Source organism: Comamonas thiooxydans (assembly GCF_002157685.2).
Taxonomy (GTDB): Bacteria; Pseudomonadota; Gammaproteobacteria; order Burkholderiales; family Burkholderiaceae_C; genus Comamonas; species Comamonas testosteroni_H.
Genome location: NZ_AP026738.1, coordinates 5,511,323 through 5,623,005, shown reverse-complemented (window position 1 = coordinate 5,623,005; position 111,683 = coordinate 5,511,323). Strand labels below are relative to the sequence as shown.

The following is a 111,683-nucleotide window of genomic DNA, read 5'->3' as shown; positions in this document are numbered from 1 at the left end:
TCGGTAGTTTTGACAACGCTGAACTTTTTTGGGCCTGTTGGCTCTGATACTGCAGACCTGATACAGGAGTTTGTTTAGATGAAACGTCGCGAATTCTCTCTGGCTGCCTCGGCAGCTGCTGCCGGTGCCCTGAGTCTGGGTGCCTCCTCCAGCTGGGCCCAGGGCGCTGCGCCCAAGGAAGGCAAGGACTACATCAAGCTCGGCAAGCCCGCCAGCGTGAGCGCGCCGGCCGGCAAGGTCGAGGTGGTCGAGTTCTTCTGGTACAGCTGCCCGCATTGCAATGCCTTCGAGCCCCAGTTCGAAGCCTGGGCAAAGGGCCAGCCTGCCGATGTGGTGGTGCGCCGCGTGCCCGTGGCTTTCAATGCCTCTTTCGTGCCCCAGCAAAAGCTGTACTACGCCCTGGAGGGTATGAACCTGCTGCCCCAGTTGCACGCCAAGGTGTTCCGCACCATCCACGTGGATCGCAATCTGCTCAAGACCGATGACGCCATCCTTGACTGGGTGGGCAAGCAGGGCGTGGATCTGGCCAAGTTCAAGGAGGTCTACAACTCCTTCACCGTGGCCAATCAGGCGCGCAAGGCTGCTCAGCTGCAAAACGAATATGACGTGGAAGGCGTGCCCGCCATGGGTGTGGCCGGCCGCTACTACACGGACGGCACCAAGGCCGGCAATATGGACAATGTGCTGCGCGTGGTCAATGCGCTGGTCGCCTCCAGCCGCAAGGCCTGAGATTAGGCAGCAGACGCCAGTGACGTTTGACGCCCAACAAGCCCGCCGCCGTGCGGGCTTTTTTGTGGGTGTTTTTTACGCAAGTTGCAAAAAGGGAATGACTACAATGGATGCAAGAAACGTGCCTTCCATGAAAAAAACACTCCTACCTCTTGCGCTGGCCTGCGCCCTGGCAGCAGCGACCGGCATTGTCCATGCCGAAAAAGCCGACAGCGCCAAGCCCATGAATATCGAGGCGGACGCGTTGCGTCATGACGAGCTGCAGCAGACCAGCGTCTTCACCGGCAATGTGGTGATGACCAAGGGCTCCATCGTGCTGCGCGGCGCCCAGCTCGATGTGCGGCAGGACGCCGAGGGCTATCAGTACGGTGTGATCAAGGCCGAGGCAGGCAAGCGGGCGTTCTTCCGTCAGAAGCGCGATACCGTGGCCGGTCAGCCCGAGGAGTTCATCGAGGGCGAAGGCGAAGTCATCGAGTACGACGGCAAGGCCGACATCGTCAAGTTCATCCGTCGTGGCGAGATGCGCCGCTACCGTGGCGGTCAGCTCAGTGATCAGGTCACGGGCTCCATCATCGTCTACAACAACATCACCGACGTCTATACCGTCGATGGTCAGAAGACCAGCGGCGGCCTGCCGAGTTCCTCCGTGGGGCAGGGCGGCCGTGTGCGCGCCATCATGGCGCCCAAGGACGGTACGCCGGGGGCACAGCCCAAGCCTGCAACACCTGCCACGCAGCTGCGCCAGAGCATGACGCTGGGCGGCGAGAAAGCCGACGAGAAGAAATGAGCGAGCCGACTTTCTCCAGCAGCCGCAGCGGCGAGTCCGACAGCCGCCTGGAGGCCAAGCATCTGGCCAAGTCCTACGGCAGCCGCAAGGTGGTCAAGGATGTGTCCCTGTCCGTGCAAAAAGGCGAGGTGGTCGGTTTGCTCGGCCCCAACGGTGCGGGCAAGACCACATCGTTCTACATGATCGTGGGCCTGGTGCGCAGCGACGGCGGCGAGATCTTCATCGACGGCCAGCCGGTGGGCGGCATGCCGATTCACCAGCGTTCGCGCCTGGGCCTGTCCTATCTGCCCCAGGAAGCCTCCATCTTTCGCAAGCTCAGCGTGGAAGACAATGTGCGCGCCGTGCTGGAGCTGCAAAAGGACGAGCAGGGCAAGGCGCTGACGCGCGACGAGATCGAAAAGCGCCTCACCGGCCTGCTGCAGGAGCTGCGCGTCGAGCATCTGCGCCAGTCGCCGGCGCTGGCGCTGTCCGGTGGTGAGCGCCGTCGCGTGGAAATTGCCCGCGCCCTGGCCACGCAACCGCGCTTCATTCTGCTTGACGAGCCGTTTGCCGGCATCGACCCGATTGCGGTGATCGAGATCCAGCGCATCATCGGCTTCCTCAAGGAGCGCGGCATAGGCGTGCTGATCACCGACCACAATGTGCGCGAGACGCTGGGCATCTGCGACCACGCCTTCATCATCAGCGACGGCCATGTGCTGGCCGAAGGCACGCCCGAGGAGATCGTGGAGAACGCCGATGTGCGCCGCGTCTATCTGGGCGAACATTTCAGAATGTGATGACCTCCACGCTCCCTCACTTTGTGTGGTCGCTGCCCCCAGAAGGGTTCCTGACCGGCTGCGCCGAGGCTTGCCTTGGGGCAGCCCGGCGGCAAACCCATGGCACTGCGCGCGTTTGCAATGATTGTCTGGGAGCCGCGCCTCGATGAAGCCAGGTCTCTCGCTACGCGTTTCGCAGCATTTATCGCTGACGCCGCAGCTGCAGCAATCCATTCAGCTGCTGCAGCTCTCCACTCTGGAGCTGGCGCAGGAAGTCGAGCAGATGCTGGTCGACAACCCTTTTCTGGAGCGTGCGGGCGATGAGGCCGAAACTACGGGTGATGCTCCTGCAGATGTAGCTGCTAGCGTTAATGAATACAGCACTTCAGATGGAATTCATGCTGAAAAGGAAGCATCGCAAGCGCAATCAGCTACTGAAACAGTAGCGGAAGCACCAAACCCCGAAACCCCTGAAACGCTGAACTGGGAGGCCGACGGCATGGACGGCCAGGACGGGGAATGGGGCGGCGAATCCAGCAGCGAGTGGGATACCCCCTCGGCCAGCAGCTCCACGCGCAACCGCGATGGCGATGACGAAACCGATGCCATCGATCTGGCGCGCGAGCACCAGAGCCTGACCGACTTTCTCCATCGTCAGGCGCTGAGCCTGCATCTGGGCGCGGCGGACATGGCGGCACTGCGCTTTCTCATCGAGTCGCTCAGTGACGACGGCTATCTCGAGGATTCCCTGCAGGAGCTGGCGCAGAGCCTGGCCGGCGACGACCTCGAAGAGCGCGAGGAGCTGGAGCAGCACTTTGCCATTGCGCTGAAGCTGCTGCAAAGCCTGGAGCCCGTGGGCGTGGGCGCGCGTGATCTGGCCGAGTGCCTGCAGCTGCAGCTGCGCGATCTCATCCGCACCGCCGAGGATGAGGGCACGACCGAGGCGCATATGAACCGGCTGCTGCTGGCGCAGGCCATCTGCGCGCAGCCCATGGACCTGCTGGCGCGGCGCGATCTGCGCAAGCTCACCAGCCTGTGCGGCGCGCGCGAGGAGCAACTGCGCGAGGCCATGGCCCTGATCGCCAGGCTGGAGCCGCGTCCGGGGCGCCGCTTTGTCGACGTGGAACGCCATATCGTGGTGCCCGATGTCATCGTGCGCCCGGTGCGGGCCGGCTCGGGCCGGGCGGACTTTTCCGTGCAGCTCAACCCCGAGGTCATGCCGCGTCTGCGCGTGCATGACATCTATGCCAGCGTGCTGCGCCGCCACAAGAACAGCGACGGCCATGCGGCGCTGCAGCAGCAACTGCAGGAGGCGCGCTGGTTCATCAAGAACATCCAGCAGCGCTTCGACACCATCTTGCGGGTCTCCGAAGCCATCGTGGAGCGGCAGAAGAACTTCTTTGTGCATGGTGAGCTGGCCATGCGACCGCTGGTGCTGCGCGATATCGCAGACACGCTGGGCCTGCACGAGTCCACCATCAGCCGTGTGACCACCGCCAAGTACATGGCCACGCCCCAGGGCACCTTCGAGCTCAAGTATTTCTTCGGTTCGGGCCTGGGCACGGAAACCGGCGGCAGCGCCTCCAGCACGGCCGTGCGTGCGCTGATCAAGCAGTTTGTCGATGCCGAAGATGCCAGGAAGCCGCTATCGGACGCCAAGCTGGCCGATATGCTCAAGGAGCAGGGCATCGAGTGCGCGCGTCGCACCGTCGCCAAATACCGCGAGCAGCTCAAGATACCGACGACCACGCTGCGCAAGGCGCTCTAAGACTTAGTGCGGCAGCAGCAGGCGGTTGTTGCGTGCCGGGTTGCGCCGGAGCGTAAGAGGCGCAGCATTCGGATCAGGGCTGACACTGCGCTTGCGGGCTGTGGCAGCAAAAGGCTGAGCGGGGCACAAGCCCGTGCTGATATGGTTCATGGCGGCAGCCAGCATGCCTTCCTGCGGGTCACCCAGTGCATGGTCTAAATCATCGGGCACGCTGCAACCGGGCACATAGCGCTGTGTTGGACCATTGCCCGGTGTAAAACCGTCGGCGTAGTCGCCAAAGCCTTTGGCATTGATACCGGCAAACTCGATAGGGAAGTAACTGATGCCGCAGTTGTCCTTGGCCGTAAAACCATAAGGCTTGCCGCAGGTCGTGCCTCCAATCAGGATGACTTCCACATCCACACCGCGCAGGCCATTGATCAGTGCCTCACTGGCCGAGCACGTGCCCGATTGCGCTAGGACATACACCCGCTTCAGGTTGAGTGTGGGCAAGGGCTGAATATTGCTGCATTCGTTGTTGATGGGAAAGCAGGAGCTGCCATAAAACGGCGTCACCTGCGTTTCTGCGCTGCGGCGTGCGTTGTATTGCAGCGTCTCGAAAGTCTTGCCAGCCGTTTGCGTGCTGCCCGCAATCATGGTTGCCAGCTCTGCAGCGATGAACAGAAAACCACCGCCGTTGTAGCGCAGATCCAGCACTAAATCGCTCACGTTCTGGTTGCGCAGATTGGAAATGGCGGTGACCAGCTGACCTTCGGCGGGCAGCACATGGTCATTGAAGACGATGTAGCCAGCACGTGCACCGCTGTTTAGCGTGAGCACTCGCGACTGCGGCACCGGGGTGTTGGTGATATTGGTGCTGGTCAGATTTTGCACGGGCAGTTGCGCGCCGCCGCGCTGTAGGATGAAGTTGTGCGTGACGCCCAATATCTCAGGGAACAATCCGGCATTGAGCACATCCACCCCATCGGCATCGGGCGCATCGGCGGAGACGTCATCGATCGAGACCAGGGTGTCGCCACGCTTAAAGCCCGCCACATCGGCTGGGCTGCCGGGCTCGATATAGGCGATGCGCAGGCCCCGTGGCGGTGTGGGGCTGGCCATTCGCCACTCGATGCCGTGACTGGGCGCAGTGGCGTTTTCGGAGACCGATTGCCATAGCTGCGTGGGATACATAAAGCTGAACTGGTCGCGCCGGGCACCGGATTCGGTAATGGCAGGCGTCAGCAGTGCATCAAAGTAATTGCTCAGGTCGGTGTAGTAGTAGCCGCTGCTGAAGCTGGCTGCGCCAGGGTCTACAGCTGGGACCTCTTCGCGCCACAGATAGGCTTCATCAAAGTAGGTGCGCAGCCAGCGCTTTTCCGTGTCCAGCGTAGCGTTGCGTAGCGGGGTATCGGCCAGGATGTTGTCGGGAGAGCATTGCTGGGCAAAGCTGCTGGATGTCTCGGCCGGGTTTGGGGGCGGGCCAGTGTTGTCTGGGTTGCTGCTGCCTGGGCTATCGGTAACAGGACTGTCATTCACGCCCCCGCCGCAACCTGCAAGCAGGCTCAGGCACACTACGCCACACAGGGCAACGCCACGGATTGAACTCGACATCGAAAGCTCCCTCGGCTGGATGTGGAATGCCAATCCCATCCGATATTTTAGAAACGGTGCCGCGAATTATTACCACCAAATGCCGAAAGTCACTATGCGCAAGTCAAGCCAAAAGGCGTGTCGTGATTTGTCTGCCGCTGTATCTGATTTCCGTGACCGGAGGTGGTTTATGGCTTGGATAGTCCTATCTATCCTCTCGAAGGATTGCGTTGGGCAACAAAAAAGCCGCTGTGCAATGCATCAGCGGCTTTTTTGATGGGGCGGCCTAGTTTGGTATCAGCCACCAGATAAACCAGACCAGCACGCCGATCATCAGTCCGAACTTGAGGATCTTGTAGAAGGTCGGATTCCAGTCGCGGAAGGCGCGGCGGTACTTGCCCGCATAGAACGAGATCTTGAACAGCTTGCTGATCATGCCGCGCGGATCGCCTTCGTTGTTGGGCGAGCTGGCGGCGGCCACCACGTTCTTGCCCAGCCAGTGATTGAGCCATTGCGCAAAGCCATTGGTCATGGGGCGTTCCACATCGCAGAACAGCACGATGCGGTTGCCTTCCGAGCGGTTCTCGGCCCAGTGCATATAGGTCTCGTCGAAGATCACGCCTTCGCCTTCGCGCCAGCTATAGGGCTTGCCGTCGACCTCGATCATGCAGCGGTCGTCGTTGGGGGCCAGCACGGCCAGGTGATAGCGCAGCGAGCCCGCATAGGGGTCGCGGTGCAGATTGAGCTTGGCGCCGGGCGGCAGCTCGGCAAACATGGCGGCCTTGACGCTGGGAATCGACTTCACCAGGGCCGTGGTCTTGGGACACAGTTCCATGGCCGAAGGGTGGGCATCGCCGTACCACTTGAGGTAGAAGCGCTTCCAGCCGGTCTTGAAGAAGGAGTTGAAGCCTGCGTCATCGTTGTTGGCGGCGGCCTTGATCTGCATGTTCTTTTGCAGATTGACGGCTTCCTCGCGGATTTCACGCCAGTTGGCCTGCAGCGGTGCCAGTTCGGGGAAGGTGCTGGTGGGCAGGTAGGGCGTGCGCGGCACCTTGCTGAACATCAGCATGAAGACATTGAACGGCGCCGTGAACGTGGAGTGGTCAAACAATTGCTTGACCACCTTGTGGCGCACCTTGCCGCGCAGATGCATGTACAGCCCGCAGCCAAAGAAAAGCAGCACCAGTGCCAGAACGATAATTTTTGCCATAAGGGCCAATTTTACCGGGGGCACCCCGGCGGTCACCATGGGGGCAGGTCAAACAGAACCGGGGTAGGGGAATATCAAAAGCAATAGCTGCCGGCGCTTGACGGCCAAGCGCAGCAGCCCGCTTGTTAAATGTTCAAGGCAGAGCCAGCACGGCGCAGTTGCACAGATCCGCGCTCTCGAAGCCCGTTTTGTCGCCGGCTTTGAGCCCGGGCACGGGGAACAGGCGCACCGTCAGCGGCTTGTTGAGGCGAAAAGCCATGGTGCCCGTATCGCGCATGACGGCGGCGATCTGCTCGGCGCTGCTGTCGCCCGGCACAGGCACGGTATCGAGGCCGATGCCGCAGACGCTGCTGTAGGTCAGCAGGGCGCGGATATCGAATTCGTCATTCAGACTGGCCTGTGCCAGGCCTTGGTCCTCGGTCACGGCCAGCATCAGGCCGCTGAAGCCAATCTGCGTCACGCCGCTGACCGATTTGAAGACGCGGGTCAGCAGGGCCGAGGCTTCCACCGTGCCGCTGGCACCGAAATAGGGCACGCCCAGCAGTTGGTAGACATCGACCATGGAGGCGCAGGACTTGGACGGCGCGGCCGAGGTGTCCATGCCCGCGATATGCCAGCCCTCGGCCAGTTTCACGCCGTCGGCACAGCGCTGGATGGCCGTGGCATGCTCGTTCAGGGTCTGGCTCAGGCGCTCGAATGCGAGCCTGAACCACGCCGCGTGATCGAGCTGCAGGCGCTGCTGCTGCAACTCCTGCAGTTCCGCCACCATGAGGTCTGGCGTTTCCAGACCCAGCACCAGGGCGCCGTGGTGCTGGCCGCGGTGGTAGCTGGCCGGGAAATAGGGAATGCCGGGTGCGCAGTTGAAGTTGACCGTGAAGTTGAAATTGCCTTCGCCGCGCGGCGTGGTGCGCGCGATTTGCTGAATCGCCTGCACGCTGTGGGCGAGCAAGCCGGTCTGCAGAAAGCCATGTTCATCCAGATCGATGTTCACGCAGGCGTTGCACAGGTCGCCATAGGCGGCAATCAACTGCGGCAGCAGGGCCACTTCCTGCGCATTGCGCGCTTCGCCCACGGCAAAGCGGATGCGGCGTTTGCCGGTGTTGATGGCCTTGAGCGTTTCGGCAATGCGCTGCAGGCCGGCGAGGGCGCTGTCTATGCCGCAGACGTTCAGGTATTCGCCAAACGGGTTGCTCACGATGCGGATGGACTGCACCTGATAGCCCTGGGCCTCGATGGCATCGGCCACGGCATCGCATTGCTGCTTGGCCTGGGTCAGGCCGGCCTGCCACTGTGCCTCATCGGCGCTCAGGTTGACAAAGGCGGTGACGGTGCGCACGCGCACCAGCGGGTTGAAGCTGATATTCATAGCAGTATCCGTAGGCGGGAGAATGGCTGGCGGCCATTTTGCATCTGAATATGCCGATCACAGCAGACGCGTGCCCAGCGGCACCTCCTTGTCGGGCACGCACAGGGCCACGGCTCCCGTGGCATCGTGAAAACCGGTCACAAGACATTCGCTCATCAAGGGCCCAATCTGCTTCTTCGGAAAGTTGACCACGGCCACCACCAGCCGTCCTATCAGCTCCTCGGGCTGGTAGTGGGCGGTGATCTGCGCGCTGGACTTGCGCTGGCCCAGCTCGGGACCCAGGTCCACCAGCAGCTTGTAGGCGGGTTTGCGGGCCTCGGCAAAGACCTCGGCCTGCAGCACGCGGCCCACGCGCAACTCCACCTTCATAAAGTCGTTCCAGCTGATTTCTTCCATGTCGTCATTGCTCCTTGGCCTGGCATCATGCCTGGGGCGCTGCGGGCATCTGTAGAGCAACGCTTGTCGTGCGCGGGCACCGGAAAAGGCCTAGCGCGTATGCTTATGCCCTGTAAAGCGCACAACAGGCTCCCGTGAGCGTCCGGCGCCTGCGCCGTTGCTGGCGCGCACTGATTTCTATGAACCAACTGCATTTGTTTCTGCCCTGCGCCGCCGGCGTCGAGGGCTTTCTGGCCGACGAGGTCCACGCCATTACCGGCGCCAGCGGGCAGGATCTGCTCGTGGGCCGGGGCGGCGTCATGCTGCGCGGCATGTGGCGCGATGCCATGCTGCTCAATCTGCACAGCCGTCTGGCCCAGCGCGTGCTGATCGAGTTGTCGCACACCATGTACCGCAGCGAGAACGATCTGTACCGCGCCGCGAGCGAAGTGGCCTGGGAGATCTGGTTTACGCCCAAGGAAACCTTCAAGATCGAAGTCACGGCCCAGCACAGCCCGCTGACCAGCCTGAACTTTGCGGCACTCAAGGTCAAGGATGCGATTGCCGACCGTTTTCGCGCCAAGCGCAACGGAGTGCGTCCTAGCGTGGAGACCCATCACCCCGATGTGCGCGTGCACCTGCACCTGACGACCGATGGCGCCACCATCTATATCGACACCTCGGGCGAGGCGCTGTTCAAGCGCGGCTGGCGCGAAGACAAGGGCGATGCCCCGCTCAAGGAAACCCTGGCCGCGGCCATGATTGCAGCCTCGGGCTGGAACCCGCATGGCGACGATCCCCAGCCGCTGTACGACCCCTGCTGCGGCAGCGGTACCCTGGTGATCGAGGCCGCCCAGATCGCGCGCAGGATTCCGGCCGGCATTCTGCGTCGCTTTGCGTTCGAGAAGCTCGTGCCTTTTCAGCGCCATGTATGGGAAACCATGCTGGATGAGGCCGAGGGCCAGATCCTGCCCGAATCGCCGGTGGGCATTTACGGCTCGGACATCGCCTTCCGCATGGTGGACTTTGCCCAGCGCAATGCCGAGCGTGCGGGCGTGTCCGATACCGTCAGCCTGCGCGGCGGTGATGCCCTGCAGCGCATGCCGCCCAGCGAGCAGCCGGGCATGATGCTGCTGAACCCGCCCTATGGCGAGCGTATCGCAGCCGCCGGCAGCGCAGGCCGCAATGCGGCGGAGCGCATGGGCCAGGTTGAACGCGCAGGCCGTGAAACCGCGCAGACCGAGGACGGCGGCGAATTCTTCAACCAGCTGGCCAGCCACTGGAAGAAGAACTACAGCGGCTGGAGCGCCTGGATGCTGACGCCCGACCTCAAGCTGCCCAGCAAGATGCGCCTCAAGGAGTCGCGCCGCACGCCCATGTGGAACGGCCCCATCGAGTGCCGTCTGTTCCGCTTCGACATGATCAAGGGCGCGGTCAAGCCACGCAAGCCTGCGGACGATGCCGCTCAGAACGGATCGCCGGAAGGCCGGCCTCAATGAAGATCGCTCCCCTGCGCTGGCCGGCCTGCAACGCCGGCTACGACGGCCCGTTGCCGCGTCCCATGATTCTGGACACCAATGTGGTGCTGGACATGCTGATCTTTGACGACCCGGATATCCCCGTCATCCGCGAGCTGGTCGCCCGTGGCGAGGTGCGCTGGATTGCCGACGAAGCCCAGCGCATCGAGCTGGGGCGCGTGCTGCACTACAGCCAGATCGCGCCGCGCGTCAGCTACTACGGCAAGACGCCCGAAGGCGTGATGGCCGCTTTTGATGCAGCCGTCGAATATGTGCCTGAAGCACCCAAGATCCGCTTTACCTGCACCGATCCAGACGACCAGCATTTCCTCGATCTGGCCAGCCTGCACAAGGCCTTGCTGGTCAGCAAGGACAGGGCCGTGCTCAAGCAGCGCAAGCGCGTGGCCACGCACTATGGCGCGACGGTGGGCAATGTGGTTGTGATGGAAGAGGAGCGGCTGGCCGCCTAGTGTGGCGCAGCCGGGCGTGCACCCCAGTATCGACTGGCAGCGCTCCTTGGAGCGAAGCTGTGTCAAACGGGCGTTTGCACCTGTTCTTGCCTCCGTTGCCTGGCCGCCGATTCAGTCGAAAAACCGCATGCCCGCATAGGGCCGCAAGCGGCATTGCGCCAGGCGGCTCTCCAGCGAACCGACATGGGCTTCGAGCTGGTGGCCGTCCGGGTCCAGAAAGTAGAAGGAATCGCCTTCGCTGCGGTTGCTCTTCCACTCCCGGACACCGCATGACCTGGCATGCTCCACAAAGTGCGCGAAGTCCTGCTGAGCAAGGGTGAATGCGTAGTGGGTGTAGTCAGAGGCGTGGGTCTGGCCTCGCTGTTCGTCTGACGACAGGCACAGCCACAGATCGCCGAGTTCCAGATAGGCGCCCATATCCCACTGCGCGCGTGGAAGAAAGCCCAAAACGCGCACGTAGAAATCCATGCTGCGCTGCAGGTCCGTGACGGCAAGCGTGAGGTGATTCAATCCGCAAAGCATGGTGGCGAGGAGCATGAGCAGCACAAGGCGTGGAGTGTGCCATTGCCATGCATCACTTCGTTCTGGGCAGCCACGGCACGCCGTTGATATGACTGCCGCCATCGACAAACAGCGTGTTGCCCGTGACATAGCGGCAGTCTTCGCTGGCCAGGAATAGGGCCGCGCCGCCAATGTCCTGCTCGGGATCGCCCATATGGCCCATGGGGTTCAGGCGCAGCATGTCGGCAGCGTTCTCGGGCTGGCTCGCCGCAAATTTTTGATAGGCTTCGGTGGCCGCGCCCGGGCACAGGGCGTTGCAGCAGATGCCAAACGCCGCCCATTCACGCGCGGCAGAGCGGGTGAGCGTGCGCAGTGCTTCCTTGGCCATGTTGTAGTCCACCGAATAAGGGTGGGCGTTGACGCCGTTGAGCGAGCACATATTGATGACCCGGCCCCAGCGCCGCTCCTTCATGCCGGGGAAGACTGCCTGCATGGCCCAGAGCGCCGATTGCGCACCTATGCGCCAGGCCCAGTCGGAGTCGGGATCGCTGAGTGTTTCGACCCTGGCAAAGCCGGGCTGACTGCCGGGGCGCCGACCCCAGGCATTGTTGACGAGGATGTCGATGTGGCCGAAATGCGCCAGGGCGGCATCGACCATGCTCTGCACGGCGACATGCTCGCTCACATCGGCCACGGCATGTCCCACCTGAACGCCAAATTCGGCGCGGATTTCTGCGGCGGCCCCGGCACAGGTTTCGGCATTGATATCGGCCAGCCACAGGCTGGCGCCTTCCGCCGCAAAGCGGCGTGCCACGCCTTTGCCAATGCCGGCACCTGCGCCCGTGATCAGGGCTACGCGGTCTTGTAGTCGGTTCATTCCTCAGCTCTCCTCGTTCCATGGACGAGTCACTGTGCGGTGCCGCCGGCGTTGCGACATCGTCGAATCGGACGAGAAACCGGCCCATGATTGTGGCGGCCGAACCACCCATGGCTGGCCCGGATTTGCCCATGAGGATTAGGATTCATGCCGCAGGGACGACCTTGCCGGGCCATGCGATGCATGGTCTGTATTCCTGCCGGGACGGCCTGGCCATTCGATCTTCAAAGAGGTTTTCTATGGCTTGGATTTATCTGCTGGTGGCCGGTGTTCTGGAAGTGGTCTGGGCCTTCACCATGAAGCAGTCCCATGGTTTCACCAACCTCAAATACAGCGCCATCACCATCGTGGCCATGATTGCCAGCTTTGGCCTGTTGTCGGTGGCCATGCGCAGTCTGCCCCTGGGCACGGCTTATACGATCTGGACCGGTATCGGCGCCGTGGGTGCATTCCTGGTGGGCGTCACGGTGCTGGGCGAGCAGCTCAGCGCCATGCGTGTGGGAGCGGCTGTCCTGATCGTCAGCGGTCTGGTGCTGATGAAGCTGTCAGCGGAGTGAATGCCCGGGCTTCGTCCCGGTCGGCGACGCAGTTCCATGCGGAGCTCACTCCCGATCTCCTGGTGTGAATGACGACGGGGGACGAGCGCGTGGGGTGAAGCGCATGGCGCGACAATAGCGGGATGACATCCTCCACGACGCCCCTGCATCCCGGCGCAGCTTCGGCCCGCAAGGCCCAGCCCAAACTGACCACGCTGGACAAGACCCGCATTGACGACACACGCATCAAGATCGTGCGCCCGCTGCTGACTCCGGCACTGCTGGAAGAGTGGCTGCCCGTGACCGAAGAGGCGCAGCAACTGGTCGAATCCAGCCGTGCGGCCATTTCGCGCGTGCTGCATGGCCAGGATGACCGGCTGGTGGTGGTGGTCGGACCCTGCTCCATTCACGATCACGACCAAGCCATGGATTACGCGCGCCAGCTCAAGGTCCAGGCCGATGCGCTCAAGGACGATCTGCTGATCGTGATGCGGGTCTACTTCGAGAAGCCGCGCACCACCGTGGGCTGGAAGGGCTATATCAATGACCCGTACCGCGACGGCAGCTTTGCCGTCAACGAAGGGCTGGAGCTGGCACGCCGCCTGCTGCTCGATGTGCTGGCGCTGGGTCTGCCTGCCGGCACGGAATTCCTGGACCTGCTGTCGCCGCAGTTCATCAGCGATCTGGTCAGCTGGGGCGCGATTGGCGCGCGCACCACGGAGAGCCAGAGCCATCGCCAGCTGGCCAGCGGTCTGAGCTGCCCCGTGGGCTTCAAGAACGGCACCGATGGCGGCGTGAAGGTGGCCAGCGATGCCATTTTGGCCGCCCAGTCTTCGCATGCTTTCATGGGCATGACCAAGATGGGCCAGAGTGCGATCTTCGAGACACGCGGCAATCAGGACTGCCACATCATCCTGCGCGGCGGCAAGGCTCCCAACTATGACGCGGCCCATGTCCAGGCCGCGTGCGAAGTACTGGAAAAAGCGGGCCTGCACCCGCAGGTGATGATCGATTTCTCGCATGCCAACAGCAGCAAGCAGCACCGCCGCCAGATCGATGTATCCGCGGATGTGGCCCAGCAGATTGCCGGGGGCGACATGCGCATCACCGGCGTGATGATCGAAAGCCATATTCACGAAGGCCGCCAGGACATCGTCGAAGGGCAGGAGCTGCAATACGGCGTTTCGCTCACCGATGCCTGCATCAGCATGGAGCAGACCACCCCGGTGCTGGAGCAACTGGCTGGCGCCGTGCGCGCGCGTCGCCTCAAGGCGGCCTGAGGCTGTCAGGACAGGGCCGGATGAGCAAGAGGCGCCGCGGCGCCTCTTGTTCTTTGTGCTTTTCAGGAACCCGGCCTTCCGGATCTTGGGTGGTCGCCCAGGTTTTCAGAGATCCAGTGTCAGCTTGAGCATGTCCTTGTGCTGCACGCCTCGCTCCCACAGCGGGGTGGTGTAGTTCTGCAAAAAGAAGTCGCGCTCGATGTCGGTGACGCGAAACCCCAGGCGTTGATAGAACAGCAACTGGTCGCCAAAGCTGCCCGTTCCCACATCCAGCTGTTGCACGCCGCGTTCGCGCATTTCGCGGATGGCTCGCAGCAGCAGGGCCGAGCCTATGCCCTTGCTCTGCCAGGCCGTGGACACGGCCATGTTCATCAGCTCCCACCGGTGAAGACCGTCGCCCTCGGGGATCAGCACGCATACGCCAATCAGGGCGCCGAGGCCGCTGGGCGTGAACTGGGTCGTCTGGCGCGCTCCAAAACAGGTGGAGCCGGGCAGATAGCGCTTGACGCGCTCGCGCGAGGGGTCGGCCAGCAGCAGCAGATGCCAGGGGGCTTCTGCGGGGTTCATGGTGGTGATGTGCCAGGAGTCAGTCGTGCCCTGGCCGGTCAGCGTGGAGCTCATGCGCGCACTCCGTTGCGGCGGAAGGCGGGCGCTGCATATTGGCCGGGCTGGATGTCGGCATTCACTCGATGGGACGCAAGCCCGTCCATCTGCTGCAAACCACAATCTCGCGCCATTTCCACTTTCCGACTGCGGGAGTTGTGAGCCCGCCACAAATATTGTCAACAGGCCATAGCGTAGCAGTCGGCGGGCAAGTTCGGTGACGTACTGGTGAAAAGTACAGCGTTCTGCGGCAATTTTGATGCAGGAATCTCGCAAATATTGATCTGCACAGGCCTTGCAACTGCGTGAGCAAGCACTTCAGGGCAGTGCGCTGATGAGGCTGACGCCCTTTGCGCAGGACGGGCTTTGCAAAAACGAGGATAGTGGTTTATACTTAGCGACAAGGGTTAACCCTTAAGGTCTAACCCGCGAATGACAGCACATGAGATGCGTGCTGTCCATCGCTTGAAGTGCATCTCTTGATTTCATAGAAAGCTCATCATGCGCCAAGCTATCAACTCCCTGATCGAATTCATCCAGGAAGCTCGCGAGTTCCACCTGGACCTGGCCAACCAGTAATCACGCTCTGGTTAGAGAAACAGCCGCCGCCCAAGGCGGCTTTTTTTCGTCCCGAAGAAGGTGCTCAGGCCGCCAGCAGGGGCTGAAGGCCGGGGGCGGGTGTTGGGGAGGAAAGGCTGCATCAAAGCCTCGCGGCTCGTTCCTATGTCAGAACCCAGGAAAGCGCGGGGCACGCCGCGCCCCTCTTGCAGCAATGCCTTCTGCCGCGTCAGCGCTGAAAGCAACATCCTGCGCGAGCATCTGCGTGGTTACCATTGCTTCGACAGGGCTTTTAGGCAATGTATCCCGTGCAAGCTGCTTGAGAAGGCGCATCACAGTCGGTGATGAGTCCGCCATGTCATGAGCCAGTTCCATCGCGATATGCATTTCCTCGCCAGGCGAGCAGAGGCGGTTGACGAATCCCATTTCGTAAGCACGCTGAGCCGATACAGGGCGGCCCAGCAACATCAACTCCATCGCCATCTTGTGAGGAATGCGCGACGTAATGGATGCGATGAGACCAGCTGCATTGCCTAGTCGTGCTTCCGGATAGATGAATGTGCTGCGATCTGTGGCTACACAAAGATCACAGAATGTGACCATCGACACACCTGCCGCAATCACCGGTCCGTCAACTACCGCAATGGTCGGCTTGTCCATCGCGACGCCGATGTCTGGAATGCAGCGCCAGAACTGCATCGGCGGCGAACTTGTGTCCAGACCGGCCGTGAACACAGGCCCGCTGGCGCGCAACAACGCCACACGATCATCCGATGCGGCAAATTCCTTCCATGCACGCAAAAGAGCACCCACCGCCACCTCATCCAAGGCATTGCGTTTGGCTGCGCGATCTAGGGTGATGACGCGCACACGCCCCACGGATCGCACGTCGATGCGGTGCTCGGCTCGCTTCATCAGGATTTCTCCAAGAAAGCCTTGAAGAGGCTCTGTGTCTCGCTGGTGTTCAACAGGTCGTTGAAGGTTCGTACCTCTTCATCCACTGTCTGCATGAGAGCCTTCAGGCCCATGTCCCGTAGCAGGGCCTTGCTTTGCCTTAGTGAGGAGCGGGGCATGCGTACGAGATCGCGTGCCGTGGCGCGTGCCATGGTCAACGTGTTGCCGGGCTCGGTGAGCGCAGTGGCAAATCCGGCAGCATGGGCCTCGGCTCCATCAAACGGTTTGCACTGGAGCAGCCACTCTCGTGCGCGTCGTGTTCCGACGAGGCGTTCCAGCAGCAAGCTAGATCCGGCCTCCGGGCATAGCCCCAGTTGCACGAATGGCATGCGAAAGCGCGTTTTTTGCGTGGTGTAGACAAAGTCGGCATGCTGCAGCATTGTGGAGCCAATGCCGATGGCGAAACCTTCTACTGCTGCGATGAAGGGTACGTCCGTGCGCATCAATGCGCGGATGTAGTGGATGGCAGGAGAATCATCGTGATTTCGCTTGGTCTGGAAGTCACCGATATCCGCTCCCGCAGTGAACATCCCTCCTGCGCCACTCAGAATGATGGCTGCACAGCATGCGTTGGCACTGGCCTGCTCGACTTGGTGGGTCAGCTCGTTATACATGCTCCGGCTGAGCGCATTGCGCTTGTCTACGCGGTCGATGGTGAGTTCGAGCACATCGTGTTTCCATTCGGACCGGATCATGATGTCCCCTTCTCAATATCAGCGCTCATTGTCGAGATGACGCCAAGAGCCTGTAGAGCAGCAATGCGCCCCTCGCCTAAGCCTAGAACTTGTTGAAGCACTTCCGCGGTGTAACTCCCCAGAGCGCTGGGCGCCCGCGTGTACTGCACCGGAGTGGCGCTGAATTTGATCGGGTTGGCAATGCCTCGTACATAACCTTCGCCGTTGTCGCTTCCCACATTGACCGCCATCTCGCGATGAATGATCTGTGGGTGCTGGAAGGTCTCGCGGTAGCTGTTGATGCGGCCATTCGGCACATCTCGCAGAGAGAACTCTGCGAGCCAGTGGTCGCAGGACTGCGTCGCTATGATCGCCTGCACGCGGGACAAAAGGAGCTGCCGATTCTGGATGCGACCAGACATGTGCGCAAAGGCGGGGTCCTCCTCCAGTTCCTTGCTGTCAAGCACCTGGCAGAATCGGCGCCATTGCTCGTCGTTGCCCACCGCGACCACGATTTTCCCGTCCGAAGTATCAAGCACCTGATACGGCACCAATGCCGGATGCGCATTGCCCCAGCGCTGAGGGTCCATGTCGTTGATCAGATGAAATGCGCCTTGGTTGGATGCCAGTGCCGTTACGCAATCGAGCAAGGCGAGGTCTATGTACTGGCCTTCTCCTGAAGCATGGCGATGATTCAACGCAGCAAGTATGGCAATGCTCGCGTACAGCCCCGTCGTCAAATCGGCAATGGCGACACCTACTTTTTGAGGGCCACCGCCTGGTAGATCATCGCGCTCACCGGTGATGCTCATCAGGCCCCCTTCGGCTTGAAAGACGAAGTCATAGCCTGGGCGATTCGAGTAGGGTCCGCTCTGCCCATAGCCTGTGATGGAACAGTACACAATGCGCGGGTTGATGGAACGAATGCGTTCGTAGTCGAGTCCGTAGCGCTTGAGGTCGCCGACCTTGAAATTCTCGATGAACACGTCACAATGCGCTGCCAAGGCTCGGACCAGATCGGCGCCCTCGCTGATGGCGATATCCACTCCTACTGAACGCTTATTGCGATTGGTTGAGGCGAAGTAGGTCGCATCGCGCGCCTCGCGCCCGTCGGTGGTGCGGAAGTATGGAGGCCCCCAGTGGCGCGTATCGTCGCCGCGCGAAGGATGCTCGATCTTGATGACATCCGCGCCCATGTCGGCCAGCGTTTGTGTGCACCACGGTCCGGCAAGCACGCGAGTCAGGTCCAGAACACGCACGTTTCCCAGAGCCTGCGAATGGATGTTGTGTGCATTCATATCAACCTCCGTTCGCCAGATTTACCTGGATGGACTTCACCTGCAGAAATTCTTCCACACCGAAGGCACCTCCTTCACGGCCGACACCGCTTTGCTTGTAACCGCCAAAGGGAGCCAGTGCGTTGAAGCGTGCTCCGTTGACATCGACCTGTCCTGCGCGAATGCGATGTGCCACGGCGATGGCTTCGCTCTCTTCGCCCCACACAGCAGCCGCCAAGCCGTAGGTCGTAGCATTGGCAAGGCGCACTGCCTCGTCCACATCCTGATAGGTGAGCACGCTCAGCACCGGGCCGAATATCTCATTGAAGGCCAGCGTATTGTCTTCCGTGACGGCATATGCGCACGGCCTCACGAAGAAACCATGATCCGGAACTGTGCCGCCTTCTGCGATCAGAGTGGCACCTTGCTCTTCGCCTTGGTCCAACAATCCACGCACATTGTCCTGCTGGTGCTGCGAGATCAGCGGTCCCACGCGGGAAGTCTCATCGAGGCTGCAGCCGACGTTGAGCATCGGCATTTCCTGCTGCAGCAAGGCATGGACCTGCTCCACCAACTCCACTGGAACCAGCAAGCGCGTCAATGCGCTGCAGGTCTGTCCGTTGTTGAGAGTGCAGGACGCCACGGTGGACTTAACGGACCGCGCCAGATCGGCGCTGGCAAGTACTACGGAGGGGGACTTCCCACCCAGCTCAGTTGCCACCTTCTTGACGGATTGAGCAGCCAGAGCGGTCACAGCCTTACCGGCCTGGGTTGAGCCAGTGAAGCTCACCATGTCGACCATGGGGTGTGATGCGATCTCGGTCCCGACAATGTGACCTATCCCGTTCACTACATTCACCACGCCGTCCGGGAAACCTGCTTCGTTCAGTGCCTCACATATCAACTGAACAGTCTGGGGCGTCAGCTCACTGGGTTTGAGTACCACCGTGTTGCCCGTCAGCAGTGCGGGTGCGAGCTTGAGGACGATCTGGTGCAGCGGAAAATTCCATGGCGTGATGCAGGCCACCACACCAAATGGCTCACGCGCAATGTGTGAGTTGCCAAGAGTGCTTTCCCAGGACAGTTCCTGAACCGTAGTGATGAAGTTTTCGACGTTGCGCAGAGGCGACTCCACCTGCACGACCTGGGATATCTTTAGTGGTGTGCCTACTTCTGAAGCTATCGCGTGCACCAGGGCTTGTTTGCGTTTGGTAAGCGCTGCGGCCCATTGGCGCACAATCTGCACGCGCTCATCCAGTGCAGTCGCGCTCCAATCTGGGAACGCAGCACTGGCGGCCTGCGCGGCGCGGCGCGCATCTTCTTCGTGTCCGGTCGTGACTTCTGCGACGATTGTGCCGGTGTTGGGATCGGCCACCTTGATGAAGTCTCTGCCTTGCGTTGCGCACCATGCACCGTCAATGTATTGACGATCATACAGATGTGTCATTTCACAGTTCCTCCAAAACTTGCACGCGATCGGGGCGTCCGGACCACTGCCACGCCAGCGAATGGCGCGATACGCCCATCAGCACTCCATTGAGCGCACTCGGGTGTATCCACAGACCATCGCGCTCCATCGGTGTCTGCGTGCGACGGGTGTAGCGCTGGCCATGCCGCTCCAGCCGTGTGATCACGCCCGCTAGATCGTCGGCCTGCACGTAGCACATGTAGAGCGCGTCGCCACGCTTGGCGGAAAATCGACCCATCGCGAAAGCCGGATCGTGCGCTTCTGAAAGTTCGATGCGGTCGAGTCGATCGGCGTTGAACATCATGAGCGTGCCGACATAGCCGAAGCGCTCGAACGTGATGCCCACATTGCGTTCAGGCTGCAGGCCAAGCCCTTGCGAGTACCGTTGCGCAACATCCTGCCAGCTCGACCGCAGTACCATCGTCAGCTCATAGAGGAACTCCACGGGTCCCGCTGAGCGCGCGCGCTCCTGCGTACAACTGACGACCAGTGGCAGGCCATGCAAGTCAGCAGAATCCAGGTAGAGGCGGTCGTCGGCTTTGGAAAATTGCACATTGTTAGCGGCAAGCCGGGTTGCGTACGTATCGAGATCGAATGTTGACGCGCCGCCGAACATGAGCCCTTCGCCCCATCGGTCGAGATGCTTCTGCGTCACGCCTGCGCCTAGAGGCTCGCATAACTCTACTTGGGTGGAGCCCAGTGCCATGCGCCGCACACGCGCATTCAGCCATGAGCTTTCGAAGTCATCGATCTTGTGCGCGGCAAGGATATTGGAGTAATTGCGCTCGGCGTCCTCCAGCGAACGCACGGCAACGAGGATTCTGTCAACGTAGTCAAGCATGAAGCAAGTTCCATGAGATGGGGTATGCAGGCCCTGTCATCCGAACAGAGCGGTGCTCGAAGGGGAGTGCTGCGGAAGCAGGCGCATAGCGGCGCAGCACTTGGCATCATTCGATACGGATGCTCAGTTCCTTGATCAACGCGCCCCAGCGCCTGTCTTCACTCGCCACGAAGTCACCGTATTCCTTGGGCGTACTGGGCGTGATATCGATGTTCTGGGCTTTGAAATACTCAATGAAGTCGGACTTCGCTTGCGCCTTGTGCAGCGCGGCATTCAGCTTCATCACGATGGATTCAGGCGTGCCCTTAGGCAGATGTAGACCGAACCATGAAGCCAGCGTGAAGTTGGGCAGACCGCTTTCCACGAACGTCGGTACACCTTCCAGGGCGATGGAGCGCTGCCCTTTGGTCACGGCCAGGGGAATGATCTTTCCCGCTTTGATGTGTGGAAGAGCGGTATTGATGCTGTCAAACATGAAGTCCAGGTTGCCGCCTAGCAGATCCGTCATGGCTGGTGCGCTGCCTTTGTAGGGCACATGCGTCACCTTGATGCCCGCCTGCTGTGCGAACAAGGCCGCAGAGAGGTGCGAAGACGAGCCGGTGCCGAAGGAGCCGTAGTTCAGCTTGCCGGGGTGGCGCTTGGCCTCTTCGATGAGCTTGGCTACGCTGGAAAACTCCTTGGCCTTGCCGGCATTCACCACCAAGACGTTGGCACCGTCGGCCACTTTGCCTACAGGGATGAGGTCACCTGGCTCATAGGGCATTTTTGCCAGCAAGAACTGGTTGACGCTGACCTGTCCGATCGCGCCGAACATGACCGTGTAGCCGTCCGGCTTTGCCTTCGCCACGTAATTTGCCGCAATTGAGCCGTTGGCGCCGGCACGGTTGTCCACGATCACGGGGACCTTCAGTTCGCTTTGCAACTCCACCGCCAGCTTGCGCGCAATCACGTCGTTGATTCCACCCGCGGGGTATCCGAGAACCAGCGTGATGGGCTTATCCGGCCATTTGGCATCAACCTGCGCATACGCGGTGACCGATGTGCCTAATGCGCAAGCAGCTAGCACTGCCATCGTCAGCTGGTTCAGACGGCGGCGCCGCATTTGAGATTGAGCCGAATGAATCGTCATGTCTGTCTCCTGTTGCTTTGATGGAATGACTTCATTCTTGGACACCCACAGGCAACAAGGAAGACGCCTTGCGGCGAATTTGTGCGAATATCGCACATCCACTTGCATGCGACGGAGCCCCCGCGCCCTACAGAGCCATGACGGATTCAGGAGCACTCACGCGGTTCGAACAGGTTGTCCAGCATCACCGTGGTGATCCTGATTTCATGCTTTCGCTTGCAAGAGGCCTGCAGGTGCTGCTTGCGTTTTCGGAAAAGCAGAACCCATCGTCGATTGCGGAGATCGCACGTCGAACTGGACTGGACCGTGCGGTGGCGCGCCGATGCATCCATACGCTGGAATGCCTGGACTTGGTGCGACGCGACGGCACCAGGTATCTTCTGGACGTGAATGTCCTGAACCTTGGTCATGCCTATTTCTCATCCATCGAACTGGTGCAGCGTGCGCAGCCTGTGCTCGATGCATTGGGAGAGGCAGTGCACACTAATTGCGCACTGGCCATGCTCAATCGCAGTGACGTGGTGTATCTGGTACGCACCCAGAGCAGGCGTTTGACGCAACGCTCACTCGGCATGGGAAGCCGGCTGCCCGCTCATTGCACATCGCTGGGGAGAGTTCTGCTCGCGCAGCTTGACAAGGAGGACATGGATGAATACTTCAAACAGGCATCGCTGCCCAGGCTGACCGCGCATACCGTGACGGACGAAACGACGCTGCGCGGTGTTCTCTCTCAGGTGCGTTCCGCGGGATTTGCCATCGTGAACCAGGAGGTCGAGCTGGATCTCGTGGGCATTGCCATCCCTGTAAAGATGAGGGGGTTCCCTGCAAAGCTGGCACTCAGCGTCACTATCAGCCCAAGATATACCCCAGCCAACGAATTGAAGGCTCGCTATCTGGAGCGCATGAGCGAGACTGCTGTGCTGCTGGAGTCGATGTAGCTGCAAGTCCGACTGTTGCACGCTGCGTCAAAGTCGGGCTGAGCTCCATGTGCAGCGCAATCATCTCCATCACCTCGACCATGCTCGACATTCTTGTCGAGCAGTTCCGCTCTGCGACGTTTGAAATGCCGAGCGTCGCCAGCACCTGCCCGCGCTGTTTACTGGTGCCGATCGTGAATTCCGAGGTGCGGATGCTCTCAAGCGGCTTGCGCTGCTCTTGTTGAACAACAGTTGCTCAAGTCAGCAGGCTCAGGCCGCCAGCAGGCCCTGTTTCTCAATGAAGGCCACCACTTCGTCCAGGCCTTCCAGTGTCTTGAGATTGGTCATCACAAAGGGCTTGAGACCCTTGGGTGTGGTGCGCTGCTTGATGGTGTCGCTGCGCATGATGTCCAGATTGGCGCCCACATGGGGAGCCAGGTCGGTCTTGTTGATGACGAAGAGATCGCTCTTGGTGATGCCGGGACCGCCCTTGCGCGGAATCTTCTCGCCTGCTGCCACGTCGATCACGTAGATGGTCAGATCCGACAGTTCGGGGCTGAAGGTGGCAGCCAGGTTGTCGCCGCCCGATTCGATGAAGACGATGTCGGCGTCGGGGAAGTCCTTGAGCATGCGGTCGATGGCTTCCAGGTTGATGGAGGCGTCCTCGCGAATCGCCGTGTGCGGGCAGCCGCCGGTTTCCACACCCATGATGCGCTCGGCGGGCAGGGCGCCGCTGATGGTCAGCAGGCGCTGGTCCTCCTTGGTGTAGATGTCGTTGGTGATGGCGACCAGGTCCCATTTGCCGCGCATGGCCTTGCAAAGCATCTCCAGAATCGTGGTCTTGCCCGAGCCCACGGGCCCGCCTATGCCCACGCGCAGCGGCGGCAGCTTCTTGGTGCGGTTGGGGATATGGTGCAGTGCGGTCGACATGGTGAGTTCTTTGGTGAATGAGAGGGTTGCGATCAGCGGGCCTTGCCGTAGGCACGTTCCACCTTGGCAATGCGCAGCTCGAAATGCTGGTACCAGGTGGTGTGGCCTTTTTCCTGGGCGATCTGGTGCTCGGCGTTGTGCTTCCATTGACGGATGGCTTCCTCGCTTTCCCAGTAAGACACGGTGATGCCGAAGCCCTGGGCATCGCGGGTGCTTTCAGCGCCCAGATAGCCTGCTTGCTGGCCGGCCAGCTCCACCATGCGGTCGGCCATCTCGCCATAGCCCTGGTCCGTCGGGGTGCGCAGGGAGGTGAAGATGGCGGCGTAGTACGGTGGCTGGGGTGTGGCGGCAAACAGAGCAGACATGGCGGATGGAGGTTCAGCTACGGAAAAGTCGAGAATACTGGTGTTCATGCTGGGCCGAGAGAATGGCCAGCATGGGCGAAAAAGCCTGTCTTGCGCTGTCCGGTAATGCCAGTGCGTATTCGACGGCGGCGGGAATCTCGGACGTCAGTCGCGCCAGGATGCGCTGGCCGGCGCTCTGGCCCAGGGGCACGGCCTTGATGGCGGCCTGAACCATGTTCTCGGCCCAGCCAAAGGCATAGGCCAGCAGCGCATCGCGCGGTGTGGCTCCGGTGCATTGGGCCGCCAGCGAGAAGGCGATGGGGTAGCTGGCATCCTGCGCGGCCAGCCAGTGGACGGAGGCCAGCGGGACTGCTTCGTCGGCGTAGCGGTTTTTCAGCCACTCGGTCAGCGAGCGGCCCATCTGCTCGGTCTGCAGGCGCAGCTCGCTGGTTTCGCGCGTGACTCTGACCCACTGGTTGAGGCTGGCGATGCGCGCCAGATCTGCGCTTTTCCAGGCCGGCATGGCCTGCGCAATCACGGCCATGTCTCCGCGCGACTGGGTCAGATGCAGCTGCTGCACCAGCCAGCCGGCGGCCTCTGATTCGGTTGTGACCAGCGCTGCATTGATGGCTGCTTCAAGCCCTTCCGAGTAGGAAAAGCCGCCGATGGGCAGCGCCGGCGAGGCCAGCCACATCAGCTGCAGAAAGCTCTGCGCGCCCAGAGCCAGCAGTGGCTCAGTGGGCGTGGTCATGCGAGTGTCCATGGCCATGATGATGGTGGCTGTGGCCGTCATTGGTCACATGGCCGCCATAGGCGCCTCCCTCGGGCTCGAAAGGCAGGTCGGTTTCGACCACCGTCATATGCATGCTGCGCAGCATATCGGCCAGCACATGGTCGGGTTCGATCTTCAGATGGTCGGGCTGCAGCTCGATCGGCACATGGCGGTTGCCCAGATGGTAGGCCGCACGCATCAGGTCAAACGGCGTGCCATGCTCGGCGCAGGCCGTGATGTGCAGCACTTTTTGCGGTGCGGCCAGCACGCGGATCAGGCTGCCGTCTTCGGCCACCAGCACGTCGCCGCCGCGCACGGCCTGGCCGCGCGGCAAGAAGACGGCCAGCTCGCGACCCTGGCTGTCGGTGGCGGCAAAGCGGCTCTTCTGACGCACGTCCCAGTCCAGTTCCACGGACGCGGCGCGCTTGAGGAGGACGGCGGAAAGGCCCTGGCCCTGAAGCAGCAGTTTGTTGGCAGTCAGCATGGTGAATTCACAATGAAATAAAAGTCCCGGACCAGATTGGCGCGCATGTTGCATGTCCTGCGCATCTCAGTGATTTTGATGGTTCGAGCAAGATGACAACTATTTTGGAAACTTCGGCAGAAATGGCAGCCCCGACCTCTTTGCATGATGCGCCTGCCGACTGGCAGGGCTGTGGCGCAGCCTATGTGGCGGTGTATGGCACTTTGCGTGCCGGTGGCATCAACGATATTGCCAGGCTCCGGCCAGGTGTCGCCTGTGTCGGCAGGACCCTGCTGACCGGCACTTTGCATGACCTTGGCTGGTACCCGGGCCTGAGGCTGCAAGGCTCGCAGACCGTGCTGGCCGAGGTCTACCCCATGGACGCAGCGCTGGAGCGCGCCATGGATCGCATCGAAGGCCTGTGGCCCGAAGACATGGGCGAATACGCCAAGCGCATTCTGACCCTGCCCGTGATGCTGCCCCAGGGCGGTCAGCAGTCCATCACCTTGCTGGTGTACGAGGCCTTGCCCGCCACCGTGAGTGCTGCGCCGCAGCTCGCCGTCAGTGACTGGCTGGCCTGGTTTGAGGGCAAGGGCATGCAGCATCCGGATACGGAGTTTCAGCTCAACACCGCTCAGAACAGGAAGTAGCGCTGTGCCATGGGCAGGCTGACCGCGGGCTCGCAGGTCAGCAGATCGCCATTGGCGCGCACGGCATAGGTCTGGGCATCCACCTCCATATGCGGTGCCAGATCGTTGTGGATCATGTGCTGCTTCTTCACATTGCGTATGCCCCTGACCGCCGACAGGGTCTTGTGCAGCCCGAAGCGCTGGCCGATGTCGGCGGCAAGCCCTGCCTGGGAGACGAAGGTCAGCGAAGTTCTGGCAACCGCCCCCCCAAAGCTTGCAAACATGGGGCGGTAATGCACGGGCTGAGGCGTGGGAATGGAGGCGTTCGGATCGCCCATGGCCGCCATGGCGATGCTGCCGCCCTTGAGGATGCAAAACGGCTTGACGCCAAAGAAGGCGGGCTTCCAGATCACGATATCGGCCCACTTGCCCACCTCGATGCTGCCCACCTCGTGGCTGATGCCGTGGGCAATCGCGGGATTGATGGTGTATTTGGCGATATAGCGCTTGACGCGGAAGTTGTCGTTGCGCGCGCCGTCTCCACTCAGGGCGCCGCGTTGCAGCTTCATCTTGTGCGCTGTCTGCCAGGTGCGCAGTATGACCTCGCCCACGCGGCCCATGGCCTGGCTGTCGGAGCTGAACATGCTGATCGCGCCGATGTCGTGCAGGATGTCCTCGGCCGCAATCGTTTCCTTGCGGATGCGGCTTTCGGCAAAGGCCAGGTCTTCGGCAATGCCGGCGTCCAGGTGGTGGCAGACCATGAGCATGTCCACATGCTCGTCCAGCGTGTTGATGGTGTAGGGGCGCGTGGGGTTGGTGGAGCTGGGCAGCACATTGGCCTCGCCCACCACTTTCAGAATGTCGGGCGCATGGCCGCCGCCCGCGCCTTCGGTGTGGAAGGTGTGAATGGTGCGGCCCTTGAAGGCCGCCACGGTGTCCTCCACAAAGCCGGACTCGTTGAGCGTGTCGGTGTGGATGGCGACCTGGGTGTCGGTATCCTCGGCCACATCCAGGCAGTTGCTGATCGCTGCCGGCGTGCTGCCCCAGTCCTCGTGCAGCTTGAGGCCGATGGCGCCGGCACTGATCTGCTCGTGCAGGCCGCCGGGCAGGCTGGCATTGCCCTTGCCCAGAAAACCCAGGTTCATGGGGAAGGCGTCGGCGGCCTGCAGCATGCGTTCCATATGCCAGGGGCCAGGCGTGCAGGTGGTGGCGAAGGTGCCGGTGGCCGGGCCGGTGCCGCCGCCGATCATGGTGGTCACGCCGCTGGTCAGTGCTTCTTCGATCTGCTGCGGGGCAATGAAATGGATATGGGTGTCGATGCCGCCTGCGGTGACGATATTGCCTTCGCAGGAGATGATTTCCGTGCCCGGGCCGATGATGATGTTCACACCCGGCTGGGTGTCGGGGTTGCCGGCCTTGCCTATGGCCGCGATGCGGCCGTCCCTGAGGCCGATGTCGGCCTTGACGATGCCCCAGTGGTCCAGGATCAGTGCGTTGGTCAGCACGGTATCGACCGCACCGCCTCCTTCGGGCCCTGTGCCCGTTCCGTCGCGTGTGCGCTGGCTTTGCGCCATGCCGTCGCGGATGGTCTTGCCGCCGCCGAACTTCACTTCCTCGCCATAGCCGCCAGCGGCCAGGGTGTAGTCTTTTTCGACCTCGACGATGAGTTCGGTATCGGCCAGGCGCAGGCGGTCGCCCACGGTGGGGCCAAAGGTTTCTGCGTAGGCTCGTCGGTCCATGGTGGCCATTGAGGAATCTCCGATTCAGGTGTTCAGCGCAGGGGCTGCTGCTGGGCTGCGGGTGGCAGGGCGGCGGGGCTTGCGCCGACCAGGTCGCGCAATGTGCCCAGCGCCAGGGCCAGCAGCAGGGCAGCGCAGCAGCGGTAGGTAAAGCGGCTCCAGTGCGCGGCAGCGCGGCGGAAAAGCCAGTCCACCAAGGCTGCGCAGACAAAGCACCAGAGCAGGGATGAAGTCATGAATCCCGCGAAGAACAGCCCGTAATCGCTGGCGCCGGGGTGGGCCACGCCCACCGCCCCCAGGGCGCTGCCCATGGCGGCCCAGTAGGCCAGGTTTTGCGGGTTGGTCAGCGACAGGGCCATGCCGCGGCGCAGGGCCTGTTTCTGCGTGGCGGCGGTGGTGCCCGATACATCGAGCCGGTGTTCGGTACGCGCGGCCTGCCAGCTGTCCCAGGACAGCCAGAGCAGGTAGGCAGCGCCCGCCAGACCAATCGGCCAGCGCAAGGCGTCGACCTGCATGACCAGACCAATGCCGGCCAGGCCCAGCAAGGCCCAGCTCGCGTCGCCCACCAGGGAGCCCAACTGCACCGCCAGCGCCGGGCGATAGCCGCCGCGCACACCTTGGCGTACGGTCTCGGCAAACACCGCGCCGGGCGCGGCATTGAACACCAGGCCCAGCACAAAAGCAGAAGCAAACAGCATCAGCATGGCAGGTCAGTCCCTGGCAGCTGCGGGCAGTGGGCCCTGGACCAGACCGCGAAAGCCATAGATCTGACGGTCGCCGCCGATCTCGACCAGCTCCACCGTGCGCTGCTGGCCCGGCTCGAAGCGCACGGCCATGCCGCTGGCAATATTCAGGCGCATGCCATGGGCGGCGGCGCGGTCGAAATCCAGGCCCGCATTGGTTTCGGCGAAGTGGTAGTGCGAGCCGACCTGAATCGGCCGGTCGCTGGCATTTTTCACCACCAGCGTGAGCGTGCGGCGGCCGGGGTTGAGTGCATGGCTGCCCTCGTCAAGAATCAGTTCGCCGGGGATCATCTTTCGCCTCCTTGCGCAAAGGCCTTGTGCTGCGCTGTGCCGGGGTGTTTCATATCAGGCCAGTTTCGTCAGCATGAAAGCGCCGAGTGCGGCGGTGGCTGCGCCGCCGAACCTGGCCGCCCACTGGTGGCGCTGCATGAGGGCATGACCGAGCACCATGCCGGCGATATGCAGTGTGGCCGAGCCCAGGGCAATGCCCACCAGCGCGCCGACGGCGGCCAGGCCGCTGTCTCCGGCCAGCTCAAAGCCGTGCGCAGCACCATGGAAGAAGGCAAACACAGCAGCCAGGGCGGCGGCGGCGGCCCAGGGCATTCGTTGCTGAACCAGCACCAGCAGGCCCAGCACCAGCACGGATGCGGCAATCATGGGCTCCACGCCCGGCACCCACAGGCCGGCAAAGCCGGCCACGGCACCGGCCACCAGCAGGGCCACAAAGGCCGCGGGTGCACGCCAGGCCGTGCGCAGGCCGGGCATGGTCAGCGCGCTCCAGGCGCCGACGGCCAGCATGGCGGCCAGATGGTCTGCACCGGTAAACGGGTGGGCAAAGGCATGACCCAGGCTGTCGAGAAAGTGGTGATGGCCGCCTGCATCGGTGCCCATATGGGCGAGGGCGGACAGGGGCAGTGCAGTCGCAACGGTGGCGGTGGTGGCGAGGAGCTTATTGAATTTCATAGCTATCTGCGCTTGATGAGTAAAGGTTTGAAGGCCAAAAGACTTGAATTTTCGGGCGCCGGCTCAGGCGATGGGCTCGTGCACGGTGACCAGCTTGGTGCCATCGGGGAAGGTGGCCTCGATCTGGATGTCGGGAATCATCTCGGGGATGCCTTCCATGACATCGGCGCGGGTCAGCACGCTGCGGCCTTCGCTCATGAGCTGGGCCACGGTCCTGCCATCGCGTGCACCCTCCATCACAAAGGCACTGATCAGCGCGACGGCCTCGGGGTAGTTGAGCTTGAGGCCACGAGCCAGGCGCCGCTCGGCCAGCAGGGCCGCAGTGAAGATCAACAGCTTGTCTTTTTCGCGCGGTGTCAATTCCATCGTCTTCAATCCCTCAGTCAGCCCGCGCAGCCGGTGGCACCGGCAGAACGCGCGCTGGGAGTTTCATGCCCTTTTATGTAGCAAGTGCCATGCCAAAGGCAAGCCTCTATTGCCAGCCTGCAGGCAAGCCGCCGCAGATGTTCTGCACCTTGTTGGTGCCGCTGGCATGCGGTTGTGCACCACGGTGTATCGGCGAAGCGGTGATGGTGCTTTGTGGTGCATTGCCGAGCCGTAGCGGTGCATTGCATGGCACGAACTTTGCTGTTCTGGTGCATGTACAAAAGACCATTCAATAGGGGAGGCGCTCAGTGCCTGGGGACTACAGCAAGACTCGGAGTGCTGGCCTTGGGCGGTACGCTGTGGATGGCTTCAGCCGTACAAGCGCAAACAGCCAAGGAAGTCGACAAGGTCCTGCCCGAGGTGAGGGTGAATGCCCTGGTCAAAGGCCAGGCGCTGGACGAGTCACAACGCGTGTTTTCCGTCACCGAGTTCAGGCGCGACGAGATTCGCGAGCAGCCCAGGCAGGAGGTGGAATCGTTGTGGAGCCAGGTACCCGGCATGCATGTCAATCACTACCAGCTCAGCGGTGTGGCCAACGGGCTGGTGCTGCGCGGCTTTGGCGGCGGCGGCCATGGCGGCGATGTGGCGGCCACCCTGGATGGCATCCCGCTCAACGAAGCCATGTCGCATGCCGATGGCTATTTCGATCTCAACGTGGTGGTGCCGCTGGAGCTGGACAAGGTCAATGTCTATCGCGGTCCCGTGTCGGTGCTGCAGGGCAATTACAACCGCGCAGGGTTGCTGGAGCTGCGCACGCGGCGCAACGGCAGCTATGCGGAGTTCGATGTCAGCGCCGGCTCGCATGGCATGTTCGATGTACAGGCCGCACTCGGGCGCGGGCTGGAAGGGGGCGATCAGCTCAACCTGGCGGCCCAGCACTCGCGCGGTGATGGCGCGCGGCCCAGCGCGGGCTATGAGCGAAGCACCATCAGCGGTACCTGGAAGCATCATGTGCATGAAAAGCTCGATATCTCGCTGTCCGGTCGCTGGCATGAGGCGCGTGGCGACTCGCCCGGCTATCTGACTGAAACGCAATGGCGGCAGGACCCACAGGGCAAGGACAGCCGCGTGGTGGGTGATGGTGCCAACAAGCACTTTGGCACGCTGCGCCTGGATGCGCAGTACGCACTGGATGCAGATACCCGTCTGCTGGGTTTTGTCTACGGCACGCAGCAGGATTTTGTGCGCTGGTTCACCCGCCCGCGCAGCACAACCTGGATGCAGCGCGAGGAGCGCTATGACCGCAGCGTGCTGGGTGCGGGGTTGAATCTCAGCGGCAAGTCGCTTCTGGCGGCGCGCGAGCTGAACTGGATGCTGGGTCTGGAGCAGGTGCGCGAGTCCACGGACTATGGCTACTGGGATGGATTGCTGGACCGCCGGCGCACCGGCCCTGCACTGAATGATCGCAATACGCGGCTCGACAACACGGCGATCTACGGCCAGGCTGGCTGGCAGCCAACGGCCTGGCTGCAGACCACGGCGGCCCTGCGCTGGGACCACTTTGACGGCCGCTGCAGTCTGCTGGGGGGGGAGGCCGGTGGCGATGAATGCAGGAGCATGCAGGGGCGCAGCCATGCCAGCCCCAAGCTGGGTGCACTGGCGCAGCTCAATGCCCGCACGGCCGTGCGGGCCAGCTGGTCGCAAGGCTTTGCACTGCCCAGCGACTTTGCCAAATACGCGCTGCGCAACAGCGACCTGCATGCCAATATCTTTCGCCAGAGCGAGCTGGGCGTGGAGTGGAAGCCATCGGCCCATTGGCTGATCGATGCCTCGCTCTACCGCATCAGCTCCAGCCATGAAATTCGCAACACGGCACCCGGCGAGTATGAAAACCTGGGAGCGACCGTACGCAAAGGCGCCGAGCTGCAGCTGCACTGGCTGCCCGGCCGCAACTGGCATGTGGAATGGACTTATGGCCACAATCGCTCCGAAGTTACGCAGAACGCGGATGCCGCGCTGCTTGGGCGACGTGTGGTGGCCGTGCCCAAGTACACCAGCACCTTGCATGCGCGCTGGATGCCACGCAGCGATGTCACCGTGCATGGATTGCTGCGCCATGTGGGGCGTGCGCCCATCAACACTGGCAATACCGAATGGGCCGACAGCTATCGCTGGCTGGACCTGGGTCTGCAATACCGATTGCCCGCAAGCCTGGCGCGCAATGCCAGCCTGAGCCTGTGGCTGCGCAACGCCGCCAACACCCGCTATGCCAGTACCACCACCATGATTGCCGGCCAGCGTCTGGTCGCCCCCGGCGCGCCGCGCAGCGTGCAACTGGGCCTGCAGTTTTCCTTATGATTTTTCGGAGCTTCCATGTCTGTTTGCAGCACACGTAAAAACATCATCGCGCGCATTCTGTGCACCACGGCTGCTGCCTGGCTGCTCTGCGCGCATCCGGTCTCCGCCCATAACGTCTGGCTGGAGCCCGACGCGCAGGGCGGCTATGTCATGCAGTTTGGCGGTCATGAAGGCAGGACAGAAGCCTTCGACCCGGCCAAGCTGCAGCGGGTGCATGCCTATGACCTGCGCGGCCGCGAAGTGCCTAGCGCCGTACAGAATGTGCAGGGTGGCATCCGCATCAAGCCCGATGCCAGTGCTGCGCTGATCGCAGTGGAGCTCGATAACGGCTATTTCAGCAGTACGGGTGCCGAGGGCGCCATGTTGCCTTTGCCCATGGACCAGAACCCCGGTGCGGTGCGCGGCGTGCATGCGCGCAAGTTCCACAAGACCGTGGTGCGCTGGGGTGCCGTCATGCAAAAGCCGCTGGGCCAGATGTTCGAGGTGGTGCCGCTGCAGGGGCAGTCTCCCCATGCCGGTCAGCCGCTCAGGCTGCAGGTGTTGCTGCATGGCAAGCCGCAGCCCGGCGTCAGACTGTCCTGGGGAGAGAATGGCTCTCCCACGATGACGGACGCGCAGGGGCTGGCGACCATGACGCCTGTTGTCGGCAGCAATACGCTGCAGGCCATATTGCGTCAGCCTGTGCAGGGCGACCCCATGACAACCGAGAACAGCTACGAGTATCTGCTGCGCTTTGCCGTGCATTGATGAGGCTGCGTTTCGTCGGCCTTCGCACCGGAGAGCCGATTCTGCAAGGCATCCGTGAGGCGGCGATTTGGCGTGCAGATCAGCAAGCTGCGCAGCGCGGCCTTGCCAGCATGCCTGCCGCCGGTCTGAGGTGACAGGCTGCCGTGCACTTCAATAGTGCCGGCTGGTTTGCGCGGTCTGCATCTGGTGCATGCGGCACTGCAATGGTGCCTGCATGTGGCCAATGCTGATCGCACAAAGTTGCATTCGACCTGTGCCCGGCAAGAAAGCGGCAGCAGCGCCGCTGCATGCAATGAGCAAGCAATGGCAGGTGGTGCTGGCACGGTAATTGCACTTCAGGTTCTGCGGTCAATGTGACCGAACAAAACCTCCTGGGAGTGCTGAAATGAATCGTCGCGGAACCCTCACAACACTGGCTGCATCCATGGCTCTGGGCCTGGGATTGACTTCCCAGGTGCTGGCTGCAGACACCATCAAGGTGGGTGTGTTGCACAGCCTCTCGGGCACCATGGCCATCTCCGAGACCGTGCTCAAGGACACGGTGCTGATGGCCATCGACGACATCAATGCCAAGGGCGGCGTGATGGGCAAGAAGCTGGAGCCCGTGGTGGTGGACCCGGCCTCCAACTGGCCGCTGTTTGCCGAAAAAGCCAAGCAACTGATCACCCAGGACAAGGTGGCCGTGGTCTTCGGCTGCTGGACCAGCGTGTCGCGCAAATCCGTGCTGCCGGTGTTCGAACAGAACAACGGCCTGCTGTTCTACCCAGTGCAATACGAGGGCGAGGAACTTTCCAAGAACGTCTTCTACACCGGTGCCGCGCCCAACCAGCAGGCGATTCCCGCTGTCGAGTACCTGATGAGCAAGGAGGGCGGCGGTGCCAAGCGCTTTGTGCTGCTGGGCACGGACTATGTGTACCCGCGCACCACCAACAAGATTCTGCGTGCCTTCCTCAAGTCCAAGGGCGTCAAGGATTCCGACATCATGGAGACCTACACGCCGTTCGGTCACAGCGACTACCAGACCATCGTGGCCGATGTGAAGAAGTTCTCCACGGGCGGCAAGACGGCGGTGATCTCCACCATCAACGGCGACTCCAACGTGCCCTTCTACAAGGAACTGGGCAATGCCGGCCTCAAGGCCAAGGATGTGCCGGTGGTGGCCTTCAGCGTGGGTGAGGAAGAGCTGCGCGGCGTGGACACCAAGCCTCTGGTCGGTCACCTGGCGGCATGGAACTACTTCATGAGCGTGAAGAACCCGACCAACACGGCCTTCATCAAGCAATGGGGCGATTACGCCAAGGCCAAGAACATCGCGGGCCACAAGGACAAGCCGCTGACCAACGACCCGATGGAAGCCACCTGGGTCGGCATCCATATGTGGAAGCAGGCCGTGGAAAAGGCCAAGAGCACCGATACCGACAAGGTGATCGCGGCCATGGCCGGCCAGACCTTTACCGCACCCAGCGGCTTCACCCTGAAGATGGATGAGAAGAATCACCACCTGCACAAGCCCGTGATGGTCGGCGAGATCAAGGCTGACGGCCAGTTCAGCGTGGTCTGGAAGACCAAGGGCCCGATCAAGGCCCAGCCCTGGAGCCCGTTCATCGAAGGTAACGACAAGAAGAAGGACGAGCCCAACGGCAAGAGCTCCTGACTCGCTCCCTCGGACTGGAGAGGTCTGGTGGGCTCTCCAGTCCTGAAAAGATAGCTGCTTGTACCTTATTGACAAGGGCTGCAGCACTAGAAACCTGAGATTCCTATGAACATACTGCGCAAGTCATGGAGGCTGGCATTGGCTGCCGGGCTAGGTTCGTTGCTGAGCTTTGCCAGTCACGCACTGACGACCGAGCAGGCCTATGCCATGGCTGCGGCAGACGACTCCGAGCAGCGCGTGCTGGCGATCAATCAGGCCGTGCTGGCACCGGATGCACAAACCGACGGCGGCCGCCTGTCGGCCTATCTCGGCGCGCTCGCCAACGATGAAGTGCGCCTGTCCCAGGGCAAGGTCTATGTGATGAGCGGCGACGTGGTCACCGATCCGGTGACCGGCCAGGTCGTCCAACTCCCGGCGGATGCCGAGGAGGTCGTCAGCAACAATTACCTGCGCTCGGTCATCGACACGGCGCAGGCCGCGCTGGCGCTGGGCAGCAGCGATGTGCAGGCGCGTCGCAAGGCTGCCGAGCAACTGGCCTCCGAGCCTGATGCCGGGCGGCTTCCCCTGATCGAAAAGGCGCTGGCTGCTGAACAGGACGGGCAGGTCCGAGCCCTGCTGGAGCGCAGCCTGGCTGCCAGCCTGCTGGGCAGCGACGACGTGCAGCAGCGTCTGAAGGCGGTGCAGCAGCTGTCACATCAGCAGACGCCGGAGACGCAGCTGCTGTTGAACCAGCGCCTGTCCGAAGAGTCCGATCCCGGCGTGCAGAAAGCCATCAAGACCGCGCTGGCCGGCATTGCCGAAGGCCTGGCCTGGGGCGACAGGCTGGGTGCTGTTTTCAGCGGCCTCAGCCTGGGCTCGGTGCTGTTGCTGGCGGCGCTGGGTCTGGCCATCACCTACGGCCTGATGGGCGTCATCAATATGGCGCACGGCGAGCTGATCATGATCGGTGCCTATGCGACCTATCTGGTGCAGCTCGCATTCCAGCGCTGGCTGCCCGAAGCCTGGTTTGGCGGGTATCTGGTGGTGGCCGTTCCCGTGGCCTTTCTGGCCTCGGCGCTGGTGGGCGCGGTGCTGGAGCGCGGCGTGATCCGCTTTCTCTACGGCCGCCCGCTGGAGACCCTGCTGGCCACCTTCGGTATCAGCCTGGTGCTGCAGCAGACCGTGCGCAGCCTTTTCGGAGCGCAGAACGTGGGCGTGGAAAACCCCGTCTGGATGAGCGGCGGGATCGCGCTGCTGCCCAATCTCACGCTGCCCTGGAACCGCATCGCGATCATCGTCTTTGCGTTCGCCGTGCTGGTGGGCGTGGCCTTCATGATCGCCAGAACGCGGCTGGGCCTGTTTGTGCGCGGCGTGACGCAAAACCGCGCCATGGCTTCCTGTGTGGGCGTCAATACGGCACGCACCGACACCTATGCGTTTGCACTGGGCTCCGGTATCGCCGGTCTTGCCGGCTGCGCCCTGAGCCAGATCGGCAATGTGGGCCCGGATCTGGGGCAGAACTACATCGTGGACAGCTTCCTGGTGGTGGTGCTGGGCGGTGTGGGGCAGCTGGCGGGAACCGTCTACGCGGCTCTGGGGCTGGGCGTGCTCAGCAAGCTGCTGGAAGGCTGGACCGGGGCCGTGCTGGCCAAGATCGCCGTGCTGCTGTTCATCGTGGTCTTCATTCAAAAGCGTCCGCAAGGCATCTTTGCCTTGAAGGGCCGCAGCGCGGAAACATGACCCCCCCGAGTCGCTTCGCGCCTTCCCCCTCAAGGGGGACGACAGCCTCGCTGCGGGGCGGCGCGGCCGGCGTAGGCCCTTGCTCGCTGTTCCTTGTGAAAGCTGGCTTTCTCAAACATTGCGTTCTGGACCGGAGCTATGAGCGTGTCAACTTCTTCATCCCCTGCATCCGCACCAGCGCTGGTGCTTCCTGCTCCTGAGTCCTTGCTCAGCGGCAAGGGCTGGACGGTATTTCTGCTGGCCCTGACCATGGTCTGCGCCGTGGCTCCCGCACTCAATCTGTGGGTGCCCGAGGACAGTGCGCTGCACCTTTCCGACTACATGCTGGGCCTGCTGGGCAAGTTCATGTGCTATGCCATCTGCGCACTGGCGATTGACCTGATCTGGGGCTATACCGGCATCCTGAGCCTGGGGCACGGCCTGTTCTTCGCACTGGGCGGCTATGTGATGGGCATGTACCTGATGCGCGAGGCCGCAGGCCCCGATGCATTGCCCGCCTTCATGGGCTTTCTGGACTGGAAGGAGCTGCCCTGGCACTGGGCGCTGTCGGGCAGCTTTGCAGCCACCGTGCTGCTGGTGTTTCTGGTGCCGGGCCTGATCGGCGGGCTGTTCGGCTACTTCGCCTTTCGCTCGCGCATCAAGGGTGTGTATTTCTCCATCATCACCCAGGCCCTGACCTATGCCGCCATGCTGCTGTTCTTCCGCAACGAGACCGGCTTTGGCGGCAACAACGGCTTCACGGGCTTCAAGACCCTGCTGGGTTTTTCCGTCAACTCGCAAGCCATGCATGTGCTGCTGTTTGCGCTGTCGGGGCTGGCGCTGCTGGGCTGCTTCCTGTTCTCGCGCTGGCTGATGCGCAGCAAGTACGGCCGCGTGCTGCAGGCCGTGCGCGATGCCGAATCGCGCACCATGTTCTGCGGCTACAACCCGCTGCCCTACAAGCTGTCGATCTGGGTCATCTCGGCCATGATGTGCGGCCTGGCGGGCGCGCTGTATGTGCCCCAGGTAGGCATCATCAACCCCAGCGAAATGAGCGTGGGCAACTCCATCGAAATGGCGGTGTGGGCGGCCGTGGGCGGACGTGCCTCGCTGGTCGGCCCCATCATCGGCGCGTTTGCCGTCAATGGCGGCAAGAGCTGGCTCACCGTGGCCGCACCCGAGTACTGGTTGTACGTGCTGGGTGCGCTGTTCATCGTCGTGACGCTGTTCATGCCGGGAGGACTGATTCGCCTGCCGCAGCAGCTTCGCCAGTGGCGTGAGAAGCGCAAGGCCCAGGCCCCGGCGCCCTTGAGCCAGGCTGCAGCCGCAGCTACCAAAACCGCTGCCGAGCCGGCTTCTGCCGATGCCATTGAAGGAGTGCGCGCATGACCCCCGATCTGATGCAGGAAGGCGAGCAGCGCCTGGCCTCCTACCAGCAGCGCGAAGCCGCGCTGCGCACCGAATCCGGCGGTCGCAATGCCAGTCTGGCGCGCCCCGTGGTTGCCGGCGAAGTGGATGTGACCCACGGCCGAATTCTCTATCTCGAAGACGTGCATGTGAGCTTCGACGGCTTCAAGGCCATCAACGGTCTGAACCTCGATATCGCGCCCGGCGAGCTGCGCTGCATCATCGGTCCCAACGGCGCGGGCAAGACCACGATGATGGACATCATCACCGGCAAGACCCGGCCCGACAGCGGCACGGTGTTCTTCGGCTCCACCATCGATCTGCTGCGCTACAAGGAACCCGAGATCGCCGCCATGGGCATTGGCCGCAAGTTCCAGAAGCCCACGGTGTTCGAGCAGCTCAGCGTCTTCGAGAACCTGGAGCTGGCGCTCAAGACCCACAAGGGCATTGCCTCTTCCATGCTGTTCAAGCTGAGCGGCGCGCAGAAGGACCGCATTGCCGAGGTGCTGCACACCATTCATCTGGCAGGCAGCGTAACGCGCCAGGCCGGGCTGCTCAGTCACGGACAGAAACAGTGGCTGGAGATCGGCATGCTGCTGGTGCAGGAGCCCAGGCTGCTGCTGCTCGACGAGCCTGTGGCCGGCATGACCGACGAGGAAACGGTGCGCACGGCCGAGCTGTTTCTGACGCTCAAGGGCAAGCATTCGCTGATGGTGGTGGAGCACGACATGAGCTTTATCGACACCATCAGCGAGAAGGTCACGGTGCTTTGCGATGGCTCGGTACTGGCCGAGGGAACGCTGGCCGAGGTGCAGGCCGACGAGCGCGTGATCGAGGTGTATTTAGGGCGTTAACCCCCTGAGGCACTTCGCGCCTTCCCCCTTTCTCTTCGGAAGGGGGACGACACCTTCGCCTGGGCGGCCCCGCCGCGAGGCGGCTCTTGCTTGGTGTCTCTGGCCCGATGAGCGCGGTGGGTTAATCAAATTAGATAGCTGCTTGCGCCTGCTGTGTAAGCGCTAGAGGTCAAAAATGCTTAAAGTTCAGAACCTGCATCAGTACTACGGCGGCTCGCACATCCTGCGGGACGTGAATTTCACGGCCGAGATCGGCAAGGTCACGGTGCTGCTGGGCCGCAACGGCGTGGGCAAGACCACCTTGCTCAAAAGCCTGATGGGGCTGGTTCCCATCAGAAGCGGCGGCATTGAATGGCAGGGTCGCGATATCGCGCGCAGGACGCCCTATGAGCGCGCGCGCAGCGGCATCGGCTATGTGCCGCAGGGGCGCGAAATCTTCTCGCGCCTGTCGGTGGAAGACAATCTGCGCATGGGCCTGTCCTATTGTTCGGCAGGCACCCGGATTCCGGGCGAGCTGTACGAGCTGTTCCCCGTGCTCAAGCAGATGCTGCACCGCCGTGGCGGCGATCTCTCGGGCGGCCAGCAGCAGCAACTGGCCATTGCGCGCGCGCTGGCGCCGCAGCCCAAGATACTGATCCTGGATGAGCCCACCGAGGGCATACAGCCCAGCATCATCAAGGACATCGGACGCGTGATCCGCATGCTGGCCAATCGCGGTGACATGGCCATCCTGCTGTGCGAGCAGTACTACGACTTTGCCGAGGAGCTGGCCGACCACTATGTGGTGATGGAGCGCGGCGAGGTGATCGCATCGGGCCCGGGCAGCGAGATGCAGGAGAAGAATGTGCGCTCGCTGGTGGCGATTTGAGCAGCGGGCGAAGAAAAAAAGGTGCCGCAAGCGGCACCTCAAAGCCTCAGGCCATGCCCGGAGGACAACTCATTTCGTCAATACGCCGCGCCGTGCGCGGCCAGCACCGGATTGCCCTGTATGGCAGTGCTGGCGCGGCCGTCCGCGCCCCGGGGGACTTCGCCCACCAGCGTGGTGCGGTAGAGCTGGCGATCGAACTCCAGCGCAAAAATATCCTGTGGTGCCACATGGGCCGTGGAGCGGTTGTCCCAGAAGGCCAGCGAGCCTGGTTCCCACTTGAAGCGCACGGTGAACTCGCTGCTGACGGCGTGCTCCCAGAGCAGCTCCAGCAACACGCGCGATTCGCGGGTGGAGAGTTCCGCGATGGACTTGAGAAAGCCTGGGCTGATGTAGAGCACTTTCTCGCCACTCTCGGGGTGAACAGTGACCAGCGGGTGTTCGCTGATCAGGGTGTTGTCGCGCACCAGATCCAGGTATTCCTGCGATGCCGTGGCTCCCTGCGGTGCGCTGAAGCGGTGCTCGCCACGCAGGCCCTGCAAGAAGACCTGCAGCGGCTTGGAGAGCGCTTCGTAGGCTGCGGCCAGATTGGTCCATTGCGTGTCGCCGCCATAGGGCGGAATCGTCACGCCGCGCAGAATCGATGCGGCAGGCGGATTGTGGGCGGCCGTCACATCGGCATGCCAGCCGGTCCAGGGGCGCTGTTCTGCCTGGCCGCTGTGGCGGTTGGCCTTGCGGTGCTTGGCAATCGAATAAAGCTCTGGAAAGCCTTCGACATGACCGAAGACGGGGTGGCCGGGCGTGAGCTCGCCAAACTGGCGCGAAAAAGCGATCTGCTGCTCATGGCTGAGGTGCTGGTCGCGAAAGAAGACCACTTTCCAGCGCAGCAATGCCGAGCGGATGGTGTGCACTTCGGCGGCACTCAGTGTCTGCTTGAGATTGACGCCGCTGATCAGCGCGCCGATATGCGCCGACTGCGGCGTGATCCGGATATGCGGAGTGATGTTGCTGGCGGAGCTCAGGCGTTCGTCCAGATGCTGCAGCGGAGCGTGGGGCAGGGGCATGTTCATGGGATTTTTCCTGATGAGAGCGGTGCTTCAGCGAGCCTGGGCAATACGGGAGGTGCTGGCCGGCAGCAGACCCAGCTCGGTGAGAAGCGCATGGCTGCGTTCGACCTGGGCGCTCAGTGCGCGAGCGGTGTCCTGCGGGCCGAGAAACACGGGCTCCCACTGGTTGAGCGTCACGAACTCCTTCCATTCCCGGGTTTCGGAAACCTTGCGCAGCGCGTTCACCCAGTACGCCTGTTGCGCGGCGCTGGCACCGGGTGCCGTCATCACGCCCTGAAACGAATCGCTGACATAGTCGATGCCCTGCTCCTTCCAGGTGGGAGACTGGGCGAACACGCCTTCAAGCCGCTTGTCGGCAGCAATCGCCAGCACGCGCACGCGGCCCGACTGCAGATAGGGCAGCAGGTTCGGCGTGGTGGCCGAAACCACATCGAGATGCCCGCCTGCCAGCGCCACCATGGATTCGGCGGAGGACTTGTAGGGAACGATGCGCAGCTTCTGGATATTCACACCGCCTTGCTGCAAGGGCTGGGCCACGCCCAGATGGATGTGATTGCCCAGCGTGGTGGCGATGCCGATGGAGTATTTCTCGGGGTCCTTGCGCAGCTGGGCGATCAGGTCCTGGGCATTGCGCAGCGGCGAATCCGCACGCACGACCACCGTGGTGAACTCACGGAACAAGGTCACCAGCGGCGTGCCTTTCTGCAGGTGCGCGGGCAGGGCATTCTGCGCCAGGCTGTTGCCGTAGCTGGTGCTCAGCGTCATCAGCGTGTGGGCGTCGCCAGGGTGGCGGTGCAGGCTCTCCAGAGCGCCAATCGAGTGCGCGCCAGACTTGTTGCTGACCACGAACTGCGGTGCATGCCCATCGCGTGCCAGCAGCTCGGTGAGCTTGCGGGCCGCCAGATCCAGCGCCGCGCCGGCTCCGCTGGGGACAATGAATTCCGTGGATTTGCTGGGCTTCCAGGCCGGGGCCGTTGCACCGCCGGATTGCGCGGCAGCAGGACCGGTTGCCAGCGTGCAGCACAGCGCCGCCATCGATGTCAGCCATGGGGCCAGAGTGCGATGCAGGCGGGAATGAGTTACGGTACTGGCCGACATGAAAGCTCCTGAAATCAATCGCCATGCGCTTTGCGGGATGGCGTGCTGAAGACTGTAGAAGCGCGGCAGCCTTGCAACAACGAATGAATTTTCATGAGTTAGTAAGCAAAAGAGCTGAGCTACCCGGGCCTGAGCGGCAGGCCTGCTTGAAGAGGCAAGAACGAAAATGACCTGGCATGCGCAACTGGCGCTGAACTATTCCTTGCAGGCCGGCAAGACCTCGGTGCATTTCACGCACGATGGTCCGCTGCGCATCCTCAAAAGTCTGTATCCCGAGGGACCGGCCATCTGCCACAACGTGTTGGTGCATCCGCCGGGCGGGCTGGTGGGAGGCGATGTGCTGGACATTGATGTCCATGTCGCGGAAGGGGCGCATGCGCTGGTCACCACGCCCGGTGCCACGCGCTTTTACAAAAGCAACGGCAAGCAGGCCATGCAGCGCACCCGGCTGCGCCTGGACCCCGGTGCGAGGCTGGAGTGGCTCCCGCTGGAAGCGATCGCGTACAACGCCTGCGATGCCGTCAATCGCCTGGAGTTCGAGCTTGCCGAAGACGCGCAGCTGCTGACCTGGGATGTGACGGCGCTGGGCCTGCCGCTGGCCGCCCAGCCCTATGAGTCCGGCAGGTTCGAGCAGCACATTGAATGGCCGGGACGTTTTCTGGAGCGCGGCGTGGTCAACGCGCAAGATGAGCTGCTGCTCAACGGCGACCTGGGGCTGGCCGGGCATCGCTGCCTGGGCAGTCTGATCTTTGCCAGCGGCTCACCCATTGCGCGCCATCGGCGCGAGGCCTTGCTGGAAGGCACGCAGGAGCTGCTTGCAGAGGCCGCCCCGGCGGTGTTGAGCGGAGTGACGGCGCCCAATGAAAACATGCTGATTCTGCGCGGTGCATCACCTGTGGTTGAGCCTGTGATGATGCTGTGGAAAACTGTGTGGAGTTTCTGGAGAAAAGAACTCTGGGGGCTGCAGGGAGGCACTCCCAGAATCTGGTCCATGTAATCGGTGTTGCGCGGGCCTCGGCGCCGTTTCAACGCACCAGCTGCTTTCTGCATCGAGCCAGCTCGGCCTGGGCCCAGTTCAGGCGTTCATGCAGTTGGGGGCAGGCAGCACCGGCGTTTTGCGGATCGCGTTCCGTGCAGTGCTCTTCGACCATGGATATCAGCGTGCGCGTGCGGCGGTTCTGCTCCAGGGCGCAGGCGCGCGTGCCCGCTTCGGCACGTGTTCCGCCTTGTGCGCGCGTGCCGGGCGGCACGGCCGTCCAGCCGCGGTTGTGCCAGGGCGAGAAGGAGGCTGAAGGCGTGACCTCTATGCCGCCCACGCGTCCTTCCAGGTCGGGAAATGTGGACAGCATGGCGGCGGCTACCAGGGCCGGGTCGCTCATGCGTCCCAGAGCCGTATCGCAGTCCATGACATCGGGATTCAGGCCCGGCGGCAACAGCCTCAGCACGCCATAGATACGGGTGGCATCGGTCTCCAGCTCCTTGACGCTGCGTCCATTGCGGCCCGGCACCAGGCCCATGCCGACCATTTGGTACTGCGTGTCGCGCAGGGCGGTATCGGGGCCGGTGCGGATCTCGACCTTGCCCGAGGCCCGGCCTGCGAACATGAGCAGCCTGAAGGCATCCGTGGAGAACAGCGCCTGCACTTCCAGATGGCAGCGGGCGGGTGCAGCGGTGCGCAGCACGCCTGACCAGCCCTTGGCGGCGTCGCGGTGGACCAGCATGGCCGTGCGCGGCAGCATCTCCACGGCGATCCGCTCCTTGCCCAGGCTCACGGTTGCCGGCACGCTGGCGTCAATCACACCGGCTGTGGGAAATTGCGCCAGTGCCTTGAAGCCATGCTGCATCGCGGACAGTCTGTCGCTGCTGACGATGCCGCCTGTTGCGATCTCCAGGCGCCCGTTCTCGAAGCGGTAGTGGCTGGGTACTTCGTCGGTTTCAGTGTAGCTGCCATGGCGAGTGGAGACCCGATAGCGGATCTCGCGTGCGCCCATCTCCATGAAGGAGCTCAGCGTCTCCAGCAAGGCCTGGCGTGTGGCGGTATCGTCCTGGCGCAGCGTGATCTCCACGCGTGTGGAGCCATAGCCGAGCAGCTTGTCAAACGCATGGCGCATGACGGCCTGATTCGGAAAAGTGATGACTGCCCCCACCATGCCCGCCAGGGCCGCCACGCCGCCCAGCAGCAGTGGCCAGGTCGAGCGTTCGTCAGTGCGAGTGCCAGTCACGGCGCTCCAGATGGCTTGAGCGCCATGGCCCAGCCAGCTGGTGGCCACAAAGGCGATGAGCGCTGCAGTCGGCGCCCACACAAGAATCAGCAGTATTTGCAACAGGCCCATATGGGCAGTGATTCTAGGTACAAGACCCGCATGGCCTGGCGGCAGCTGCCTGCCGGGGGGCGCCTGGGGCACTACAGTGCCAGAACGATTCTGGACTCCTGCGTCCTGGCGCGCGAGCAGCAGCTCATCATCTTGGTGCAGGCCGCGCGCTCGGCACGGGTCAGCACCATGTCGCGATGATCGATATCGCCTTCCAGCACCGGCACCTCGCAGGAGCCGCACAGGCCTTCGCGGCAGTCGCACTCGATATCGATATTGGCGCTGCGCAGCGCATCAAGCAGGGTTTCATCGTTGCGCACCTGCAGCGTGATGCCGGATTCGCGCAACTCGACTTCAAAGCCGTGCTCCTTGTCCGGGTCCAGCGCTCCCAGGGTGCTGGAGAAATGCTCCACGCGCAGGCTGTCCTCGGGCCAGTGCTGGCTGGCCTCGGCCAGCCCGTCGAGCATGCGCTGCGGACCGCAGGCATAGATCTGTGCGCCGGGCCTGACCTGGGCCAGCAACGCCTGGTAGTCGGCTCGCCGGCCTTCTGCGCCCACATAGATCTGCAGACGCTCGCCATGCCGTGCCTGCAATGCAGGCAGCAGCGCCATGCGCTCGCGCTGACTGCAGCTGTAGTGAATTTCATAGGGGATGCCCAAGGCCTGGGCGCGCGCCGCCATGGCTGCAACCGGCGTGATGCCTATGCCACCGGCGACGAGAATCAGCTGCTGCGCGCTTTCGTCGAGCTTGAAGTGGTTGCGCGGGCCGCGCATCTGCACCTTCATGCCGGCCTGCAGCGCCCCATGTATCCAGGCCGAGCCGCCACGGCTGTGCTCCTCGCGCAGCACGGCGATCTCGTAGGTGTCCGCCTCCTGCGGATCACCGCATAGCGAGTACTGGCGCGAGATGCCCGTGTCGCCGCAGTGCAGGTCGATATGCGAGCCCGGGGTCCAGCGTGGCAGCACGCGCCCGTCGGGCGCCTTGAGGCGCACGCGCAGCACGTCCTGCGCAACCAGCTCGGTGCTGTCCACCAGCATGCTGCGGCTGACGCCGCCTTGCGAGGATTCGCCGATGCGCACCGGCTGCTGCTCGGCCAGCACGGCGGGATTGCCGCGCTCGGGGTTGCGGCTCACATCCCATTGCACCCACAGATGCTCGGGGCCGCGGAACGAGGTGTTGGGCACATAGGTGAAGCGTTGCTCGGCCAGCTTCATATGGGGCAGGCGGCGTGTGAATTCCTCGAGGAAGATCTGCATTTCCATGCGCGCCAGATTCTTGCCCATGCACTGGTGGGAGCCGTAGCCGAAGGTCAGGTGATCGCTGGCATTGTCGCGGTGGATGTCGAACAGGTCGGCATCGACAAAATGCTGCTCGTCGTGGTTGGCCGAAGAGGTGACGATGAGCAGCTTGCTGCCGGCCGGAATGGCCTGGCCGCCGATCACCACATCCTTGGTGGCCAGGCGCCGCCAGGCGGCCACCGAGCCGTTGTGGCGCAGGCATTCCTCCACGGCATTGGGTATCAGTGAGGGATCGGCGCAGATCTCCTGCCAGACCTTGGGGTGCTGCAGCAGCAGCTTGACCGCATTGGCCGTGGCGTTGGCTGTGGTCTCGTGGGCGGCGACCAGGCCGGCCATCATCATGGAGTGCAGGTAGGAGTCGGTGACGACTTCGGGCAGCTCCTTCTGCTTGCGGATGCCGTATTGCATCCAGCCCTCGGCGTCGGGATCGGCGCGCATCTTGTCGAGAATCCGGCCTGCGTGCTGCCAGAAGTTGCCCACGGCATGGGCCACGGCCACCTGCTCTTCGGCCCGGGGGCGTCCCCAGGTGTTGACGGTGTGGGCAATGCTGTATTGGCGCAGCGTGTCCATATCGTCTGCGGGCACGCCCAGAAAATGCATGGCCACCGTCAACGGTACTTCCCACAGCATCTGATCGACGAGATCGGCACGGCCGTCGTCAATGAAACGGTCCACATATTCGCGGGCCAGCCGGCGCACCATGGGCTCGTGGTGCTTGAGCTCCTCGGGCGTGAAGGGCTGCATCAGCGCGCGGCGGCGCGGCATGTGGGCGGGCTCGTCCTCGTTGACCAGAGTGCGGTTCAACGCAAATCCATAGCTGGCGAGCACGGCATTGGCTTCATCGCCTGTGGGCGTGATCTTCTCCAGCGCGATCGAGGGGCTGAAGGTGATGTTGTCGCGGAAGATGGCCTTGATATCGTCGAAGCGCGTGACCACCCAGTAGCCCAGCTGCGGGCTGTAGAACACCGGCTCCTGTTCGCGTGCCCAGCGCACATATTCGGGTGGGTCCTGCTGGTAGCCGTCGGCAAAGGGATCGAAGCTGGCGGCCCCGTGGCTGATGGGGCAGCCCGTAGGGCCGCTCTGGCCGCTGGGCTTGCCGAACTGGCTGTGATCGATGGGGCAACGGCTGGGGGTGGAAACGGTCATGGCTCGCTCGCAAACGCAAAGAGGCAGGAGATGGCATAAGCCATCGGACGAGAGCGCAGAGGCGGCCTGCCGCCAGCCTCTGCGGCATGGATCAGCGGGGCAATCAGTCCAGCGTGATGTTCAGATCCTTGATCAGCTTTTGCCAGCGTGTGCTTTCGCTGTGGATCAGTGCCTGGAACTGCTCGGGCGTGTTGCCCACCGGCTCCACGCCAAAGTCGATGAGCTTTTGCTTGACCGCAGGCTCGTTGATGGCGGCGACCACCTGCTTGTTCAGCGCCGTGACGACAGTGGCCGGTGTCTTGGCCGGGGCCACCATGCCGACCAGGGCCGCAGCCTGTACGCCGGGCAGGCCCAGCTCGCCGAAGGTGGGCACATCGGGCAGCTGAGGAAGACGCGTGGCATTGGCCACGGCGAGGGGGCGCACCTTGCCGCCCTTGATGAAGCCGGCACCGGCGGCCAGATCCACCATCATCACGGGAATCTGACCACCCGCCACATCGGCCAGCGCCGGAGCCGCGCCGCGATAGGGCGCATGGGCGAGCTTGAGGCCGGCCTCGGACTTCAGCAGCTCCATGGCCAGGTGATGGGGGCTGCCCGCACCGGCGGAGCCGTAGTTCACGCCCTCGGCGCTGGCCTTGGCGGCGGCAATGAACTCCTTGGCGGTCTTAGCCTTCTCGGCGGGGCCGGCCACCAGAATCATGGGAAAGCGCCCCATGAGCGTGACGGGCGTCAGATCCTTGCCGGGGTTGTAGCTCAGGCTCTTGTAGAGCACCGGATTGAAGATCAGCGTGCCGTTGTCGGCCGACAGCACGGTATAGCCGTCGGCCGGTGCGCGCGCGGTCTCCGAGGCGCCGATGGCCGTGTTGCCGCCCGGGCGGTTGTCCACGACGATGGGTTGATGGGCCTGGGCGCCCCAGGCCTGGCCTATGGTGCGGGCCAGGAAGTCCGAGCCGCCGCCTGCGGCGTAGGGAACGATCCAGCGCACGCTCTTGCTCGGGTACTTGTCCTGGGCCACGGCGGTGCCGGGGGCTGCGGCCAGCCAGAGCATGCTGGTGGCCAGAACCGAGGCGGTGAAGAGGCGTTTTTTCATTGAGGGTGTCTCCTGGGCTGTGGTGTTGTTTGCCTGCGGGTTAACCAAGCTTCACTCCGCCTGCGGTTCCGCTTTAATACGGAAATTATTTTGCGTAATTTTTATACGCATTGCGTAAATATGCTTCAAGGGATTACCCGAGAGCCAGCACGAGACATGCGTGAAAATGTCTTCAATGGCTTACGAGACAGGCGCAACCAGCTATGAAAATCGAGAAGAAAACTTTGGCTATGGCGAAGCGGCAAGCAGCCAGTCCCGCAGCAGGAGTGGCGTCGCAGAATGCCCGGCAAGAGCCGGATCAACGTCGCCAGCGTGTGCAGGCAGCAGAGACCTGTCTGGCCGTGCTCAAGGCACTGGCCGGGCTGGGCGGTCGTGCCAGTCTCACGGCCATCGGCGCTGCCGTCGATGAAAGCCCGGCCAAGGTGCATCGCTATCTGGCCAGTCTCATGGCCGAAGGTCTGGTGGAGCAGGATCGTGGCGGCACCCAGTACGCGCTGGGACGCGAGGCCATCCATATCGGCCTGGCTGCGATGCGCCAGAACGATCCTGTGCGCATGTCCGAGCCCGCTTTGCAGCATCTGCGCGAGTCCTTGCAGGTCACGAGTTTTGTCGCGGTCATGGGCAATATGGGCCCCACCATCGTGCGTTTCGAAGAGCCCAGCCTGCCCATTACCGTCAATGTGCGTGTGGGTTCGGTCATGTCCATGCTGTGGTCGGCCACGGGGCGGGCATTCTTTGCCTTCATGGAGCCGCAACCCGAGGTCGAGGCGCTGCTGGCGCGCGAGCTGGAGGCAGCCAGCCCCGAGCATCGCCGTCTGCTGCATGCGAGCAAGCCTCTGGAGCAGCTACGCAGCGAGATTCGCGCAGCCGGCTGTGCCGCGATCCGGGACCTGAATCTGCCTGGCATCAGCGCCGTTGCGGCGCCCTTGCTCGACTACAACGGGCATGTGGTGGCCGTGCTCTGCGCGCTCGGGGCCAGCGGCGGCTTCGACCCCGATCCGCAGGGCCGCATTGCCCAGGCTGTATGCGAAGAGGCGCGCAGTATCAGCGCTTCGCTGGGCTACCGAGTCTAGGTCTCAGGCCCCGGTCAGCACAGCCGGGGCTCCCAGGCGCTGGGATAGCTGACGGGCCTGGGCCTGCAGTTTCCGGGCCGGCAGACCGGCGGGGTCCAGCGTCAGCGTGACCGAGGGGCCGATGGCGGCAATCGCCAGCACCAATTGGCCGAAGCCGTCGAACACCGGAACCGCCAGCGCGCTTACGCCCGACAGCAACTGGTTCTCGACCACGCTCAGGTGGTTGCGGCGAATGGAGTCCAGTTCCTTGGCAAACGCCGGTTCGTCCAGGCTGTGGCCTTCGGTCTGCAGCAGCGGTGCGATACGGGCCGGGTCGCCGAAAGCCGCAAAAATCTTGCCCGTGGCGGTGTGGCGCAGCGAGGCCGGCGTGCCGTGGCGCATGGCCACATAGACATGGGTGGGGCCTTCCTCGACGCGGATGATGGTCGGCCCCTGGCCGCTCCACATGGAAACCGACACGGTGTAGCCCACCTCTTGCGCCAGGGCGGGCAGCTCGGCAATCGCCATGCGCACGGGATCTGCCTGCTGCAGGCTGATGAGCCCCATCTGAATGGCCAGCGGCCCCAGGCCGTAATGGCCGCTGACACGATCCTGCTCCATCAGGCCCAGCTTGCAAAAGCTCACCAGATAGGGGTGGGCCTTGGCGGCCGTCATCTCCGCCTCGCGTGCCAGATCCTTGAGCGCCATGCGCCGGCCCGTGCGCGCCAGCACCTTGAGCAACTGGCCGCCGACTTCCACGCTCTGTATGCCACGCGGCGCGCGCGTGGGTTCGTCGTCACTGGATTCAAGCATCAAACGGGCGTCGGTCGAAGAAGAGTTGGCATGAGGCATGACGGCATTGTGACGGTGGAAGAGCGGCTGGAAAGTCTCAAGGGTTTTTCACTATGACAAATCGATTGTGCAATGTTGAATTTATATCTAGCATTCAGAAATTCGATAAAGCTGAATGCATTTGTTTAAAACAAAGAGATTGCAACGATGAGCACCAAGACCTTTGCCTCCGCCGCCGACCTTGAAGTCAAGAAGGTGAGCTTCGACAAGCTCTCCGAACATGCCTATGCCTACACGGCCGAAGGCGACCCCAATACCGGCATCATCATTGGCGACGACGCCGTGATGGTCATCGACACCCAGGCCACGCCCGTCATGGCCGAGGACGTGATCCGCCGCATTCGCGAGGTCACGGACAAGCCCATCAAATACGTCACGCTGTCGCATTACCACGCGGTGCGCGTGCTGGGAGCCTCGGCCTACGGCGCCGAGCACATCATTGCCAGCCAGGACACCTACGACCTCATCGTCGAGCGCGGCGAACAGGACAAGGCCAGCGAGATCGGCCGCTTTCCGCGCCTGTTCCAGAACGTCGAGAGCGTGCCCGAGGGCATGACCTGGCCGACCATGACCTTCACCGGCAAGATGACGCTGTGGCTGGGCAAGCTCGAGGTACAGATCCTGCAACTGGGCCGCGGCCACACCAAGGGCGATACCGTGGTCTGGCTGCCCCAGGACAAGGTGCTGTTCAGCGGCGATCTGGTCGAGTTCGATGCCACGCCCTATGCGGGCGATGCCTACTTCCAGGACTGGCCGCAGACGCTGGATGCGATTGCCGCCCTCCAGCCCGAGAAGCTGGTGCCCGGCCGCGGTGCGGCACTGCAGAACGCGGCCGAAGTGCAGGCCGGCCTGGCGGGCACGCGCAATTTCATCAGCGACCTGTGGGCCGAGGTCAAGGCCGGCGCCGATGCGCGCCAGGATCTGCGCAAGGTCTACGAGGCAGCCTTTGCCAAGCTGCAGCCCAAATACGGCCATTGGGTGATCTTCAACCACTGCATGCCCTTCGATGTGACGCGCGCCTATGACGAGGCATCGGGCCACGCCGACCCGCGCATCTGGACTGCCGAGCGCGACCGCGAGATGTGGCTGGCGCTGGAAGGCTGATCGCCTCTGGGGCCGCCCGGCTGGCAGTCTCCTGCGCAGGCGCGGCGGTCTATTGCAAAGCTATCTAAAACAGGAGCTTCTTGCGCTTTGATTGCAATGAATTCAAATGGAAGCAGCATTGAATTCATTGATTGACAAGCGGTAGCAGCTATCAAAAAAACAGAGTTTGAATCCGGTCGCAAAGAGCCGGAGGGGCGGCTTTTGCCCCAAAGAACAGATCCACGCTTTTCAAGGTTTGCGCACCGATGAACGCCATGTCCACCCCAGCCATTGCTCCTGACGCTCTGCGCGGCAGCGCCGCCGACATTCAGTCCATCCAGATTCCCTATCGGCGGCATGCGGACCAGGATGCCGATGCGCCGGCGCGTCACCCCGTGGTCGTCGTCGGCGCCGGGCCCGTGGGCCTGTCTCTGGCCATCGATCTGGCGCAGCGCGGCCAGCCGGTGGTGGTGCTCGACAACGACTGCAAGCTGTCCACGGGCTCGCGCGCCATCTGCTTTTCCAAGCGCACGCTGGAGATATGGGATCGCCTGGGCGTGGGCCAGCCCATGGTGGACAAGGGCGTGTCCTGGAATCTGGGCAAGGTGTTTGCCAGGGATCAGTCGCTCTACCAGTTCGACCTGCTGCCCGAGGCCGGCCACGAGCGCCCGGCCTTCATCAATCTGCAGCAGTACTACGCCGAAGCCTATCTGGTCGAGCGCGCACTGCAGCTGCCGCTGATCGACCTGCGCTGGCACAACAAGGTCACGGCGCTGGCGCCGCGCGACGACGGTGCCCTAGTGACCGTGGAAACGCCCGAAGGCGAGTACCGGATCGATGCCCAGTGGGTGCTGGCCTGCGACGGATCGCGCTCGCCCTTGCGCGGCCTGCTGGGCCAGGAAAGCCATGGCCGCATCTTTCGCGACCGTTTTCTGATTGCCGATGTGAAGATGCATGCGGACTTCCCGACCGAGCGCTGGTTCTGGTTCGATCCGCCGTTTCATCCCGGCCAGAGCGTGCTGCTGCACCGTCAGCCTGACGATGTCTGGCGCATCGACTTCCAGCTGGGCTGGGAGGCCGATCCAGAGGAGGAGAAAAAGCCCGAGAACATCCTGCCGCGCATCCGCGCATTGCTGGGCAAGGATGCGGACTTCGAGCTCGAATGGGCCAGCGTCTACACCTTTGCCTGCCTGCGCATGGACCGCTTCGTCCACGGCCGCGTGGTCTTCGCAGGCGACAGCGCGCATGGCGTCTCGCCCTTCGGCGCACGCGGCGCCAACAGCGGCGTGCAGGATGCCGAGAACCTGGCCTGGAAGCTCGACCGCGTGCTGCGCGGCCAGGCCGACGCTGCGCTGATCGCGAGCTACGGTGCCGAGCGCGAATACGCGGCCGACGAGAACATCCGCAACTCCACACGCGCCACCGACTTCATCACGCCCAAGAGCGAGATCAGCCGCCTGTTTCGCGATGCGGCGCTGGAGCTGGCGCGCGAGCATGAGTTTGCGCGCCGCATCGTCAACAGCGGGCGTCTGTCGGTGCCGGCCACGCTGCATCATTCGCCGCTCAACACGCCGGACAGCGAGGCCTTCGCGGGTTCGCAACTGCCCGGTGCCGTGCTCAGCGACGCGCCCATGCGCCGGCCCGGCGACAGCCAGACCACCTGGCTGCTGCGGGCCCTGGGCCCGGACTTCACGCTGCTGCATTTCGGCCCCACGCCGGCCTGGGCGCGCGAGCTTGGCGGCGTGTTCAATCTCTCCATTGCCGCCGAGGGCGATGCCCATGCCGGTCAGGCTGATTTGCTGGATGCACAAGGTCTGGCCGCGCAGCGCCTGGATGCGCGCCCTGGTACCAGTTACCTGCTGCGCCCCGACCAGCATGTCTGCGCGCGCTGGCGCCGTCCTGACGAGGCTGGCGTGCGTGCTGCGCTGCTGCAAGCCAGCGGCGCCATGCAATGAAATACCCCAGAGGATTCCCTTTTTTTCAGGAGACCGCCATGCTGCTGTCCACCCATCCGAATCTGCAGGCCTGCGACGATTTCTACGAAGCTCTGATCGCCACGCATCAGGGCCTAGAAACCGCGCAAAGCCACGCCCTTAATGCCCGCCTGGTGCTGCTGCTGGCCAATCACATCGGCCATCAAGAGACCTTGCTGCATGCGCTCGAACTGGCCCGCGCCAGCGCAGGATTCGCTCCTGCCGGCGCAGACCCCGCCGAGCGCGGTGCCGTGACACCGGTTGCCCCGGTACACGCTGCCGCTTGAGATGCAGCAAGCCGCCGGCCTGGCGGCAGCTGCGCCATCCCCTAAAGGCCCCGTCACCAAAATCTATTCAAGGGGCCATGAATCAAGGAGACAAGGATGATGCAACGTAAACAGTTTCTGGCCGCACTGGCCTGCTCGACGCTGGCATGGGCTGCAGGGCCGGCCGCCATGGCGCAGGAAAAGCCCCTGGAATGGGTCATAGGCTACGCCGCAGGCGGTGGCTCCGACGTGGTGGCCCGCGTGATTGCAGAGGCCATGGGCCGCAATCTGGAGCGCCCCATCGTCATCAACAACAAGCCCGGTGCGGGAACCAATATCGCGGCCGAGTACAGCGCGCGCTCGCATGACTTTGGCAATCTGATGTTCACGGCCGACTTCGCCACGCTGGCTGCCAATCCGTTTCTGTTCCGCAAGCTCAACTACAACGCCGAAAAAGACTTCAAGCCCGTGGGCATGCTGGTGCGCTTTCCCATGCTGCTGGTGGTCAACAACGATGTGCCGGTCAGCAATCTGACCGAGTTTGTCGCCTGGGCCAGGCAGCAGAAGACTGGCGTGAGCTGGGGCTCGGCCGGCCTGGGCAGCCCCCATCATCTGGTTGGCGAGTTGTTCCGCGAAGAAGCCGGTCTGGGCAATATGACCCATGTTCCTTATCGCGGTGCTGCGCCCGCAGTGCAGGATGTGATCGGTGGCCAGATACCTGCCATGTGGGCCGATAGCGCCACCATTATTCCCTTCCTCGGCGAGAAAAAGCTCAAGGCCATAGGCGTGGCCAGCCCGGCCCGCATCGATGTGCTGCCCAAGGTCGCCACCTTGCAGGAGCAAGGCCTCAAGGGCTTCGAAGGCTATGCCTGGCAGGGCATCGTCGTGCCCAAGGGCAGCTCGGCCGAGGTGGTCAAGAAGTTCAGCCAGTCGCTGCAGTTTGCGTTGGCCGACACGCGCACCAAGGCCCGTCTGGCAGCCATGGGGGTCGAGCCCATGCCCGGCAGCTCCGAGCAGATGGAGAAATTTGTCAGCAACGAGCGCAGCAAATGGGGGCGAGTGATCACGGCCAACAACATCAAGCTCGATTGAGAGCCGGACTCAGTGAGCCGCAGCCTGGGTGACGGACAGGCCCGGGCGCTGCGGGATATGCGTTTTTGCAGATGCAGCGCGCTGCCAGCCGTGGCAGACTCCGGGCCATGTCCGAGCCCACTCTTCTCGTTGCCGACGATCACCCGCTGTTTCGCGCAGCGTTGATCCAGGTGCTGCACGACCGCTTTCCGCAATCCCGCATTGTGGAGGCTGCCAGTGCCCAGACCCTGGGCGCGGCCATGCAGGAGCATCCCGACATCGAGCTGGTGCTGCTGGACCTGGCCATGCCCGGCGCGCGCGGCTTCTCGTCCCTGCTGCATCTGCGCGGCGAATATGCGCAGGTTCCGGTGATCATCATCTCGTCCAACGACGATCCGCGCATCATCCGCCGCGCCCAGCAGTTCGGGGCGGCGGGCTTTATCTCAAAGTCTGCGGCTGCAGACGATATGAGTGCGGCCATCGACGAGGTGCTGAGCGGGGATATCAGCTTTCCCTCCATGGTGGCCGAGCGCTCGGAGGCCGATGCGGCCCTGGCCGCTCGCCTGGCCCAGCTCACCCCCCAGCAGTTTCGCGTGCTGCTGTGCATTGCCGACGGACTGCTCAACAAGCAGATCGCGCACGAACTGGGCCTGGCCGAGAACACCGTCAAGGTCCATGTGACGGCGATTCTCAAAAAGCTCGAATGCTATTCACGCACCCAGGCGGCAGTGCTGGTCAAGAGCCTGGAAAACGATCACGAGGTTTGATTGCCCTGGTGCCTCAAGGACCCTCTGTTTTGATAGCTTGCTGCGCTTTATTGGTAATGGGTTGAGGCATTTTTGCCTAATTTTCGTGCAGCTTGCAGCTGCAAGCCGTCGTCGCAGTTCGATGGCTACAAGTGCGCGAAAAACTCCGGCGTCGCGTCCCAGCGATCGTGCATGCCATCGACATACGTGACGGGAATTCGCGACAGCTCCTCCTCCGACAGCTCTTCCAGGCAGCCGATATTGATGCCGTACATCTGGCCTATCGGCGTGTTGTGGCCCACGCCAAAGACGCGGATGCCGCAACGTTTACAGAAGAAATGCTGGTTCTTTTGCGAGCCAAACACATAGAGCGTGAGCTCTTTCTCGCCCGTAATAAGGCGGAAATTTTCGGGGCTGGCGATGGCGGGCCAGAACCGGCTGCGCCTGCAGATGGAGCAGTTGCAGCGATAGCTGGGCTGGCTCAGGTCCAGGCCGACTTCAACCTGAACCCGGCTGCAATGGCAGCTGGCACGATAGGATTTCAGCATCTGGCGACCCCCTGTGTTGAGACGGGCCGCCATCGGGATGTCAGCCTTGATCGAAGCTTAGATAGTTCAGGTGCTCCTGGCTACGCCAGACCGCACACCATGCATTGATATCGCTGCCGTGGGAGAAAAAGATCTCCCAGCGATGGCCGACCTCGTCCTGAAAAACCTGTCTCGCCGCATTGATGAAGCGATGACAATGGGCTTGGAGCAGGCCTTCGGCATCTTGCGCATCGATCAGCCAGAGGAAATCCTCTTGCCAGTCGGCGTCGCACGATATTTCATGCACGGATTTCAGACGCAGCCTGCTGACCACATCGGGCCAATGAGCGAGATCGATCCGGCAGCGCACAGCCAGGCGGTCGTCAATGCCGCTGCCTCCGGCATAAAAGCCCAGCGCATAGTGCAAGTCTTCCTCTGCAGGCGCAAAGCCAATCAGATTGGCAATGAGTGACATGGGCTTCTCCACGCACATGTCTTTGCTGCTGTGTCGATGAGCCAGGCTGTCGTAGTCGCGCATGTCTTCTGCAACCGTCTAAGGAAGAGCAGGCATGAAGAGGTGTGTCTCCTCATGCTGCATGGGGTCGTCCTCCCAGGGAGGACAGAACGGCAGGGGCGATCAGCCTGTGCATGGGTTTGACGGGTAGCATGTAGAGGTGCCCCAGTGCATTCTTGACATGCACGACGGTGGTGACGGTGATGACGGTGTCCGGGGTGCTGATGCCGCTCTTGCGGTGAATGCTGAGCACGACTTTCAGATGCTTGTCGTCGTCGCCGATCAGGGCTTCATCAAAGGTGTTCTCGAACACCGTGAAGATGCCGACCCTATCGCCGGGGCCGTAGCTGGCGGCTGGTTTTCCGGGTTTCAGGGCCGACAAGGTGCCCAGGTTCTTGAGTCCCACCAGACCGCCGACCAGATTGCGCGCACGCATGCAGGTCTCAATCCAGCGCGGTGTTTTTCGCGCGGCAAGAATGAAGTGGTCCAGTGCAGACAGGCCTGTGGCGTCCGAGACGATGCTCCAGGAGTCGTGAAAGCTGGAACCGGCCAATCGCTCTGCGATGCGGCTGCCGGGCGGAACGGCGGATTCAACGGGATGATGGTGCATGCTGTCTCTGTCAGGGTTGAACGGCTCGCGTGCCTGAAAGCCGAAGAGGCTGTTGCAGCATATCGAAGAATCCGCCACTCGGCTTGCGCAGTCATGGCGTGCCGACCGGTGCTGGTCCTGAGTTCATTGCGAGAGTGCGATGCACTGAAAGCGCTGCGGCTGGAAATGACTTTGGCTTTCAGGCGCTCCCGCCTTCTCGTCCGCGCAAAAAGGTCTGGCTCATCAGCGCCCGCAGCGCCGGCGGTCTGACCGGCTTGGCCAGAAAGCCCCAGCCGCGTTCGGCAGCCTGGCGGCGCAGGGTGCTGTCGCCTTCTGCGGTCAGCAGGATGACGGGAGGCTGCTGCCCCCAGCGCTCGCAGAGCTGGGCATAGATATCGGGGCCGTAGAGCTGGCCCAGATGCACATCGAGCAGCACCAGTTGCGGAGCATTGCCGGGCGCTGCATAGGCCAGGGCTTCGGGGGCGTTGGCGGCCAGCGGCACATCGCAGCCCCAGCGCTCGAGCAGGGCGCAGGTGGCGTCGCGGGTGGCGGGATCGTCCTCCACATACCAGACGGTTCCGCCCTGCAGCGGACTGTCCACACGAGCGCTGGGAGAAGGCTGCTGCGATACAGGCGTCAATGCAGCGGCCTGGCCCAGTGGAACCTTGACCCAGAAGACGCTGCCCTTGCCCAGAGTGGAGCGCAGGCCGATTTCATGGTCCAGCAATCTGCCCAGGCGTTCCACGATGGCCAGGCCCAGGCCGGTGCCGCGGTCGTCGGCATGGCCTTCGTCGAGGCGGCGGAACTCTTCGAAGATTTCCTTTTGCAGGCTCTGGGGAATGCCAGGACCCTGGTCATGCACCTCGATGCGCACCTGGTCGCCCTGGCGGCGACAGCCCACGACGATACGGCCCTTGCGCGTATAGCGGATGGCGTTGGAGACAAAGTTCTGCAGTATGCGACGCAGCAGGGCTTCATCGCTGCGCACGATCAGCCGGCTGGGCATGCAGTGCAGGCTCAGGCCCTCGTTCTCGGCCTGCAGTGCAAAATTGTTGTGCACCACTTCCAGCAAAGAGTTGAGCGCGAAGTCACGCACGCGGACTTCGAGCTGGCCCGATTCCATGCGCGAGATGTCGAGCAGGCTGGTGAGAATGGCGTCCTGAGAGGCCAGTGCCTTGTCCACCCGCTGGGCCAGTTGGCGGCCGGCCTCGTCGTGCAGATAGGTGGGCAGCAGGTTGGTGAAAATGCGCGCCGCATTCAGCGGCTGCAGCAGGTCATGCACGGCCGAGGCGACAAAGCGGGTCTTGTAGCGGTTGGCGCGCTCGGCCTCCTGTTTGGCCTGGGCCAGGTCCCGGGTGCGATCGGCAATGCGCTTTTCCAGCGTATCGGCCAGATTGCGCAGCTCGCGCGCCGTGTTCTTGTAGCTGGTGATGTCGGCATAGCTGGTGACAAAGCCGCCATCGGGCAGGGGGTTGCCGCGGATCTCCAGCACCGTGCCGTCGCCCTTGGCGCTTTCGTGCAGATGGGGGCTGCCGCTGCGCAGATGCTGGAGCCGACGCTGAATCGCAGGCTCCACATCGCCCTTGCCCAGCAGGCCACGCTTGGCGTTGTGGCGTATCAGCGCCTCGATGGGCTGGCCCACATGCATCAGCTCGGGCGGGTAGCGGAACAGCTCCACATAACGCGAGTTCCAGGCCACCAGCCGCAGCTGCGGGTCCACCACCACCACGCCTTGCGGCAGATGCTGCAGGCTGCGCGAAAGTCCGGTGTCGGCCTGCTTGGCGGCCTGGACAATACCGTCCTGGGCCGTGCGCAGCTCCTGCGCATGCTGGTGCAGAACGGTCTCCAGCTCCTTGCGGCTGCGCTGGCGCAGGGCAGCCAGGCGCTGGCGCTGGCGGATATACAGCACCAGCAGCGAGGCGGCCAGCCACAGGCCGCCAGCGGCTACTGCAGCCCAGCGGCTGGCCGTCTGGCTATGGACGATATCGTGCAGCAGGTGCAGCTGCCATTGGCTTTCGGGGAGTTCCATGCGCAGCCAGAGCATGGGGTCGACCAGCGGAGGCTGGCTGAAATGGGCCAGCATGCCGATGCCCGCAGGCTGCCGGCTGGTGCGATAGCCGAGCGGCATCAGGGCCTGGCCCGCGTATTGATGGGTGTCCCGCACCTCCTGCTGGTCGCTGCTGGACAGCGGCTCCAGCAGGCGGTAGCGCCATTCGTCGCGGTTGGAGAGAAAGACCACGCCATGCTCGTCCGAGGCGAAGACGATGTCGGGTGACTGGCTCCACTCGCCTTCGAGCTCCTGAAACAGGATCTTGATGGCGATGAGTCCCAGCACCGAGCCGTCATCATCATGAATGGCCTGGGAGAGAAAGTAGCCGGGCAGTCCCGTGGTCATGCCGATGCCGTAGAAGCGGCCGCTGCCCTGGCTCAGCGCCTGAGTCACATAGGGGCGAAAGCTGTAGTCCTCGCCCACATTGCTGTGCGAGTCGCGCCAGTTGCTGGCGGCCAGGGCCTTGCCGCTTTTGTCGATGAGGGTCAGCGTGGAAGCTCGGCTGGCGCCATTGGCCTGCTCCAGCTTGTGGTTGAGCCTGTCCACCTCGGTGGCGCTGAGCGGGTGGCTGAGCGCGCTCCTTAGTTCGGCATCGAGCGCCAGCACCTCGGGCAGGGTGCGGTAGCGGTCCACGCGCTGCACCATGGCCTGGGCATAGAGCGTGAGCTGGCGCTGCACGCTTTCGCTTTCATCGTGCAAAGAGGTTTGCAGCGCGACGCGACTGGCGGCCCACATGCTCAGCAGCATGCCGCTGAGGACGATGACAAGGGTCAGAAACAGTCGGTTTCGGGCAAGGTTTCGCGCAAGACGCATGACGAGGGCGGGTGATCAAGGTGCCCAGTGTGGCCCTGGAGCAGGTTCAGTGCGGATTCTGAGGCCTAGGGATTTCCCTAAGTTGGTGCATGCTCTCCCAGGGAGCGCGTCCCGACCTAATACCAATGGGTTATCGGCACAAAAAGGGCGCGGGAGTACAAACGGCAGCAATTCGGCGCACCACGGTGGTGCGCCCGCAATTTTGGAGATGCAGCGTGCACACTCTGCCCACAGAATCTGCTCCGCGCGAGCACTTGCCGTTCTACCGTCAGCTCTACTTCCAGGTGGTGTTCGCCATCATCGTGGGCGTGCTGCTGGGGCACTTCGAGCCTGCCTACGGCGAAGCCATGAAGCCCTTTGGCGATGCCTTCATCAAGCTCATCAAGATGATCATCGCGCCGGTGATCTTCCTGACCATCGTCACCGGCATCGCCAGCATGACGCACCTGAGCGCCGTGGGGCGTGTGTTCGGCAAGGCCATGGCGTACTTCCTGACCTTCTCCACACTGGCGCTGGTCGTGGGCCTGATCGTGGCCAATGTCATGCAGCCTGGTGCCGGAATGCATATCAACCCTGCCGACCTGGACCAGACAGCCGTCAAGGGCTATGTGGCCAAGTCGCACGAGATGACGCTGACCGGCTTCGTGATGGACATCATCCCCAAGACGCTGATCAGTCCGTTCGTGGGTGACAACATCCTGCAGGTGCTGCTGGTGGCCGTGCTGTTCGGCGTGTCCCTGGCCATGGTCGGCGAGGCCGGCAAGCCTGTGCTGAACTTCTTTGAAGGCTTGACCAAGCCCGTGTTCAAGCTGGTCAACATCGTGATGAAGTTCGCTCCCATCGGTGCCTTTGGCGCCATGGCCTTCACCATCGGCAAGTTCGGCCTGGGCTCGCTGGTCAACCTGGCCGAGTTGGTGCTGACCTTCTACATCACCTCCGCCCTGTTCGTGCTGGTGATCCTGGGTGCCGTGGCGCGCTTTTGTGGCTTCTCCGTGCTCAAGCTGATCAAGTACCTCAAGGACGAACTGCTGCTGGTGCTGGGCACATCGTCTTCCGAGTCGGCTCTGCCTTCGCTGATGCACAAGATGGAAAAAGCCGGCTGCAGCAAGTCCGTCGTCGGTCTGGTCGTGCCTACCGGCTACTCCTTCAACCTGGACGGCACCAATATCTACATGACGCTGGCCGCGCTGTTCATTGCCCAGGCGACCGATACCCATCTGACCCTGGGCCACCAGATCGCGCTGCTGCTGGTTGCCATGCTGTCGTCCAAGGGCGCGGCGGGCGTGACGGGGGCTGGCTTCATCACCCTGGCAGCGACCCTGGCCGTGGTGCCCGAGGTGCCCGTGGCCGGCATGGCACTGATTCTGGGTGTGGACCGCTTCATGTCCGAATGCCGTTCGCTGACCAACTTCATCGGTAACGCCGTCGCTACCGTGGTGGTCTCCAAGTGGGAAAACGCGCTGGACTACGAGAAGCTGGACGCTGCTCTGGCAGGCAAGGAAGAAAACGAAGCGGTGTCCGCTCACGCCTGAGCGCGCACAGGCCTCAATCCAAAAAGCCCCGATCTGATGGTCGGGGCTTTTTTCATGGATTTCAGGCTTTAAGCCCAGCCAGGGAAGGCGCTGGTAGCCATCGCTTTTATGGCATTCAGGCGGAGTGTGAGGTGGCCGTCAGCAAGTCATGGGCCGCCAGCACGCGCAGGGTGTCGCGCCCCAGGCTCTTGCTGCGGGGCAGAAAGCGCACCCAGCTCAGTTTGTTGACGGTGCGCTCCAGTACCTGCCGGGCCTCGGCGGGAAGCTGCTGCACAAACTGCTGCCAGGCCTCACGGGCCTGCTCCAGCGCACCTGCCTGCTGCAGGAACAGCGCTGTGGACTGGACGTAGTTGAGCGCATCGCGCGCCATGCAGACGGCTTGCGGCAAATGGGCCGCAGGGTCGTCTTCAAAGTCGATGAAGCCTATGACCCCGTCGGCGCAGACCACCATATTGCGCGCCACGGCCTGACTCAGCACCTCGCCGCGGGCATGCGCCTGCTGGATGGCCTCCAGGCCTTTTTGCCAGAGCTGCAGCGTAGGCTGCGCGCCCCGGGCAATCGCATCTTCGATGGCATTGCTCAGCGATGGAGCTTCTTCGCCCGGGCGGCCCAGATGGCGCATCACAAAGGCCTGGTCGTCCGTGGCCAGCACTTGCGGCACGCGCAGGCCCTTGGCCTTGAAGCTGCGCAGGCGGCGCACTTCGGTTTGCAGGGATTCGGGCCCGCCGGGGTTGGGCACGGGCTGCAGCACGGCGGCCCTGAACAGCTTGGCCAGCGTGCTCAGCAGCCAGTAGTTGAGGGCCGGGTTGCCCTTGCTGGCGCGCTTGACCCAAAGGGTTTCATGCGCGAGTTCATAGCGCATGATGCTGTGAGGCTGGTCCAGATGCTCGCGCAGAAATGCCTGGTAATCGATGGCGTTGTGCGCAGATGGCATCTGCTCTTGGGCGGAAATATCCTGAGATTGCACGGCTTGGGATCTGTCGGGCGCGAGGCTCTGGCTTCTCAGGTCCAGATACCGTTGCGCTGGGGAAAAGCTTGCGATTGTGCCGTGTTGTCGGCGCCACCCGCAGCTGATGGGCGCAACACAGGCTCGTGCAGGGGCTGAAAGCTCTGTGCCGTGGCCAGCGGCCAGTAGTTCTGGAAGACCTTGTGCTGGCGCTCCAGGTTCTTGAGCAGGCAGCCTGGCTCCACGCGCAGTATCAGGTTGGACAGCAGACTGACCTGGGTGTCGTCCAGTCGGCGCACGATATGGTGGGCCGTGATTTCGTTGGGATGCCTGAGGCCGGCGGCCTGAACCAGCTCCTGCAGCGCATGCAGGGTGTTGCGGTGGAAGTTGGCGACGCGCGTGGCCTTGTCGGGCACGACCAGCGCCTGCTGGCGCACGGTGTCTTGTGTGGTGACGCCCGTGGGGCAGGTGCCGGTGTGGCAGCTCTGGGCCTGAATGCAGCCCAGCGCCATCATGAAGCCGCGCCCCGAATTGCACCAGTCGGCACCCAGGGCCATCATGCGGGCAATGTCAAAGGCCGTGATGACCTTGCCTGCCGCACCGATCTTGATGCGCTGGCGCAGGTTCACGCCCAGCAGCGTGTTGTGCACCAGCAGCAGGCCTTCCTGCAGCGGCACACCCACATGGTCGACAAACTCCACAGGCGCTGCGCCCGTGCCGCCTTCGGTACCGTCGACGACGATGAAGTCGGGCGTGATATTGGTTTCCAGCATGGCCTTGACCATGGCAAACCATTCCCAGGGGTGACCGACGCAGAACTTGAAGCCCGTGGGCTTGCCGCCTGAAAGACGGCGCAGCCTGGCGATGAACTGCATCAGCTCCACAGGGGTGGAAAATGCGCTGTGGCTGGAGGGCGAAATGCAGTCCACGCCAACCGGTATGCCGCGTGCTGCTGCAATTTCGGGAGTGACCTTGGCTCCGGGAAGCATGCCGCCATGGCCGGGTTTGGCGCCCTGGCTGAGCTTGATCTCGATCATCTTGACCTGCGGATCGGTGGCGTTGGCGACGAATCTTTCTTCGCTGAACGTGCCGTCCGCATTGCGGCAACCGAAGTAGCCCGAGGCCACCTCCCAGATCAGATCACCGCCATGCATGCGGTGGTACTGGCTGATCGAGCCTTCGCCCGTGTCGTGGATGAAGCCGCCCATCTTCGCGCCCTGGTTCAGCGCCTGGATGGCATTGCCCGATAGCGCGCCAAAGCTCATGGCCGAGATATTGAAGACGCTGGCGTGATAGGGGCGGGTGCAGGGATCCACTCCTTCGGCCGGTTGCTCCTGCGTGCCGCCAATCCAGAGGCGGAAGTCATGCGAGCTGAGCTTGGTGGGTTGCAGGGAGTGGTTGACCCACTCATAGCCCTGCTGACTCACGTCGAGCTGGGTGCCGAACGGCCGGTTGTCGACCTGGCCCTTGGCACGTTGATAAACCAGCGAGCGCTGGGCACGCGAGAAAGGCTGGGCCTCGGTATCGCCTTCGATGAAGTACTGGCGAATCTCGGGACGGATGAATTCGAAGATGAAGCGCATATGCCCCATGACGGGATAGTTGCGCAGTATGGCGTGCTGTTTCTGCAGCAGATCCCAGATACCGAGCAGCACCAGCAGGGTCGACGCAATCAGCCATCCAAGTCCCTTGCCTGCCGTCGTCAGCGTGTAGAGCGAGATCGCCAGCACGAGCGCGGAAATGAAGAGGGCGCCATAGCGCAGGGGCAGACTGTTGAAGAAGCGATGCACTGCAGATACTCCCATGGCAGGGGGTGTTGATGGTGGCCCGCTAAAATTCAGCCTGTACGGGGGGCATCCGTCCTGAATGCTTTGTCCCCTTGATCCATCGCCCGGTCCTGCACTTCGATAGTGATGAAATGGTTCGGGCCATCATAAAAGCCTTTCCCTATGCAAGAACAAGCACCTAACTCCGCCGCAGAAGACGCGGCTCTCGCCGACATGCCCGAGGGCGCACTGAGCAATGATCAGCTCGAAGAGCTGGACGCGCTGCTCGACGAGCTGCGCACCCGTGGCGATGAAATTCCCCAGTGGGAATTCTGTGACGGCTTCCTGACCGCTCTGGTCTGCACACGCCGCCCCATTGCCGCTGCCGAATACATGCCCATGCTGCTGGGCGATGGCGAAGCCCTGCAAGTGGCCGAAGGCCAGCCGCTGCCCAAGCTGGAAGCCTTCAAGGACGAGGCCCAGCAGGCACGTTTCATGGAGCTGTTCGAACTGCGCCTGGCCGAAGTGCGCGAGCAGCTGGATGCCGACATCAAGTCCCTGGCCGACGACGCAGCCTTCCAGCCCGAAGCGCTGGATACGCGTGGCGCCATCGCCATCCTGCCCGAAGCCGAGCAGGCCGAGTTGGCCGGCGAAGAAGTGCCCTCGTTCTCGCAAGTGTGGGCGCTGGGCTTTATGTTCGTGGTGGAGAACTGGGCCGACGAATGGGCCGCGCCACGCGACAAGGAAGCAGCCCAGTTGCTGGACGCTGCCATGGAGTTCATCGTCAACCTGACCGAGGACGACACGGACGAGCCGGCTCTGAATCTGTACGACGAAGCCGGCCCCGCCTCGACCAGCCAGGAACGTGTGGACGCCTTTGGCGAAGCCATCTGGGCCGTGTATGACCTGTACCGCCTGTGGAAGAGCATGGGCCCACGCCAGGAAACCATCGTCAAGGGCGAGCAGCCCGGCCGTAACGACCCTTGCCCCTGTGGTAGCGGCAAGAAGTTCAAGAAGTGCCACGGGGCTTGACCAGAGCCATCGCCTGAGGCGCTTTGCGCTTTCCCCCAAGGGGCGGCCTTTGCTTTTGCTTGCCACCCCCCAAGTTTGGGGCAGTGGCATTGCAAAAGCCTTCTAGAAAAGCGTCTCGGTTGTTGGGGTGCTCAAAAAGCCGCGCGATATTTGCGCAGGCATTTGCGTGCAGTGTGAGTTAGTGAGATAGATGACGCATTTAGGTGAACGCATACGCGCCCGGCGACAGGTGCTGGGTTTGAGCCAGGGACGCCTGGCGCAGATGGCGGATGTCACTGCATCGGCCATCTCGCAGATCGAGTCCGGAGCCATTCGCACTCTCAAGAATGACACGCTGGCAAGACTGGCTGTCTCGCTGCAGACCACGGCGCTGGAATTGATGGCAGGCCTGCATTCCGAGACCGCATCGCTACCCAGTGATGAGCAGCGTTTGCTCGACTGCTATAGAAAACTGCAGCCGCCGTTGCAGGACATCGCTCTCAAACTGATTAAAGCCCTGCAGTGATTTCCGAATCACTTTATTGATCGATCTCTTTTGTTTCAGAAAGGCCTGCTATTTGCAGGCCTTTCTGTTTTTTCATTTGAACGCAAGGGTTAACCCGATCATTGAATGTAGGATGAAATCCATTAATCTGTAGGAAATAAATGAAGATTGCGTAGATTGAACCGGAAGACATATGTGAGGGAAGAGTCAAGAAAATTACAGATGCGTCCCTGTGTCTTTTGAAGTCTTTGTTTTTATTGGATTTTTTATGTGGAGGTGCTTACTTACACATTGATTGAAATTGCCGGGAACTATGCTGCATAGTTGTTGATAGCTATTTCAAATATTTCAAGATGTTTCTTGCTTCGTAAGATTGGTTCCGCGGTGGTCGAAAACAGCCACAGCGATCTACAAACCTGATTGTTGAAGGAGCTAGTCATGAAAGACCAAATCATCAAATTCTGGCGTGATGAAGAAGGTGCAACGGCGATCGAGTACGGCCTGATCGCAGGATTGATTGCTGTAGGACTTTTAGCTGCTGTAACTGATATTGGGAAATACCTGCAGGTGGTTTTTGAAAAAATAGCGACCTCATTGGAAAAAGTCGGTACAAAAGCTCCTGCGTAATAAGCTCAAATAGAAATGGGGTTGAGAGATTATTTGAGATTGCTCTTTTTGCTGTGGCTGTGTGTAGCTGCGGTTTCTGACGCTAGATGGCGAAAGGTAAATAATTGGCTGACCGTTTCAGGTTTTGGATTGGGTATTTTTATACTCTCTCTGATTCCTGAAGCTCAACCTTTTAAGGTTAATTTAACTGATGGGGTTTTGGGTTTTTGCGCTGTATTTTTTATATTTCTTATCTTTTATTTCTTTGGGTTGATGGGGGCTGGGGATGTGAAGTTCGCTGCCGCACTTGGCACATGGGTTGGTTGGGAATTATTGCTTCCAATATGGGCTTTGAGCTGCGGCTTTGCAGTGATCCATGGTCTAGTAGTTAGAAGTAGTTTGAAATACTTATATATCCCTTCCATGATTTTTAGTGAAGGGTATCAAAAAAATAAGAAGAGATTCATTCCCTATGTTGCCTATCTTTCGTTAGCCACTGTGATTGTTCTGATACTGAATACATAGAAAATGAGAAAGGAGGGGATCATGCAACTCAAAAAGCAGCAAGGTGCAGCCGCAATTGAATTTGCCATTCTCTTTCCCATCTTCTTTCTGATCTTCTACGCCATCATTACTTATGGCTTGATCTTTGCTGCACAGCAGACTCTGACTTTGGCTGCCGCCGAAGGCGCAAGAGCCGCAGTGCGATATCCCTCCGTTCCCACGGGCGGCACGATGACCAAGTCGGCCCAGTTGCAGGCTCGCTTGACTGCAGCCTGTGCCACTGCGGCATTGGCGACGGATTGGCTTTCCAAAATTGGTGCTGGCTTTGGCTCTACAGGATGTAGCGCAGGTGTCAGCGATGCTGCGGGGCTGTACGCCACCTCTGGTCTATGTGGCACGGGGTCTGCATCGTTCACTGCTTCCAACGATGCCAGCCAGGTGAACTGCGTGACCATGCAGGTGAACTACAACTACGCCTCTGCACCGCTGATCCCAAGGTTGCTGGGGCCTTTGTTGAGTCTGCCCACTCCCAATTTGTTGCGGGGAAAAGCGGTCGCACAAATTAGCTTGATTGACTGAAAACGATAAAGCCTTGCTCTTTCAGGCAAAGTAAGAAGAGGGAAATCTATGGTGAATGTCGCAAAGATCGCAGTCGGGGTTTTGCTGGCAGTGGCATTGGCTCTGGGCGTTTATGGATGGATGCTCGCCAGGGCTCCTCAGGCTCCGGCCCCTCAGGATCACGCATCCGCCAGCGACAGCAAACCCCATGTCAGCATGAGCGTGGTGGTGGCTGCACAGGCCATTCCCGCGGGCCAGGCACTCAAGGCCGAGGATCTGCAGCTCACGCAGTTGCCTGCCAAACCCGATGGCGCTTATGGCGAGATTCAGGCAGCTGTTGGCTCCGTTCCTGCGGTGGATGTTCCCAAGGGCGCACCCGTACTCCAAGGACAGATGGTGACCGGCCTGGCGCTCAAGTTGTCGGAGGGCGAGCGTGCGGTCGCGGTCAAGGTCGATGAAAGCATTGGTGCTGGCAATCGCATCAGACCAGGTGACTTTGTTGATGTGTTCTTTGCGCTGCGTCGTGATGGCAATGAAATCGACCAAAGCCAGGCGCGTTTGCTGCTCTCGCGCAAGCGCGTGCTGGCCTATGGTGCGGCATCGGTGGACGCTCTGAGCTCGGCGGAGAAAGCAGAGGGCAAGCAGGCTAATGGCCCCGACAATGCCCGAACAGCGGTGCTTGCGGTGCCGGTGGCCGAGGTCAATCAGTTGCTGCTGGGAGGCTCCAATGGCAGTCTGCTGCTGGCGTTGCGCAATCCCATGGATATGACAGAGCCGGATAGCGAGAAGTTTGCTCCACTGCCTGGCATATTGGCCGTCGCCATGGCCAAGGGGTCTGTTGCCGTTCCGCTGGAAGGTGCTGACGCAGCGCAGGCTGGTGTGGCCATGAGCAGCCTGGCCGGTTCTGCAGGCACTTCGGCTGCGCGCCTGGGGGCGGCCAAGCCAATGACAGCCGGGGTTACCAGGCCTGCGGTGCCGCGCACACGTACCGCTTCCGCAGACTCTTCCCTGCCCGTTGAATTCGTGCGTGGTGCCAACTCCCAAACCGTGCGGTACTGATCTATGAATAACAAGACTGTTTCAATCGCATCCCGCACCTTTTCGCTGAAGCCGCTGTATCTGCTCTGCAGCCTTGTTGTCACTGGACCGGCCCTTGCGCAGCAAGTGCCCAATGCAGGCGAAAGCAGAGCGCAGCAAGCGACAGCAGCCAGGGAGGTCAAGCTGGTGATGGGTGCTCAGCATGAGCTGGACCTGCCGGGCGGTGTGGAACGCATTGCAATCGGCGACGACACGATTGCAGCCGTGCATATCAAGCGTGCGGGCAAGGGGGCGGCCGCCAAGATTCTGCTGAGCCCGCTCAAGCCTGGCAGTACATCGTTCATGGTCTGGCCGCGCGGCGAAGCGCAGGCGCAGAGCTATATGCTCAATGTGCAGCAGCGGGTGGAACTGCGCACGGCCAAGGCCTCCAGCCTGATAGAGCAGCAATTTGCCGGCGAGCTGGCGAATGCGCAGTCCGCCGACAAGGCCAAGACTGTCGATCTCTCCAGCGTTCAACTCAAAAGCAATGTGGTGCAGGTCGATGTCAAGGTGGTCGAGTTCAACAAGACCCAGATGAAGAAGGTGGGCCTCAACCTGTTCAGCACGGCGCCCAATAGCTCGGGCTTCAGCTTTGGCATTTTTGGACGCGGGTCCTATGGAACTGGCGGCGGAAGTTCCACTACAGGCGCGGCAGCAAACCCTTTGACCCAGGCCTTCAACTTGCTGATGCAGTTCGATAAGGCCGGAATTGGCGTCAACATCGGCATGCTTGAAGGTAACAATCTGGCGCGGGTGCTGGCGGCTCCGACCTTGGTAGCCTTGTCCGGCCAAAGCGCCAACTTTCTGTCGGGCGGAGAAGTGCCGGTTCCCGTGCCAGCGGGCACGGGCATGGTGGCCATTCAGTACAAGCCTTACGGCATTGGCTTGACGGTCTCTCCGACGGTGCTGTCCAACGATCGCATCGTGCTCAAGGTGGCGCCTGAGGCCAGTGAGCTGGACTATGCCAACACCATTGTTCTGAACAGCGCGACTGTTCCGTCCATTACCACTCGCCGTGCCGATACCACGGTGGAGCTGGGTGACGGCGAAAGCTTTGTGATTGGCGGCCTGGTCAGCCGCAACACCACATCAGGTACCGACAAGGTTCCTTTGCTGGGCGACATCCCGATTCTGGGTGTGCTGTTCAAGCGTCAGGAGTTTCAGCAAAAGGAGAGCGAGCTGGCGATCGTAGTGACTCCGCGCCTCGTCAAGCCGCTGGCTCGCGATGTGAATGTGGAGCCGCTGCTGCCCGGGCGCACTGAGCAGCGTGATCCTGCTGTATGGGGGCCATGGATGGCGGGAGGCCTGTCGTCCAGCGTGGCGCCGGGTTTCTCGCGCTGAGTGCCAGGATAGAGACATGAATATGCGCGTGGATTCATCCCAGCTCAACACCGCTCCGTCAGGGCAAGTGCGCAGCAATCTCCGCGTTGTGCTGGTGACGCACTCGTCATCCCGCGCTTTCTGGCTGGCTGGTGCTCTGGGCAGCGATGCGGAAGTGATACCTGTTGCCGGCGATCTGGTAGAGCTGCAATCCGCGATTTCAGCGCCTGGGCTGGGTGTGGTGGCGATGGACTTTTCAGCGCCGATGACCGACGCAGCTGTGGCCTTGGTCAGCGCTCTGCGCGCCACATTCCCAGGGGTAGTGATCATGGGGGCCGGCTCTGCAGCGGAGCCCGCTTCCATGCGTGCCGCCCTGCGCTGTGGTGTGGCTGAATTCATTGACTGGGATGCGACCGAAGGCGAGGCTAGTGCGGCGATCAGGCATCAGATGCAGGCACGCAGTCAACTGCCTGCGGCTGTGGCGCTGGAGCCGGAGTCGGAGGCCAAAGGCTTTTCCCTGTCTTTGCTGGGAGCGCGTGTCGGGATGGGGGTGACTACGCTGGCAACGCATCTGGCCGTGATGTTCCAGGAGATGCATGCCTATGACATGCGAGGCGCCAAGAACAAAAAACAGCTTGCTCGGCCCTTTGGCGCAAGTCAGTTGCCGCAGGATGAGTCTGCACATGCGGCATTGCTGGATCTGGGGCTGCCTGCACGCGATGGCTTGCTGTATCTGGGCATTGCCGGTGACTTCAGCTTTGTGGATGCGGTTCAGAATACGCGCCGCCTGGACGCGACGCTGATCGACTCGGCCTTTGCCAAGCACTCTACGGGCACCGTGACTCTGGCCTGGCCTTCCGATCTGGGCATGCTGCGCGAAGTCAGCCCTGCGGCTGCAGCGGGCGTAGTCAACACGCTCAAGAGCTTGCTTGGGGTGCAGGTGATCGATCTGGGCGGCATGGTGCAGGCTGAGTTTCTGGCGCCTTTGCTGCGTGAGAGCGGGAACAGCTGGGTGGTTTGTGACCAGTCGCTGGGAGGCATTGTGTCTACGGCACAGATGCTCAAGGAACTCGAGGCCAAGGGCGTGAGTCGCAGCACGCTCAAACTGGTGCTTAACCGCTTCAATGCGCAAGCCGGCCTGCCCGCCAAAGAGGTCGCGCAGCGCCTTGGTCTGGAGTTGCTGCATGTGGTTCCGGATCGGTCCACGGTTTTGCTGAATGCCGCCAGCTGTGGCCAGTTGTTGTCGCAGTCGCTGCGCGGTGATCCTTATGTGACCTGTGTCAGAAGCATGGCCAGAGCATTGCTCAGCGGAGCGGTTGCGGCCGACAAGGTCGCGGCGCCAGCATCGGGCGTTCTGGGGCAATGGGCCAAGCGATTGAGGAGAGGCGAATGAGCATGGACATTGTTTTCGCCGAAAAAGGCAGTCATTTTTCGGACTCCAAGCAACTGCTGCTGATCAAGAACGTCGCACACGAGCATTTGCTGACGCGTGTGGAGGAGCTGGGCGCGGTGTTTGCCAAATGGTCAACCAGCCGTGTGCGCCAGTTTGTGCACCAGGAGCTGGAGCAATTTGTGCGTCAGCAGCGCTTTCCCGTCAATGACGAGGAGGTGCAATGGATTGCGCAGGCTCTGAACAAGGAGCTGTCGGGGCTGGGGCCGCTTGATGACCTGATGGCCGACCCGGAGGTCGAGGACATTCTGATCAACGGTTATCAGCGCGTCTTTGTCTCGCGCAAGGGAATTTTGCAGCAGGAGGCTCTGCACTTCACCGACAACGCCCATGTGCTGCGCATTGTGCGCCGCATCATCTCTCCCTTGGGCCGCCGCCTTGATGAATCCACGCCCATGGTCGATGCGCGCTTGCCGGATGGTGGCCGTATCAATGTGGTGATAGAGCCTTTGTCGCTGGACGGGCCGGCGGTATCGATACGCAAGTTCCGCAATGATCCGCTGCGAGTCCAGGATCTGGTCGATTTCGGCACCATGGACGAAGGCATGGCCCGCCTGCTGGAGCTGGCGGTGCGCGAGCGCTGCAATATTCTTATCAGCGGCGGCACCAGTTGCGGCAAGACCTCCATGCTCAATGCGATTGCGGGCTTTATCCCCGCCAATGAGCGGGTGGTGACGATTGAGGATACGGCCGAGCTGACGCTGCCTCACCCTCATGTGGTGCGCATGGAAAGCCGTCCCGGTGGTTTTGAAGGAGCGGGAGTGGTTTCAATTCGGGATTTGTTGCGCAACAGCCTGCGCATGCGCCCGGATCGCATTGTGGTGGGCGAGGTGCGCGGCGCGGAAGTGCTGGAGATGTTGCAGGCCATGAACACCGGTCACGACGGCTCCATGGCCACCATCCACGCAAGCTCTCCGCGCGAGTGTCTGCATCGCATGGAGATGCTTGCCGGCTTTGCAGGCTTTCAGGGCAGCGAGGTCAGCCTGCGCCGCCAGATCGCCAATGCGCTCGATTTCATCGTGCAGATCAGCCGCCTGCCCAATGGCAAGCGGCGCATCACATCGATCACCGAAGTCACGGGCATCATCGATAGCGTGATTGCCACCCAGGAGCTCTATCGTCACGAGCTGCTGCCGCAACCCGACGGCGAGGATCTGGAGCGATGGAGCACGCTGGGCATGGTGCCGCATACGCCCAAGCTGGCGCGCTATCGCGCGGTGCTGCAGCATGCGGGAGGCAACGGCGCAAACCATGCGGGACTGCGCCATGGCTAGCCATGCGTTTTTGCTACTGAGTCTGGCGCTGCTGATTGCGGCTGCCGCGATTGCGCTGTGGATGCTTGCCGGCCGGCAGCAGAAGACGCACCGTATGACCAGGCATCTGGAGCAGAGCCTGGAGAAAAGCGCGGCCGCTGCGGCCGGGTTTGTCGCCAAGGATGCAGCGGCATCGGCTTTTGACGGCTCCGTGGCGGATGCTTTGCTGGGTCATGAGAAAAGGACAGGCTGGCCGGTTCCCTCCGTTTTGTTGGGGACTGCCAGCGTCAGGCTTTTCTACGGCGGTCTGACCTTGATTGTTGTGACGTTTCTAACCGTTGGCATGGCTGTTGGCTGGCTGGCGGGTAGTGCGGCGTTGGTGGTGCTGGTGATCTGCTTCTTCTTTTTGCTCTATACGCGTGCGCAAAAGTATCGTATGCGACTCACACAGCAACTTCCAGGCTTCCTCGACAACACGGTGCGCTTGGTGACCATTGGCAACTCTGTTCAGGCAGCGTTCCAGATGGCTGCAGCCAGCACCAAAGACCCGTTGCAGTCGGTCATGGAAAAAGCCGCCAGTCTGGCCCGCGCGGGCATGGATCTGGAAAATGCGGTGGCCCATGTAGCGAGGCAGACCAGGCTGGACGAGTTGCACTTGCTGGCAGCCATCTTGCGCATCAGCGTGCGTTATGGGGGCCGGGTCGATCTGCTGCTGGAACGTGTGGCCAATTTCATGCGCGACCGCGAACAGGCCGAGCAGGATCTGTCTGCCATGACGGCCGAAACGCGTCTGTCCGCCTGGGTGTTGAGTCTGCTGCCGGTGGCCGTGTGCTGTCTGATCATTTCCTTCAATGCGAGCTATTTTTTGAAGATGTGGAATGACGCCAGTGGCCGCAACATCATCTGGGCGGCAGCTGCTTTACAGGTCTTTGGTGTGCTGCTGCTCTACCGCATGGCCAAGCTCGATGAGGGGGCAGATTGATGGAGACATCCCGTCTTTTGCTGATGCTGAGCGTGGCATTTCTGGCCTTGGCGGCGCTGATCGGGGCGGCTTTGATTGCCTATGCACATCAGCGACGCGAACGCAGCAGTCAGGTGGTGCAGGATGCACTGAGCCGCAGCGGCGCGGCTGCGGCGAATGAGGCTGCTACGCCTGCCAGGCCCGCAGATCTGCTGCGTTCGCTCAATGGCGATGGCGACCTGCCTGCACACTGGCTCAATACCTCGTTTGGCAAGGCGCTGGTTGCACAGGAAGACCGCATTCTGCTGAGCAAATGCGGCTGGGGATCGACTCGCGCGCAGCTGCAATACCTGATAGCGCGCTGCGTGGTCTCTGTATTGCTTGTGCTGCTTGCTGCCTTTGCTTTTTCGGGCAGCAAACAATTTCTGCTCTACCTGTTTGCTGCGTTCACCATAGGTTTTCTGCTTCCCAAATGGGTGCTGCGCAGCGTGGCGCGCCGCCGCAGGGCCAGCGTTGCTCGCGAGCTGCCTTTGCTCGTCGATTTGCTGGGCTTGCTGCAAGGCACGGGCATGAGTCTGGACCAGACCCTGCAGGTGATTGGTTCTGACTTCGGCAATGTCATGCCCGTGCTTTCGCGAGAGATACAGCTGGCCAACCAGCAGTACAGCCGGGGCAGCACGCGCGAGCGCTCCTTTGGACGCATGAGCGAGGTCTATCAGAACGACAACCTGGCCAATCTGACATCGCTGATGATTCAGATCGACAGATACGGCGGAGCCGTGCAGGAGCCGCTGCGCATTTTTGGCGAACGTCTGCGTGAGCAGCGCAAGGCCAAGATGAAGGAGTTGATAGGAAAGATCTCGGTCAAGATGACTGCCGTCATGGTGGTGACGTTGCTTCCGGCCCTGATCATCATTACAGCCGGACCGGGGTTCCTTGCCGTGATCCGGGCACTGGGAGGGATGACAAAATGAAAAAAGAAAGTCGATATCTGATGCCGCCGTTGGCGGCTGCAACCATGGCCCTGCTGTCGGGCTGCTCCAGCATGGGCAATCTGCTGGGGCAGAACCAGCCCGTGCTGTCGCCGGCGGCCCTGGCCGCAGCAGACAGACCGCTGGAGAAGGAGGCGGTGGTCGACACGCAGGACACCTACCTCTCTCTGGTCAAGCAGATGCAGTCCAAGTCGCTCTGGTATGCCTCCATCGCGCACCTGGATGCGCTGGACAAGCAGTGGGGCGCTTCCAGCGATTCGCGGCTGTTGCGCGCCGATGCATTGCGTCAGGTGGGGCAGCTCAGTGCGGCCATCCCCATTTATCAGGGCCTGCTGGGCAGCGCCAAGGACGGTGCCGCGCGCTATGGCCTGGGCCGTGTGGCCGCAGAGCAGGGCGACTTTCGCAGTGCCGCTCAACAGATGGAGCAGGCGCGCATGAGCAACCCTGTGGACTCGCGCCTGCTGACCGATCTGGGCTACGCCTATCTGCGTGCGCATGATCTGAACGCGGCGCGCATTCCGCTGATGCAGGCGGCGCAGCTCAACCCCGAGGATGCACAGGTCAACGTCAACCTGAGCCTGTTCATGATGGTCAGCGGCCAGAGCGCGCAGGCCGAGGAATTCATGCGCCAGCGCAAGCTGGATGCCCAGACCCAGCAACTGGTCAAGGAGCAGGCCGGGGAGTGGCTGAGGACTGCAAGCCTGACAGCAGCAAAGCCTGCCGCGGCTGCGACGGGAAAGGTCGTCAACCTCTCCCGTCCGGAAGTGAAAACCGCTCCCGAGGCCGTGGCCAGTTCCGGCAAATCCGCCGAAGTGCCAGAGCCTGCTGCAGTGCAGGAGGTACCCGCCGCAAAAAAACCCGTACCGGAGCCTGAAGCAGCAAAGGCTCCGGTAGTGGTAGTCAAGGCAGCGGAGTCTGTGCCATCTCGTACCGCTCCGTTGCCGCTGCCCCAAGCGCAGCCCATGGTGGCGCGGAATGTGGAGCGTGCGCCCAGCGGCGGTCAGTGGATGGTCTCTGGCGGCAGCTTTGATGCAGGAAGGCCGCGTCACCCCGGTCAGGGGGCGAGCCAGCTTGTGCTGGCCGCTCCGCAGACCTATGCCTATGCGCCACCTGTGCCTGTGCAGGCAATAGCTGCTCCTGTCGATGTAGCGGCTACCGCTCCATTGGAGAGGACATCAGTACCAAAGCAGTCTGAAGTGACCATAGATAAAGCGCAGCAGGCTCCTGTCTCGATAGCGAAAGCTGTGCCACCGCAGGAGACGCCCAAGTCAGCACAGCCTCTGCTTACCGAGGTGATGCCCGCAAAACTGCAGCAGGCGCAGCCGGCACCGGCTTCGCGGGCCGAGCCTGCAGTGCTGCCCATGATCGCGCGCCAGCCCGTGCGCCCGACAAGATCGGTACCGGAGGCTGCGGTGGTGATGGCTGCTGTACATCCTGCCGCCGTTCGCCAAGCCGGTGAATCCGGTAGCAAACAGGCCGTGCAAGTCCTGCTGCCCCAGCGAGCGGCGGCGAGCGGCTTGTTTTTCGAGACGCCCGATGAAGATGCCGGCAGCAAGCCCGCAGCTTCTGCCAAGAAGAGTGCACCCGAGCGTGCCTGGCCCTGAACCTTCAAGGAGTCCCCATGAGTACGCAGACAGCATTCACCCAACGGGCCCGCGCATTCACCCTGGCGTTGATGGCACTGGGAACGGCCTCGGTCGCCATGGCGCAGGCCGGCAGCAGTACTGGTATCGGCACGGGCGTGAGCAATATGAGTGCGCCCCGAAGTGCGGCAGCGATGCCCGCAGCAACTGCACAGGCCGCAGTGACGCAGACACCGGCTCCCGGCAATGCCTCCCTGACACCGCCGGCAAGCAATCGTGTGGGCGATGCCACCAGCTATCTGCTGGCGCTGCAGGCCAGTGGCCAGTACGCATCGCGCAATGTCTATCCCGTGACAAGCGATGTAGCCCAGCGCAGCTATCAGCGCTATCTGGAGAGCTTTACTCACAAGATCCCGGAAAGCACGGAAACACAAGTGGGCAGCAAGACAGGTGGTAGCCGCTAGGCGGTCAGTGAGGTTCTCTGCATGCAGTCTTTTGCCAAAGACCTGAGCCGTGTTCGCACTCGTCGCCAATCGGGCTCCGTGGCGATGCTGGGGGCGCTATGGCTGATGATTGCCGTGATCTGTCTGGCAACCATCGATATCGCCAATATGTTCTGGCAGAAAAGGGAATTGCAAAAAATTGCGGACCTGGCTGCTTTGGCGGGGGCGGTATTGCCCCTGGATAAGGCATGTTCATCAGCGACAACTGCGAATACAAAGAAGATTGCCGCAGCCAATGGCATGCAAGTTGATGATGAATTTGAGGCGAAATTTGGATTATGGAAACCAGATTCTAAGAAGAGTATTGATCAATATTTTAGTGACGGAAATCAAGCAGATAGTAATGCATGCAACGTGAAAATACGCCGTAATGTTGCATACTTGTTTTTGTTTCCTTCGGGTGGAAGCAAGAGTCGTTTGGTAAGTGCCGAGGCCACAGCCATCGTTGCCTCAAAACCTATGGCGACAGTGCTAATACGTAGCACTCTGGCGAGCGTTGACGGAGGTGTCCTTAATGCCCTGTTAACCAGTCTTTTAGGTACTAATGTAAATCTGAATGCTGTGAGTTGGCAAGGTATTGCTAAGCTGAACGTAAATCTCTTGAAGACTTTTGATTCCCTTTTGAAAATCAATGCAAATATTGGAGGGTATGAGGAGCTTCTAAAGTCTAATATTCGTCTTGCTGATTTAGTGAATTCCATGATTAACGCGGTTGAACCAGGAAATTTTCTCTCGGCAGATCTTGTAGGATTAAAGGAGTTGTCACTGTTGAACTTTGGTAATCTTCAAGTAAAACTTGGAGATTTGATAAAGTTGGAAAATACAAACCCTGGTTCTGCGCTGAATTTAGGGGTTAATGCTTTAGAGTTAATCCAGGGGGCGTTGCAGGTGGCTGGGAAAGATCATGCTCTGGAATTAAATTCGGGAATTCTGGGACTGCTGAAAATAAAAATGAAAATTATAGAGCCTGCGCAGATGGCTATTATTGGGAATCCATTTGATAATAATGTGAAGATTGAGGCCCGTACGGCTCAGGTTCGCTTGTGGGTGGCGCTTAGTACAGCTTCGAGTCCTATAGGATCTGTTCTTAATACTGTCCTCGGATTGGTGGTGGATTTGCTGAAGCTTGTTCTCAGTTTGGTAGTGAATATCGAAGTTCTTCCAGAGTTTAGAAATTTAAATCAACTTAATTTGGATGTGCTGGTGGATGTGGCTAGGGGGTATGCTCGAATTGATTCTGCGGATTGTACTGATGCGCAACATCGTGTTGATTTGACTGTGGAGAAGGCGCTGGTCGATGTTTATGTGGGCCAGCTTGCGGGAGGGGATATTAATCAACGAGAGCTGCAAGCGTTTGGTTCTAGTATCCCGCAGGTAAAACCTCTCACTATTATTGATATTGGCAGTCGGGTCTGTGTAGTTCTTGGTCTTATTTGTGGTCCTCGGACTGAAGGGAGTCAAGGAAATATTAAGTTAGGAGGTCATCTAAAATTGGCAGCAGATACAAAGTCAGTCAGCTATGTTAATTCGGTAGGTAAGAAAAATATCAATGATTTTTCGGAGGTGAAGGAATTAGTTGATGAGCGTATCTACCATAAAGTGCCATTTTCTAATGTTAAAAATATCTCAGATTTGCTTCAGGGAGGTAATTTGATAGAAATTAATATTGGAGCCGGTGTCAGTGATTCTCAAAAATTCTCGTTGGTGGATTCGTTGCTGAAAAATGTATTGAAACCAGTTCTTTCAATATTGGATCCTCTTGCCCCATTCTTGGATGGTTTGCTAAATGCGTTGGGAATTCATTTGAATGAGATAGAGGTGGCTCCGTATCTGCAGTGTCGTAGCTCAAGTGAACTAGTCTATTAATTCGATTTTCCGTTAGTTATCTAGATAGTTATCAGCAATGTAGATTTAATCATTAAACCTGCTGCGGTGAAAGTGCTTGGATCAATGTCTGCATACGCACAGAAGCTCTATCGCCAGAGAATTGCATTCGTTGAGTGTGGACTAAGGTATTGATGCTCCATGCAAGCCAAACCGTCCCCACAGGCTTGTCGGCAGAGCCGCCACTCGGCCCGGCAACCCCCGTCACGGCAATGCTGACCTGGGCGCGTGAGTGACGGATGGCGCCTTCGGCCATGGCACGCACGACTTCTTCGCTGACGGCGCCGTGCTTGGCGATCAGCTCGGCGGGCACGCCCAGCATCTCGGTCTTGGCCTCGTTGGAGTAGGTCACGAAACCACGCTCGAACCACTGGCTGGAGCCTGCGAGATCGGTGCAGGCTGCGGCAATCATGCCGCCGGTGCAGCTTTCGGCTGTTGCCAGCATCCAGCCTTTTTCGGTCAGTCTGGCTGCCAGTTGCTGAACCAGTTCTTCGATATGGGCTTCTTGTTTGCTCATCGTCTCCTCCAGGACTCACGCGGTCAGAAGAAATGCCGCCAGAGGGCCACGACCAGCAGGGTGCAGAAGGCAGCAACCAGGTCATCCCACATGATTCCCCAGCCGCCGCGCGGGCCGAAGCCTTTGAACAGGCGGTCGGCCCATTTGACGGGCTGGGGCTTGACGGCATCAAAAAAGCGGAACAGCGCAAAGCAGGTGAGCTGACCCCAGAAGCCCATGGGCATGCACAGCCACAGAACGATCCACATGGCGACCACTTCGTCCCAGACGATATGGCCGGGGTCGGCCACGCGCATATGTTTTGCGGTGACGGTGCAGGCCCACCAGCCTACGGGAATGCTGGCGGCAATCAGCCAGCCGATCTGTGCCGGGCTCAGCCACAGTGCCAGCACCAGATAGGCCAGCCAGGCCCACAGGCTGCCCACCGTGCCGGGGGCGACGCGGGGCAGGCCGGAGCCAAAGCCCAGAGCAATCAGATGGGCCGGATGCTGCAGCATGAACTTCACGCTGGGGTGGGCGATTCCCGCCGCACTCATGCCGGGGCGTGCTTTGTTATTGATAGCTGCTTGCGCAATACCCACATGCGCTGCGGCGCTGTTTGATGAATCGTCCGTCATGGCGTGATGATACGCGCTGCCTTATTGCAGGCCGGAGATGGGCTGGTTTTCGGGGAAGCGGATTTGGTGCGTGGCCTGGAACTGGGCCGTGCTGCGGGCGGCCAGATTCTGCTCCCAGGCAACCATGCCGTTTTGCGTATTCCAGCTGGTGGTGGCAGGCTGCGGGTTGTACTGCGACTGCACCTTGATCTGCTCATTGCGCGAAACAGGGGCCGAGTCCAGTACCTGCAGTGCGATGGGCTGGTTGTGGCGGTTTTCCACGGCGTAGCTGCGCACGATGCTGCGCTCGGTCTTGCTGCCGGCCCAGCCGCCGCTGCCGGTATGGCTTTGCGCAGGCAGGCGGCGCACCACGACGTTGTCATCGCGGCCAAAAGACAGCCCTTGCGCCAGCGCCTGGGCGTTGCCAAAGTCCAGTCTGCCATTGCCAACCAGTGCTTCGTCCCGGAACAGAGCTACCGGGCCCGCGGGCCAGATGCCTGGCGGAGCCTGCAGCGTGGCAATCAGATAGGCCGCTTCTTCCATGGCCGGCGCGGTGCGGGTCAGCAAGCTGGTAGCCAGATTTTCCTGGCCTAGCGACAGCGTGATGCGCTCGGCGCTGGAGGGCACGCTGATCTTGTACGGCACGATGAATTGCGTGCTGTAGGCCGTATTGATGCTGGAGACATCGAGCACCGGCAAGTCCGGTGCCGCTGCCTCTTCGCGCATGGCCCTGGCTCCGCCGCGCGCCATCATGGCGACGGGGGCCGGTGCCGGAGCGGCGGGAGGTAGTGGCTGAGCGATATCGACTGTCCAGGGGCGCGGCATAACGCCCTGGGTGCTGCGGCCGGGCTGGCCGGTGGAAAGGCGCAGGCGTACATTGCTCCAGTCCTCGCCACTGGCCTGCACGACCAGGGCCTGGCGCTCCAGCTGCACCTGCTGTCTGGCAGTGTTCAGCTGTGCACGGTAGCTGGGCTGCCAGCTGGGGCCGCGCACCTGATAGCTCAGGCGCACATTGGCAGCGCGTGCGCTGGCCAGCTGCACGCTGACTTTCATGACCTGAGACTGCTCGGAGCCCGTGCGGTCGCGCTCCTGGCGCAGGGGCTGCAGCTGTGCCAGCAGGTCTTGCTTCTGGCGCTGAATCTGGTGGGCACGCAGGCTGTTGTCGCGGCTGGTCTGGCGCAGTACCTGGCTGGTGCCGGCGATCTGAGCGGGGCTTATTCTGGCTTCGTCGCCAGGCTTGCTCATGCCTTGCAGAAAGTCGCCCACCAGCCTGGCGGCGCCTTCTTCGGCCTCGATGCTCGCAAGCTGATCCTCAAGGCTGCGAATCTGCTGATCCAGCGGGCTGGTGCATTCCTTGGCAGCCATCTGCCTGGACTGCATCAGGGTCTTGATCTCACCCACGCGCACGCCTTCGTCGCCGCTGATCTGCAGACTCTGCGTATCCACGCTGGCGGGCAGGCATTCAAAGCTGAGCAGGCGGGTCTGGGCGTCAATGCGTGCCTCGCGCTGTATGGCGGCGATGCCAGGATAGAGCGTGACCTCGGTGATAGGCGCGCGATTGCCCGAGACACTGAGGCTGCTGGCGTCGGCCAGGGCGAGCCCGGGCAGAGTAGCTGCAACACAGACCATGGACACAGGCAGAAGACGGCTTGAACGCATTGGCAGCTCTTGTGGGCAGTGGACAGGGCTTGAGCTTAACCCAGGCGGTTTTCTATCCCTTTCCTGGCGCCTCTTGCGTTCGGCCCGCGTTTCTTGCGTTCATCCGCCGAAGTGGTCGAAGGACTTCCAGCAGTTTTGCAGCAGGGCGCCGTCCGCACCGATCACGCGTAGACCCTGCTCGGCATCGATGCGGCCTATGCGATGCACCGGCGTGCCGCTGGCAGCGCCTGCTGCCAGCACGTCGGCATGCCGGGCTGCGGGGGCGGTAAAACACAGCTCGTAGTCGTCGCCGCCGGCCAGCGTGCATTGCTGCTGGATTGTTGAATCCAGTTGCCATATGGCGCTTTGAGGATAAGTGCTTGCAGCTATCAAAGGAGTAGTGCGTCGGCTGTCTACCGTGGCGCCAACCTGGGACAGTTCCAGGATATGACCGAGATCGCCGAGCAGACCGTCGCTGACATCCAGCGCACTGCTGGCAATGCCGCGCAGCGCCAGGCCCAGCGCTACGCGCGGCGTCGGTGCTTCCAGCCGCTGGCGGGCCTGCTGCAGCAGCTCGGCAGGCAAGGGCGCATGGCCCAGCATGGCCTCCAGTGCCAGGCGTGCGTCGCCCAGAGTGCCACTGACCCAGATCTCATCGCCGGCCCTGGCGCCGCTGCGCAGCAAGGCCTGGCCGGCAGGGACTTCGCCGAACACGGTAATGCAGATATTGAGCGGGCCGCCTGTGGTGTCGCCACCGATCAACTCGCATTCATGGGCATCGGCCAGGGCCAGCAGGCCGGCCGCAAACTCGCTGATCCAAGCTTCGTCGACGCCGGGCAGGGAGAGGGCCAGCGTGAACGCCAGAGGCCTGGCACCGCTGGCGGCCAGATCGCTGAGGTTGACGGCCAGAGCCTTGTGACCGAGCAGGCGCGGGTTCACATCGGCAAAGAAGTGGCGGCCCTCGACCAGCATGTCGCTGGAGATGGCCAGTTGCATGCCCGGGGTCGGGGCCAGCAGCGCGCAATCGTCGCCCACGCCAAGGGCGGCGCGACGTACGGGGCGCTGGAAATAGCGGCGGATCAGATCGAATTCACCCATGAAGTCTCTGGCCGCCCGCAATGCTGCGGCCTGGTGAGCCGCTGGTCAGCGGCGGTTGATGGTCAAGGCCAGAAAAAGCTCAGCGGCCTGCGCCAGAAGCGCTGGCGTATGGCCTTGTAGATGCGCGAGCGGTCCACGCCGCTGACGTTGTGGGCACGCAGGGCGACGCGGAAAGCCAGGTAGAAGCTCACTCCCACATTCAGCGCCGCATTGAAGGGCAGCATGGCCACGGCCCACCACAGCAGATCGTCATGCAGCACCTCCCAGCCCAGTGATGCCACGGCCACGCCGATCTGACCCGTGGATAAGGTGACGTGGCGTACTTCCAGACCCAGACCGAAAAAGGCCGCAAATGCAGGCACCAGGCCCAGCATGAAACCCAGCGAGATATTGGATGCCAGGCTGGAGACATTCTTGCGCAAGAAGCTTGCCCAGCGATCCGCGCGGCCCATGCCCAGAAAGCGGGTGATGCGCGGGTTGTAGCGAATCACCGAATCGATATTGCGCAGCACAAACCAGTTTTCCGCGCCGCCGGCAATCAGGCTGCTGACAAACAGCAGCACGCCGGTAAAGGCGGCGAAGAGCACGGACGGCCCCAGCAGGCTCAGCGAGTCCAGCACCTGGCGGGCATGCGGGGTGCTGAGCGCCTGATGACCGACCAGATAGGCATAGCCCAGCGACAGCAGCAGCGCCCCGGGGAAGACGATGAGCACGTTGCCCAGAATGGCGGCCACCTGGGAGCGCACCAGATGGGCGACTTCATCGACGAATTCCTGGATGGAGCCATCACTTTGGATGTCCTTGAGCTTGGCAGCCATGGCCGGCGCCGTCATGGCCGGCTGCTTGGTGGCCACCGTGAAGTGCAGCATCTGGATCAGCACAAAGCTGATGGCGTAGTTGAAGCCCGCAGCCAGCCCCGACCAGAAGACGGACAGCCCCAGCGCATACAGTGCAAATTTGGCCAGCGTGGTGAAGGCCATCACAAAGCCGCCGCCCGCGGCCTTGGCAACCATCTTGCGGTATTCGCTGCCATCGCGGGTGATGTAGTGCTCGCCGGTTTCTGCACTGCGCTCGGCCACCTTGGCGGCCAGCAGCGATGAGTTGGTGGACATCAGCGCACGCACGCTTCGGCGCTCTATGCCTACGGCCACGAGGTTGGAGAGCAGCTCGGATGTTTCGTAGGCGCGGTCTTCGGCCAGCAGGCAATCGAGCAGGCGGCGAATGCGCAGAATGCGCGCACGTACCTGGCGCAGGCGGAAGATCAGTCCGACGGAAATGCCTTCGGCCTCGACGTAGGAGTACACCGAGGATACGGCGGCGCGGCAGGCCTCGAGCCGCTCGCGCAACTGGGCGGCAGCGGCGTCGCGCCTGTCGGTGGTGCGCAGCGGCAGCATGACCTCCACGCGCAGGTTTTCCACATCGTGGATCAGCGCATGAAACGGCTTTTCCTCGCGTGCCTGCTCGCTCATGCGCAGACGCAGCTCAGGGGCAAAGCCCGTGGAGAGAATCTGGCCCGCGCAATAGGTGATGGCGTCCAGCAGATTGCGCTCCCAGAAGCTCACGCCTTCATCCTGCTGCTGCGGGGTCAGCAAGGTGGTGATGCGGGCCATGAGCTGGCTGTCCAGCGCATGCAGCCAGCGGGCGTCGAAACGCTCGGGAAAGACCAGCATGAACAGCTCGGAGGCGTCCTCTGTCTCGGGCGTGCTGGGCAGCAGCTTGTAGCGCAGGCGCTCGGCCACTTCGCTGGCCATGGCAGTGCGCGGGGCAAAGCCGAAATCGGCCAGCAGGGCGGTGATGTCCACCGTCTCCATCAGCGTCTGGCTCCAGCGGCGCAGCCGGGCCAGGGCTTCGGGGTCGGCCTCGAAGGCCTCTACGATCTGTTTCACGCGCTGCACGGCGCCTTCGACAGAGGGTTCGGCTGCGCGTATCCATTCGGCCAGATGGATCAGCCACAGATGGCGTTGCGCAAGGCCTGCATCGGGGTCCAGGGACGCCAGCAGGCCGGGCAGGTCAAGAGTGCTTTTCTTCATGCAAATCTGGGGTGGCTGCCTTAGTGCAGAACGCGCTTCTCTGGCATGGGCATGGGGTCCCCGGACTCGTTCATCTGCAGCACGAAGAGCGGAATCTCGCATTCGAAGGTTTCGCCCTCGTGATTCACGCAGAGATAGCTGCCGCGCATGGTGCCCGTGGGCGTGCGCAGCTGGCAGCCGCTGCTGTATTCAAAGGATTCACCAGGCTGCAGCAGCGGCTGTCGGCCCACCACGCCCAGGCCTTTGACCTCTTCGACATGGCCCAACTCGTTGGTGATGATCCAGTGCCGCGCAATCAGCTGCGCCGGCACCTCCCCCGTGTTGGTGACGGTAATGGTGTAGGAAAACACATAGACGCCTGCAGCCGGGGCGGATTGCTCGGGCAGGTAGGCGGGCTGGACTTGGACCAGAAACTCATTCATCGGCATGAGCTAATGGTAACTGCGACAATTGCAAACCATGAGCCCAACCTACCGTATTGCCCCCTCCATCCTGTCAGCCGACTTCGCCCGTCTGGGTGAAGAAGTGCGTAATGTCATTGCGGCTGGCGCCGACTGGATCCACTTTGACGTGATGGACAACCATTACGTGCCGAACCTGACCTTCGGCCCCATGATCTGTCAGGCTTTGAAGCCTCATTCGGTCACGCCCGATGGCAAGCCCGTGCCCATCGATGTGCATCTGATGGTGCAGCCCGTGGACGATCTCGCCACCGCCTTTGCCAAGGCTGGTGCCGACTACATCAGCTTCCACCCCGATGCATCGCCGCATGTGCATCGCAGCGTGCAGAACATCAAGGCCCACGGCTGCAAGGCCGGTCTGGTGTTCAATCCCGCCGCCTCGCTGGAGGTGCTGGACTGGATGATCGAAGATATCGATCTGATCCTGCTGATGAGCGTGAACCCTGGCTTTGGTGGTCAAAGCTTTATTGACAGCACGCTGCGTAAGATCGAAAAGGTCCGCAAGTTGATCGATGCTTCTGGCAAAGACATTCGCCTGGAAGTGGATGGCGGCATCAAGGAAGCCAATATCCGTGCCGTCGCCGATGCCGGTGCCGACACCTTTGTGGCTGGCAGCGCCATCTTCGGCAAGCCGGATTACAAGGCTGTCATCGACACCATGCGCAAGAATCTTGCGTAACTTCCCCTGAGGAAATGCGCCTCTTGCCCCGGGGCAGCTCCCTCGCACCAAGGCGGCAAGTCCGCCTGGGTCTTGCTCGCTGTCCTGGCTTCGGCTGCGCTTGATGCACGAGCGCTGCTTTTGGAGTCGGGGTATGAGAGTTTTAGTATTTTTGGCTGCAAGCCCAATATTGATAAGCGCATGCAGCTATTGAATTGATAGTTGTATGAAGCTGAATCTGCCTGCTCCCGCCGCCGCCCTGGAACTGGATGCCGTCATGGTCGACCTCGATGGCACCATGGTGAACACGCTGGGTGACTTTGCCGAAGCGCTCAACCGCATGCTGGCCGATCTGCAATTGCCGGCCATCAAGCCGCAGATCATCGAGAGCATGGTGGGCAAGGGCAGCGAGCATCTGATCCGCTCCGTGCTGGCGCATGTGGGGGCATCGGACATCGATGCCCTGTATCCCCAGGCCTGGCAGCGTTATGAGCACCATTACCTGGCCATCAACGGCCAGTTTGCCGATGTCTATCCGGGCGTCGCCGAAGGTCTGCAGGCACTCCAGTCCCTGGGGCTGCGCATGGCCTGCCTGACCAACAAGCCTTTGTCCTTTGCCCAGCCCCTGCTGGCTGCCAAGGGGCTGGACGGCTTTTTCGACTGCGTGTTCGGTGGCGACTCCTTCCCGCGCAAAAAGCCCGACCCCATGCCGCTGGTTGAAACCTGCAAGGCCTTGGGCAGCGAACCCGCACGCACGCTGATGGTGGGTGACTCCAGCAACGATGCCCAGGCCGCCCATGCCGCAGGCTGCCCCGTGGTGCTGATGACCTACGGCTACAACCACGGTCAGCCCATCACGGCTGTCGAGGCCAGGGCCCATCTGGATTCGTTGGAGCAGCTTGTGGTGTGATGTCGTCTGTTGGCTTGCATATCTGGCAAGAAAGAGTGCGGATAAGCATATTTGCTAGAGTCATTTGCTTTGTTTGAACCCATGTCGGCTTGTGCATCGCCTTGCAGCCGGCAGAGAACGAAGGAGGACTCACGCCACATGCACGGATTGCACCTGACTGCCGACCTTTACCAATGCGCAGGCCATGAGCGCTACATGCTCGATGCCGACGCCATCGCCGGGCTTTGCCGCGAACAGACTGCGGCCTCGGGGCTGACCCTGGTGGATGACACCTGGGTGAAGTTTCCGCCCTATGAAGGCCAGCCCGGCGGGGTGACGGGTACGGTGCTGCTGGCGGAGTCCCATCTGGCCATACATACCTGGCCCGAGACGGGCAGTGTCACCATCGACGTCTACGTGTGCAATTTTTCGGCCGACAACTCGGGCAAGGCCCGCAGGCTGATGGAAGGCGTGATCGACGCTTTTGCGCCGAAAAAGGTGTTGCGCCAGCAATTGATGCGCGGCGACATCGGCATGGCGCAGCCGGCAGACCATGACGTGGACCCTGCACCCGAGCCCGAATCCGGATGGGCCCTGGAGCAGCTCACGCCCCATGCACGCTTTGGCTATCGCGCGACGGCGTTGCAGACGCTGCAGACCTCGTACCAGAAGCTGGAGCTGCTGCAGACGCCGCAGTTCGGCAAGGTGCTGCGTCTGGATGATTGCTTCATGACCTCCGAGGGCGAGGAGTTTTTCTATCATGAGGCCCTGGTGCACCCGGCCGCCATGGCTCACCCCGCGCCGCGCAAGGCCTTGATTCTGGGTGGGGGTGATGGTGGGGCCGCCGAGGAGCTGCTCAAGCATCCGAGCATAGAGCGCGTGGTGCTGGCCGAGCTGGACGAGGCCGTGGTGCAGTTCTCGCGCCAGCATCTGCAAGCCGTGCATCGCGGCGCGCTCGATGATGCCCGTGTCGAGGTCTGCATAGGCGACGGTCTGACCCTGATGGAGGCCACCGATGAGCGCTTTGATCTGGCGCTGATGGATCTGACCGATCCAGACACCCCGGCCAGCGCCTTGTACGCGCCTGATTCGCTGGCACGCATGAAGCGCGTGCTGGCGCCGGGCGGCGCGCTGGTGCTGCATCTGGGCAGTCCCGTCTTCCACGGCCCGCAGGTGGCTGAGCTGGTGCGCAGCCTGCGTCAGCAGTTTGCCGTGGTGCGCTGCTACGGCCTCTACATTCCGCTTTACGGCGCTTACTGGGGGCTGGCCGTGGCCTCCGATGAGCTGGATCCGCTGGAGCTGAAGGCGCAGCAAGTGGCCGAGCGCCTCAGGCAGCGCAAGGTGCCGGATCTGCAGTACTACAACGAGCAGGTGCACGGCGCGCTGTTTGCGCTGCCCAACTATTACCGCGAGCTGCTCAAGTGAGTCAGCCAGCCTCGCCCAGCAGCGCTTTCTTGAGCTGCTGATCGGCGGGCCTGGGCCCGAGCCAGATGCCCAGCAGGGCGTTGAAGAACTCGGGCTCCTTGAAGGCCTCGCCCTGTGGCTGGCCCTTGACGGTCACGATGGCGCCCTGGCCGGGCAGCCAGTCCACCATGAAGCTCTCGCCTGCAAGCAGTTTTTTGTGCTGGGTGAAGATCTCGCTCATGCGCATCACCCCCGGAATCAGCTTGGAGAAGGCGGCCCGTTCCATATTGTCTTCCATGCCGCGCGAGAACAGCTTGCCCAGCTCGGCCGAGTCGATATCGCGCAGCATGGTCACGCTGATGCGCTTGGGGCCGGGCAGGGCGGCAATTTCCTGCAGGCTGCGTGCCGGCTTTTCCAGATACAGGCCGGCGGTATAGACCTTGAAAACGGCCTTGTAGCGGGTGCCTGCGCCATTGAGTTCCAGCGTCCTACCCTGGGACTGCAAGCTGGGGGCATAGATGACACCGTGAAGTTTCACGGGCTCGGAGGGCGTGCCTTGTGCCTGAGCGGCCGGGCAGGCAAGAGCGGCTGCCAGCAGCAGGGCTGGCATCAAACGGGCACTGGGCATGGCTGTCTCCTCGTGATTTCCGGTCGAGCAGTTCTGGTGACCGCTTCGCTTTGCGCGCCGTGGGCCCGCGTTCCGGTGAAAACGGTATGTTTGTTTTTGCCCGTGATTGCCGCAATCAGGTCTGTCCCCAGCATGGAGGTCATTGCACGGCATCGGAGCGTCATTGTTTGCGCGACAGCGCTATGCGCTACACTGTCCGCATCATGTTCATTCATCGCACGTTCAATGCAGGTTGTGGAGACCGGGGAGCCTGGCCCTGGCGTAAGCCTGCACATCTGAACTGCTGAAGCACCCGGCACGAGCCCGGCGTGCACCCCGCGGCCCCATGCTTCGCATACTTCGGGCCACTTGGAATGAACCGGCGCATCCTTTCTTCAAACGCGTCATCTGCCCGTAATCAATCCGTGCAGATGCACCATGCGCCATGACTCCCGGAGCTTCTCCCGTGATCACGGAACTGGAATTCAAATCGCTTGCGGCCCAAGGCTATAACCGCATCCCGCTGTTGATCGAGGCCTTTGCCGACCTCGAAACCCCGCTGTCCCTCTATCTCAAGCTGGCCCATGCCAATGGCGACGGCAAGTACAGCTTCCTGCTGGAATCCGTCGTCGGCGGCGAGCGCTTCGGCCGCTACAGCTTCATCGGCCTGCCGGCACGCAGCTTTGTGCGCGCCTCGGGCTTTGGCACTGAAGCCAAGACCGAAGTCGTGACCGATGGCAAGGTGGTGGAGACAGCCGGCGGCAATCCGCTGGACTTCATCGCGGCCTATCAGCAGCGCTTCAAGGTTGCCGTCACGCCGGGCATGCCGCGCTTTTGCGGCGGTCTGGCCGGCTATTTCGGCTATGACGCTGTGCGCTATATCGAGAAAAAGCTGGAGAACAGCTGTCCGCCCGACAGCCTGGGCACGCCCGACATCATGCTGCTGCAGTGCGAAGAGGTGGCCGTCATCGACAACCTCTCGGGCAAGCTCTACCTCATCGTCTATGCCAACCCCGGCGAGGCCGAAGCCTATACCCGCGCCAAGAAGCGTCTGCGTCAGCTCAAGGACCAGCTGCGCTATTCCGTCAGCGCGCCGCAGATTCGTGCCGGCGAGAGCTATCCCGCAGAGCGCAGCTTCGACAAGCAGGACTATCTGGACGCCGTGCAAAAGGCCAAGGAGCTGATTGCGGCGGGCGACTTCATGCAGGTGCAGGTGGGCCAGCGCATTCACAAGCGTTTCACGGCCTCGCCGCTGTCGCTGTACCGCGCGCTGCGATCGCTCAACCCCAGCCCCTATATGTACTTCTACCATTTCGGAGATTTCCATGTGGTGGGGGCCAGCCCGGAGATCCTGGTGCGCCAGGAGCGCACGCCCGACGGCCAGAAGGTCACGATTCGCCCTCTGGCCGGCACCCGTCCGCGCGGCAATACGGTGGAGGCCGACAAGGCCACCGAGCAGGAACTGATCGCCGACCCCAAGGAGCGTGCCGAGCATGTGATGCTGATCGACCTGGCGCGCAACGATATCGGCCGCATTGCCAGGACCGGCAGCGTCAAGGTGACCGAAGCCTTTGCCGTGGAACGCTACAGCCATGTCATGCACATCGTGAGCAATGTGGAAGGCATCTTGCAGGACGGCATGGACAATATGGACGTCTTCAAGGCCACCTTCCCTGCAGGCACGCTGACGGGCGCTCCCAAGGTGCATGCCATGGAAGTCATCGACCGGCTCGAGCCCAGCAAGCGCGGCATCTACGGCGGTGCCTGCGGCTATCTGAGCTTTGCCGGCGATATGGATCTGGCGATTGCGATCCGTACCGGCGTCATCAAGGACAACGTGCTCTATGTGCAGGCTGCTGCCGGCGTGGTGGCCGACTCCGTGCCCGAGCTGGAGTGGAGAGAAACCGAGCACAAGGCCCGCGCCCTGTTGCGCGCCGCAGAACTGGTAGAGGAAGGTCTGGAATGAGCCAAGCCATTGATCTGGTGCAGCACTGCACCACCATGGAAGATGTGCGCCGCAATGTGAATGCGCTCGACGATGTACTGGTGCCGCTGCTGGTCACACGCATCGGCTATATGCAGCAGGCGGCGCGCATCAAGGGGGACGTGGGCCAGGTGCGCGATGAAGCGCGCATCGAAGCCATCGTCAGCCGCGTGCGTGAGCGCACGGCGCAGGAGGGCGGCCAGCCCGATGTGATGGAGACCGTCTATCGCGCGCTGATGGAAGCCTGCATCGACTACGAACACCAGGAATTTGCGCGTCTGCGTGAGCCCAAGAAATCAGGGGAGTAAGACCATGAAACTGCTGATGGTCGATAACTACGACAGCTTTACCTACAACATCGTCCAGTACTTTGGCGAGCTGGGCGCGGAGGTGACCGTGGTGCGCAATGACGAAACCACGGTGGCCGAAGTCGAGGCGCTGATCGCGCGCGAAGGCATCGAGCGGCTGGTGATCTCGCCCGGCCCCTGCTCGCCCAACGAGGCGGGCATCTCGGTGGCGGCGATCAAGCATTTTGCGGGCAAGCTGCCGATTCTGGGCGTCTGCCTGGGTCACCAGAGCATTGGCGCGGCCTTTGGCGGCGACATCATCCGGGCGGGCCAGCAGATGCATGGCAAGACCAGCGTGATCAGCACCGATCAGAAGGGCGTATTTGCCGACCTGCCCAGGCAGTTCACGGTCAACCGCTATCACTCCCTGGTCATAGACCGGAACACGCTGCCCGAGTGCCTTGAAATCACGGCGACCAGCGAAGATGGTGAAATCCAGGGGGTACGCCATCGCGAACTGGCCATCGAGGGCGTGCAGTTCCACCCCGAGAGCATTCTGACCGAGCACGGCCATGTCATGCTGAAGAACTTTCTCGACCAGAAATAACAGCCGATTTATTGATAGCTGCCAGCGTATGTCGCTGCTTGATTTCAGATTGAAAGCAATAGGAATTCAAGTGAAGGCAAGCGCAAGAAGCTCCCAAAAGCATAGAGAGATATTGCAATGATCACTCCCCAGGAAGCGCTGCAGCGAACCATCGAGCATCGTGAAATCTTCCATGACGAAATGCTGCATCTGATGCGCATGATCATGCGCGGCGAGCTCTCGCCCGTGATGACGGCCTCCATCATCACCGGCCTGCGCGTGAAGAAGGAAACCATTGGCGAGATCTCGGCTGCGGCCGAGGTGATGCGCGAGTTCTCCAACAAGGTGAACGTGCACGACAAAAGGAATCTGGTCGATATCGTCGGCACCGGCGGCGACGGCGCCAACACCTTCAACATCTCCACCTGCTCGACCTTTGTGATTGCGGCGGCGGGCGGCAAGGTGAGCAAGCATGGCGGGCGCAGCGTCAGCAGCAAGTCGGGCAGCGCCGATGCCATGGAGGCGCTGGGCGTCAACATCAACCTCAACGCCGCGCAGATCGCCGATTGCATACGCGATGTGGGCATAGGCTTCATGTTTGCTCCCAACCATCATCCGGCCATGAAGAACGTGGCCCCCGTGCGCAAGGAGCTGGGCGTGCGCACCATCTTCAACATCCTGGGCCCGCTCACCAACCCGGCATCCGCGCCCAATATCCTGATGGGCGTGTTCCACGAAGACCTGGTCGGCATTCAGGTGCGTGCCCTGCAGCGACTGGGGGCTGAGCATGCGCTGGTCGTCTACGGCCGCGACGGCCTGGATGAAATCAGTCTGGGCGCGGGCACGCTGGTCGGCGAGCTCAAGGATGGCGTGGTGCGAGAGTATGAAGTCCATCCCGAGGACTTTGGTCTGCGCATGGCGGGTACGCGCTCGCTCAAGGTCGAGAATCCCGAAGAGTCCAAGGCCATGCTGATGGGCGTGCTTAAGGGGGAGCAGGGCCCGGCGCGCGATATCGTCTGTCTCAACTCCGGCGCCGCACTGTATGCCGCCAATGTGGCCGGCTCGATCGAAGAGGGCCTGGAGCGTGCGCAGAAGGCCATCGATAGCGGCGCGGCACTGGCCAAGCTCCAGGAGCTGGTCGCCTATTCGCAAAAGCTTGGCCAGGCTGCGGCATGAGCCTGCTGGATGCGCCCATCTGGAGCGATGCCGGCACCTGGATCGTGCTGGGCGTCTCCCTGCTGTTCATCGTGGTGGGCATAGGCATGCACCGCGTCATCATGAAGGTCTTGCGCGCCGACGCCACCAACAAGGAAAACCATGTCTGACATTCTGAAGAAAATCTGCGACGTCAAGGTCCAGGAAGTTGCCGCTGCCAAGAAGGCCGTGCCGTTTGCCGAGATGCGCCGCGATGCGGAAAGCCGTGTCTCCACGCGCGATTTCGTGGGTGCCATCCGTGCCAAGATTGCCAAGGGGCAGGCCGGCGTGATTGCCGAAGTCAAGAAGGCCAGCCCCAGCAAGGGCGTGATCCGCCCCGACTTCGATCCTGCCGATATCGCCCAGAGCTATATGGTGGGCGACGGCAAGATCAGTGCGGCCTGCCTGTCGGTGCTGACCGACCGCCAGTTCTTCCAGGGCCAGCCCGACTATCTCAAGCAGGCCCGCGCGAGCACGCTGCTGCCGGTGCTGCGCAAGGACTTCATGGTCGACCCCTATCAGATCTACGAATCGCGGGTGATGGGCGCTGACTGCGTGCTGTTGATCGCCGCCTGCCTGGACGATGCGCAGATGGCAGAGATGGAGCAGATTGCGCACAGCCTGGACATGGATGTGCTGGTGGAAGTGCATGACGGCGAGGAGTTGCAGCGCGCTCTCAAGCTCAAGACGCCGCTGGTGGGTATCAACAACCGCAATCTGCGCAGCTTCGAGGTCGATATTCAGACCACGATTGCCCTCAAGAAGGATGTGCCCGCCGATCGCCTGCTGGTGACCGAGTCCGGCATCCTGACCAGGGACGATGTGACGACCATGCGTGATGCGGGCATTGACGCCTTCCTGGTGGGCGAGGCCTTTATGCGTGCCCGCGAGCCGGGCGAGGCTCTGGCCCAGTTGTTTCAGTAAACAGTGGGCGGCTGTGCCGGTTCAGCGCAGAACCTGCACATCGGCATCCAGAAAATAGCCGGCACCACGCTTGGTCTTGAGCAGCGTGGGCGCACGGCTCGATGCTTCGACCTTGCGGCGCAAGCGCAGCATCTGCACATCAATGGCACGGTCAAAGACATCGTCTTCGGCCTGCGTCAGGTCCATGATCTGCTCACGGCTCATGATTTGCCTGGGACGTTTGAGCAGGGCCAGCAGCAGTGCGAATTCGCTCTTGGTCAGTCCCACCTCATGCCCGGCAGCGCTGATGAGGCTGCGCGAGCGCAGCCTCAACTCCCAGTCGGCAAACTTGAAGCCCTGGGGACTCAAGGTGAACGCAGGGCGGGCGCAGGAAAAGAAGGCCTGCGCGGCAGAGGCTTGTGAGTGACTGGCAGAAGATGTGTGCATGAATAACTCCTTGTGAGCCTGAGCCGCCAAGTGGCCAGCTATGTTGAAGTCGATTCTTTGCAAATTGTCAGAATGTGTCACTCACTGAAATCAGGTATTTTGAGCCTAGAAATAGGTGAGAACCCTTGAGGGAATCATTCGAGATGACTCTGGAAGTTGAGAAAATCCAGGCATGAACTTCACTAGCCAGAGCATGAGTGCTAACACCGCTGCGCCTACCCAGTTGATGAGTGCAGATCCGCAGGACTGGCCTGTCTCGCCAGACTGGCAAGCCGTTGTCGACTCTTTCCTTGCAGGGAGCACAGGCCAGGGCTTGCTGCAGTTTTTGCAGCAAAGACTGGATGCAGGGGCCGTGATTTTCCCGCCCAAGCCCCTGAGGGCCCTGGAATTGACGCCCGCCGAGGAGGTGCGTGTCGTGATCCTGGGGCAGGACCCCTATCATGGTCGTGGGCAGGCCGAGGGCCTGGCATTTTCTGTCGCACCCGGGGTGCGCGTACCGCCATCGTTACAGAACATCTTCAAGGAAATGCAGCGCGAACTGGGCACGCCGTTTCCGGCTTTTCCCCAGCCCGGCGGCAGTCTGGTGGGTTGGGCCCAGCATGGCGTGCTGCTGCTCAACACCAGTCTGACGGTGGAAGAAGGGCAGGCCGCTAGCCATGCCAAAAAGGGCTGGGAAGAGCTGACCGACGCCATCATCCGCCAGGTGGCAGAGCAGGGGCGGCCCACGGTCTTCATGCTCTGGGGCTCGCACGCCCAGTCCAAGCGTGTGTTCATTCCTCAGGATCGTGGCCATCTGGTGCTGATGAGCAACCACCCTTCACCGCTATCGGCTCTGAGGCCTCCCGTGCCCTTTATCGGTAACGGACACTTCGGCAAGGCCAGGGAGTTCAAGCTCAGACACGGCTATTGAGATGGCCAGACTGGGCAGTCTCAGCGCTTTTCCCTGATTCCAAGCCAGACGCCCGTCAGGCCGCTGAGCGTCACCACCGTCATTCCGAGCAGCGATGTGCTGTCGGGAAGCTGTCCGAAAAACAGCCAGCCCATCAGCATGGCAAAGCCGATCTGGCTGTAGAGGAAAGGCGCCACGGTTGCGGGCGTCGCGTGGGTGTATGCCTGCAGCAGCATCAGGTGGCCAATGCCGCTGCAAAGGCCCATCACAGCTGCCGCTGCGTAGATCTGCCAGTCATCGATGGGCTGCCATACAAAGCCTATGAGAGGCGTGGTCAGCAGCAAGGGCAGCCAGGTCGAGTAAAGCTGGGTGGTCGGAGGTGAATCCAGGCGCGACAGGCGACTTCCGAGGACCTGGTAGGTGGTGCCCGATACCAGCAGACCAACCGGCCACAGGGCGGCCAGGCCCAGGGCCTGTCCGTCGTTCTCCGGTCGGACGATGGCAATCACCGCCAGCAGACCGATCACCAGCAGCGACCAACGGGCAGGACTGACCTGCTCTTTGAAAAAGAGCGCCGAGGCCACCACGATAAAGAGCGGCGCAGCTGACCAGATGGCCGTGAAATTGGCCAAAGGCATGTTCTTTATGCAGAAAAAGGCGCAGACCGTGGTCAACAGCCCCGAGATCGCTCGCAGCAGCTGAAAACTCAAGTTCCGGGTTCTCAGTGCCGAAAAGCCGTGCCGGGGCAAGACCAGCACGCTGGTGACAAAAGCCTGGGCCATGAAGCGCAGCCACAGAACCATGAGAACCGGAAGCAGCGTTCCCGTGAACTTGGTGGCGCTATCCAGAACAGCAAACAGTGCGCAGGCGAATATGGTGAGCAGAACACCGCGGATGGCAGACTGCGCTGACGGGGAAAGTGTGGGAGAGAGCCAGCTGGGGAGCATATCCGTAGCGATTTGCGACAAGAGAAGCGAAGAATTCTAGGGGGATGAAGTTGTCGGCTTTGGCTGTGACGCCCATAAAAATGCCCGCACTGTGAGGTGCGGGCACTGGATGGGGGTGGAGAAGGATTACCAGGGCATGGCGTTACGAATACGCGCAATTTTTTCGGCCTGCTCGGTCGAAGACTCCTTGGCGGTGCGCAGCGCCTGCCGGATGAACACAAAAAGCAGCAGGATGAAACCGGTGCCGACAGCAGCACCAATGGCCAGCATGGGTTTCTTGGGCTTGATGGAGAGCTCGGGCAGGGTCGGCATCTGAATCACATCGTCGTTGTCCAGGCCTCCGAGGCGACGCTCCATGTCCAGAATCCCCTTTTGGCGGTTGCTGTTGGCAGTCAGCAGTTCGCCATAGAGGCGGCTGGTGGCTTCGGTGACACTTTTTCCGGAGGAGAGATTGGCAGAAGTGTCATGCTCCAGCTTGAGGGATTCCTCCAGGCGAGTCTTTTCGGAAGCCAGCTGCACTTCCAGCTGCTTTTTTTCCAGACCGCGTGGCTTGCTCAGAGGAAACAAGGTGTCCAGCAGTGCCTGGTTGAGCTTTTGAGCCGCTTCGGGCGACTTGGCCTGCGTTGAAATATTCAGCAGCTTGTCCTGCTTGCCGACATTGACGGTGATGCGCTTGCTGAGCTTTTTATAAACTTCTTCCTTGGTCAGGCCATCGTCCAGGCCCGCAACGGGGGCAATCTGATGCAGCACGTCTGCAGACATGGCCAGGCTGGCGGCCATGGGGGCGGTAAAGCTGGAGCCGGCACGCTCCACCTGAACCGATGCGCTGCTCTCGTAGGTCTTGGGAATCGCCAGACCGATCCCATAGGCCGCGATGCCAGCCAGCAGTGGGCCGAAAATCAGAATTTTCCAGTTTTCTGCGAGAGTGACCAATAGATCCAGCAGATCCAACTCTTCATCTTGTGGGGTTTGAACTTCCATTGTTTTTTTCTAAATGAATAAGCACTTTGACAAAACGATGAAATCTACCACTAAGAAAAGATCGGACCCAGTGTTTCTGTAACTCCTTATGCCAGCAGCCGGCACAGCGGCTCCAATGTGTTGCAGATCAGCGCTGGCGCTCCAGCAGCATGGAGTCTCCATAGCTGAAGAAGCGGTAATGCTGGGCAATCGCATGCTGATACATGCCCATGATGTGCTCATAGCCCGCAAAAGCGCTGACCAGCATCATCAGCGTGCTTTTGGGCAGATGGAAGTTGGTGATCAGCATGTCGACCACTTGGTACTGAAAGCCCGGGGTGATGAAGATGCTGGTGTCGCCAGTGATATTGCCGTACTTGGCCCAGGACTCCAGCGTGCGCACCGTGGTGGTGCCCACGGCAATGATGCGACCGCCGCGCTGGCGGCAGCGCTCCATGGCGGCCAATGTGGGCAGGGGAATGTCGTACCACTCGCTGTGCATGGTGTGGTCGGCAAGGTTTTCGGTCTTGACGGGCTGGAAGGTGCCGGCACCTACATGCAGGGTGACGCTGGCGCGTTCCACGCCCTTGGCTTGAAGGGCGGCCAGAACGGTCTCGTCGAAATGCAGGGCGGCGGTCGGTGCGGCTACGGCACCAGGGTGGGCTGCGAACACGGTCTGGTAGCGCTCGCTGTCTTCCTTTTCATCCGGATCATGCTCGGCGTTCTGCTGGCGCTCGATATAGGGCGGCAGAGGCAGGTGGCCGAACTGCTCCAGCAATTCATAGGGCGATTCGCCCTGGTTGCCCTTGAAGGAAAGATGGAACAGCGGCCCGTTCTCGTCCGGCCAGCGGCCCAGCAGGGTGGCTTCGAAACCGCCATTCCTGAGGCCGCCGCAAAGATGGATCTTGGCACTGGGCAAGGGTTTCTTGCTCACGCGCATATGGGCCACAACCTCGTTGTTCTGCAGCACGCGCTCGACCAGTAGTTCGATCTTGCCGCCGCTGGCCTTTTCGCCGAAGACGCGCGCCTTGATGACCTTGGTGTCGTTGAAGACGAGCAGGTCGCCTGGCTGTAGCAGATCGGGCAGTTCGCGGAAGATGCGGTCGGTGGCAGGGAGGCTGCGGCCGTCAAGCAGGCGCGAGGCGCTGCGAACGGCGGTGGGATGCTGGGCGATCAGGGATTCGGGCAGGTCGAAGTCGAAATCGCTGAGTGTGAATTCACGGGTGCAGGAAGACATGCGGTGCTTGAGGGCCGTACGAGGCCCGTTCCAAGTTCAATCAAACAAGTGGGCGATTGTCGCAAATCGCCATTAGGGCTGCCGGCTTCAGGGCTGAGCAGCGGCGGGGTTCCAGAGCTCGTTGAGATTCCTGAAGGGCCAGTCGGCAGGGTCTTCGCGCCCGACTATGCTGTCCTTGGCCAGGGGGCAAGCCAGATCGAGAATCTCGGGTGTGATGCGGCGCTGTTGGCTGAGGCAGTAAAAGCGCCGCACTTTCGGGGTCAGCAGGCAGGTCGGTGAGACATCCAGCACCACGGCAAGATGCTGCGACTGCAGTCGCACCAGCGAGCCCAGCGGGTAGATGCCCACCGTCTGGACAAACTGCTCGAAGATGGCCTTGTCGAAATGATGGGGCGCCCATTGCGCCATGCGCTGCAGCGCGATGGCCGGGTGCCAGCCCTGCTTGTAGGGGCGATCCGAGGTGATTGCGTCATAGACATCGCAGACTGCCGCCATGCGCGCCATCAGGCTGATCTCGTCCTGCTTCAGTCCGTCGGGATAGCCCGTGCCGTCGACTTTTTCGTGGTGATGCAGGCAGGCGTCGGTAACGGCGTCGTCCAGCCCCTGAGGCAGCAGAATTTCGTAGCCCCAGCGAGGGTGGGACTTCATGATGACCCATTCCTCGGCATCCAGCGGCCCAGGCTTGTTGAGAACATCCAGCGGCACTCTGCTTTTACCGATATCGTGCAGCAGGCCTGCGATACCGGCCTGATGCACCTGGTGCTCGTCCAGGCCCATGCGGCGTGCCAGACCAATCATCAGCGCGCACACCGCAATGCTGTGCATATAGGAGTAGTTGTCCGCAGTCTTCAGTCGCGCCAGGCTGATCAGGGCATGAGGGTTGCGCTTGATCGACTCGGCCATCTCGTCGACCAGCAGGCCTGAGGCAGGCAGGTCCAGCGGACGGCCCAGGCGAACGTCCTTGAACATGGTCTTGAGCACATCACGTGCCTGCCCAATGATCTGATGAGCCTGCTGCAACTCTATGCTGGTTCTGGTGGGCCGTGCCGGCGAGCTTGGCACAGCTTCGTCGCCTGGCGACTCAAAGACCTCGGCCGGCGTGATGTCGGGGGCGATGTCGGCCCCCTTGTCGGTGTCTATCCAAACCTGGCGGATGGTGGTGGCAAGCAGGCGTTCCAGGTCCCTGGGCTGATCGAGCAGGAGGCGGGCACGCAGAAAGGGGTGCTCCATCCACGAGCCGCAGAACTCGTGCACAAACATTCCCGGGCGCAGGTGCTCGACATCAACTCGCTTCAACATGGATTTCTGAGGAAACACATAGTAACAATTTGAGAATGGTAGCGATTTTGGCGTTATTGCGCTGGCGGCAGTTGTTTGCAAACCTGTATATGCTGTATATACATACATTGCTTTCCCTGTTGCGGGGAGTGTAGTCAAGGAGTCTCAGTTGTCTGTGTCAAAAAAGCCTGTTGCCGAGCCGAAGTCTGCTGTCAAGCGCGCTGCCGCTCGTGAGAAAAAGGCGGGCATGGACCAGGATGCCGCTCCCAAAAAGACCGTCAGCCCTGCGCAGCAGGCCTTGCAGAAGATGGGGTTGACGCGCGATATCGATCTGGCTTTGCATCTGCCGCTGCGCTATGAGGACGAAACCCGCATCGTGCCGCTGAAGAACGCGCGTGATGGCGAGACAGTGCAGATCGAAGCCACGGTCACGCACAGCGAGGTGCAGCTGCGCCCGCGGCGCATGCTCAAGGTCACCGTGGATGATGGCAGCAGCACCTGTCTGCTGACCTTCTTCAGCTTCTATCCGTCGCAGCAAAAGACCATGGCGCCCGGGGCGCGCCTGCGCATTCGCGGCGAGGTCAAGGGCGGTTTCTGGGGGCGGCAGATGATGCACCCTGCATTCCGGGTGGCGGGCGGCGAGCTGCCCACGGCACTGACACCGGTCTATCCCGCCACTGCCAGTCTGCCCCAGGCGTATCTGCGTCGGGCCATTGCCTCGGCGCTGTTGCGTGCCGATCTGTCCGAGACCTTGCCACCGGGGCAGTCGCCTCCCATCGCGCAGTTCTATGGTCAAAATGGACTGCAGCCGGCATATGACTTGCGTAGTGCGCTCATTTTTCTGCACCATCCAACGCCCGACGTGGCCTTGGTCACTCTGGAGGACCATTCCCACCCGGCCTGGCAAAGACTCAAGGCGGAAGAGCTGCTGGCCCAGCAGCTGTCCCAGTACGAGGCCAAGCGCGAGCGCGCCCGCTTGCGCGCGCCCGTGCTCAGGCCGCAGGCCGGTATGGTGGATCTGACCCAGCAGTTTCTGGCGCAGCTGCCGTTTGGCCTGACGGGGGCGCAGCAGCGCGTGGTGGGCGAGATTCGGGCCGATATGGAGCGCCGTATTCCCATGCATCGTTTGCTGCAGGGCGATGTGGGCTCGGGCAAGACGGTGGTGGCAGCACTGTCTGCCGTGGCCTGTATCGAGGCCGGCTGGCAGTGCGCATTGATGGCGCCCACCGAGATTCTGGCCGAGCAGCATTTTGGCAAGCTGGTCGGCTGGCTGGAGCCGATTCTGGCGCCGCTGGGCAAAAAGGTCGCCTGGCTGGCCGGCGCTCAGAAAAAGAAGGAGCGGGCCGCGATGCTGGCGCTGGTGGAAAGCGGCGAGGCGGCGCTGGTCGTGGGCACCCATGCCGTGATTCAGGAGCAGGTGCAGTTCAAGAACCTGGCTCTGGCCGTGATCGACGAGCAGCACCGCTTTGGCGTGGCCCAGCGCCTAGCGCTGCGGCAAAAGCTCGCGGCCACGGGCATGGAGCCGCATTTGTTGATGATGAGCGCCACACCGATTCCGCGCACGCTTGCCATGAGCTATTACGCCGACCTCGATGTCTCCACCATCGACGAGTTGCCGCCAGGGCGCACGCCCATCGTCACCAAGCTGATCTCGGACAGCCGCAAGGAAGAGGTGATCGAGCGCATCGCTGCCCAGGTCGCCAGCGGGCGTCAGGTCTACTGGGTCTGCCCGTTGATCGAGGAGAGCGAAGCGCTGGATCTGTCGAATGCCACGGCCACCCATGAATATTTGAGCGAAATGCTGCCCGGTGTCATGGTGGGCCTGCTGCACTCGCGCATGCCCACGGTCGAGAAAAAGGCCGTGATGGAGCTGTTTTCGGCCGGCGTCATGGGAGTGCTGGTATCCACCACGGTGATCGAGGTGGGCGTGGACGTGCCCAATGCCTCGCTGATGGTCATCGAACACTCGGAGCGCTTCGGCCTCTCGCAGCTGCACCAGTTGCGCGGCCGTGTGGGGCGCGGCGCTGCAGCCTCGGCCTGTGTGCTGCTGTATTCGGTCAATGACAACGGGCGACTGTCCGATACCGGCAAGGAGCGCCTGCGTGCCATGGCCGAGACCAATGACGGCTTCGAGATCGCGAGGCGGGATCTGGAGATTCGCGGACCGGGCGAGTTTCTCGGTGCCCGGCAGTCGGGCGCCCCCATGCTGCGCTTTGCCGATCTCGAGCAGGATGTGCTGCTGCTGGACTGGGCGCGCGAGCTGGCACCGCTTATGCTTGAGCAGTTTCCTGCGCTGGCTGCACGCCATGTCAGCCGCTGGCTGGGTGGAAAGGCCGAATATTTGAAGGCCTGAAATACCCAAACCTGCGTTTGAAGACGTAAAGAGTTACGTTTTTGCAGGAATATATGTAATCTTTTGCCTTGGCAATTTGTGATTGAATGCAAAAACAGGATGAATCAATGCTGTTGTTGATGATCCCAATGACCCACTCTCTATGACTCTTACCGAATTGAAGTACATCGTGGCCGTTGCGCGGGAAAAGCACTTTGGCCGCGCCGCCGAAGCATGCTATGTATCCCAGCCTACGCTGTCCGTGGCGATCAAGAAGCTGGAGGAAGAGCTGGATGTCAAGATTTTTGAGCGCAGTGCCGGCGAAGTCTCGGTGACCTCGCTGGGCGAGGAGATCGTGCGCCAGGCCCAAAGCGTGCTCGAGCAGGCCAACGAGATCAAGGAAATCGCCAAGCGCGGCAAGGACCCGCTGTCAGGCGTTCTGACCCTGGGCGTGATCTACACCATAGGCCCCTACCTGCTCCCTGATCTGGTGCGCAACTCCATCAATATGACGCCGCAGATGCCGCTGATGCTGCAGGAGAACTTCACCGTCAAGCTGCTGGAGATGCTGCGCACGGGCGAGATCGACTGCGCCATCATGGCCGAGCCCTTCCCCGATACCGGTCTGGCACTGGCGCCGCTGTACGACGAGCCCTTCATGGCCGCCGTGCCCAGCACCCACCCGCTGGCGCAGAAGAAAAGCCTGTCCACCACGGATCTCAAGAACGAGACCATGCTGTTGCTGGGCGCGGGTCACTGCTTCCGCGACCATGTGCTCGAGGTCTGCCCCGAATTCGCGCGCTATGCCAGCAACTCCGAAGGCATTCGCCGCACGTTCGAAGGCTCCTCGCTGGAAACCATCAAATACATGGTGGCTGCCGGCATGGGCGTGACCCTGGTGCCGCGACTGTCCGTGCCCGAGGATGCACTGGCTCCCATTGAGCGCCGCCGCCGCGCCGATGAGCCTCATATTCGCTATCTTCCGATTCATGAGGAAGATGGCATTGCGCCGCCTACCCGCCGTGTGGTGCTGGCCTGGCGGCGCAGCTTCACGCGCTACGAGGCGATTGCCGCACTGCGCAATGCCGTCTACGCCTGCCCGCTGCCGGGAGTGCAGCGCCTGACGCAATAAGCGTGGCTTCAGCGGCTCGAAGAGGGCGGGAGTCTGGATTCGTTAAACCTGAAAGGTGAGTGCATGACCAAGCAAGGCAAGGACAAATCGCAGAAACAAAAGTCGGACGCCGCGCCGCAGGTGCCGGCAGGCATCCACATCGGCATCAGCGACGAGGATCGCGCAGCCATCGCCAAGGGGCTGTCGGCGCTGCTGGCCGACACCTATACGCTGTACCTGACCACGCACAACTTCCATTGGAACGTCACGGGGCCCATGTTCAACACGCTGCACACCATGTTCATGGCGCAGTACACCGAGCTGTGGAATGCCGTCGATCCCGTGGCCGAGCGTATCCGCGCTCTGGGCCACCATGCACCGGGCTCCTATGCCCAGTTCGGCAAGCTCACCAGCCTGCCCGATGCCCCGGCCCAGCCGCCCAAGGCTCTGGAGATGGTGCGCATTCTGGTGCAGGGTCATGAGGCCGTGGCGCGCACGGCACGCCAGCTGTTCCCACGTGCCGACAAGGCAGGCGACGAGCCCACGGCCGATCTGCTGACCCAGCGCCTGGCCGTGCACGAGCAGACCGCCTGGATGCTGCGCTCCCTGCTCGAGGAGTGAGCCGCGCCGCGGCAGCAACTCGTCCCGGTCTCCCTCAAGCCCTGACGGGCTAGCCTCCAGAGGCCCGTCAGGGCTTTTTCGCTTTTGCTTTGGAAAGGAATGCCTGTGTTTTCTGCAGCGACTCCCGTGGTCCTGCTGGCGCAATGGGTGGACAGCCATGTCATCTGGGTGTTGCTGCTGCTGTTGCTGGTTGGGGCCTGCATGCTGCGTTGCCGTGCACAGGGCCGGGCCGGGTGGCTGTGGCAGGACCGCAGCGCGGACTTCAGGCCGGATGGCGGTCGCTTGCTGGCGGTGGCTGCACTGGCCGCTGTGCTTCTGGCCCTGCTGAGTGTCGGCGTGCACCAGTCCCAGTCGGCGCAGCCGCCTCAGGGGCTGATGGCCCTGGACCTGACGCTGCAGCGCGCGGTGAGCGCGGCCCTGCCTCCCACACTTCAGCCTCTGGTGCGGGCATGGACCCAGCTCGGGGATTTGCGCGTCATGGGGCTGCTGAGCCTGGTCGTGGGCCTGTGGCTGCTGTGGCGGCGCCAGGGTCTGCAGCTACTGAGCTGGGTGGTGGCGGTGGCCGGCACCGGACTGTGGGTGCGTTTCATCAAGGGGACCATGCAGCGTGCGCGTCCGCTGGACGGGCTGGTGCATGAGGCCGGATTCAGCTTTCCCAGCGGCCATAGCGCGGGCACGGCAGCGATTTTCGGCATGCTGGCCTGGCTGGCCGCTCGTCACCTGCCGCGGCGCTGGCGGACTTGGGTCTTTGCGGCGGCCGCGCTGCTGGCCTTGAGCACGGGCTTGAGTCGCGTGCTGCTGTCCGTGCACCATGCCAGCGATGTGCTGGCGGGCCTGTGCCTGGGCCTGGGCTGGACGGCCCTGGTGCTCTGGTTGACAGACCGTGTCGAGCATGGGGGCGGCGCCATCGGGCCGCCGCAGGCCGAGGCACAATTGCCGCTGCGCTGACCGTGGCCTGGGGGCCCGGTCGTGATCTCCTGCCTTTCGGAACCCGTCTCATGTCCGCCTCCATCCCTGCTTCGCCGCGCTCCAAGCTGTCGCTGTATCTTGATCTGATCCGCTTCAACCGCCCCGCAGGCTGGCTGGTGCTGGTCTGGCCCACGCTGGTGGCGCTGTGGGTGGCCGGTCAGGGCTTTCCGGGCTGGCATCTGCTCGTGGTCTTTGTGCTGGGCACGGTGCTGATGCGCAGCGCGGGCTGCACCATCAACGACATTGCCGACCGCGACTTCGACAGGCATGTGAAACGCACCACCCAGCGCCCCATCACCAGCGGCCAGATCTCGGTCAGGGAGGCCGCCATGGTCGGCCTGGTGCTCACCGTGGTGGCCTTCGGCTTGGTGCTGTCCACACGCTGGGAGGCTGTGGCCTGGTCGGTGCCCGCCGTGCTGTTCACGATTCTCTACCCCTTCACCAAGCGCTTTTTTGCCATGCCTCAGGCCTTTCTGGGCATTGCCTTCAATTTCGGCATCGTGATTGCGTTTGCGGCGGTGACCGGTGCGGTCAGCGCCACGGCCTGGACGCTGTGGCTGGCGAATATGTTTCTGGTACTGGCCTATGACACCGAATACGCCATGGTGGACCGCGATGACGATCTCAAGATCGGCATGAAGACCTCGGCCATCACCCTGGGCCGTTTCGATGTCACGGCGATCATGCTGTTCTTTGCCCTGTGCTGGGGTCTGATCGCCTGGGTGCTGGCGCCTTATCAGCTGGGCTGGCCCTTCTGGCTGGGCATGGGCGTGGCAGCAGCACAGATCGTCTGGCATTTCAGCCTGATCAAGGACCGTACGCGTGAAGGCTGTTTTGTCGCCTTCAGCAAGAGCCACTGGATTGGCGCCGCGATCTTTGCGGGCGTGGCGCTCGGATTTGCGTTGAAATAGTCCTGTTTTAATAGCATAAAGCGCTTGATTGACAAGCGATTGAGGCCTTAAGCACCCAAAAGAAAACCGGCCGAGGCCGGTTTTTTTATTTGCCGAACTCGACGGCCAGCTCCTGTGCGCGGATCTGGGCCTTGCGCATGGCTTCGATGAAATGCTCGGGCAGCTTCTGCTCCTGCATATGAGTGATGGCCGCGTAGGTGGTGCCGCCCTTGCTGGTCACGCGCTGGCGCAGCACTTCGGCGCTTTCGCTGGAGCGTGCCGCCAGTTCCGAGCCGCCCGCAAACGTGGCCACGGCCAGCTTGTAGCTTTGCTCGGCACTGAGGCCCATGTCGATGCCTGCCTGGGTCATGGCTTCGAGGAACAGGAATACATAGGCCGGGCCGGAACCGGAGATCGCCGTCACGGCATCCAGATGGGCTTCCTGGTCCACCCAGGTGAGTTCGCCGGTGCTGCCGATCACGGTTTCGATCAGGGCCTTGCCTTGGGCATCGACCTCGGGGCGGGCGAACAGGCCCGTCATGCCCTTGCCCACCAGGGCCGGTGTATTGGGCATGGCGCGCACGATGCGGTGGGTGCCGGTCCACGCCGCAATGCTGTCGGTGGTGATGCCGGCAGCCACGCTCAGGTGCAGGGCGTGGCGGGTGTGGGCGGCAACGGGAGCGGCCGCTTCCTTGAAGCTCTGGGGTTTGACGGCCCAGACCACCAACTGGGCGCTTTGCAGGGTCTCGGTGGCGGCGGGCAGGGCGTCGATGCCGAAGCTGGTCTTGATCGCAGCGCGCGTGGCTTCAAAAGGCTCGACCACGGTGATGCTGCTGGCCGGAACGCCCTGGCGGATCAGGCCGCCGATGATGGCGCTGGCCATATTGCCGCCGCCGATAAAGGCGATGGGAGGGAAAACGGTGGTCGAGTGGTCGGTCTGGCTCATGATGGTTCGATTCGCTCTGCGATGCAGCAAGTGGGCAAGCCTGTATTCGGATTCCAGGCGCAGAACGGCACTATAAACCTGCGCCGCAGCGGCCGTGCTCCTCGCTCAATGCGACGAACTGGGTGACTTCGGCGGGATTGAAGTTGTTGTCGCTGACCAGCAGCAGCACGCGCCGGCCATCGGGCAGCAGCGGTCCCCAGCTCATGCCCTCCAGGTTGTCCACGGACCGCAGACCGGCATCGGCCAGGTCCAGCAGCAATTCCTTGTCTGCAGGGCGGTAGCTGCCCGGCACGAGCCGGATTTGGCCCAGCGTATCGCTGCTTGCGTCGGCGCGGGTGCTGATGCGGTAGATGCGGGCGCCGAAGCGCAGCAGTGGAGCAAAGGAGCGCTCCAGCACCAGCAGGTGTTCCGGGCCATCGGCCAGCACGGCGCTGATGCCGTTGATGGCACCGCGTTGCAGCCACAGGTCGGCAGGCAGGGCATCGGGCAGATAGGCAAGCTGGCGCGCGGGCTGCTGCGTGCCCATGTCATAGGCGGTGATGCGCACCGGGCCGCCCGAGTGGTCAGCTGTGGGCAGGGCTCCGTCTTGTCTGAGTGCTGCCTCCATGGCCAGCCAGAGCGTTTGGCCATCCTGGCTCAGCGCCAGACCTTCGAGCGTGAAGTTGCTGCGCGGCCCTTGGGTCTCGTTGCTCGGCAGGCGCAGCTCGGGCGGCAGCGGCCATTCGCGCAGCCAGTGTCCATCCTTGCTCGATTGCAGCAATTGCGGGCCGAATCCGCGTGCGAAGTCGCCCTCGCTGCTCCACAGCAGGGACTGTCCTCCTGGCAGCACGCGCAGGGCTTCTGCGTCGGGCGTCGCGATGCCGGGCAGGGGCTGGCGGTGGCTGGGGTAGGGGGCCTGGGCGGGGCTGAGCAGCGGTCGGGCATTTTGCAGCCTGACCTGATGCAGGCCGCTGGCGTCGTATTCGATGCGCGCCGTGTAAAAGCGCGCCGGCCCATGGGCGGAGCGGTCATCGCTGACCAGGTAGTACAGATTGCTGCCCGCGTCGTAGTCGATCGATGACAGGCCGCCCACTGGCATGTCGGCAAACTGCTTGCCGTGCTGCCAGCGGATTTCCCCAAGCAGGGACCAGGGCTGGGCCCCGGATGTGCTGCAGATGCGGTGGGGTGCGAGCGATGCCGTCGTGCAGGCAGCGAGGCTGGTGCAGATCAGCGAGACGCCCCAAAGGCAGAGCTGTCGTGGATTGTTCACATTTGCGCCTTGTACTTTTCGCTGATCGCTTTCTAAGATGCCAGGGTTTCTGTGCCGCGCGGGGCTGTACGGACAACGTCATCGGAAATAGGGAGCAATCATGGCATCCAATGTCAAAAAATGGTCGGCGGAGTTTCTGGGTACTTTCTGGCTGACGTTTGGCGGTTGCGGCAGTGCGGTGCTGGCAGCGGCCTTTCCCGAAGTGGGCATCGGCCTGCTGGGCGTGTCCTTTGCCTTCGGCCTGACAGTGCTGACGGGCGCTTACGCCTTCGGTCCCGTCTCCGGCGGTCACTTCAATCCAGCGGTCTCCGTCGGTCTGGCCGTTGCGGGGCGTTTTCGCTTTGCCGAGCTGCCCGGCTACATCATTGCCCAGGTGCTGGGTGCCATTGTGGCGGCCGCCGCGCTGTATTTCATTGCCAGTGGCAAGGCCGGCGCCCAGGTGGCCGATCTGGCCACCAACGGCTACGGGGATCACTCGCCAGGCAAGTTCAATATGGCTGCGGCGCTGGTGACCGAAGTGGTGCTGACCGCCGTGTTTCTGCTGGTGATCCTGGGCTCCACCACCAAGAAGGCTGCCGTGGGCTTTGCGGGCATGAGCATCGGCCTGTGCCTGACGCTGATCCACCTGATCTCCATTCCCGTGACCAACACCTCGGTCAACCCCGCCCGCAGCACCGGCCCGGCACTGTTCGGGCCGGCCATCGCGCTGGAGCAACTGTGGCTGTTCTGGTTGGCTCCCATCGTGGGCGCCATCATCGGCGCCGTGATCCACAAGGCGCTGCTGGGTGACGAAGACTGAGCGTTCAAAGCGGCTGCTGCCCAAGCAAAAAGGGATGCCTTGGCATCCCTTTTTTGATGGCTTTTTTGAGGGTTTGAGCGCTTGCCTGGCCAGCGCCCGGTGCAGCGGCTTTACTGTGCCGTGGTCTGGCGCACGGCCTGTTCCCAGCGCTGCATCAGCTCGTCGGCGCGGTCCTTGCCAAGCGTGGGCAGGAAGCGGCGCTCGGCCTTCCACAATGCCGACAGCTCCTCGGTGCTCTGATAGACGCCGCTGGACAGGCCGGCCAGATAGGCAGCACCCAGGGCCGTGGTTTCCACGCAGGCCGGGCGCACCACGGGAATGCCCAGTAGGTCGGCCTGGAACTGCATCAGCAGATTGTTCACGCAGGCACCGCCGTCCACGCGTAGCTCGCTGACCGGCGTGCCGCCCGTGGCCACGGCGTCGCGGCTCATGGCGCCGAGCAGGGCCGCACTCTGATAGGCAATGGATTCCAGGGCCGCGCGGGCGATATGGGCCATCGTCGTGCCGCGCGTCAGCCCGGTGATGGTGCCGCGCGCATCGGGCTTCCAGTAGGGGGCGCCCAGGCCGGTAAAGGCCGGCACCAGCATCACGCCGCCGCTGTCGGGCACGCTTTCGGCCAGTTGCTGGACCTGGCCGCTGTGCTCGATGGCCTGCAGGCCGTCGCGCAGCCACTGCACCACGGCACCGCCGACGAAGACGCTGCCTTCCAGCGCAAACTGGGGCTGGCTGCCCGCCTGGGCGGCCGATGTGGTCAGCAGGCCATTGCTCGAGGTCTGGAAGCTGCTGCCCGTATGCATGAGCATGAAGCAACCCGTGCCATAGGTGTTCTTGGCCATGCCGGCGTCGAAGCAGGCCTGGCCGAACAGCGCGCTTTGCTGGTCGCCGGCCACGCCGCCGATGTTGATGGAGCCGCCCAGCACCTCGTCGGCCGTCTGGCCGAAATCGGCAGCCGAGGGCAGGACCTCGGGCATCAGGCCCGCAGGGATGTCGAGCAGGGCCAGTAGATCGGCGTCCCACTGGTTGCTGTGCACATTGAAGAGCATGGTGCGGCTGGCATTGCTCACATCGGTGACATGGCGCTTGCCGCCCGTCAACTGCCAGATCAGCCAGCAATCCACCGTGCCGAAGGCCAGTTCGCCGGCCTGCGCTGCGGCGCGTGCGCCGGGCACGTTGTCCAGCAGCCACTTGAGCTTGGTGCCTGAAAAATAGGCATCGATGCGCAGGCCGGTCTTGCGCAGAATGGTGTCGCTGTGGCCGGCTTCGCGCAGCTGCACGCAGGTAGGTTCGGCGCGGCGGTCCTGCCAGACGATGCCGTGGTGGATGGGGGTGCCGGTCTTGCGGTTCCAGACGATGGTGGTCTCGCGCTGGTTGGTAATGCCCACCGAGCGGATGTCGCCAGCCTTGAGGCCCGCCTTGGCCAGCGCCTCTTTGGCGGTGCTCAGCTGGGTGCGCCAGATTTCGCGCGGGTCATGCTCCACCCAGCCCGGCTGTGGGTAGATCTGCGGCAGCTCCAGCTGGGCCGATGCCACGATGCGGCCTTGCGTGTCGAAGACGATGGAGCGGGAGCTGGAGGTGCCCTGGTCCAGGGCGAGCAGATAGGTTGTCATGGGTTGTCCGTGATTCAGAGGGGGAGCACAAAGCGCGCCATTTCGGTCTGCTCGCTCCAGCCCTGCCGGGAATAAAAGCCGCGCACATAGGAAGGACGCTCGCGGTTGTTGACCAGCCAGATGCGTATGCAATGGCGCTCGCGCGCAGCCTGGGTGGCCGCGTCCAGCAGTTGCTGGCCCAGGCCTGCACCGCGCGCTGCCTCGGCGACAAACAGCTCGCTCACATAGGCCTCCCAGCCTTGCAGCACGGCGACCGGCAGCCAGTGCACGGCGCAGTAGCCGTGAATATGCTGCTGACTGTCTTGCGCCACCAGCATCAGAGAGCGCTCCGGCCCGGCCTGCAGCTCGTCCAGCAGCGCCTTCACGGCCTCGGCGTTCTGGGATGTGGAGTGACTTTCGTAGGCCTTGAACCAGCCGATGTCATGCAGCAGCCCGGCAATGCCTGCGGCATCTTCGGGCAGCGCAGGGCGAATCAGATAGGGGGGGGCTGCGTTCATTGGGCGATGGTGCATTGCACCTCGGCATCGCGCAACAGGGCATCGAATGGCGCGGAGGGCGCAACGTCGGTGAACAGGCGGTCGATCTGGTTCAGCCGGGCCAGTTCCACCATGGCCTGGCGGCTGAACTTGCTGTGGTCGGCTGCCAGCCAGACTTCACGCGACTGGCCGATGATGGTCTGGGCCACCTTGACCTCGCGCAGGTCGAAGTCGCGCAGGCTGCCGTCCGACTCGATGGCCGAGATGCCGATCACGGCAATGTCCACCTTGAACTGCCGCATGAAGTCCACGGCCGCCTCGCCGACAATGCCGCGGTCGCGTGTGCGCACCACGCCGCCGGCGACGATGACCTCGCAATCGGCATTGCTGCTGAGGATGGCCGCAACATTGAGGTTGTTGGTGATGACGCGTAGACCTTTGTGCTGCAGCAGGGCCTGGGCCACCGCTTCGGTGGTGGTGCCGATGTTGAGAATCAGCGAGCAGCCGTTGGGAATGGCCTCGGCAATGGCGCGTGCGATGCGCATCTTGCCCTCGGCATGCAATACCTGGCGCTGGGTATGGGCTAGGTTCTCCACGGTGGCGCTGGGCACGCGCACGCCGCCATGAAAGCGCACCAGCAGTCCGGCATCGGCCAGCTTCTGTATGTCTCGGCGCACGGTCTGCAGCGTGACCCCGAGGATTTCTGCCAGTTGCTCCACCGAGGTGGATTGGCGGGCGCGGACTTCTTCGACAAGCTGCAACTGGCGAGGATTGCTGTTCATGACTGGTGACTGGTTATATAGGTGCTATTGGCGCATGGACGGGCTGCAGGTGAAGAACTCCATAGGGAGTGTGTCAGCTGCAGCGGGCAGTGCAGGGATTGTGAGCGAATCCAAACGAACCTCTAATAGGGTGATTTTCTATGGAATTGCCCGGTAAAAAACAAAAATGAATCCACGCCGGGCCTGAAGTCTGACAGCAAGCTGCGGTTATATGTCATCGTGGCGAGTTGTTGCAGCAGTAACAATTGACGCAGCAAGAAGAATGCAGTTCATGCACTGAGGGTGTGCAAGCGCGCCGATTGCCGATGTTGCTGTCTGGCCGAAGTGGCGCTCAACCAGCGGTTTGGACTTGAATCGCGCTAAAACGAATCGATATTCAGGGGTTGGCGCCCATGAAAAGCGAAAAAGAGCGAAAATATTCGATCTGAAATTTATTCTTTGCTGTGTGCGTCCCATCCGTGATGGTGGCGGCACGGCGATCACCGCAGAAGTCGTTCCATGAACCAGTCCACTCAACCCTTGGCTACAACGCGTGCTCAACTGCTGGAGCGCCTGGCGCAGACCGAAAGCTTCGATCTGGCCATCGTGGGCGGCGGTGCCACGGGGTTGGGCGTGGCGGTGGATGCGGCGGCGCGCGGCTTCAAGGTCGTGCTGCTGGAGTCGCTGGACTTTGCCAAGGGCACTTCCTCGCGCGCCACCAAGCTGGTGCATGGCGGCGTGCGCTATCTGGCGCAGGGCAATATCTCCCTGGTGCGCGAGGCGCTGCACGAGCGCACCACGCTGCTGCACAACGCACCGCATCTGGCCCAGCCTCTGGCCTTCGTGATGCCCTCGTACAAGCTGCTGGATACGCCGTTCTACGGCATCGGCCTCAAGATGTACGACGCGCTGGCCGGCAAGGCCGGCTTGGGGGCTACCGAATTCCTCTCCAGCGCCAAGACCGTGAAATACCTGCCGACCGTACAGCAAAAAGGTCTCAAGGGCGGGGTCAAGTACTGGGATGGCCAGTTTGACGATGCGCGTCTGGCGCTGGCGCTGGCGCGTACCGCAGCAGCCAAGGGTGCCTTGCTGATCAATTACTGCCCGGCGGAAAAGCTGATCTACGAGGGTCAGCAGATTGCAGGCCTGATCTGCCGCGATGCGGAATCGGGCCGCAACTTCACCGTGCGCGCCAAGTGCGTGGTCAATGCCACGGGGCCCTGGGTGGATCTGTTCCGGCAGCAGGATGCCGAGGCCCAGGGCAAGCCCGTCAAGCCCATGGTGGCGCCCAGCCAGGGTGTGCACGTGGTGGTGGATCGCGAGTTCCTGCCCACCGATCACGCGCTGCTGATCCCCAAGACGGCCGATGGCCGCGTGCTGTTTGCCGTGCCATGGCTGGGCAAGGTGATTCTGGGAACCACCGACACGCCGCGTCATGACCTGGCGCGCGAACCCCTGCCTTTCCCAGAAGAGCTGGATTTCATTCTCGGCGAGGCCGGCAAGTATCTGAATCGCCAGCCCACGCTGGCCGATGTGCGCAGCATGTGGGTGGGCCTGCGTCCGCTGGTCAAGCCGCAGGACGATGACGGCGAGAACACCAAGAAGATCAGCCGCGAGCACACGGTGATGTCCAGCAAGACCGGCCTGGTGACCGTCACTGGCGGCAAATGGACGACTTACCGGGCCATGTCCGAGGATGTGCTGGCCGAATGCTTCCAGATCGGCCGCCTGCCCAGCCGCCCTGCCGGGGTGACCGTGAACCTGCCCCTGGTCGGAGCGCCGGCCGAGGCCGCAGTCACGCACAGCATGAACCAGAGCCAGGGCCTGCACTCCTACGGCACGGATGCCGCCGCCGTGGCTGCGCTGCCTGGTGCGCAGAACTGGCTGATGGATGGCCTCTCGGAAGCCATGGTGCGCTTTGCCGCCCGCTTTGAATACGCGCGCACCGTCGAGGACATGCTGGCACGCCGCAGCCGCCTGCTTTTCCTCGATGCCCGCAAGGCGGCCGAGATCGCGCCCCGCGTGGCGGCCATCCTGACCGAGGAGCTGGCCCAGGATGTGCAGCTCAACGACTTCCTGGCCCTGACCCGTCAATATCTGCCCGCCCAGGGCTGATCCGCGCGGGCGCCCTGCGGGCGTGGCGTGCTGGCAACAGGCTGCGGTCCGCAGGCCTCTTGAAAATGTGAGCTGGCTGCGCTTGATGACTGTTGATTTCAGGTGATTTGTTGTTTGAAATCAATGGCCTAATGGCGCAGCATGCTATTGTTTTGGTTGCAAGTGCGAGGGCCTGTCTGCCAGGCTTTGCGTCAGTGAAATCAGTGCGGGTATTGCAGGCTAAACGCTTGACGCACAAAGGATTTCCTGCGACAATCTCCTGCTTCACGTTTAAAAGCGTGGAACTTTCTGCCCAGCGGGAAGCCCTCCGGAATGGTCCGGAAGGTGGACGACGGGCCCAAGACTGACCGGCTGCTTGATCAGCCCTTGAGAAGACTCTGGGGCTGTCGAGCGTTGCTGGAGCAAGTTGGGAATATTGAAATGATCCAAACAGAATCTCGGTTAGAGGTTGCCGACAACACCGGCGCGAAGTCTGTTCAGTGCATTAAGGTGCTGGGCGG

The 111,683-nt window shown here is 62.1% G+C and carries 108 protein-coding genes and 1 pseudogene (1 of these 109 cut by a window edge); 58 read left to right on the top strand and 51 right to left on the bottom strand.

Annotated features, from left to right (window positions below; genetic code table 11):
- The first annotated feature begins 78 nt into the window (after nt 1-78).
- The 4 genes from CTR2_RS26185 to CTR2_RS26170 all read left to right on the top strand — a co-directional run bounded on the left by CTR2_RS26185 (nt 79) and on the right by CTR2_RS26170 (nt 4,042).
- Entirely contained in the window at nt 79-729 is a 651-nt protein-coding gene (locus tag CTR2_RS26185) for a thiol:disulfide interchange protein DsbA/DsbL (protein ID WP_087079797.1), read from the top strand.
- A 130-nt stretch (nt 730-859) separates the two neighbouring features.
- Entirely contained in the window at nt 860-1,516 is a 657-nt protein-coding gene (gene lptA, locus CTR2_RS26180; protein WP_003068194.1) for a lipopolysaccharide transport periplasmic protein LptA, read from the top strand.
- Nucleotides 1,513-2,295, top strand: a complete 783-nt coding sequence (gene lptB, locus CTR2_RS26175) for an LPS export ABC transporter ATP-binding protein (protein ID WP_034355232.1) — start codon at nt 1,513-1,515, stop codon at nt 2,293-2,295. The genes lptA and lptB overlap by 4 nt, the downstream gene beginning before the upstream one ends.
- 145 nt (nt 2,296-2,440) lie before the next feature.
- On the top strand, nt 2,441-4,042 hold the full coding sequence (locus CTR2_RS26170) for an RNA polymerase factor sigma-54 (protein ID WP_087079799.1): 1,602 nt from the start codon (nt 2,441-2,443) through the stop codon (nt 4,040-4,042).
- 3 nt (nt 4,043-4,045) lie between these two features.
- Here CTR2_RS26170 and CTR2_RS26165 read toward each other — a convergent pair whose 3' ends face one another.
- The 4 genes from CTR2_RS26165 to CTR2_RS26150 all read right to left on the bottom strand — a co-directional run bounded on the left by CTR2_RS26165 (nt 4,046) and on the right by CTR2_RS26150 (nt 8,586).
- Nucleotides 4,046-5,635, bottom strand: a complete 1,590-nt coding sequence (locus CTR2_RS26165) for a S41 family peptidase (protein ID WP_254913194.1) — start codon at nt 5,633-5,635, stop codon at nt 4,046-4,048.
- Between the two features lie 265 nt (nt 5,636-5,900).
- Nucleotides 5,901-6,824: an aspartyl/asparaginyl beta-hydroxylase domain-containing protein gene (locus tag CTR2_RS26160; RefSeq protein ID WP_087084401.1), complete on the bottom strand. Its 924-nt coding sequence runs from the start codon at nt 6,822-6,824 to the stop codon at nt 5,901-5,903.
- A gap of 133 nt (nt 6,825-6,957) precedes the next feature.
- Entirely contained in the window at nt 6,958-8,190 is a 1,233-nt protein-coding gene (locus CTR2_RS26155; protein WP_087079801.1) for a DUF711 family protein, read from the bottom strand.
- A gap of 57 nt (nt 8,191-8,247) precedes the next feature.
- Nucleotides 8,248-8,586, bottom strand: coding sequence for a tRNA-binding protein (locus CTR2_RS26150; protein WP_053283100.1), 339 nt, complete (start codon nt 8,584-8,586; stop codon nt 8,248-8,250).
- 179 nt (nt 8,587-8,765) lie between these two features.
- Here CTR2_RS26150 and CTR2_RS26145 point away from each other — a divergent pair, with 179 nt between their 5' ends.
- Together CTR2_RS26145 and CTR2_RS26140 are read left to right on the top strand one after the other, a co-directional pair.
- Nucleotides 8,766-10,064 (top strand): THUMP domain-containing class I SAM-dependent RNA methyltransferase, encoded by a 1,299-nt coding sequence (locus tag CTR2_RS26145; RefSeq protein WP_087079803.1) that lies wholly within the window; start codon nt 8,766-8,768, stop codon nt 10,062-10,064.
- The gene (locus tag CTR2_RS26140) at nt 10,061-10,552 is read left to right on the top strand and encodes a PIN domain-containing protein (protein WP_087079805.1); all 492 of its coding nucleotides are present in this window, start codon (nt 10,061-10,063) and stop codon (nt 10,550-10,552) included. The genes CTR2_RS26145 and CTR2_RS26140 overlap by 4 nt, the downstream gene beginning before the upstream one ends.
- Nucleotides 10,553-10,663: 111 nt before the next feature.
- Here CTR2_RS26140 and fos read toward each other — a convergent pair whose 3' ends face one another.
- Together fos and CTR2_RS26130 are read right to left on the bottom strand one after the other, a co-directional pair.
- Nucleotides 10,664-11,074, bottom strand: a complete 411-nt coding sequence (gene fos, locus CTR2_RS26135) for a fosfomycin resistance glutathione transferase (RefSeq protein WP_087084402.1) — start codon at nt 11,072-11,074, stop codon at nt 10,664-10,666.
- 52 nt (nt 11,075-11,126) lie between these two features.
- Nucleotides 11,127-11,930: an SDR family NAD(P)-dependent oxidoreductase gene (locus CTR2_RS26130; RefSeq protein ID WP_087079807.1), complete on the bottom strand. Its 804-nt coding sequence runs from the start codon at nt 11,928-11,930 to the stop codon at nt 11,127-11,129.
- Between the two features lie 239 nt (nt 11,931-12,169).
- Here CTR2_RS26130 and CTR2_RS26125 point away from each other — a divergent pair, with 239 nt between their 5' ends.
- Together CTR2_RS26125 and CTR2_RS26120 are read left to right on the top strand one after the other, a co-directional pair.
- Nucleotides 12,170-12,487, top strand: a complete 318-nt coding sequence (locus tag CTR2_RS26125) for a DMT family transporter (RefSeq protein ID WP_087079809.1) — start codon at nt 12,170-12,172, stop codon at nt 12,485-12,487.
- Nucleotides 12,488-12,609: 122 nt separating this feature from the next.
- Nucleotides 12,610-13,746 (top strand): 3-deoxy-7-phosphoheptulonate synthase, encoded by a 1,137-nt coding sequence (locus CTR2_RS26120; protein WP_087079811.1) that lies wholly within the window; start codon nt 12,610-12,612, stop codon nt 13,744-13,746.
- Nucleotides 13,747-13,851: 105 nt separating this feature from the next.
- Here CTR2_RS26120 and CTR2_RS26115 read toward each other — a convergent pair whose 3' ends face one another.
- The 7 genes from CTR2_RS26115 to CTR2_RS26085 form a co-directional block, all read right to left on the bottom strand.
- A complete protein-coding gene (locus CTR2_RS26115) occupies nt 13,852-14,367 on the bottom strand; it encodes a GNAT family N-acetyltransferase (RefSeq protein ID WP_087079813.1) in 516 nt (171 codons plus the stop codon).
- Nucleotides 14,368-15,075: 708 nt separating this feature from the next.
- Nucleotides 15,076-15,822: an enoyl-CoA hydratase/isomerase family protein gene (locus CTR2_RS26110; protein WP_087079815.1), complete on the bottom strand. Its 747-nt coding sequence runs from the start codon at nt 15,820-15,822 to the stop codon at nt 15,076-15,078.
- On the bottom strand, nt 15,822-16,556 hold the full coding sequence (locus CTR2_RS26105; RefSeq protein ID WP_087079817.1) for an enoyl-CoA hydratase/isomerase family protein: 735 nt from the start codon (nt 16,554-16,556) through the stop codon (nt 15,822-15,824). Before CTR2_RS26105 ends, CTR2_RS26110 begins: the two co-directional genes overlap by 1 nt.
- Entirely contained in the window at nt 16,553-17,833 is a 1,281-nt protein-coding gene (locus CTR2_RS26100; RefSeq protein ID WP_087079818.1) for a CaiB/BaiF CoA transferase family protein, read from the bottom strand. The genes CTR2_RS26105 and CTR2_RS26100 overlap by 4 nt, the downstream gene beginning before the upstream one ends.
- 1 nt (nt 17,834) lies before the next feature.
- A complete protein-coding gene (locus CTR2_RS26095; RefSeq protein ID WP_087079820.1) occupies nt 17,835-19,259 on the bottom strand; it encodes an aldehyde dehydrogenase family protein in 1,425 nt (474 codons plus the stop codon).
- Between the two features lies 1 nt (nt 19,260).
- A complete protein-coding gene (locus CTR2_RS26090) occupies nt 19,261-20,121 on the bottom strand; it encodes a VOC family protein (RefSeq protein WP_087079822.1) in 861 nt (286 codons plus the stop codon).
- Nucleotides 20,122-20,227: 106 nt separating this feature from the next.
- A complete protein-coding gene (locus CTR2_RS26085) occupies nt 20,228-21,250 on the bottom strand; it encodes a Bug family tripartite tricarboxylate transporter substrate binding protein (RefSeq protein WP_176391560.1) in 1,023 nt (340 codons plus the stop codon).
- 137 nt (nt 21,251-21,387) lie between these two features.
- Here CTR2_RS26085 and CTR2_RS26080 point away from each other — a divergent pair, with 137 nt between their 5' ends.
- The gene (locus CTR2_RS26080; protein WP_087079827.1) at nt 21,388-22,188 is read left to right on the top strand and encodes an IclR family transcriptional regulator domain-containing protein; all 801 of its coding nucleotides are present in this window, start codon (nt 21,388-21,390) and stop codon (nt 22,186-22,188) included.
- A gap of 80 nt (nt 22,189-22,268) precedes the next feature.
- Complete coding sequence (locus CTR2_RS26075) at nt 22,269-22,412, top strand: hypothetical protein (protein WP_176391561.1); 144 nt, start codon at nt 22,269-22,271, stop codon at nt 22,410-22,412.
- A gap of 25 nt (nt 22,413-22,437) precedes the next feature.
- Here the strand turns inward: CTR2_RS26075 and ureG are convergent, their stop codons facing one another.
- The 4 genes and pseudogenes from ureG to ureE all read right to left on the bottom strand — a co-directional run.
- A complete protein-coding gene (gene ureG, locus CTR2_RS26070) occupies nt 22,438-23,097 on the bottom strand; it encodes an urease accessory protein UreG (protein ID WP_003068221.1) in 660 nt (219 codons plus the stop codon).
- Between the two features lie 32 nt (nt 23,098-23,129).
- Entirely contained in the window at nt 23,130-23,462 is a 333-nt protein-coding gene (locus CTR2_RS26065) for an antibiotic biosynthesis monooxygenase family protein (RefSeq protein ID WP_087079829.1), read from the bottom strand.
- Between the two features lie 13 nt (nt 23,463-23,475).
- Nucleotides 23,476-24,192 (bottom strand): urease accessory protein UreF, encoded by a 717-nt coding sequence (locus tag CTR2_RS26060; RefSeq protein WP_176391562.1) that lies wholly within the window; start codon nt 24,190-24,192, stop codon nt 23,476-23,478.
- A pseudogene (ureE, locus tag CTR2_RS26055) lies at nt 24,179-24,697 on the bottom strand (urease accessory protein UreE); the annotation flags it as partial. The gene CTR2_RS26060 and the pseudogene ureE, both read right to left, overlap by 14 nt.
- 92 nt (nt 24,698-24,789) lie before the next feature.
- Here ureE and CTR2_RS26050 point away from each other — a divergent pair.
- Nucleotides 24,790-25,326 (top strand): gamma-glutamylcyclotransferase family protein, encoded by a 537-nt coding sequence (locus tag CTR2_RS26050; protein ID WP_254913195.1) that lies wholly within the window; start codon nt 24,790-24,792, stop codon nt 25,324-25,326.
- Here CTR2_RS26050 and ureC read toward each other — a convergent pair.
- The 5 genes from ureC to CTR2_RS26025 form a co-directional block, all read right to left on the bottom strand.
- Nucleotides 25,311-27,053, bottom strand: coding sequence for an urease subunit alpha (gene ureC / locus CTR2_RS26045; RefSeq protein WP_087079837.1), 1,743 nt, complete (start codon nt 27,051-27,053; stop codon nt 25,311-25,313). The two genes, CTR2_RS26050 and ureC, sit on opposite strands and share 16 nt — an antisense overlap.
- Nucleotides 27,054-27,076: 23 nt before the next feature.
- A complete protein-coding gene (locus tag CTR2_RS26040; protein WP_087079839.1) occupies nt 27,077-27,748 on the bottom strand; it encodes a LysE family transporter in 672 nt (223 codons plus the stop codon).
- 6 nt (nt 27,749-27,754) lie between these two features.
- Nucleotides 27,755-28,078: an urease subunit beta gene (locus CTR2_RS26035; protein ID WP_087079841.1), complete on the bottom strand. Its 324-nt coding sequence runs from the start codon at nt 28,076-28,078 to the stop codon at nt 27,755-27,757.
- Nucleotides 28,079-28,132: 54 nt separating this feature from the next.
- Nucleotides 28,133-28,750, bottom strand: a complete 618-nt coding sequence (locus CTR2_RS26030; protein ID WP_087079843.1) for a HupE/UreJ family protein — start codon at nt 28,748-28,750, stop codon at nt 28,133-28,135.
- A gap of 63 nt (nt 28,751-28,813) precedes the next feature.
- Nucleotides 28,814-29,116, bottom strand: coding sequence for an urease subunit gamma (locus CTR2_RS26025; RefSeq protein WP_087079845.1), 303 nt, complete (start codon nt 29,114-29,116; stop codon nt 28,814-28,816).
- A 246-nt stretch (nt 29,117-29,362) separates the two neighbouring features.
- On the opposite strand from CTR2_RS26025, the gene CTR2_RS26020 reads away from it, so the two are divergent.
- The 7 genes from CTR2_RS26020 to urtE all read left to right on the top strand — a co-directional run bounded on the left by CTR2_RS26020 (nt 29,363) and on the right by urtE (nt 38,702).
- Nucleotides 29,363-31,474, top strand: coding sequence for a TonB-dependent receptor (locus CTR2_RS26020; protein WP_254913196.1), 2,112 nt, complete (start codon nt 29,363-29,365; stop codon nt 31,472-31,474).
- A gap of 15 nt (nt 31,475-31,489) precedes the next feature.
- Nucleotides 31,490-32,221: a DUF4198 domain-containing protein gene (locus CTR2_RS26015; protein WP_087079847.1), complete on the top strand. Its 732-nt coding sequence runs from the start codon at nt 31,490-31,492 to the stop codon at nt 32,219-32,221.
- Between the two features lie 385 nt (nt 32,222-32,606).
- Nucleotides 32,607-33,875, top strand: a complete 1,269-nt coding sequence (urtA, locus tag CTR2_RS26010; RefSeq protein WP_087079848.1) for an urea ABC transporter substrate-binding protein — start codon at nt 32,607-32,609, stop codon at nt 33,873-33,875.
- 105 nt (nt 33,876-33,980) lie between these two features.
- Nucleotides 33,981-35,594 (top strand): urea ABC transporter permease subunit UrtB, encoded by a 1,614-nt coding sequence (gene urtB, locus CTR2_RS26005; protein ID WP_087079851.1) that lies wholly within the window; start codon nt 33,981-33,983, stop codon nt 35,592-35,594.
- A 138-nt stretch (nt 35,595-35,732) separates the two neighbouring features.
- The gene (gene urtC, locus CTR2_RS26000; protein WP_176391563.1) at nt 35,733-36,962 is read left to right on the top strand and encodes an urea ABC transporter permease subunit UrtC; all 1,230 of its coding nucleotides are present in this window, start codon (nt 35,733-35,735) and stop codon (nt 36,960-36,962) included.
- Nucleotides 36,959-37,834 (top strand): urea ABC transporter ATP-binding protein UrtD, encoded by an 876-nt coding sequence (gene urtD / locus CTR2_RS25995; protein ID WP_087079855.1) that lies wholly within the window; start codon nt 36,959-36,961, stop codon nt 37,832-37,834. The genes urtC and urtD overlap by 4 nt, the downstream gene beginning before the upstream one ends.
- Before the next feature lie 175 nt (nt 37,835-38,009).
- A complete protein-coding gene (gene urtE, locus CTR2_RS25990; protein ID WP_034373974.1) occupies nt 38,010-38,702 on the top strand; it encodes an urea ABC transporter ATP-binding subunit UrtE in 693 nt (230 codons plus the stop codon).
- A 77-nt stretch (nt 38,703-38,779) separates the two neighbouring features.
- Here the strand turns inward: urtE and CTR2_RS25985 are convergent, their stop codons facing one another.
- Both CTR2_RS25985 and CTR2_RS25980 read right to left on the bottom strand, forming a co-directional pair.
- Entirely contained in the window at nt 38,780-39,769 is a 990-nt protein-coding gene (locus CTR2_RS25985; protein ID WP_087079857.1) for a TauD/TfdA dioxygenase family protein, read from the bottom strand.
- Between the two features lie 27 nt (nt 39,770-39,796).
- Nucleotides 39,797-40,864 carry a Bug family tripartite tricarboxylate transporter substrate binding protein gene (locus CTR2_RS25980; RefSeq protein WP_254913197.1) on the bottom strand — a complete coding sequence of 356 codons (1,068 nt, stop codon included), beginning with the start codon at nt 40,862-40,864 and terminating at the stop codon, nt 39,797-39,799.
- A 166-nt stretch (nt 40,865-41,030) separates the two neighbouring features.
- Between CTR2_RS25980 and CTR2_RS25975 the strand changes: the two genes are divergently transcribed.
- Nucleotides 41,031-41,861: an urease accessory protein UreD gene (locus CTR2_RS25975; protein WP_087079861.1), complete on the top strand. Its 831-nt coding sequence runs from the start codon at nt 41,031-41,033 to the stop codon at nt 41,859-41,861.
- A gap of 28 nt (nt 41,862-41,889) precedes the next feature.
- Here CTR2_RS25975 and CTR2_RS25970 read toward each other — a convergent pair whose 3' ends face one another.
- From CTR2_RS25970 to CTR2_RS25960, 3 genes are all read right to left on the bottom strand, one after another.
- Nucleotides 41,890-43,197 carry a hypothetical protein gene (locus tag CTR2_RS25970; RefSeq protein WP_087079863.1) on the bottom strand — a complete coding sequence of 436 codons (1,308 nt, stop codon included), beginning with the start codon at nt 43,195-43,197 and terminating at the stop codon, nt 41,890-41,892.
- 71 nt (nt 43,198-43,268) lie between these two features.
- A complete protein-coding gene (locus tag CTR2_RS25965; protein WP_087079865.1) occupies nt 43,269-45,620 on the bottom strand; it encodes a cytochrome P450/oxidoreductase in 2,352 nt (783 codons plus the stop codon).
- A gap of 103 nt (nt 45,621-45,723) precedes the next feature.
- Complete coding sequence (locus tag CTR2_RS25960) at nt 45,724-46,710, bottom strand: Bug family tripartite tricarboxylate transporter substrate binding protein (protein WP_087079867.1); 987 nt, start codon at nt 46,708-46,710, stop codon at nt 45,724-45,726.
- 230 nt (nt 46,711-46,940) lie between these two features.
- Here CTR2_RS25960 and CTR2_RS25955 point away from each other — a divergent pair, with 230 nt between their 5' ends.
- Nucleotides 46,941-47,783 carry an IclR family transcriptional regulator gene (locus tag CTR2_RS25955; protein WP_238707562.1) on the top strand — a complete coding sequence of 281 codons (843 nt, stop codon included), beginning with the start codon at nt 46,941-46,943 and terminating at the stop codon, nt 47,781-47,783.
- Nucleotides 47,784-47,786: 3 nt separating this feature from the next.
- Here the strand turns inward: CTR2_RS25955 and CTR2_RS25950 are convergent, their stop codons facing one another.
- Nucleotides 47,787-48,614 carry an IclR family transcriptional regulator gene (locus CTR2_RS25950; protein ID WP_087079869.1) on the bottom strand — a complete coding sequence of 276 codons (828 nt, stop codon included), beginning with the start codon at nt 48,612-48,614 and terminating at the stop codon, nt 47,787-47,789.
- A 147-nt stretch (nt 48,615-48,761) separates the two neighbouring features.
- Between CTR2_RS25950 and CTR2_RS25945 the strand changes: the two genes are divergently transcribed.
- From CTR2_RS25945 to CTR2_RS25925, 5 genes are all read left to right on the top strand, one after another.
- Nucleotides 48,762-49,718 carry an MBL fold metallo-hydrolase gene (locus tag CTR2_RS25945; RefSeq protein WP_087079871.1) on the top strand — a complete coding sequence of 319 codons (957 nt, stop codon included), beginning with the start codon at nt 48,762-48,764 and terminating at the stop codon, nt 49,716-49,718.
- Nucleotides 49,719-49,972: 254 nt separating this feature from the next.
- Complete coding sequence (locus tag CTR2_RS25940) at nt 49,973-51,652, top strand: FAD-dependent oxidoreductase (protein ID WP_087084405.1); 1,680 nt, start codon at nt 49,973-49,975, stop codon at nt 51,650-51,652.
- Nucleotides 51,653-51,690: 38 nt separating this feature from the next.
- Entirely contained in the window at nt 51,691-51,957 is a 267-nt protein-coding gene (locus CTR2_RS25935) for a DUF2783 domain-containing protein (RefSeq protein ID WP_003068276.1), read from the top strand.
- Nucleotides 51,958-52,053: 96 nt separating this feature from the next.
- Nucleotides 52,054-53,028, top strand: coding sequence for a Bug family tripartite tricarboxylate transporter substrate binding protein (locus CTR2_RS25930; protein ID WP_176391564.1), 975 nt, complete (start codon nt 52,054-52,056; stop codon nt 53,026-53,028).
- Between the two features lie 107 nt (nt 53,029-53,135).
- Entirely contained in the window at nt 53,136-53,774 is a 639-nt protein-coding gene (locus CTR2_RS25925; protein WP_087079873.1) for a response regulator, read from the top strand.
- Between the two features lie 125 nt (nt 53,775-53,899).
- On the opposite strand, the gene CTR2_RS25920 is transcribed toward CTR2_RS25925, so the two are convergent.
- The 4 genes from CTR2_RS25920 to CTR2_RS25905 form a co-directional block, all read right to left on the bottom strand.
- Nucleotides 53,900-54,301 (bottom strand): GFA family protein, encoded by a 402-nt coding sequence (locus CTR2_RS25920; protein ID WP_087084407.1) that lies wholly within the window; start codon nt 54,299-54,301, stop codon nt 53,900-53,902.
- Nucleotides 54,302-54,341: 40 nt separating this feature from the next.
- The gene (locus tag CTR2_RS25915; RefSeq protein ID WP_238707560.1) at nt 54,342-54,755 is read right to left on the bottom strand and encodes a hypothetical protein; all 414 of its coding nucleotides are present in this window, start codon (nt 54,753-54,755) and stop codon (nt 54,342-54,344) included.
- Nucleotides 54,756-54,867: 112 nt separating this feature from the next.
- The gene (locus CTR2_RS25910) at nt 54,868-55,404 is read right to left on the bottom strand and encodes a DUF2867 domain-containing protein (RefSeq protein WP_087079877.1); all 537 of its coding nucleotides are present in this window, start codon (nt 55,402-55,404) and stop codon (nt 54,868-54,870) included.
- A 178-nt stretch (nt 55,405-55,582) separates the two neighbouring features.
- The gene (locus CTR2_RS25905; protein WP_087079879.1) at nt 55,583-58,246 is read right to left on the bottom strand and encodes a hybrid sensor histidine kinase/response regulator; all 2,664 of its coding nucleotides are present in this window, start codon (nt 58,244-58,246) and stop codon (nt 55,583-55,585) included.
- Between the two features lie 215 nt (nt 58,247-58,461).
- Here CTR2_RS25905 and CTR2_RS25900 point away from each other — a divergent pair, with 215 nt between their 5' ends.
- The gene (locus CTR2_RS25900) at nt 58,462-59,778 is read left to right on the top strand and encodes a dicarboxylate/amino acid:cation symporter (protein ID WP_087079881.1); all 1,317 of its coding nucleotides are present in this window, start codon (nt 58,462-58,464) and stop codon (nt 59,776-59,778) included.
- A gap of 115 nt (nt 59,779-59,893) precedes the next feature.
- Here the strand turns inward: CTR2_RS25900 and CTR2_RS25895 are convergent, their stop codons facing one another.
- Complete coding sequence (locus tag CTR2_RS25895; protein WP_087084408.1) at nt 59,894-60,712, bottom strand: RIO1 family regulatory kinase/ATPase domain-containing protein; 819 nt, start codon at nt 60,710-60,712, stop codon at nt 59,894-59,896.
- 68 nt (nt 60,713-60,780) lie between these two features.
- The gene (locus tag CTR2_RS25890; protein WP_087079883.1) at nt 60,781-62,529 is read right to left on the bottom strand and encodes an FMN-binding glutamate synthase family protein; all 1,749 of its coding nucleotides are present in this window, start codon (nt 62,527-62,529) and stop codon (nt 60,781-60,783) included.
- A gap of 195 nt (nt 62,530-62,724) precedes the next feature.
- Between CTR2_RS25890 and CTR2_RS25885 the strand changes: the two genes are divergently transcribed.
- From CTR2_RS25885 to CTR2_RS25820, 14 genes are all read left to right on the top strand, one after another.
- A complete protein-coding gene (locus CTR2_RS25885) occupies nt 62,725-63,522 on the top strand; it encodes a YecA/YgfB family protein (RefSeq protein ID WP_003068296.1) in 798 nt (265 codons plus the stop codon).
- Nucleotides 63,523-63,712: 190 nt separating this feature from the next.
- On the top strand, nt 63,713-64,027 hold the full coding sequence (locus CTR2_RS25880) for a helix-turn-helix domain-containing protein (protein WP_087079885.1): 315 nt from the start codon (nt 63,713-63,715) through the stop codon (nt 64,025-64,027).
- Between the two features lie 417 nt (nt 64,028-64,444).
- On the top strand, nt 64,445-64,633 hold the full coding sequence (locus CTR2_RS25875; protein ID WP_072248228.1) for a Flp family type IVb pilin: 189 nt from the start codon (nt 64,445-64,447) through the stop codon (nt 64,631-64,633).
- A gap of 33 nt (nt 64,634-64,666) precedes the next feature.
- Nucleotides 64,667-65,137: an A24 family peptidase gene (locus tag CTR2_RS25870; RefSeq protein ID WP_176391565.1), complete on the top strand. Its 471-nt coding sequence runs from the start codon at nt 64,667-64,669 to the stop codon at nt 65,135-65,137.
- A gap of 21 nt (nt 65,138-65,158) precedes the next feature.
- Nucleotides 65,159-65,695: a TadE/TadG family type IV pilus assembly protein gene (locus CTR2_RS25865; protein ID WP_087084409.1), complete on the top strand. Its 537-nt coding sequence runs from the start codon at nt 65,159-65,161 to the stop codon at nt 65,693-65,695.
- A gap of 48 nt (nt 65,696-65,743) precedes the next feature.
- Nucleotides 65,744-66,733 carry a Flp pilus assembly protein CpaB gene (gene cpaB / locus CTR2_RS25860; RefSeq protein WP_087079889.1) on the top strand — a complete coding sequence of 330 codons (990 nt, stop codon included), beginning with the start codon at nt 65,744-65,746 and terminating at the stop codon, nt 66,731-66,733.
- A gap of 3 nt (nt 66,734-66,736) precedes the next feature.
- Nucleotides 66,737-68,092, top strand: a complete 1,356-nt coding sequence (locus tag CTR2_RS25855; RefSeq protein WP_087079891.1) for a type II and III secretion system protein family protein — start codon at nt 66,737-66,739, stop codon at nt 68,090-68,092.
- Nucleotides 68,093-68,108: 16 nt separating this feature from the next.
- Nucleotides 68,109-69,464 (top strand): CpaE/TadZ family protein, encoded by a 1,356-nt coding sequence (locus CTR2_RS25850; protein WP_238707558.1) that lies wholly within the window; start codon nt 68,109-68,111, stop codon nt 69,462-69,464.
- On the top strand, nt 69,461-70,795 hold the full coding sequence (locus CTR2_RS25845; protein ID WP_087079893.1) for a TadA family conjugal transfer-associated ATPase: 1,335 nt from the start codon (nt 69,461-69,463) through the stop codon (nt 70,793-70,795). The genes CTR2_RS25850 and CTR2_RS25845 overlap by 4 nt, the downstream gene beginning before the upstream one ends.
- Nucleotides 70,788-71,756, top strand: coding sequence for a type II secretion system F family protein (locus tag CTR2_RS25840; protein WP_087084411.1), 969 nt, complete (start codon nt 70,788-70,790; stop codon nt 71,754-71,756). The genes CTR2_RS25845 and CTR2_RS25840 overlap by 8 nt, the downstream gene beginning before the upstream one ends.
- Complete coding sequence (locus tag CTR2_RS25835; protein ID WP_087079895.1) at nt 71,756-72,709, top strand: type II secretion system F family protein; 954 nt, start codon at nt 71,756-71,758, stop codon at nt 72,707-72,709. The genes CTR2_RS25840 and CTR2_RS25835 overlap by 1 nt, the downstream gene beginning before the upstream one ends.
- A complete protein-coding gene (locus tag CTR2_RS25830; RefSeq protein WP_087079897.1) occupies nt 72,706-74,331 on the top strand; it encodes a tetratricopeptide repeat protein in 1,626 nt (541 codons plus the stop codon). Before CTR2_RS25835 ends, CTR2_RS25830 begins: the two co-directional genes overlap by 4 nt.
- A gap of 17 nt (nt 74,332-74,348) precedes the next feature.
- On the top strand, nt 74,349-74,774 hold the full coding sequence (locus CTR2_RS25825) for a DUF3613 domain-containing protein (RefSeq protein ID WP_087079899.1): 426 nt from the start codon (nt 74,349-74,351) through the stop codon (nt 74,772-74,774).
- Nucleotides 74,775-74,795: 21 nt separating this feature from the next.
- Nucleotides 74,796-76,679: a TadG family pilus assembly protein gene (locus CTR2_RS25820; protein WP_087079901.1), complete on the top strand. Its 1,884-nt coding sequence runs from the start codon at nt 74,796-74,798 to the stop codon at nt 76,677-76,679.
- 52 nt (nt 76,680-76,731) lie between these two features.
- Here CTR2_RS25820 and CTR2_RS25815 read toward each other — a convergent pair whose 3' ends face one another.
- The 6 genes from CTR2_RS25815 to apaG all read right to left on the bottom strand — a co-directional run bounded on the left by CTR2_RS25815 (nt 76,732) and on the right by apaG (nt 83,004).
- Entirely contained in the window at nt 76,732-77,214 is a 483-nt protein-coding gene (locus tag CTR2_RS25815) for a CinA family protein (protein WP_087079903.1), read from the bottom strand.
- Nucleotides 77,215-77,237: 23 nt separating this feature from the next.
- Entirely contained in the window at nt 77,238-77,831 is a 594-nt protein-coding gene (locus CTR2_RS25810; RefSeq protein WP_087079905.1) for a phosphatidylglycerophosphatase A family protein, read from the bottom strand.
- A 21-nt stretch (nt 77,832-77,852) separates the two neighbouring features.
- Entirely contained in the window at nt 77,853-79,469 is a 1,617-nt protein-coding gene (locus CTR2_RS25805; protein ID WP_087079907.1) for a mucoidy inhibitor MuiA family protein, read from the bottom strand.
- 99 nt (nt 79,470-79,568) lie between these two features.
- The gene (thiL, locus tag CTR2_RS25800; protein ID WP_087079909.1) at nt 79,569-80,546 is read right to left on the bottom strand and encodes a thiamine-phosphate kinase; all 978 of its coding nucleotides are present in this window, start codon (nt 80,544-80,546) and stop codon (nt 79,569-79,571) included.
- Between the two features lie 62 nt (nt 80,547-80,608).
- The gene (locus tag CTR2_RS25795) at nt 80,609-82,576 is read right to left on the bottom strand and encodes a site-specific recombinase (protein ID WP_087079911.1); all 1,968 of its coding nucleotides are present in this window, start codon (nt 82,574-82,576) and stop codon (nt 80,609-80,611) included.
- 20 nt (nt 82,577-82,596) lie between these two features.
- Complete coding sequence (gene apaG / locus CTR2_RS25790) at nt 82,597-83,004, bottom strand: Co2+/Mg2+ efflux protein ApaG (protein ID WP_019043152.1); 408 nt, start codon at nt 83,002-83,004, stop codon at nt 82,597-82,599.
- A 31-nt stretch (nt 83,005-83,035) separates the two neighbouring features.
- On the opposite strand from apaG, the gene rpe reads away from it, so the two are divergent.
- From rpe to speE, 3 genes are all read left to right on the top strand, one after another.
- Complete coding sequence (gene rpe, locus CTR2_RS25785; protein WP_087079913.1) at nt 83,036-83,716, top strand: ribulose-phosphate 3-epimerase; 681 nt, start codon at nt 83,036-83,038, stop codon at nt 83,714-83,716.
- 205 nt (nt 83,717-83,921) lie between these two features.
- The gene (locus CTR2_RS25780) at nt 83,922-84,605 is read left to right on the top strand and encodes a phosphoglycolate phosphatase (protein WP_087079915.1); all 684 of its coding nucleotides are present in this window, start codon (nt 83,922-83,924) and stop codon (nt 84,603-84,605) included.
- 138 nt (nt 84,606-84,743) lie between these two features.
- Nucleotides 84,744-86,009, top strand: a complete 1,266-nt coding sequence (speE, locus tag CTR2_RS25775; RefSeq protein WP_087079917.1) for a polyamine aminopropyltransferase — start codon at nt 84,744-84,746, stop codon at nt 86,007-86,009.
- Nucleotide 86,010: 1 nt separating this feature from the next.
- On the opposite strand, the gene CTR2_RS25770 is transcribed toward speE, so the two are convergent.
- A complete protein-coding gene (locus CTR2_RS25770) occupies nt 86,011-86,616 on the bottom strand; it encodes a chalcone isomerase family protein (RefSeq protein ID WP_087079919.1) in 606 nt (201 codons plus the stop codon).
- Nucleotides 86,617-87,061: 445 nt separating this feature from the next.
- Here CTR2_RS25770 and trpE point away from each other — a divergent pair, with 445 nt between their 5' ends.
- The 6 genes from trpE to trpC all read left to right on the top strand — a co-directional run bounded on the left by trpE (nt 87,062) and on the right by trpC (nt 91,570).
- On the top strand, nt 87,062-88,561 hold the full coding sequence (trpE, locus tag CTR2_RS25765) for an anthranilate synthase component I (RefSeq protein ID WP_054073726.1): 1,500 nt from the start codon (nt 87,062-87,064) through the stop codon (nt 88,559-88,561).
- Complete coding sequence (locus CTR2_RS25760; protein WP_087079921.1) at nt 88,558-88,887, top strand: chorismate mutase; 330 nt, start codon at nt 88,558-88,560, stop codon at nt 88,885-88,887. The genes trpE and CTR2_RS25760 overlap by 4 nt, the downstream gene beginning before the upstream one ends.
- Nucleotides 88,888-88,891: 4 nt before the next feature.
- A complete protein-coding gene (locus CTR2_RS25755) occupies nt 88,892-89,473 on the top strand; it encodes an anthranilate synthase component II (RefSeq protein WP_087079924.1) in 582 nt (193 codons plus the stop codon).
- A 111-nt stretch (nt 89,474-89,584) separates the two neighbouring features.
- Nucleotides 89,585-90,628 (top strand): anthranilate phosphoribosyltransferase, encoded by a 1,044-nt coding sequence (gene trpD / locus CTR2_RS25750; protein WP_087079926.1) that lies wholly within the window; start codon nt 89,585-89,587, stop codon nt 90,626-90,628.
- Nucleotides 90,625-90,777 (top strand): hypothetical protein, encoded by a 153-nt coding sequence (locus CTR2_RS25745; RefSeq protein WP_176391566.1) that lies wholly within the window; start codon nt 90,625-90,627, stop codon nt 90,775-90,777. The genes trpD and CTR2_RS25745 overlap by 4 nt, the downstream gene beginning before the upstream one ends.
- Nucleotides 90,770-91,570 (top strand): indole-3-glycerol phosphate synthase TrpC, encoded by an 801-nt coding sequence (gene trpC / locus CTR2_RS25740; protein WP_087079928.1) that lies wholly within the window; start codon nt 90,770-90,772, stop codon nt 91,568-91,570. The genes CTR2_RS25745 and trpC overlap by 8 nt, the downstream gene beginning before the upstream one ends.
- A 21-nt stretch (nt 91,571-91,591) precedes the next feature.
- Here trpC and CTR2_RS25735 read toward each other — a convergent pair whose 3' ends face one another.
- Nucleotides 91,592-91,996, bottom strand: coding sequence for a winged helix-turn-helix domain-containing protein (locus CTR2_RS25735; protein ID WP_012840108.1), 405 nt, complete (start codon nt 91,994-91,996; stop codon nt 91,592-91,594).
- Nucleotides 91,997-92,168: 172 nt separating this feature from the next.
- Between CTR2_RS25735 and CTR2_RS25730 the strand changes: the two genes are divergently transcribed.
- Entirely contained in the window at nt 92,169-92,906 is a 738-nt protein-coding gene (locus CTR2_RS25730) for a uracil-DNA glycosylase (protein WP_087079930.1), read from the top strand.
- 20 nt (nt 92,907-92,926) lie between these two features.
- On the opposite strand, the gene CTR2_RS25725 is transcribed toward CTR2_RS25730, so the two are convergent.
- The 4 genes from CTR2_RS25725 to CTR2_RS25710 all read right to left on the bottom strand — a co-directional run bounded on the left by CTR2_RS25725 (nt 92,927) and on the right by CTR2_RS25710 (nt 97,328).
- A complete protein-coding gene (locus CTR2_RS25725; protein ID WP_087079932.1) occupies nt 92,927-93,832 on the bottom strand; it encodes a DMT family transporter in 906 nt (301 codons plus the stop codon).
- A gap of 126 nt (nt 93,833-93,958) precedes the next feature.
- Entirely contained in the window at nt 93,959-94,813 is an 855-nt protein-coding gene (locus tag CTR2_RS25720; RefSeq protein WP_087079934.1) for a Wzz/FepE/Etk N-terminal domain-containing protein, read from the bottom strand.
- 127 nt (nt 94,814-94,940) lie between these two features.
- Nucleotides 94,941-96,029, bottom strand: coding sequence for a tRNA preQ1(34) S-adenosylmethionine ribosyltransferase-isomerase QueA (queA, locus tag CTR2_RS25715; protein WP_087079936.1), 1,089 nt, complete (start codon nt 96,027-96,029; stop codon nt 94,941-94,943).
- Nucleotides 96,030-96,116: 87 nt separating this feature from the next.
- Entirely contained in the window at nt 96,117-97,328 is a 1,212-nt protein-coding gene (locus CTR2_RS25710; RefSeq protein WP_087079938.1) for an HD-GYP domain-containing protein, read from the bottom strand.
- 148 nt (nt 97,329-97,476) lie between these two features.
- Between CTR2_RS25710 and recG the strand changes: the two genes are divergently transcribed.
- The 5 genes from recG to ubiA all read left to right on the top strand — a co-directional run bounded on the left by recG (nt 97,477) and on the right by ubiA (nt 103,251).
- A complete protein-coding gene (gene recG, locus CTR2_RS25705) occupies nt 97,477-99,660 on the top strand; it encodes an ATP-dependent DNA helicase RecG (RefSeq protein WP_087079940.1) in 2,184 nt (727 codons plus the stop codon).
- Nucleotides 99,661-99,802: 142 nt separating this feature from the next.
- The gene (locus CTR2_RS25700; protein WP_087079942.1) at nt 99,803-100,771 is read left to right on the top strand and encodes a LysR substrate-binding domain-containing protein; all 969 of its coding nucleotides are present in this window, start codon (nt 99,803-99,805) and stop codon (nt 100,769-100,771) included.
- Between the two features lie 63 nt (nt 100,772-100,834).
- Nucleotides 100,835-101,371, top strand: coding sequence for a Dps family protein (locus CTR2_RS25695; protein WP_003068377.1), 537 nt, complete (start codon nt 100,835-100,837; stop codon nt 101,369-101,371).
- Nucleotides 101,372-101,470: 99 nt separating this feature from the next.
- Complete coding sequence (locus tag CTR2_RS25690; protein ID WP_087079944.1) at nt 101,471-102,319, top strand: phosphatase PAP2 family protein; 849 nt, start codon at nt 101,471-101,473, stop codon at nt 102,317-102,319.
- Nucleotides 102,320-102,369: 50 nt separating this feature from the next.
- Nucleotides 102,370-103,251, top strand: coding sequence for a 4-hydroxybenzoate octaprenyltransferase (ubiA, locus tag CTR2_RS25685; RefSeq protein WP_087079946.1), 882 nt, complete (start codon nt 102,370-102,372; stop codon nt 103,249-103,251).
- An 85-nt stretch (nt 103,252-103,336) separates the two neighbouring features.
- On the opposite strand, the gene proC is transcribed toward ubiA, so the two are convergent.
- Together proC and CTR2_RS25675 are read right to left on the bottom strand one after the other, a co-directional pair.
- On the bottom strand, nt 103,337-104,176 hold the full coding sequence (proC, locus tag CTR2_RS25680) for a pyrroline-5-carboxylate reductase (protein ID WP_087079948.1): 840 nt from the start codon (nt 104,174-104,176) through the stop codon (nt 103,337-103,339).
- A gap of 70 nt (nt 104,177-104,246) precedes the next feature.
- Entirely contained in the window at nt 104,247-105,425 is a 1,179-nt protein-coding gene (locus tag CTR2_RS25675; RefSeq protein ID WP_087079950.1) for an esterase-like activity of phytase family protein, read from the bottom strand.
- A 100-nt stretch (nt 105,426-105,525) separates the two neighbouring features.
- On the opposite strand from CTR2_RS25675, the gene aqpZ reads away from it, so the two are divergent.
- The gene (gene aqpZ / locus CTR2_RS25670; protein WP_003068393.1) at nt 105,526-106,224 is read left to right on the top strand and encodes an aquaporin Z; all 699 of its coding nucleotides are present in this window, start codon (nt 105,526-105,528) and stop codon (nt 106,222-106,224) included.
- Nucleotides 106,225-106,334: 110 nt separating this feature from the next.
- On the opposite strand, the gene glpK is transcribed toward aqpZ, so the two are convergent.
- Genes glpK through CTR2_RS25655 form a run of 3 tightly spaced genes read right to left on the bottom strand, consistent with a single transcriptional unit; the run spans nt 106,335 to nt 109,089 of the window.
- Nucleotides 106,335-107,831, bottom strand: a complete 1,497-nt coding sequence (glpK, locus tag CTR2_RS25665; protein WP_087079952.1) for a glycerol kinase GlpK — start codon at nt 107,829-107,831, stop codon at nt 106,335-106,337.
- 14 nt (nt 107,832-107,845) lie between these two features.
- Nucleotides 107,846-108,328 carry a GNAT family N-acetyltransferase gene (locus CTR2_RS25660; RefSeq protein WP_087079954.1) on the bottom strand — a complete coding sequence of 161 codons (483 nt, stop codon included), beginning with the start codon at nt 108,326-108,328 and terminating at the stop codon, nt 107,846-107,848.
- Nucleotides 108,325-109,089: a DeoR/GlpR family DNA-binding transcription regulator gene (locus CTR2_RS25655; RefSeq protein WP_003068405.1), complete on the bottom strand. Its 765-nt coding sequence runs from the start codon at nt 109,087-109,089 to the stop codon at nt 108,325-108,327. The genes CTR2_RS25660 and CTR2_RS25655 overlap by 4 nt, the downstream gene beginning before the upstream one ends.
- Nucleotides 109,090-109,587: 498 nt before the next feature.
- Between CTR2_RS25655 and CTR2_RS25650 the strand changes: the two genes are divergently transcribed.
- A complete protein-coding gene (locus CTR2_RS25650; RefSeq protein ID WP_087079956.1) occupies nt 109,588-111,183 on the top strand; it encodes a glycerol-3-phosphate dehydrogenase/oxidase in 1,596 nt (531 codons plus the stop codon).
- A 420-nt stretch (nt 111,184-111,603) separates the two neighbouring features.
- Nucleotides 111,604-111,683 carry the start of a 50S ribosomal protein L14 gene (rplN, locus tag CTR2_RS25645; protein WP_003050500.1) on the top strand. 289 nt of this gene lie beyond the right edge of the window, so the window shows 80 of its 369 coding nt (coding positions 1-80); it begins with the start codon at nt 111,604-111,606; the stop codon falls past the right edge of the window.

Bases quoted from the DNA above. Each gene is read 5' to 3' on its own strand.
- CTR2_RS26185 (WP_087079797.1), top strand. From the start codon at position 79: ATGAAACGTCGCGAATTCTCTCTGGCTGCCTCGGCAGCTGCTGCCGGT.
- lptA (WP_003068194.1), top strand. From the start codon at position 860: ATGAAAAAAACACTCCTACCTCTTGCGCTGGCCTGCGCCCTGGCAGCA.
- lptB (WP_034355232.1), top strand. From the start codon at position 1,513: ATGAGCGAGCCGACTTTCTCCAGCAGCCGCAGCGGCGAGTCCGACAGC.
- CTR2_RS26170 (WP_087079799.1), top strand. From the start codon at position 2,441: ATGAAGCCAGGTCTCTCGCTACGCGTTTCGCAGCATTTATCGCTGACG.
- CTR2_RS26165 (WP_254913194.1), bottom strand. From the start codon at position 5,635: ATGTCGAGTTCAATCCGTGGCGTTGCCCTGTGTGGCGTAGTGTGCCTG.
- CTR2_RS26160 (WP_087084401.1), bottom strand. From the start codon at position 6,824: ATGGCAAAAATTATCGTTCTGGCACTGGTGCTGCTTTTCTTTGGCTGC.
- CTR2_RS26155 (WP_087079801.1), bottom strand. From the start codon at position 8,190: ATGAATATCAGCTTCAACCCGCTGGTGCGCGTGCGCACCGTCACCGCC.
- CTR2_RS26150 (WP_053283100.1), bottom strand. From the start codon at position 8,586: ATGGAAGAAATCAGCTGGAACGACTTTATGAAGGTGGAGTTGCGCGTG.
- CTR2_RS26145 (WP_087079803.1), top strand. From the start codon at position 8,766: ATGAACCAACTGCATTTGTTTCTGCCCTGCGCCGCCGGCGTCGAGGGC.
- CTR2_RS26140 (WP_087079805.1), top strand. From the start codon at position 10,061: ATGAAGATCGCTCCCCTGCGCTGGCCGGCCTGCAACGCCGGCTACGAC.
- fos (WP_087084402.1), bottom strand. From the start codon at position 11,074: ATGCTTTGCGGATTGAATCACCTCACGCTTGCCGTCACGGACCTGCAG.
- CTR2_RS26130 (WP_087079807.1), bottom strand. From the start codon at position 11,930: ATGAACCGACTACAAGACCGCGTAGCCCTGATCACGGGCGCAGGTGCC.
- CTR2_RS26125 (WP_087079809.1), top strand. From the start codon at position 12,170: ATGGCTTGGATTTATCTGCTGGTGGCCGGTGTTCTGGAAGTGGTCTGG.
- CTR2_RS26120 (WP_087079811.1), top strand. From the start codon at position 12,610: ATGACATCCTCCACGACGCCCCTGCATCCCGGCGCAGCTTCGGCCCGC.
- CTR2_RS26115 (WP_087079813.1), bottom strand. From the start codon at position 14,367: ATGAGCTCCACGCTGACCGGCCAGGGCACGACTGACTCCTGGCACATC.
- CTR2_RS26110 (WP_087079815.1), bottom strand. From the start codon at position 15,822: ATGAAGCGAGCCGAGCACCGCATCGACGTGCGATCCGTGGGGCGTGTG.
- CTR2_RS26105 (WP_087079817.1), bottom strand. From the start codon at position 16,556: ATGATCCGGTCCGAATGGAAACACGATGTGCTCGAACTCACCATCGAC.
- CTR2_RS26100 (WP_087079818.1), bottom strand. From the start codon at position 17,833: ATGAATGCACACAACATCCATTCGCAGGCTCTGGGAAACGTGCGTGTT.
- CTR2_RS26095 (WP_087079820.1), bottom strand. From the start codon at position 19,259: ATGACACATCTGTATGATCGTCAATACATTGACGGTGCATGGTGCGCA.
- CTR2_RS26090 (WP_087079822.1), bottom strand. From the start codon at position 20,121: ATGCTTGACTACGTTGACAGAATCCTCGTTGCCGTGCGTTCGCTGGAG.
- CTR2_RS26085 (WP_176391560.1), bottom strand. From the start codon at position 21,250: ATGACGATTCATTCGGCTCAATCTCAAATGCGGCGCCGCCGTCTGAAC.
- CTR2_RS26080 (WP_087079827.1), top strand. From the start codon at position 21,388: ATGACGGATTCAGGAGCACTCACGCGGTTCGAACAGGTTGTCCAGCAT.
- CTR2_RS26075 (WP_176391561.1), top strand. From the start codon at position 22,269: ATGCTCGACATTCTTGTCGAGCAGTTCCGCTCTGCGACGTTTGAAATG.
- ureG (WP_003068221.1), bottom strand. From the start codon at position 23,097: ATGTCGACCGCACTGCACCATATCCCCAACCGCACCAAGAAGCTGCCG.
- CTR2_RS26065 (WP_087079829.1), bottom strand. From the start codon at position 23,462: ATGTCTGCTCTGTTTGCCGCCACACCCCAGCCACCGTACTACGCCGCC.
- CTR2_RS26060 (WP_176391562.1), bottom strand. From the start codon at position 24,192: ATGACCACGCCCACTGAGCCACTGCTGGCTCTGGGCGCGCAGAGCTTT.
- CTR2_RS26050 (WP_254913195.1), top strand. From the start codon at position 24,790: ATGACAACTATTTTGGAAACTTCGGCAGAAATGGCAGCCCCGACCTCT.
- ureC (WP_087079837.1), bottom strand. From the start codon at position 27,053: ATGGCCACCATGGACCGACGAGCCTACGCAGAAACCTTTGGCCCCACC.
- CTR2_RS26040 (WP_087079839.1), bottom strand. From the start codon at position 27,748: ATGCTGATGCTGTTTGCTTCTGCTTTTGTGCTGGGCCTGGTGTTCAAT.
- CTR2_RS26035 (WP_087079841.1), bottom strand. From the start codon at position 28,078: ATGATCCCCGGCGAACTGATTCTTGACGAGGGCAGCCATGCACTCAAC.
- CTR2_RS26030 (WP_087079843.1), bottom strand. From the start codon at position 28,750: ATGAAATTCAATAAGCTCCTCGCCACCACCGCCACCGTTGCGACTGCA.
- CTR2_RS26025 (WP_087079845.1), bottom strand. From the start codon at position 29,116: ATGGAATTGACACCGCGCGAAAAAGACAAGCTGTTGATCTTCACTGCG.
- CTR2_RS26020 (WP_254913196.1), top strand. From the start codon at position 29,363: ATGGCACGAACTTTGCTGTTCTGGTGCATGTACAAAAGACCATTCAAT.
- CTR2_RS26015 (WP_087079847.1), top strand. From the start codon at position 31,490: ATGTCTGTTTGCAGCACACGTAAAAACATCATCGCGCGCATTCTGTGC.
- urtA (WP_087079848.1), top strand. From the start codon at position 32,607: ATGAATCGTCGCGGAACCCTCACAACACTGGCTGCATCCATGGCTCTG.
- urtB (WP_087079851.1), top strand. From the start codon at position 33,981: ATGAACATACTGCGCAAGTCATGGAGGCTGGCATTGGCTGCCGGGCTA.
- urtC (WP_176391563.1), top strand. From the start codon at position 35,733: ATGAGCGTGTCAACTTCTTCATCCCCTGCATCCGCACCAGCGCTGGTG.
- urtD (WP_087079855.1), top strand. From the start codon at position 36,959: ATGACCCCCGATCTGATGCAGGAAGGCGAGCAGCGCCTGGCCTCCTAC.
- urtE (WP_034373974.1), top strand. From the start codon at position 38,010: ATGCTTAAAGTTCAGAACCTGCATCAGTACTACGGCGGCTCGCACATC.
- CTR2_RS25985 (WP_087079857.1), bottom strand. From the start codon at position 39,769: ATGAACATGCCCCTGCCCCACGCTCCGCTGCAGCATCTGGACGAACGC.
- CTR2_RS25980 (WP_254913197.1), bottom strand. From the start codon at position 40,864: ATGTCGGCCAGTACCGTAACTCATTCCCGCCTGCATCGCACTCTGGCC.
- CTR2_RS25975 (WP_087079861.1), top strand. From the start codon at position 41,031: ATGACCTGGCATGCGCAACTGGCGCTGAACTATTCCTTGCAGGCCGGC.
- CTR2_RS25970 (WP_087079863.1), bottom strand. From the start codon at position 43,197: ATGGGCCTGTTGCAAATACTGCTGATTCTTGTGTGGGCGCCGACTGCA.
- CTR2_RS25965 (WP_087079865.1), bottom strand. From the start codon at position 45,620: ATGACCGTTTCCACCCCCAGCCGTTGCCCCATCGATCACAGCCAGTTC.
- CTR2_RS25960 (WP_087079867.1), bottom strand. From the start codon at position 46,710: ATGAAAAAACGCCTCTTCACCGCCTCGGTTCTGGCCACCAGCATGCTC.
- CTR2_RS25955 (WP_238707562.1), top strand. From the start codon at position 46,941: ATGGCGAAGCGGCAAGCAGCCAGTCCCGCAGCAGGAGTGGCGTCGCAG.
- CTR2_RS25950 (WP_087079869.1), bottom strand. From the start codon at position 48,614: ATGCCTCATGCCAACTCTTCTTCGACCGACGCCCGTTTGATGCTTGAA.
- CTR2_RS25945 (WP_087079871.1), top strand. From the start codon at position 48,762: ATGAGCACCAAGACCTTTGCCTCCGCCGCCGACCTTGAAGTCAAGAAG.
- CTR2_RS25940 (WP_087084405.1), top strand. From the start codon at position 49,973: ATGTCCACCCCAGCCATTGCTCCTGACGCTCTGCGCGGCAGCGCCGCC.
- CTR2_RS25935 (WP_003068276.1), top strand. From the start codon at position 51,691: ATGCTGCTGTCCACCCATCCGAATCTGCAGGCCTGCGACGATTTCTAC.
- CTR2_RS25930 (WP_176391564.1), top strand. From the start codon at position 52,054: ATGATGCAACGTAAACAGTTTCTGGCCGCACTGGCCTGCTCGACGCTG.
- CTR2_RS25925 (WP_087079873.1), top strand. From the start codon at position 53,136: ATGTCCGAGCCCACTCTTCTCGTTGCCGACGATCACCCGCTGTTTCGC.
- CTR2_RS25920 (WP_087084407.1), bottom strand. From the start codon at position 54,301: ATGCTGAAATCCTATCGTGCCAGCTGCCATTGCAGCCGGGTTCAGGTT.
- CTR2_RS25915 (WP_238707560.1), bottom strand. From the start codon at position 54,755: ATGTCACTCATTGCCAATCTGATTGGCTTTGCGCCTGCAGAGGAAGAC.
- CTR2_RS25910 (WP_087079877.1), bottom strand. From the start codon at position 55,404: ATGCACCATCATCCCGTTGAATCCGCCGTTCCGCCCGGCAGCCGCATC.
- CTR2_RS25905 (WP_087079879.1), bottom strand. From the start codon at position 58,246: ATGCGTCTTGCGCGAAACCTTGCCCGAAACCGACTGTTTCTGACCCTT.
- CTR2_RS25895 (WP_087084408.1), bottom strand. From the start codon at position 60,712: ATGCCATCTGCGCACAACGCCATCGATTACCAGGCATTTCTGCGCGAG.
- CTR2_RS25890 (WP_087079883.1), bottom strand. From the start codon at position 62,529: ATGGGAGTATCTGCAGTGCATCGCTTCTTCAACAGTCTGCCCCTGCGC.
- CTR2_RS25885 (WP_003068296.1), top strand. From the start codon at position 62,725: ATGCCCGAGGGCGCACTGAGCAATGATCAGCTCGAAGAGCTGGACGCG.
- CTR2_RS25880 (WP_087079885.1), top strand. From the start codon at position 63,713: ATGACGCATTTAGGTGAACGCATACGCGCCCGGCGACAGGTGCTGGGT.
- CTR2_RS25875 (WP_072248228.1), top strand. From the start codon at position 64,445: ATGAAAGACCAAATCATCAAATTCTGGCGTGATGAAGAAGGTGCAACG.
- CTR2_RS25865 (WP_087084409.1), top strand. From the start codon at position 65,159: ATGCAACTCAAAAAGCAGCAAGGTGCAGCCGCAATTGAATTTGCCATT.
- cpaB (WP_087079889.1), top strand. From the start codon at position 65,744: ATGGTGAATGTCGCAAAGATCGCAGTCGGGGTTTTGCTGGCAGTGGCA.
- CTR2_RS25855 (WP_087079891.1), top strand. From the start codon at position 66,737: ATGAATAACAAGACTGTTTCAATCGCATCCCGCACCTTTTCGCTGAAG.
- CTR2_RS25850 (WP_238707558.1), top strand. From the start codon at position 68,109: ATGAATATGCGCGTGGATTCATCCCAGCTCAACACCGCTCCGTCAGGG.
- CTR2_RS25845 (WP_087079893.1), top strand. From the start codon at position 69,461: ATGAGCATGGACATTGTTTTCGCCGAAAAAGGCAGTCATTTTTCGGAC.
- CTR2_RS25840 (WP_087084411.1), top strand. From the start codon at position 70,788: ATGGCTAGCCATGCGTTTTTGCTACTGAGTCTGGCGCTGCTGATTGCG.
- CTR2_RS25835 (WP_087079895.1), top strand. From the start codon at position 71,756: ATGGAGACATCCCGTCTTTTGCTGATGCTGAGCGTGGCATTTCTGGCC.
- CTR2_RS25830 (WP_087079897.1), top strand. From the start codon at position 72,706: ATGAAAAAAGAAAGTCGATATCTGATGCCGCCGTTGGCGGCTGCAACC.
- CTR2_RS25825 (WP_087079899.1), top strand. From the start codon at position 74,349: ATGAGTACGCAGACAGCATTCACCCAACGGGCCCGCGCATTCACCCTG.
- CTR2_RS25820 (WP_087079901.1), top strand. From the start codon at position 74,796: ATGCAGTCTTTTGCCAAAGACCTGAGCCGTGTTCGCACTCGTCGCCAA.
- CTR2_RS25815 (WP_087079903.1), bottom strand. From the start codon at position 77,214: ATGAGCAAACAAGAAGCCCATATCGAAGAACTGGTTCAGCAACTGGCA.
- CTR2_RS25810 (WP_087079905.1), bottom strand. From the start codon at position 77,831: ATGACGGACGATTCATCAAACAGCGCCGCAGCGCATGTGGGTATTGCG.
- CTR2_RS25805 (WP_087079907.1), bottom strand. From the start codon at position 79,469: ATGCGTTCAAGCCGTCTTCTGCCTGTGTCCATGGTCTGTGTTGCAGCT.
- thiL (WP_087079909.1), bottom strand. From the start codon at position 80,546: ATGGGTGAATTCGATCTGATCCGCCGCTATTTCCAGCGCCCCGTACGT.
- CTR2_RS25795 (WP_087079911.1), bottom strand. From the start codon at position 82,576: ATGAAGAAAAGCACTCTTGACCTGCCCGGCCTGCTGGCGTCCCTGGAC.
- apaG (WP_019043152.1), bottom strand. From the start codon at position 83,004: ATGCCGATGAATGAGTTTCTGGTCCAAGTCCAGCCCGCCTACCTGCCC.
- rpe (WP_087079913.1), top strand. From the start codon at position 83,036: ATGAGCCCAACCTACCGTATTGCCCCCTCCATCCTGTCAGCCGACTTC.
- CTR2_RS25780 (WP_087079915.1), top strand. From the start codon at position 83,922: ATGAAGCTGAATCTGCCTGCTCCCGCCGCCGCCCTGGAACTGGATGCC.
- speE (WP_087079917.1), top strand. From the start codon at position 84,744: ATGCACGGATTGCACCTGACTGCCGACCTTTACCAATGCGCAGGCCAT.
- CTR2_RS25770 (WP_087079919.1), bottom strand. From the start codon at position 86,616: ATGCCCAGTGCCCGTTTGATGCCAGCCCTGCTGCTGGCAGCCGCTCTT.
- CTR2_RS25760 (WP_087079921.1), top strand. From the start codon at position 88,558: ATGAGCCAAGCCATTGATCTGGTGCAGCACTGCACCACCATGGAAGAT.
- CTR2_RS25755 (WP_087079924.1), top strand. From the start codon at position 88,892: ATGAAACTGCTGATGGTCGATAACTACGACAGCTTTACCTACAACATC.
- CTR2_RS25745 (WP_176391566.1), top strand. From the start codon at position 90,625: ATGAGCCTGCTGGATGCGCCCATCTGGAGCGATGCCGGCACCTGGATC.
- trpC (WP_087079928.1), top strand. From the start codon at position 90,770: ATGTCTGACATTCTGAAGAAAATCTGCGACGTCAAGGTCCAGGAAGTT.
- CTR2_RS25735 (WP_012840108.1), bottom strand. From the start codon at position 91,996: ATGCACACATCTTCTGCCAGTCACTCACAAGCCTCTGCCGCGCAGGCC.
- CTR2_RS25730 (WP_087079930.1), top strand. From the start codon at position 92,169: ATGAACTTCACTAGCCAGAGCATGAGTGCTAACACCGCTGCGCCTACC.
- CTR2_RS25725 (WP_087079932.1), bottom strand. From the start codon at position 93,832: ATGCTCCCCAGCTGGCTCTCTCCCACACTTTCCCCGTCAGCGCAGTCT.
- CTR2_RS25720 (WP_087079934.1), bottom strand. From the start codon at position 94,813: ATGGAAGTTCAAACCCCACAAGATGAAGAGTTGGATCTGCTGGATCTA.
- queA (WP_087079936.1), bottom strand. From the start codon at position 96,029: ATGTCTTCCTGCACCCGTGAATTCACACTCAGCGATTTCGACTTCGAC.
- CTR2_RS25710 (WP_087079938.1), bottom strand. From the start codon at position 97,328: ATGTTGAAGCGAGTTGATGTCGAGCACCTGCGCCCGGGAATGTTTGTG.
- CTR2_RS25700 (WP_087079942.1), top strand. From the start codon at position 99,803: ATGACTCTTACCGAATTGAAGTACATCGTGGCCGTTGCGCGGGAAAAG.
- CTR2_RS25695 (WP_003068377.1), top strand. From the start codon at position 100,835: ATGACCAAGCAAGGCAAGGACAAATCGCAGAAACAAAAGTCGGACGCC.
- CTR2_RS25690 (WP_087079944.1), top strand. From the start codon at position 101,471: ATGCCTGTGTTTTCTGCAGCGACTCCCGTGGTCCTGCTGGCGCAATGG.
- ubiA (WP_087079946.1), top strand. From the start codon at position 102,370: ATGTCCGCCTCCATCCCTGCTTCGCCGCGCTCCAAGCTGTCGCTGTAT.
- proC (WP_087079948.1), bottom strand. From the start codon at position 104,176: ATGAGCCAGACCGACCACTCGACCACCGTTTTCCCTCCCATCGCCTTT.
- aqpZ (WP_003068393.1), top strand. From the start codon at position 105,526: ATGGCATCCAATGTCAAAAAATGGTCGGCGGAGTTTCTGGGTACTTTC.
- glpK (WP_087079952.1), bottom strand. From the start codon at position 107,831: ATGACAACCTATCTGCTCGCCCTGGACCAGGGCACCTCCAGCTCCCGC.
- CTR2_RS25660 (WP_087079954.1), bottom strand. From the start codon at position 108,328: ATGAACGCAGCCCCCCCCTATCTGATTCGCCCTGCGCTGCCCGAAGAT.
- CTR2_RS25655 (WP_003068405.1), bottom strand. From the start codon at position 109,089: ATGAACAGCAATCCTCGCCAGTTGCAGCTTGTCGAAGAAGTCCGCGCC.
- CTR2_RS25650 (WP_087079956.1), top strand. From the start codon at position 109,588: ATGAACCAGTCCACTCAACCCTTGGCTACAACGCGTGCTCAACTGCTG.